Raw genomic sequence first — 112,908 nt, forward strand, 5'->3', positions numbered from 1 at the left:
GCGCCCGTTTTTCGTTTGCGGCGGCTCTGTCTACCGACATTTCGATATGTTTTTCATTTCTTTTTCTCGGACATCTCCCAACCTCGGCGGCGGGAATATCCACGATCTATATGGCAAATAACTGAAATTCCTGACAAAATGATTCATCACGTATCGTGCTATCTATAGATATATCTGTATCTGGACAAATTCCGTAAGCGAGCGTATTTATCGATATATCGAAAACGTTATACAACGGAGAAAACCATGTTTGGACATACAAGAGGATCGTTTCGCAACGGACATTCCTGCGGACCGCGCGGCCAGTGGGCTGCCGAAGAGATTTTCGCGATGCGCGGAGGCCCGGGCCGCGGGCACGGACGCGGCGGCCATCGCGGCGGGCGCGGTTTCGGGGACGATGACGGCGGGCGGATCGGCCGGCTGCTGATCCGGGGCGACCTCAGGCTGGTCATTCTCGCCTTGGTCGAGAACGAACCGCGGCACGGCTACGACCTGATCAAGCAGATCGAGGACATGACCGCGGGCTTCTACGCGCCGAGCCCGGGCGTCGTCTATCCGACGCTGACCTATCTGGAAGAGGCGGGATATGTGCGCGCCCAAGAAGACGGCAACAAGAGGCTCTACGCCATAACCGACGAGGGAAAGGCCTATCTCGAAGAGAACCGGCCGCTGATCGGCAAGATCTTCGACAAGCTGGACGCGATCGGCGAGCGCATGCAGCGCCGCCGCGAGCGGCACGAAGAGCGTGACCGGGGTCCGGACCTGCCGCGCAGCATCGATACCGCGCTGCTGCATCTGCGCGAGACGATCGCCCGCAAAATCGTGAAGGACGAGGCGAAGTCCAGCGAGATCGTCCGGCTGGTGCTCGGCATCGCCGACGATCTCGAGATCGACTAGGACCAGGCCGGACGAGCGCCGTCAGGCGCGTTCGATGCGCGCCTGATAGCAATTGTTGGTCGCCGAGCGGACATGGACATAGGCGATCGCCGGGTTCCGAAAGAGGTCCCGGGCATAGGCGGCAAGCTGATCCTGCGGGACCACCTTGCCGAAACCGTAGACAATGCGGTCGTCGACGCCGTAGCCGCGCAAGAGATAGTTCGGCGAAAGCGTGAGGATTTCGGGGACGTCCGGACCGGGCGCCGGCGCGTCGCATTCGCGCGCATGCAGGAAGACCGGTCCGGTTTCCGCGAAGGCCTGGTTGCGGGGGAAGGGGCGGTAGGCGAGGATCAGATAGTCCTCGCCCGCGCCTATGTTTTCCATGCAATGCCGGCACGGCATGCCGTCGCCGTCCGATACGGCGATTTCGGGCGCGAGGCCATAGGCGTCCGGTCCGCCGCGCTGCAGGGATCGCGCGGTTTCGGTTTCCATCGGTACAAACCGGATGCCGGGCATCGGGAACTCCATCGTCGGTGATTTCGATGGAGGGCAGGGTTAGGCCAGGCGACGGTTGCCCGCCACCCGATTCATGCACATGTCCGGCTTAGTACCGTGTCACGAAATCGGTGACACGGCGCAAAGTCACGCGGCGGTTGCGCCATTCCTCGTAAGGCGTCGGCACGAGGAGGTAATCCTCGCCATATCCGATCGTCTCCAGCGCCCGGCTCGGTACGCCGAAATAGCGCGCGAGATCGCGGGCGACGGAGGCGGCGCGGCGCTCCGACAGGATCTGGTTGCTGCCGCGCGAGCCGACGGCGTCGGTGTGGCCCTCGATCAGGAAGACCTCGCGAGGATTGCGGTGCAGGATGCGGTTCATGGCGATGGCGATCTGCTCGATCTTCCAGCGCTGGCTTGCCGGAATGGAGGCGGAGCCGAACGCGAAATTGATCGACTGGATCTCGATCGACGGCGCCTGGCGGCGCAGGCGCGGATCGCGCTTGAGCTGCTGGATCGTCACGCGGGCGTTCGGGGGGATGCGCTTGCGCGGCGCGGCTTCGAGCTGGCGCTGGATCCTGGTGGCGTTCGGCGTCTGCTGCGCGAGCGCGGCGCCGGGCAGGGCGGGGATCATGGCCGTGGCGCCAATGGCGGCAACAGCTGTAAGGAAATGACGGCGGTTCATGGCGCGCTCCTTGGCGAAGATTGTCGTGCGGCAGAGGTAACGCCGGGCAAATGAACCGCCACTGAACGGGACGTTCAGCTTATGCCCTGTTCGGCAAGGCGGTGCAGATCCGCTTTCGTCAACGGCCGCACCTTGCCGGGCGTCTGGTTGCAGGGTTGGAAACCGAGCTTCTGGTAGAGCGACAGGGCCGCCGGATGGTCGAGGGTGCAGGTGTTGACCGTGACCCGTTCGGGCTCGCTCGCCCAGCAAGCCTCGATGGCCCGGGACAGGAACCAGCGGCCGATCCCGCGCCCCGCGGCGTGCGGCATCAGGCCGAAAAAGGCGAGATCGGAAACGGCCGGATCGGCGCGGTTGACCTCGTAGAAACCGGCGGGCGCGCCATCGAGATAGAGCACGTAGATTTCGGTCGTGTCGGCGTGGATGGCGGCGGCGAGCGTCTGGTCGTCCAGGCGCAGGCGCGTTTCCCAGTTCCACGGATATCCGACCTGAAACTGCAGGAAGCGGTAAAACGACAATTGCGGCTTTTCAGCGTGCAGGATCGCCGCGTTGACGCCGAGCGGCAGTTGATAGCGCTTTGCCGGCGGTACCGTCATCTCCAGCCAGGTTATGATGGCGTCGAGCGCTTTCGGGCGTGCGGCCATTATGATCAGTCCCTTGCCGGGCCGGTCTCGACCGGCGTGTCGTCGCGCGAACCCCATTCCGACCAGGAGCCGTCATAGAGCCGGTGATCGCTGCTGCCCAGCGACTGCAAGGCGAGCGAGATGACCGCCGCGGTGACGCCGGAGCCGCATGTAGTCACGACGGGCTTCGCCGGATCGATGCCGGCGTCTTCCAGCGCATCGCGTAGGCCGTCGAGGTCCTTCAGGTATCCGTCGTCCGAAAAAGTGAAGGTGGGCGCGTTGCGGGCGCCCGGCATGTGGCCCGAACGCATGCCGGCGCGCGGTTCCGCCTCGGCGCCGGTGAAGCGTCCGGCCGACCGCGCGTCGGCAATCTGGGCGGAGTGGTCCTCGACGATTTTCCGCAGGTCGGCAAAGGAGGCGACCTTCGAGGCATCGAATTTCGGCAGGAAGGCGGTCGAGGCGATCTTGGTCGGCCGGTCGGTGACGATATGGCCGTTCTTCTTCCAGTTGTCGAAACCACCGTCGAGGAGGAAGACCTTGTCGGCGCCCATGACGCGGAACATCCACCAGACCCTGGGCGCTGTGAACATGCCGAGTGCGTCATAGACGACGATGGTGTCGTCGCGCGCGATTCCCATCGCGCTGACATGCTGTTCGAAGACCCGCGGCGAGGGCAGGGTATGCGGCAGGTCGCTGTCGGGATCGACGACCGCGTCCTGGTCGAAGAAGACGGCGCCCGGGATGTGGGCGGCGTTGTATTCGGCGCGCGGATCCCGATTCTGGGCGGGCAGGTACCAGGAAGCGTCGACGATGGAGAGGCCCGGGTCCTTCAGATGCCTTACGAGCCACTCGGGCGACACGACAAACGGACTTTTTTCGCTCACGGACGAATCCCTCTGCAATTCGGCGGCATCGCGCCGACCTTCGTCCTAAAGACAGGAGTCATTTCGTCAGCGCAAGAGAGCAGGCGCTAATCGCGCACATTGCCGGTGCGCTTGTGCCAGTCGGCGATGGATTCGTCCGGGTAGCGCGGGAAGGTCCTGTCGTTCGGGCCGATCTGCGGCTCGACCCAACTGGCCTTGAAGTCGAGCATCAGGTGGGTGGATTCGCTTGGCACCGGCAAATCGGTATCGATGACCGAGGCGAAGGGATGGATCAGTTCCGGCCAGGCATCGTCATAGACCCAGAGTGCGCTGCCGCATTTGCTGCAGAAGCGCCGTTCGCCGGAAGAGAGGTGGCCGTCCTCCATGGTGGCGTGGAACACCGAGATGTTTTCCTCGCCCTCGATTGCGAGCGATTCCGTCCAGCCCATGATGTTGATCGCGTATCCGCCACCGCCCGCCGTCTTGCGGCAGATCGAGCAGTAGCAACGCTGATAGGGGACGGGATGCGGGCTGTCGCAGGAAAAGCGTACCGCGCCGCAATGGCATGATCCATCGAGTTTCATCGCTGTATGTGGCTCCTGTCACGTTCCGTCACCGCCGGCCGGATCGGTCTGTGGGACTGTAAACGGGGATTTGGCAACAAAAAAGGGCCGGTGATGACCGGCCCTTTCGCTGAGTTCATGTGCATTCTCAGTTCGATGCGGCTGGCGAATAGGTGCCTGCCTCATCGAACTCGACACCGGGATTGCCCGACGCTGCCGGCGGCGCACCGGCGTCGTCGGCATCGCCATCATTATCGGGACCGGTCTCTCCGTCGGAATCGGCACGCCCGGTCGAGGACGGGGCCATGTCGAGAGCGAGATATGCTCCGACCCGGCTCGAAGTCTCGGGGCCGGACGACGTGTCGACCGGCGCGGTTGCCGCGGGAGCGGCCGTCCTGGGTTTGTCATCGGCGGGTGCCGCCGGTGGCTTTGCCAGGCCCATTTGCGCGGGTGCGGCAGCCAAGCTGCCGGATATGGATATCATTTTGTACTCCAGGCCCGGCCGGCAGGCATCATGCCGTGAGGCGCGAACGGAAATGCGAGCCGGTAATCGGCTGCAATGGAAATCGCCCTAAAGGCGGTTGCCCGGCTTTTCATCTCCCGGCGCAACGAAATCACGCTGGGAGCGAATCCGTTGCCTGGCGGTTAATTCCGTCCGGCGGATTGGCGCTAACGAGAAAAATTACAAAAACATTACAGTTTCGGACCGGATCCCGGCCGTTGCCGGCTGTGTTTCCGGATGATTGGCGGCGATCAGCCGCTGGCCGGCAGCGGGCCGAAGCGAATGCGGAAGCGGCGGTTCTCGCGGCCCTTCTTCTCGATCTTGCCGATATGGATGTCGCCGACTTCCTTCGTCTCGGTGACATGGGTGCCGCCGCAGGGCTGGCTGTCGACCGCGCCGTTTTCGCCGATACAGACGAGCCGGATTTCGCCGGTGCCCGACGGCGGACGGACATTCTTCGACTTGACGAGGCCGGGATTGGCGGCGAGGTCTTCGTCGGAGATCGTTTCGGTATAGATCGGATGGTTTTCCTCGACGAGGCGCATCAGCTCGGCGCTGATCGAGGCCTTGTCGCCGTCGAGTTCCGGAATGTCGAAATCGACCCGGCTCTCTTCCTCGCCGACCGACGCGCCGGTGATCGGATAGGGACAAACCACGGTCAGCAGGTGGCAGGCGGTGTGCATGCGCATCAGCTTGTAGCGGCGGTCCCAGTCGATATGCAGCGTCAGCTTCTCGCCGATTTCCGGCATCCGCTGGTTCGGGGCGGGGACGTGGATGATCTCGTCCTTGGTCTCGCCGCAGACGGTCGCCGCGATTTCGATCCTCGATCCGTCGGCGCGCTCGAAAAAGCCGGTGTCGCCCGGCTGGCCGCCCGAGGTGGCGTAAAAGCAGGTCTGGTCGAGGATGATGCCGCCGCGGTCGTTTATGGCGGTGACGTTTCCCTCGGCGACCGACAGATAGGCGTCGTCGCGGAAAAGAGCCTTTACCGGATAAGCCATCAGGCAACTTCCTCATAGGGCACGTCGATTTCGGTTTTCTTCTCGATCCATTCGGGGACGGGGAGGCCCTTGGAGCGCAGGAATTCCGGATTGAACAGTTTCGACTGGTAGCGGTTGCCGTAGTCGCAGAGCACGGTGACGATGGTGTGGCCCGGGCCGAGCTCCTTTGCCAGTCGGATCGCGCCGGCGATGTTGATGCCGGTCGAGCCGCCCATCACCATGCCTTCCTCCTGCGCCAGCGCGAAGACGATCTTCAGGGCCTCGTCGTCGTGGATCTGGCAAGCGAAATCGGGCGTGAAGCCTTCCAGGTTGGCGGTGATGCGGCCCTGGCCGATGCCCTCGGTGATCGAGGAGCCTTCCGACTTGAACTCGCCGGTCGTGTACCAGGAGTAGAGCGCGGCACCCATCGGATCGGCGAGGCCGATCCTGATACCCGGATTTTTCGCGCGCAGACCCTCGGCGACGCCGGCGAGCGTGCCGCCGGAGCCGACCGCGCAGATGAAGCCGTCGACCTTGCCGCCGGTGTCGCGCCAGATTTCCGGCGCGGTGGTTTCGACATGCGCCTGGCGATTGACGACATTGTCGAACTGGTTCGCCCAGACCGCGCCGTTCGGATCGGTTTTGGCGATCTGCTCGGCGAGCCGGCCGGAAACGCGGACATAGTTGTTCGGATTGCGGTAGGGGGCGGCCGGAACCTCGACCAGTTCGGCGCCGAAAAGGCGCAGCGCATCCTTCTTTTCCTGCGACTGCGTCTCCGGGATGACGATCACGGAGCGATAGCCCAGCGCGCGTGCGACCATCGCGAGACCGATGCCGGTATTGCCGGCCGTGCCCTCGACGATGACGCCGCCGGGTTTGAGGAGGCCTTTCTTCTCGGCGTCGCGGATAATGAACAGCGCGGCGCGATCCTTCACGGACTGGCCGGGATTGAGGAATTCCGCCTTGCCGAGAATGGTGCAGCCGGTTTCCTCCGACGCGCGCCTGAGTTTGATAAGTGGCGTGTTGCCGATGACGTCGATCACCGAGTCGTGCATAGTTGGTCCCTAAATGGTTTTGCGCGACACTATGGTCTCGAATTCCGCGCTTCAAGGCACAAGTCATGCTCAATCGTGGCGCAAACCGGGATTTTCTTGCCGGCATAAAAGTTTCTTCGGAACCGTTTCGCCGGTGATCCGGATTGCGCGGGCCGGCGTATCAATGGCATTGAATGCAATCGGAAGAATTCCGCCGTCAGTCTGAATGTTGGAATGACAGAAAACAAAATAGAAAACATGGACGCGCTGCTGGCGCGCTACGCTGCGGGAACCCTGCCGAAACCGGTGGAGGTGCTTGTCGCCGCGCATCTGGAAATGTCGCCGTCGAGCCGCGTGCTGGTGCGTGCGCTCGAAGCTCTCGCAGGCGACGCGCTGGAAGATGAAACGCCGGTGGTGCTTTCCGGTCGCGACGCGCTGCTGGACGCTATCTTCAGTTCGCACAGCGACGAAATCATCCTTCCGGGCTCCGAAACGGCGCAGGCCGGCTCCTCGATCATGCCGCGCGCGCTGCACGATTTTATCGGCCACACGGTCGATACGATCCCGTGGAAGACGAAAATGCCCGGCTACAAGGAATACGAGATGGGCGACGTAGACGGATGTCACGTGTCGATGCTGTGGATCAAGCCGGGACGCAAGATGCCGTCGCATACCCATGAGGGCATGGAACTGACGCTGGTCATCGACGGCGCGTTCAGCGACAGCAAGGGCCGGTTCGGGCGCGGCGACATCTCGATCGCCGACGAGACGACGGATCACCGCCCGATCGCCGAGACGGAACGCCCCTGTATCGCATTTGCGGTGACCGACGGGGCGCTGCGGCTGACGGGGCCGCTGCACAGGCGCATCGCGGATATTTTCGGCGCGAACTGAATTTCCCCGCCAAATCGGGAAACCGAAACGGCTTGCGGTGCGTAGTACCCGCAGGAAGCCAGTTTTCGAAGGAGTTGTCATGCCGCTCTATCGGGCGCACGCCGGAGACGGCGTCGTGTGGATCACCGGGGCAAGCAGCGGGATCGGCCGCGCGCTGGCGCTGCAGCTGGCGCATCGCGGCTATGTCGTCGCGGCGACGGCACGCGCTTCCGACAGTCTCGACCGGCTCGCCGCCGAAAGCGAGCGCATGAGCGGCGCCATCCGGGCGTTTCCCTGCGATGTCACCGACCGGGACGCCATGCACGGAACCGTCGGCGAGATCGAAACCCTGATGGGGCCGATCCGGCTCGCCGTCTTCAATGCCGGGCTCTACCTGCCGACGCATGGCGAGGCGATCTCGATCGACGATTTCCTGACGACCTTCGAGGTCAACGTCTTCGGTACGCTGCACGGTCTCGGCCCGGTGGTCGAGCGCATGAAGGCGAACGGGCGCGGCCATGTCGTGTTCGTCGGCTCGGTCAGCGGCTATACGGGCCTTCCGGCGGCGTCCGCCTATGGCGCCACCAAGGCCGCGCTCAACAACATGGCGGAATCGCTCTCCTTCGACTTCGAGAAGATGAACATCCGCACCCAAGTGGTGAATCCGGGGTTCATCGATACGCCGGCCACCGAGAAGAACGATTTCGAGATGCCGGCGCTGATGCCGGTGGAAAAGGCGGTGGACGCGATGATTGCGGGCATCGAGGACGGCGGTTTCGAGATCACGTTTCCGCGACGCTTCACCTATGCGCTCAAGATCCTGCGGCTGCTGCCGCATCCGCTCTATTTCGCCTGCATGAAACGGCTGACCGGCTGGCGCACGCGCCCGCTCGACTTTCGCGGCACGACGCCTGTGAATGTGCGGTCCAACTAGATCCAGGATTTTGCCGGTCTACCGGATTTCGCGCCTTGCACGGCGTAAAGCATATCCGTCGTGTTATAGCTCCATGCCGAGAGAGCCGAACCGATGGCGAGCCCCCTCCGGCACCGTTCTTGCGCGCGCACGGATCGTGCATTGCTTATTTCTCTTACGATGTGTTCCGTTCCGTCCGGCCCAGGATCGAATTGGATCTGGAGGATGTTCGCTATCCGATACCAATAGTCGTCAGAGGAATTGATCGACCCGAATATCTCGCTCTCATCGCGACATGCCATCCCCTCATGCCTCAATCGGGCCAATATCATCAGTTCTGGCTGAGATGCGGTTAAATCGAAATGCTTGTATTGTCCGGGCATTCTTGTAACGCTTTGTAACCAGAAAAACAATTATATCGCCATCTCATATTTTCTATTCTTTTATATTTATATACAATCCATAGTTTGAATTTTTTGAAATACAGGCGCTGCCAGCACCGTCTGGTGCGAGCGAAAAGCCAAAATCCTCACCATCAGATTCTTCGGCAAGGGCAATTAATAATATTCCCATATTTCTAATTGCCACACAGTCACCTTCAATCAACAAATGCCCCATCCTCTTCTCATCCGCTGGTATTATATCAAATCTTGGTTTTGATTTTTCTTCACACATTTTTTCAAGAATTTCTTCCGTCATCATATTTCATTGCCCTTTCTGCTTTTATACGCTTCGTCGCGGTCCTCATATGTGGCACCCGATTGCAGCGCGAACGCAATTACCTTTTGTTGCATAACAGTCGGGCGACGGAAGATCGAAGATGATCATCACCTTGTCGATATCGGGATATCGCTCCATCCGCGAACTGGTCCTACCGCTGGACCGGTTGACGCTGATTACCGGTGCCAATGGCAGCGGGAAGTCGAGTCTCTACCGCGCGATCCGGCTGCTGGCCGATGTCGCCCAAGGCCGGGTCATCGGCGCGCTGGCCAAGGAAGGCGGATTGCAGTCGACCCTCTGGGCGGGACCAGAAACCTTTTCCCGCGCGATGAAGTCCGGGGAGATGCCGGTTCAGGGTACGAGGAGACGCGGAAGCGTGAGCCTCAAGCTGGGATTTGCCGGCGAGGACTACGGCTACGCGATCGATCTCGGCCTGCCGGTGCCGGATAATGAGTCCGCATTCAATCACGATCCGGAAATCAAGGCCGAAGCACTCTGGGTTGGCGAAAGCCTGCGGCGATCGAACGAAATAGCCAGCCGGACAGGCTCTCTGGTGCAGATTCTGTCGGAAAAGGGCGCGCGCGAAACGGTCACGAGCAAGCTTGCGGGGTTTGACAGCATGATGACGCATGCCGCCGATCCGCAGGGCGCGCCGGAGTTGCTTGCGATCCGGGAGAGGATGCGCAACTGGCGGTTCTACGATCACCTGCGGACGGATCGCGATGCGCCGTCGCGCTTTCCCCAAATCGGCACGCGGACACCGACACTCTCTTCCGACGGCGCGGACCTGGCGGCCGCGTTCCAGACCATCCGGGAGATCGGCGACCCGGAAGCGCTTGCCGCGGCAATCGAGGATGCGTTTCCGGGCAGTTCCGTCGGTTTGTCCATGAAGGACGGAATGTTCGAGCTGGAGATGGAGCAACACGGATTGCTACGGCCGCTGCGAACGGCGGAATTGTCAGACGGGACATTGCGGTATCTGTTGCTGGTGGTTGCATTGCTGACGCCCAGAGCGCCGCCGCTCCTGGTGCTGAACGAACCCGAGACCAGTCTGCATCCGTCTCTTCTTCCGCCGCTGTCCCGACTGATAGCCAAGGCCGCGGAGCGGTCGCAGGTTATCGTGGTCTCGCATTCGGGCGTCCTGATCGACACCCTTCGCGGACAACCGCAGACCGCCTGCTACGAACTCAGGAAAGAGCTCGGCGAAACGGTCGTGGACAGCGAAGATGATGTACCGTGGAACTGGCCAAAAAGATGATCAGGATGTGACGCGGCGCGGGCTGCGTGTCGACCTCAGGCCGGGCGCGTGTAGACAATCTGGCGTACGTCGATGAATTCGTCGCGGAAGCCCGCCTCGCAATAGTGGAAATAGAATTCCCACATGCGCTTGAACCGGTCGTCGAAACCGAGCGGCGCGATCTCGTCCCATGCGTCCCGGAAGCGTTCCCGCCACAGTTTCAGCGTGCGCGCGTAGTCCTGCGGGAAGATGCGCTCGCCGGCCTTTTCCAGGCCCTGCCGGGAGGTCAGCGTGTCGAGGATCTCCGGCGTCGGGAGCATGCCGCCCGGGAAGATGTAGCGCTGGATGAAATCCGGGTTCGCGCGGTATTCCGGGAAGGCGCGTTCATTGATGGTGATGATCTGCAAGCCCGCCCGGCCGCCGGGTTTCAGGACGTCGCGGACCTTGGAGAAATAGGCCGGCCAGTAGCGTTCGCCGACGGCCTCGAACATCTCGATCGAGACGGCGCGGTCATAAGTCTCGCGCTCGTCGCGGTAATCCTGGAATTTCAGCGTGACCCTGTCGGACAGGCCGGCGCGGCGGATTCGCTCGCGCGCGAAATCGAGCTGTTCGCGGCTGATCGTCAGGCCGGTGACGCGGCAGCCGATCTCGCGGGCGGCGAATTCGGCAAAACCGCCCCAGCCGCAGCCGATCTCCAGCACGTGGTCGTTGGGGCCGATGCCAGTCGCCTTCGCCAAAGCGCGATATTTGGCGGCCTGGGCGGATTCCAGGTCGTTTGCGCCGTCGGCGAAAAGCGCCGAGGAATAGGTCATGCTCGGATCGAGCCAGCGCGCATAGAACTCGTTGCCGAGATCGTAATGGGCGGAAATATTCTTTTTCGCGTTGGTTTTGGTGTTGCGGTTCAGCCAGTGGCGGAGCGCGTTGAACATCCGGAAGACGTGGTTCGCGCGCACGATCTGGTAGCCCAGTGTCTCGTTGGCAACGAACAATTCGAGGAATGCGGTGACATCGGGGCTTTCCCAGTCGCCGTCCATATAACTTTCTCCGACGCCGATGGTGGCCTCGGAGATCGCGCGCCTCGGCAGGTTCCAGTTGTGCAGGATCAGCACCGCCTCGGGCCCCGGGCTGTTGCCGCCGACCTTGATGACGCGCTTGTCGGGCAACTGGATCGTCAGCGAGCCATGCGGCAGCCGGGTAGCGGCGCGCAGAGCCAGTTTGGCCTTCAGCGGGATCCCCCGAAGGCTGCGGCGGATGTTCTGCGGTGTCAGATGCACCGCTTTCGAAATCATTTCGTCAGCAGTCCGTCCCCTTGAGGCGGATCCGTTGATCAGGTCGTAATCAGCGCTCATTATTCAAGGGTATCCGGATTATTCGGCCGGTTCCAGCGCGTTTTGCGTGTTGCCATAGCTTGCGGGTGCGGGCGGTTTTCCGCGCGAATGGAACTTTGCGCCCTTGAGCCAGAGCTTCAGCGCTTCCCAATGGATGCCGGCCATCACCTTTATCGTCATGAAGGGCAGACGGGCGAGCAATGCGAGAAGGTTGGCGGAGGTAAGCGCCTTCGCCTCGCCGGCGAAAGTCGCAGAGAGTAGAGGCTTGCCGTTCTCGGTTTCGAGAATGCGCATGCGCACCGTGTCGCCGGGCGGCAGCATACGGAAATGGTAGCGCGCGCCGAGGTCGATGAAGGGCGAGACGTAGAAAATCTTTGTGCGTTCCTGACGGAGGCCGGCTTCGCTCATCTGGCCGTCCTCGACGGGGCAGACATAGGTGTGGCGCTCGCCGAAGGTGTTGCGCACCTCGTAGATCAGTGCCGACAGCGCGCCGTTTTCGTCACGGCAATAATAAACCGAAAGCGGATTGAAGACGTAGCCGAGGATGCGCGGGTAGCACAGAAGCTGCACGCTTGCCGGTCGCGGCAAACCGGCGTTGGCCACGAGTTCATCGGCGTAGGCGCGCAGCGTCGGGGCGCTCGAATGTTTGTCGAGGTGATCGGTCTCGTGGAACGACACAGGCGCGGACCGGTTTACTGCGAAAATACGCGAAAGCCGGCCAGCCTCGCCGAGGCGGTCGAGATCGATCAGCAGCGAGAAGACGCGATAGGTGAAGCGATGGCCGAAGGGCATCAGTCGGGCGTGCATGACCTTGCCCGGATAGAGCCTTGCCGCGTCGCCGACGGGCGGAAACGGCGGCTTGTCTTGCGAACTCATCGTCATTCCGCTGCCTCGACAAGCGGCAGCGCCATGTCGTGCGGTGGTGCTATCGTTGTTTCCGGACGCCAGGGCACAACGCCGCCGAGCGCCACGGCGACGTCCAGGCCGGAGCGCAGCCCGTCCTCATGGAAGCCGTAGCCGGTCCAGGCGCCCGCATACCAGATGCCGCCGCGTCCCTGGATACGGTTGAGGCGCAGTTGGGCGTCGAAGGCTGCGGCGTCGTATTGCGGATGGTCGAAGCTCCATTCGCCGAAGACCGAACCGGGCGCGGGGTCGCGCGGCGGGTTGAGCGTGACGAAGAGCGGTTTTGCGGGATCGATGTTCTGCAGCCGGTTCATCCAGTAGGTTACACAGATGTCGCTGTCCTCGCCGTCCCTCGCGTCACGCAGATAGTTCCAGGCGGCCCAGGCGGCCTTGCGTCGCGGCATGAAGGACGGATCTCGGTGGAGTACAACCCGGTTCGGCTTGTAGGGGATTGCCTGCAGGACCGACCGCTCGTCGTCCGCTGCGTCATGCCCGCGCATGGCGAGGCTCTGGTCGGTGTGCGAGGCGAGCACGACATCGTCGTAGATTTCGGTCGCGCCGGTTTCATCGGTCACCGCGACACCGCCGGCGACGCGTTGAACGGAGCGGACCGGAGTGCCGGTCAGCAGGCGGCCGTCGAAGCCGGCGAGCATCCGGTTCAGATAGGTGCGCGAACCGCCGGAGACGGTTTGCCACACCGGCGGAACGACCTCGAGCAGGCGGTGGTTCTCGAAGAAATTGACGAAGGAACGGGCCGGGAACTCCAGCATGCGCACGCGCGGCGTCGACCAGATCGCGGCGGCCATCGGGATCAGGTAGTCATCGCGAAACCGCGCGGAGAACCCCCGAAGCGCCAGATAGTCTCCGATCGTGACGCGGTCGAGCAGGCCGGCCTGCCGGTCGGCGAGGCACTGGCGGTTGAAGCGCAGGATCTCCTTCAGCATCCACCAGAAGGACGGCGAGAACAGGTTGCTCTTCTGTGCGAACAGGCTGAGCAGGTTCTGGCCGCACCATTCGCGCCCTCCGCGGTCGAGCGAAAGCGCGAAGCTCATGTTGGATTCTTCGCTTTTGACGCCGAGATGGCGGAAGAGGGCCGACAGGTTTGGGTAGTTGCGCTCGTTGAAGACGATGAAGCCGACATCGACGGCGACCGGCGTGCCATCGTAATCGACGTCGACCGTGCAGGTATGGCCGCCCGGCCGGTTGTCGGCTTCGTAGAGCGTCACGTCGTGGCGCATGGAAAGCGACCAAGCGGCCGAAATGCCGGAAATGCCGCTGCCGATGACGGCGATTTTTTTGTTTCGATGAACCCGCTGCGATGCGACGGGCGGGACGAAATTCACGGTCACGCGGCTTTCCCTTTCATTTGCTGGTATGCGGCCAAGGCGCGATCGCGCGCGCCCTGGTGTTCGACAACAGGACGAGGATAGGTCTCGCCGAGTTTCACCCCGGCGTTTTCGAGGACGGATACTGGCGCTGCCCACGGCTTGTGCAGGTATTTGTCCGGCAGGTTCGAGAGTTCGGGCACGAAATGGCGGACATAGGCGCCGCGGGGATCGAATTTCTCGCCCTGCAGGATCGGATTGAAGATGCGGAAATAGGGCGCAGCATCGGCGCCCGATCCGGCGATCCATTGCCAGCTCGCCGTGTTGGAGGCCGGATCGGCATCGACGAGCGTGTCGCGGAACCATGCCTCGCCATGACGCCAGTCGATCAGCAGGTGCTTGACGAGAAAGGAGCCGACGACCATACGCACGCGATTGTGCATCCAGCCGGTCTGCCAGAGCTCGCGCATGCCGGCGTCGACGATCGGATAGCCGGTCTTTCCACGCTGCCATGTTTCGAGGTTGGGGCCGGGCGCGCGCCACGGGAAATTGTCAAAACCGGCATTGTAGTTTTCGCAGGGCAGGCCGGGGAAATTGACCAGCAGGTGATACGAGAACTCGCGCCAGACAAGCTCCTTGCGGAAAGTCGTCAGGTCGCGCGCGGGCGCGGCCTCGCGGACGGCTTCCGTCGCGTGCCAGATCTGGAACGGGGTGATTTCGCCGAAGGCCAGATGCGGCGACAGTTTCGAGGTGTAAACGCCGCCGGGAAAATCGCGCTTCTCCGCGTAGCCGGACAGCGCTTCCTCATGGAAACGGCCGAGACGGGCGCGCGCGCCAGCTTCGCCGGGCGTCCATTCCGCCGCGATGCCGCCGGCCCAGTCCGGGCGTGCCGGCAACAGCGTCCAGTCGCCGAGCGCCTCGCTATCGATCGCACGGTCAAACGCAACGAGTCTTTCCGGCGCATCGGCAGGAGGGCGGGGATGGTGGGTCTCGGAGAAGGCGCGCCAGAACGGCGTGTAAACACGGTAGGGGCCGCCGGAGCCGGTCTTCATGCGCGTCGGTTCGTGCAGAAGCTGGCCGGAGAAGCTTTCGACCGTTGTGCCATTGACGCGCAAACCCGCCTTGATCGCCGCATCACGTCGCATCTGCGCCGGTGCATGGCGGCGGTTCCACAGGACCGCTTTCGCCCCGGTGTCCGCGATCAGCGTTTCAAGAATGTGCAGCGGGTCGCCGCGTTTCAGGACGAGGCGCGCGCCAAGACGGTCGAGGCTTTCGGCAAGCCGGCCGAGCGAATTGTGCAGCCACCAGCGCTGGGCGCCGCCGAGCGGGATCGTGCGCTTGTCGTCCTCGAGGACGAAGAGCGGGATGACCGGATTGCCGCTTTCGGCAGCCGCCAGCAATGCGAGGTTGTCGCGGGTCCTCAAATCGCTGCGGAACCAGACGATGACGGGGGCTTCGGGAAGGCGGGCAGGCGGGTGGTCTTGCATCGGTCCATTTCTAATTCGGTCGTGGAGGGTGTTACGCCGTTCGTGCCGCGTTGGATCAGCGGCAAGACCGAATTGGGTGACAAAACCGGAAGTTTCGCGCGCGGTGGCACGTCACGGTTTGAAAGACGCGTCACGATCCTTTGTTCAAATGTGATTTTACGCCGGCCACATTGATGCCGTAAGGCTTCCTTAACCACATTTGTGTACCGATTCCGGTAAGTTACCCGCGTCAATCGTACCGGCCGCTCGCGCCGAAATTTCGGGGATATTCAGATGGACTTCCGTTCCTCAGACATGACCGATGATCGCGACCTCGATTGCGAATCCTCAATTGAGGCCGATTTCGAAGCGCTTGCGGAACGAGCGGTGGCGGCGGGCTGGGGCGACGATGAAGTTGCGAACGCGCTGTTGAGCCTCGCGCAGGCCCGGATCGAGACGACGCGGGCCGATGCTTTCATCGGCAGGGACCCGCTGACGGGACGCCTCCCGCATTAGGTGCGGACTGCAAGAATATCTCGATAAACAAATCCGCAGTTTCCACGGGCGACAACTTGCCGTTCGCCTTTAAGTTGGTTTTAGGAATTGTCACTAGCCTGTGAGCGAAGAAGAATTTCTTCGGGCCGAAGTCGAAATGTTGTTCGGTCAAACGCTTCGCGCTCAGGTTGGATGATGATGGCCTTGTCTAAAACAATGATCGGCGAACGGCTGTCGACTGAAGTGGCCGAGTCAGATCTCGTTCAACAAGCACTCGAAGCAATTCGCAAACATCGCGGCATGGAAGCTGCCTATCTTTCCGAATTCGTGGACGGAAAAGCAGTGTTCCGCTGCGTCGACGCGCCGGGCATGACGCATGTCATCGACGTCGGCGATGCCCACCTGCTGGAAGAGACCTATTGCACCCATATTCTCGAAGGCCGGCTTCCCGATCTCATTCCGGATACATCGAAGAACCGGCATGCCCGGTCGATGGCGATCACCGAGACGCTGCAAATCGGCTCGCATATCGCCATCCCGGTCAAGCGCCGGAACGGGGAACCGTACGGGATGGTCTGCTGCCTGAGCCAATCGCCCCACGATTCGCTCAATCCGCGGGACCTTGAGACGATGCGCATGTTCGCGGAACTGGTTTCGCGCCAGGTCAATCGCGAGATCGAAGAGCGCAGCGAACAGGAACTGAAGGCGAACAGCGTCCGCAGCATCCTGAAGGGCAGCGAATTCTCGATCGCCTATCAGCCGATCGTGGATCTCAAGACCATGATGACGGCCGGGTTCGAGGCGCTGTGCCGTTTCGAACCGCTGCCCTACCGCCCGCCGGACGCATGGTTCAGGGATGCCATGGCGGCCGGGCTCGGCCGCGATCTGGAACTGGCCGTCCTGGGCAAGGCGCTCGAATTCATCGACAAGGCGCCGGCGGACCTGTTTCTGACGCTGAATGTGTCTCCGGAAACGGTGTCGAGCGGCCGGTTGGCGGACCTGCTCACCGGAACGCCGCTCGAAAGGCTGGTCCTGGAACTCACGGAACATACGCCTGTCGACGATTATAGCGCCTTGCGCGATACGCTGGCTCCGCTGATCGCCGGAGGCGTACGGATCGCGGTCGACGATGCAGGTGCAGGATATTCGAGTTTTCGCCACATCCTTCAACTGCGCCCCGACATCATCAAACTCGACATCAACCTGACGCGGCATGTCGACAACGATCCGGGTCGGCGCGCATTAACCACCGGTATTATGTCCTATGCGCATGAAACCGGTGCTATGGTTATCGCGGAAGGAATCGAGACCGTGCGGGAAAAAAGCACGCTCAAGGCGTTAGGCGTTGAAATGGGGCAGGGCTATCTGCTCGGATATCCGGGCGAATTGCCGGATGCGGAAAGCATGGCGGCGTGAAAGCCGGTCCGGTTTGCCGGGTGTGGTCGGTCGCATTCTAGGTATTTGCGAAACCGGTTTTACATGCCCGCAAGCCTAAGCTGTCGGCACATGATTCGAGACGGTGAGGGAGCTTTGCACGTGTTCGATCCTGCGGTTTCACGGATGCAAAATGTCTGGCTCGTCGTCACGGGCGTTTTCGCCAGCCTGTTGCTTTCGATCTTCGTCAACGCCCTCCTGTTATATGTTCCTGCGCTCACGTCGTTCGGGCGCAGCATAGTCAGCGCCGTCATCCTGCCGGTCTGCATTTCGCTTCCGTTGCTGACGGCATATGCGGGATTGCGTAAACGGCTCTCGGATCGTCAACGGGAGCTGGACCGCGCTGCGTCACATGACCGGCTGACCGATTTCTATGCGCCCGGCGCCTTTTCGCAAGTCGTCGACCGGCGCGCGGCTATCTTGCCGTCGGACAATCCGTCGGGCGCATTCCTTATCGTACATGCCGACGGCCTGCATATCATCAACAAGCGCCATGGCCTGGAAGCGGGAGACGATGCGCTGACGCTGATCGCCGTGGCGATCAGGTCGTCGGTGCGCGCGACCGATATTGTCGGCCGGATCGGCGCCACGATGTTCGGGCTGTTTCTTCCCGGAGCCGGCGAGGCCGAGGCCACCGAGGTAGCGGAACGCATATCGGCGAATGTGCGCGACGTCTATTTCGGTCCGGCAGGATCGGCCGATGCAATCTCGGTGCGCGTCGCCGGCGTCGTGTTTGCAGACCAGCTCGGCTTTACCGACATGTTCAGGCAGGCCGAGGAGCGGCTTTTCCCCGACGAGGAGGTCGGCCTCCCGGCGATGAACATTGCTCGCATCGCCCTGCGCGTGGACGGCCCGATGCGCCACTAGGCGCGGCGGGCTTCGGAGCCTGCCGGCAATCCGCCGCCACGGGCCGCTCCGTCCAATTGACACGTATATCGAAACCTGTTGCGAATGCCCGTGTGCATATCGGTAGGAAAGGGAGGCAGATATGACGGTCAGAGACGAATTACTCGCCCGCCTCTATGAAGATCTGGGTGATATCAACGAGTGGCTGAAGGCATATGAGGAAGGCCTTGCGACCGGGCGGAAGCATCAGGGAGTCTGGAAAGACACAACCGCGATGGACAAGGAAAGTTATGAGCGCCTGAAGAAAAACATCCACGACTCGATCCAGCACATCGAGGAGCAGAAAAAGGGCGGCTGAAACGCGGAGCCTTTTCATCATCTGCGCGGGCCGTCGCTATCACATCGTTGCACGGGCCGCGCAAATCAGTGCCGAACTGGCCGGGATCGCCTCGTCGTAAAAGCCCGAAACCAAAAAAGGGTCAGCATATTTTGCTGACCCTTTTCAGAAACTGGCTCCCCGGGACGGATTCGAACCATCGACCAACCGGTTAACAGCCGGTTGCTCTACCGCTGAGCTACCGGGGAATAGCCGCTCAGGCTGAGCGGAGCCTATATCAAAGGTCGCTCCGATTTGCCAAGGCGCGAATGAAACTTTTTTGACCTATTTTAGCGGGGCGGGCAATCGCGCTTCGAAAGCGTTTTAGCGGCGGCTGGCAATGAGCCGCCCGCGCGCCTATCTGCAAGCTGATCACCAGGGCAAGTCATGGCCGACAACACGCAGGGCAAGGACGGCGCACCCCGCTATCCGACAAAGAACACCATCAAGGTGCTGAACCGCACCATGCCGGTGCCCGCTTCGCGTGCCGGGCGCATCGCGCTCGGATCGGCGTTGGTCGCCGGTGGGGCCGTCGGTTTTCTTCCTGTCGTCGGGTTCTGGATGCTGCCGCTTGGACTTCTCATTCTGGCGAATGACGTCCCGCGCGTGCGGCGCTGGCGGCGAAAGCTGATCGTGCGCTGGAACCGGCGCGGCGACAAGCGCGACAGGCAAACGGGGAAGAATGCCTGAAATCGGTGCTGCTGCTGGCGCGGCTTTACGCCGAGCCGTGCAATCCGTTTCCCGATTTGACCGTTCAAAGCCCGAAATATGTTACCTTGCGGCACCCCTGAAATTTGACATAAACAAGAAAAAACCGCTTGCGAAGCGATGGTGCTTGCCGGTTTTAAAACCCTCTGTTAACAGGACGCGCCATACACAACGACCCAGGAACGGCCTCGTGGCGGAGTGGTTACGCAGAGGACTGCAAATCCTTGCACCCCGGTTCGATTCCGGGCGAGGCCTCCATCATTCCATGGTACGTTGTCGCGGCATGAGAGCATAAACAACGGAAGCGGGATCCGAGCCATGGGGCATAATTTCGACGAACTGCGCCGCGCAATGGTCGACAGCCAGGTCCGCACAACCGACGTTACCAACCTTCGCATCCTCGATGCATTGCTTTCCGTGCCGCGTGAGGCTTTCGTCGCTGATCGGCTCAAGCCGTTTGCCTATATCGACGATGACATCGAGATCACCGCCGCCGCTGCCGGCGCACATCGTTACATGATGGAACCGTCGCCGTTCGCGCGGCTCGCGCAGCTCGCCGACGTCAAGCCGTCCGACCTTGTTCTCGATATCGGTTGCGGCACCGGATATTCGTCCGCAGTCCTGTCGAAACTCGGCAGCGCGGTGATCGCGCTCGAAGCCGACGAGGATCTCGCGGCGCGGGCCACTGACATCCTGGTTGACAACGGATTCGACAATGTCGCCGTCGTCACCGGCGCCTTCGAGAAAGGTTATGCCAGCGAAGGCCCCTACGATGTCATTTTCGTCGGTGGCGCGGTGGATGAGGTGCCGGGCGCATTGTTCGATCAACTGAAGGACGGCGGGCGCCTTGTCGCTGTCGAAGGGTATGGGCCGAGCGGTTTTGCCACGCTCTATGTCAACGACGGAGACTTCGTTTCCGGACGCAAGGCGTTCAACCTGAGCGTCAAGCCTTTGCCGGGATTCCAGCGCGAACCGGAATTCTCGCTCTAAATTGCCGAAAATGGTTGCCATACGGCAACACACGGCAATAACTTCCCATGCGGGTATTGCTCGTTAACGATGCGGCAAATAAAAACCTGCAAGTCAATAGTCTTGAGTCGTTGTTCAGGGGCCACGGATGCGCAAATCCATTATCGCAGCGGCGCTGGTCGCCACTGTCGCTTTCATGCCGCAGGTTGCGTCCGCCGAAAACATCTTCGGTGCGCTTGCCAAAGCGTATGAAAACAATTCCGAGCTGAACTCGTCGCGGGCCGGTGTCCGCATCCAGGACGAAGGCGTCGCGCTCGCCAAATCGGGTTACCGTCCTCGGGTTACCGGAACTGCGGGAATCACCAATTCATGGAGTGATCCCACGGGGCGAAGCGTAACTGGCGCCAGTTTCGGAATTTCGATCAGCCAGTCGCTTTTCGACGGCTTCCAGACGCGCAACGGTGTTCGCGCCGCCCGAGCCGGCGTGCTGGCGGAACGCGAAAATCTCCGCAATACCGAGCAGAATATCCTGTACGATACGGCCCAGGCGTATATGGACGTTATCCAGAATCGCCAGATCGCAATTTTCAGGCAGCGCAACCTCGCCTTCCTCGATGAGCAGGTGCGCGCCGCGCAGGCGCGATTCGATGTCGGCGAGGGAACTCGCACCGACGTCGAGCAGGCTCGTGCGAGCCGCGCCGCCGCCCAGGCGCAGCTCGTGGCAGCCCGCGCGGCAGCGGCCTCCAGTGAGGCCGTCTACAGGCAGTTGACCGGCGCCGCGCCGGGCAAACTCGAAACGGCATCTGCACTATCCAAGGGTATGCCAAGATCGCTGGCCTCCGCGGAATCGATCGCTTTCAAGGAACACCCGGCGATCCGGCTCCGCAACCATCTGGTCGATTCCGGCCTGTTCAGCGTCAAGGCCGCCGAAGGCGCCTTCCTGCCGCAGGTCGGTCTGTCGGCTTCGGTATCGCGCGACTATACCAGTTATTCCAGTAGCTACGGCGGTTCGTTTACCGGGAACAGCGCCACGATCGGTGCGACAGTGACCGTGCCGATCTACCAGGGTGGCTCGGCGAGCGCGACCGTGCGCCAGAAGAAGGAACAGCTCGGTCAGGCGCGTATCAATACCGATGTTGCGCGCGATCAGGTTCGTGCCGCCGTCACATCCGCCTGGACCCAGTTGCAGGCTTCGCGCGCCGCGGTATCCGCGAATCGCGAAACGTTGCGCGCCTCGCGCCTCGCGCTCGATGGCGTGGTGCAGGAACGCGATGTCGGCCAGCGCACCACTCTCGATGTGCTTAACGCGCAGGCGGATGTCCTGTCGGCGCAGATCGCTCTTGCCCAGTCGGAACGCGATGTCGTCGTCTCCAGCTACGCGCTTCGTTCGGCTATTGGCGGCCTGACCGCCAAGAATCTCGGGCTTCGTGTCGCCATGCACGACCCCAAGGAGCACTACGAGGCCGTCAAGGACAAGTGGTTCGGACTGCGCACGCCGGACGGCCGTTAACCATAGCGACAGCTTAATGTTGTGGGCCGCTTCGTCGCGATGAAGCGGCGGGATTCTCATCGGCCGGATCATCAGCTAACGTTTTGCAATGATTCGCCGGATGACCCGGCTGTCCGATGGTGATGGTAGACCACATGGCACAAAGCAACGCTCTTCGCGAACAACCCTCCATGGACGAGATCCTGGCATCGATCCGCCGGATCATCGACGCCGGTGAAAGCCAGTCGAAACTGCCCGAGGCGAAGCCGGACAAGGCCGAAGTCCCGGAGATTTCCGTCACGGTGCCGCCGCCGGCGGCCAATGACGAGGGTGCCGAGCGGCCGCGCGTGCCGCAGGGTGCGTTGCCGCAGACACCGTTGACGAAGCGCGGGCAGGGTCCCGACACGGAGATCGCGAGCGCCGTCAATGCCTATCTGGAAAAGGAACACGTGAAAGCCGCAGCCGTCGAAGACGAGCCGACAGCCAAGGCCGATGTTACGCTGGAAGGGTTTCCCGAGCCGGATATCTCGGAGGTCGAGGCGGCACTGCGGGCCGAGTTCAATCCGGTCGACCGCGATGTGTTGAGCGCCGAGCGGCAGGCGAAATACGACGCCCGGTTCACCGAGGCCGACAATGGCGCGTTCCGGGAGGTCGGCAGCCTGCTGCGCGGCAAGGTCGGCGAGGCGCCGGCTGGACCGTCATCCCGCGAGGCGAATGCACTCGTGTCGGAAGCCGTATCGCAGAGCGTGTCGAACTCCTTCTCCAGCCTGTCGGACCTGCTGATGGAAAAACATGGCCGCGATCTCGACATGGTCGCCGAGGAAATGCTGCGCCCGATGCTGCAGGATTGGCTCGACAACAACCTGCCGTCGCTGGTCGAGCGTCTCGTACGCAGCGAGATCGAACGCATTGCCCGGGGCGAACCGCGCACCATGTGAGCCGGGCGCCGTCCGCCGCTTTGTTGACAGGCGCGCGTGCTTCGGATTTACACGCCGCTGAATCACCGACATTGCTCGCGGACATTTTTTCATGCTCGACAAGACCTTTGACGCGGCCAGCGTCGAACCGAGAATTGCCAAATTATGGGACGAGGCCGACGCGTTCGCCGCCGGGGCGGGCGCCAAGGAAGGCGCGGACCCCTACAGCATCGTCATCCCGCCGCCGAACGTCACCGGCTCGCTGCATATGGGCCATGCGCTCAACAACACGCTGCAGGACATCCTGGTCCGTTATCACCGGATGAAGGGGATGAACGTTCTGTGGCAGCCGGGCATGGACCACGCCGGCATCGCCACGCAGATGGTTGTCGAACGCCAGCTCGCCCAGAGCGGCGAGAACATGACCCGCCGGGAAATGGGGCGCGAGAAGTTCATCGAGCGCGTCTGGCAGTGGAAGAACGAATCCGGCGGCATGATCTTCAACCAGCTGAAGCGGCTGGGTGCGTCCTGCGACTGGTCGCGTGAGCGCTTCACGATGGATGAGGGGCTTTCGGCGGCCGTACTGGAAGTCTTCGTTCGGCTCTACAAGGAAGGGCTGATCTACAAGGACAAGCGGCTCGTCAACTGGGACCCGAAACTGCACACGGCGATCTCGGACCTCGAGGTGGAACAGCACGAGGTGGACGGCCATCTTTGGCATTTCCGCTATCCCCTGGCTGACGGTGCGACCTACGAGCATCCCTATAATCTGGATGACGAGGGCAATCGCATCGCCTGGAAGCCGTCCGACGGCGAGCCGGCTGGATACGAGGCGCGCGATTATCTCGTCGTCGCAACCACGCGGCCCGAAACCATGCTCGGCGATACCGGGGTCGCGGTCCACCCGGACGATCCGCGCTACACAAACCTCGTCGGCAAACATGTGATCCTGCCGCTTGTCGGGCGCAGGATCCCGATCGTCGCGGACGAATATCCGGACCCGGAAGCGGGAACCGGCGCGGTCAAGATGACGCCCGCGCACGACTTCAACGATTTCGAGGTCGGAAAGCGCCGGAACCTCCCGGCGATCAACGTGCTCGACGAGGAAGCCTGTGTCACCCTGAAGGGCAATGCCGACTTCCATTACGGCCTCGATCAGAGCGCCGAACTTGTCGCCGCGATGAATGCGCTAGACGGTCTCGACCGTTTTGCCGCGCGCGACAAGGTCGTCGCGATGATGCAGGAAAAGGGGCTCGTCGATCTCATCGAGCCGCACAAGCACCAGGTGCCGCATGGCGACCGCGGCGGCGTGCCGATCGAGCCCTATCTGACCGACCAGTGGTATGTCGACGCGGCAACGCTCGCCAAGCCGGCGATCGCCTCGGTCAGGGAAGGGCGTACGCAATTCGTGCCGAAGAGTTGGGAAAACACCTACTTCAACTGGATGGAGAACATCCAGCCGTGGTGCGTGTCGCGCCAGCTCTGGTGGGGACACCAGATTCCGGCTTGGTACGGGCCGGACGGCACGGTGTTCGTCGAAAAGAGCGAAGATGAAGCTGCTGCTGCCGCGCGCGCGCATTACGGCGAAGATGTCGCGCTGACGCGTGACGAGGATGTGCTGGATACGTGGTTCTCCTCGGCGCTGTGGCCGTTTTCGACGCTGGGATGGCCGGAGCAGACGCAAGCGCTGAAGACCTGGTATCCGACAAGCGCGCTGGTCACCGGATTCGACATCATCTTCTTCTGGGTCGCCCGGATGATGATGATGGGCCTGCATTTCATGAAGGACGAGGAAGGCACGCCCGTCGAACCCTTCGATACCGTCTATGTGCATGCGCTGGTGCGCGACAAGTACGGCGCCAAGATGTCGAAGTCGAAGGGCAACGTCATCGATCCGCTGGAACTGATCGACGAATACGGCGCCGACGCGCTGCGCTTCACGCTGTCGATCATGGCGGCACAGGGCCGCGACGTGAAGCTCGACCCCGCGCGCATTGCCGGCTACCGCAATTTCGGCACCAAGCTGTGGAACGCGACGCGGTTCGCGCAGATGAACGGTGTCGCACACAATCCCGATTTCAGGCCGGACAACGCCAAGTTGCAGATCAACCGCTGGATCCTGACGGAATTCACGCGGGCGGCGCGCGACGTTGCCGCGGGTATCGACCAGTATCGGTTCAACGATGCGGCGAGTGCCGCCTACCGCTTCGTGTGGAACAATTTCTGCGACTGGTATCTCGAATTGCTGAAGCCGGTCTTCAACGGCGAAGACGAGGCCGCCAAGGCGGAAGCGCAGGCCTGCGCGGCGCATGTGCTCGACGGTGTCTACAAGCTGCTGCATCCGTTCATGCCGTTCATGACGGAGGAATTGTGGTCGCTCACGGCCAAGGGCCGCGACACGCTTCTGTGCCATGCCGAGTGGCCGGCGCCGGGTTTCGAGGACGCGGATGCGGCGGACGAGGTCAACTGGCTGATCGAACTGGTGACCGGTATCCGCTCGGTGCGCGCCGAGATGAACGTGCCGGCGTCGGCGACCGCGCCGCTGGTGATGGTCGGCGCAAACGACGTGACATGCGCACGGCTTCTCAGCCATGACCCGGCAATCAAGCAGCTCGCCCGTGTCGAGGACATCGTCATCGAATCCGAAGTTCCGCCGGCTTCGGCCCAGATCGTGATCGGCGAGGCAACGGCCTGCCTGCCGCTCGGTGGCCTGATCGACGTCACTGCCGAACGCGCCCGATTGCAAAAGGCGATCCAGAAGGCCGAGGCGGATATCTCCAAGCTCGAGGGGAAACTCGGCAACGAGAGATTCGTCGCGAACGCCAAACCGGAAGTGGTTGCGGCGGAGCGGGAGAAGCTGGCCGAAGCGCTTCCGGCCCGCGATTCCCTGAAGGCCGCATTGGCGCGTATCGAGCAAATCGGCTGATCTCGCGGATCCCGGGCGGTGGCGCATATCCACCGCCCGACAACAATTTCTTCTAATGTGTCGGATTTGCAACAACGCCGTTTTTCGGCGCGAAATTGCATTGTATCCGCCGAAATCGGGTGAATTTCGCCGGTTTTTTTGCCGTTCCATTCCGTTGACGTAAAGGTAAGTCGGTCGAGAATCGCAAAACTTACGTCGGGGCGACAAGGCCAATTAACGGAATGTGGCGTTCCTGCGGCCATAATGCGCTTGAAAAGACGGCGGCCTTCTTATCAAAAAGGAGAAAAGCATTGGTGGAGGATGGGATGCTTCGGGGATCTAAAACACTTCTTATCGGCATGGCTTTCGCTTCGGCCTTTTCGGGCAGCGCATGGGCGGGCGGCTTCAGCCGTGGCACGGCGGACACGGACATCCTGTTCGAGGACGGCAATTTCGTCATGCGGGCGGGCGCGCTCTATGTCGCGCCGCAGCGGGGATATGACTCCGTCACAATCGGGGGCGTCTCCACTGCCAGCACCGACGGGAACTACCTGGACAGCTATATGGTCCCGGGCGTTGCGCTGAAGTTGAACCTGACGGACGATGTTCGCTGTGCGGGCACCTACACACAGCCCTTCGGTGCGAATGCGACCTACGGTCCCCAAGCAATCACGGCTGGCATCACCGCAGATGCACTTGACGGCGCCGGGGTAAATTCCTCCGGAACCGCTTACACGAAATTTTCGACCGACGAATTCGGATTGACCTGCGGTTACAAATTCAATGCCGGCAAGGGTAATTTCTGGCTGATGGGCGGCGGCTTTTTGGAGTCGATCTCCTATAACGAGGGCAACCGGATCGGCAATGCGACCCTGGGGCCGATCGGTGCGCTTTCGCTGCACGAAGGAATGGTTCCCGGCTTCCGCCTCGGCGCGGCTTATGAAATCCCCGAGATCGCGCTGCGGGTTCAGGCCATGTACCGGTCCCAGGTCGAACACAACCTGACCGGGTCGTTCTCGGTCACCGGTTTCGGCGTTTTGAATGCGGCCTCGATCGGTTCGGCTACGATGCCGCAGAGCTTCGAGGTCAAGGCGCAAACCGGTATCGCGCCGACGTGGCTGGCATTCGGCTCGCTGAAGTGGACGGACTGGAGCGTCCTGCAGACGCTGAATTACACGACCACCGGTGCTAGACAGAAAGACTTCTTCTACAAGGACGGCTGGACGGTGACGGGCGGTATCGGTCACAGCTTCACGGACCATCTGTCCGGCCTGGTCAGCCTGACCTGGGATTCCGGTGTCTCGACGACGGAAGACGTCAACAAAGACACGTTCACGTTCGCGACCGGCGTATCGCTCAAGGGTGACAATGGCGGCGAATTCCGCGTCGGCGGCGCGGTCAGTTATTTGCAGGGCGGCTCCGTCGCTCAAGCCGCCACCTGCCTAGACGGCAACGCGACAATTTGCGGAAGCGGCGTGGGCGCAGCCTATGCGAACACGGTCGGCAATGACTGGTCGTTTGCTCTTGGCGCGTCGTTCAATCTCAACTTCTGAGCGATACGAACTCTGATAATGACCCCGCCGTTTTCGGCGGGGTTTTTGTTTGCCTTTCGTCCGGCATGACGGGTCTATTGCCGTCGAAACAAACCCGCTGAAAACGCCCGTTCTTGTGACGATTTGGCAACACCTTCCGCCTAAGATTTCATTTAGAACGCCTTGCGGGCCGTGTGCCCATATGCCGCCATAAACCCGGCGCATCGCATCAGTGCAGGGCGTCCGGACGACATGATCGGCGCTGGCGAGGGACAGGATTTGATGGACGCGATAGCCATTTCGGAAGCCAGTTTGCCGCGCCGTCACATGACGGGCAGGCCGGCGCGCGCGCCGCATCGTTCCTCCCTTCATTCCATGGAGCTTCTCGAGCAGGCGGTCGTGCCGCCCGCGGGCGGCATGGCCGCGGTAAACGGAGTGCCGCGCGAAACCGATCATACTTCTGGCGTGTTGTGGATTTACGCCCGAACTGTTGGCGATGTGCGGCACCGCGCCCCATCCCGGCGGGGCGAAAGAGAAACCGAATTGCGCCGATATACAGGAATGCGTTTGTCAAAATGACCACCATACGGTCCAACGAAAACAACCAGGTCCGCACCGGTACCGCGTTTGCAGCCGCGGTGTGCGGGTTTGCGCTCATGCTGGCGGCTGCCGGCGTCAATCCGTGTTTCGCGCAGTCGAAGGATGGCGACCAGAAGAGCCCGTGGATGCTGTTCCGGTTCGGATTTTCCGCCTACAAGGACGGCCGCAAGGACGAGGCGCTGAAAGCCTATCGCGACGCCGCCGAGCGCGGCCATGCGGGCGCACGCTGGAAGCTCGCGACCATGTATGCGTCCGGCGACGGCGTGCAGGAAGACGACTATGAGGCTTTCCGGCTCTATGAGGGCCTGGTCAACGAAGGCGCCGCGCCCGGCACCCGCGACGAGACTTTCGTTGCGCATGCACTAATGTCGCTGGCGAATTATCTGCGCCGCGGCATTCCCAATTCACCGATTTCGGCCGACCCGATGCGCGCGCGCCAGCTGTTCCTGCAGGCGGCGAGCCAGTTCGGCGACGCCGACGCACAATTCGAACTCGGGCGGATGTACCTGACCGGGGAGGGGGGGCCGGCCGATCCGGTGCAGGCGGCGCGCTGGTTCAATCTCGCGGCCCACAAGGGCCATGTCGGTTCGGAAGCGATGCTCGGCAAGATCCTGTTCGATTCCGGCAAGACAGTGCGCGGCCTGTCGATCCTGACCACCGCACTCGACAAGGCGAAGGATCCGGAGCGGCACTGGATTCGCGCGCTGCAGGAAGAAGCTTTCGCGGTGGCCTCGGAAGCCGACCGGCGCACCGCTATCGCGCTTGCCGCCCAGAACTAGGCACGTTCAGCCTCTTGCGGCGATCCAGTCGGACTGATGCGGCGCTTGCGCTGTCGGGCAATCGTTTTCCAGTATTTTCCATGAGGTGTTGTTGAGAACCCGGGCGCAGCGCGCGAGTTTCATGCCGGATGCCGTCTTGAGGCAGACGGTCTCGCCTTCCGGAATGTCGGTGCCGTTGCCGCGGCACGTGCAGTTGTCGCCGGCGAATGCCGCGCCTGCCGATGCTGCAAGGCCCGCCGTCAGGACAAGGGGTAAAATCGTTGCTGATAGCCGCATGATCCGCTCCTTTGCGGGCCCAAAATACCACGGGATGCGGCGACGGCAAAGGAGGGCCGCTTCAGGCGGCGTAATCGATGACGACGGGAACGTGGTCCGACGGCTTTTCCCAGGCGCGGACATGCTTGTCGATTTCGGCGGAACGCAACCGGTTGGCGGCCTCTGGCGACAGCAGGAGATGATCGATGCGGATACCGTTGTTCTTCTGCCAGGCGCCGGCCTGATAGTCCCAGAACGTGTAGACACCCGGCGCGTCGGTGACCGCGCGGACGGCCTCGGTCAGCCCGAGATTTACCAGTTTGCGGAATGCGGTGCGGCTTTCCGGGCGGAACAGCGCGTCGCCCTCCCACACTTTCGGATCGTGGCAGTCTTCCGGCATCGGGATGACGTTGTAGTCGCCGGCAAGGATGAACGGCTCCTCGAGCGCGAGCCTCTCCTCGGTCCATGCGTGCAGCCGGTCCATCCATGACAGCTTGTAGGGGAATTTCTCGCTGTCGACCGGATTGCCGTTCGGCAGATAGAGCGAAACGACGCGCAACACGCCGCCCGGCGTCGAAAACACGCCTTCGATGAACCGCGCCTGGACGTCATCATCGCCGCCGGGAAGGCCGCGATTGACTTCGTCGAAGGGCAATTTCGACACGAGGGCGACGCCGTTGAAACCCTTCTGGCCGTGGGTCTCGACATGGTATCCCAGCGCCTCGATATCCTCGCGCGGAAAGTTCTCGTCGACGGATTTGATCTCCTGCAGACAGGCGATGTCAGGAGCGGCTTGTTCCAGCCAACTCTTCACAGTGTCGAGCCGGGCCTTGATGCCGTTGATGTTCCAAGTCGCGATTTTCATTGATTTTCCTGCCGATAACCGGGCGCGGGCGCCGATGACTGCTTGTCAGACTGTCACGATCGGGTAGCCTTTTTCAATGGGAGAGGGAAATCTCTCAGGAGAAGGGGACTGAAATGGCAGACACAGCAATCGGCACAGCGGAACAGCTGCGCGATCCCAACTACACGCCGCCGCTGGCGCATGCGGTGCCGCTCGGCATCCAGCATGTGCTCGCTATGTTCGTTTCGAACGTGACGCCGGCGATCATCGTGGCGGGCGCAGCCGGTTTCGGCTTCGGATCGAACTCACCCGATTTCCCGAGCATGATCTACATGATCCAGATGTCGATGCTGTTCGCCGGCATCGCCACGCTTTTCCAGACAATCGGTTTCGGCCCGGTTGGCGCGCGGCTTCCGATCGTGCAGGGCACGAGCTTCGCCTTCCTGCCGGTGATGATCCCGGCGGTCGCGGGACAGGGCGTGGCCGGGATGGCCGGCCTGATGACCGGTGTCGCTATCGGCGGCTGCTTCCATTTCCTGCTCGGGACGGTGATCGGGCGTATCCGCTTCGCGTTGCCGCCGCTGGTGACGGGGCTGATCGTGCTGATGATCGGCCTGGCGTTGATCCGGGTCGGCATCCAGTATGCGGCCGGCGGCGTTCCGCTGATCGGCAAGCCGGAATACGGCTCGCTGGCGATGTGGTTTCCGGCGATCGTCGTCATCCTGGTCACGCTCGGTGTCAAGTTCTTCGCGCGCGGCCTCATGTCTGTCGCGGCGGTGCTGATCGGCCTGATTGCGGGCTATGTCGTCGCCTACTTCATGGGGCAAGTCAGCTTCGGCAATGTCGGCAATGCAGCGGTTTTCGCGCTGCCGATGCCGTTCAAGTGGGGCGTCGAATTCGATGCGGCGATCATCATCGGCATGTGCCTGATGGCGGTCGTGTCGGCGATCGAGACGGTGGGAGACACGTCCGGCATCACCAAGGGCGGTGCGGGCCGCGAGGCGACCGACAAGGAAATCGCCGGAGCGACCTTTGCGGACGGCCTTGGCACTGCGGTTGCCGGCGTGTTCGGCGGACTGCCGAATACGTCGTTCAGCCAGAATGTCGGCCTGATCTCGATGACCGGCGTGATGAGCCGGCATGTCGTGACCTATGGCGCGATCTTCCTGATCATATGCGGCCTGGTCCCGAAATTCGGCGCTGTGGTGTCGACGGTTCCGATCAACGTGCTCGGCGGCGGCGTCATCGTGATGTTCGGGATGGTCGCCGCGGCCGGCGTCAACATGCTGTCCGACGTCACGTGGAACCGCCGCAACATGGTGATCTTCGCCCTGGCGCTTTCCGTTGGCCTCGGCTTGCAGCTCGAACCCGGCGCCTTGCAGCATCTCGGCAAGACCGCGCAGATCCTGCTGACGTCCGGGCTTCTTCCGGCGGCAATCATCGCGGTCGTGCTCAATCTGGTGATCCCGGTCGAGGCGGGCGACGACGAGAATGCGGGCGATGATGAAGTCGCTTACGCCGAAGCGGGCGGTCTGGCGAACCAGAGCGCCGAAGCGAAAGCGAAGTAGAAGGGACAAGGGACCGCTTCGCGGCAGCTTTCCCTCAGCCATGCGAAAGGCCCGGAGCGATCCGGGCCTTTTCGTTGAAGCAACCGCGATCAGATGGAAAAACTGGTCCCGCAGCCGCAGGAGGCGACCGCGTTGGGATTGCGGATCTGGAACGATTGACCGATCAGGTCGTCGACGAAATCGATCTCCGATCCGGCGAGATAAACCATGGACAGGGAATCGATCAGCACGGTCGCGCCGTTCTTTTCAATGACGATGTCATCGTCGGCGGGGCCGGGGACAAGGTCGAACTTGTAGGAAAAGCCGGAGCAGCCGCCGCCCTCCACCGAAATGCGGAAGGCGCGGTTATCGGCTTCTCCGGCCAGGATTTTCGATACGCGCGCGGCGCAGGCGTCGGTCACGGTGACGTCCTTGTCGGCCATTTTTCCCGGATGCGCGGTCATGATCTCGTTCCCATCGCCGGTTTCGGTTCACACGGTGTTCAACTCGTACCATCATAGGTATGAAGCAGCGCCGTCCGCGTCAATACGGGCGTCAGCGGCGGCGGGGCAGGGAGAGTGACGCGATCATGCAGCCGGTATCCGACGAAACGTTGCAGGGCATCGGTTTCGGTCTTGGCGAGCGGGCGGTTTATGCGACCGATCCGGCGAAGAGCCGCGGGCGCTTCACCGAGGAACCGCGCAGCCGGACGCGCACCGAATTCCAGCGCGACCGTGACCGCATCGTTCATTCGACCGCCTTCCGGCGGCTGAAGCACAAGACGCAGGTGTTTTTCAGCCATGAGGGCGACCACTACCGCACGCGTCTGACGCATACGATCGAGGTGTCGCAGATCGCACGTGCGCTGGCGCGCGCCTTCCGGCTCGACGAGGATCTCGCCGAGGCGGTCGCGCTGGTGCATGATTTCGGGCATACGCCGTTCGGCCACACCGGGGAGGATGTGCTCGACGAATGCATGGCCGGATATGGCGGCTTCGACCACAATGCCCAGGCGCTGCGGGTGGTGACGAAGCTGGAGCGGCGCTATGCCGAATTCGATGGCCTCAATCTGACCTGGGAGACGCTGGAAGGCTTGGTCAAGCACAACGGACCGCTGGTCGATCCGGCGACGGGGAAAGGCGTTCACGGGCCGGTTCCCCAGACGATCCTCAACTTCTGCGAATTGATGGATCTCGAAATCGACAAGCATGCCGGACTGGAAGCGCAACTGGCGGCGATCTCCGACGACATCGCCTACAACACGCACGATATCGACGACGGGCTGCGCGCCGGGCTCCTGACCTTCGACATGCTGCGCGAAGTGACGCTGCCGCGCGAAATTCTCGACGAGGTCGACGGGCTGTATCCCGGCCTTGACGACAGCCGCCGTGGCCACGAGACGACGCGCCGGCTGATCACGCGCATGGTCGAGGACGTGATCTCACAGACCGGCGCCAATCTCGAACGGCCGAAACCGGCCTCGGTCGCCGACATCTACGAGGCGGGCGAGACCATGGCGGTGTTCACGCCGGAGATGGCGGTTCTGGAAAAGGAACTGAAGACGTTCATGTTCGCCAACATGTACCGCCATCCGACCGTGATGCGGGTGCGCGCGCAGGCCGAGGACATCGTTCGCGACCTGTTTTCCGCATTCATGGAACATCCGGAGAAGATGGGCGGTATCTGGTCGGTGCAGTTCGCCCAGCTCGACGAAGCGGCTTTAGCGCGGCGCGTCGCCGACTATCTGGCGGGCATGACGGACACATTCGCGCAATCGGAACACCGCCGCCTGTTTGACCACACACCGGAATTGCGATAGCCACGCCTCCGCGAACCGGATGCCGGTTCCCCGAATTCATCCAGGACCATGATCATGAACATTTTCACCGAGTTCCGTCATCGGGTCATCAAGGCCGTGGAGACGCTTGGTGTGCAGGCGGCAAACGGCAGCGCGCTCGATTTCTCCAAGCTTGGCATCGAACCGCCGCGCGACCCGTCGCATGGCGACATCGCCACCAATGCGGCGCTGGTGCTGGCGAAGCAGGCCGGCATGCCGCCGCGCGAACTGGGCGAGAAACTGGCCGAAAAGCTGGCCGAAGACAGCGATGTCGAGGCGGCGGGCATTGCCGGTCCGGGTTTCGTGAACCTGAAACTGGCGGACGGTTTCTGGCGCAAGCAGCTGGGCACGATGCTCGAACAGGAAACCGATTACGGCCGTTCCGATCTCGGCGGCGGCGCGAAGATCAACGTGGAATACGTCTCCGCCAATCCGACCGGGCCGATGCATGTCGGCCATTGCCGGGGCGCCGTCGTCGGCGACGCGCTTGCCAACCTGCTCGGTTTTGCCGGCTTTGAGGTGACCAAGGAATATTACATCAATGACGCCGGCGCGCAGATCGACGTGCTCGCCAAATCGGTGATGCTGCGCTACCGCGAGGCGCTCGGCGAGACAATCAGCGAGATCCCGGAAGGGCTTTATCCGGGCGATTACCTCGTGCCGGTCGGCGAGGCGCTGGCGAAGGATTTCGGCCGCAGCCTTCTCGAAATGCCCGAGGACGAGGCGCTTGCCATCGTCAAGGACCGGTCGATCGACGCCATGATGGGGATGATCCGCGACGATCTCGACGCGCTCAACGTGCATCACGACGTGTTCTTCTCCGAGCGGGACCTGCACGCCGACGGCGAGAAGCGCATCCGCATGGCGATCAACGAGCTGACGCTGAACGGCCATGTCTACAAGGGCACGCTGCCGCCGCCGAAGGGACAGGTTCCCGAGGACTGGGAGGACCGCGAGCAGACGCTGTTCCGCTCGACGGCGGTCGGCGACGACATCGACCGGCCGCTGGTGAAGTCGGACGGGACCTATACCTATTTCGCCGCCGACCTGGCCTATTTCATGGACAAGTACAGGCGCGGTTACGCGGAGATGATCTATGTGCTGGGCGCCGACCATGGCGGCTATGTGAAGCGGCTGGAAGCGCTGGCGCGAGCCGTTTCGGGCGGGACGGTCAAGCTGACGGTGCTGCTGTGCCAACTCGTGAAGCTCTACCGCAACGGCGAGCCGGTGCGCATGTCGAAGCGGGCCGGCCAGTTCGTTACGCTGCGCGATGTCGTCGACGAGGTCGGGCGCGACCCGGTCCGGTTCATGATGCTGTACCGGAAGAACCTCGAACCGCTGGATTTCGATTTCGCCAAGGTGACGGAGCAGTCCAAGGACAATCCGGTTTTCTACGTGCAGTATGCGAGCGCGCGCTGCCATTCGGTGTTCCGCCAGGCCGCGGAGCAGTTCGGCGGCGAAGTCGTGGTGGAGCCGGGCGATCTCGACCGGCTGACCGACGAGGCGGAAATCGCGCTGGTGCGCAAGCTCGCGGAGTATCCGCGCGTGATCGAGGCGGCGGCGCAGGCGCATGAACCGCACCGCATCGCCTTCTACCTTTACGATCTCGCCAGTGCCTTCCACGGCCACTGGAATCGTGGCACGGACAACAACGAATTACGCTTTATTAAGGTTAACGACCCACAATTGACCCGTGCCAGACTGGGTCTGGTGCAGGGCGTGCTTTATGTGCTGCGATCGGGCCTTGCCATTGTTGGGGCTGATTCACCCGCGGAAATGCGGTAAAACCCTGTCACCTTTTGCCCATAATACGCTGGCAATGAGCGTAATCGGGGATAAAACGTCCCCTGGGTAAGGCGTACGGGGTACCGGCATGACGGACGCAACCAATCGCAAATTGGACGTCGAAAATAGCGATGAAGGCGAGATCTCGCGCGACGATCCGCTGTTCGAGCTTTCGCAGATCATCGGCTATTCGCAGCCCGACGGAGCCGCTCGCAAGGACGTGGCGGGTGGCGAGCAGATCGATCTCGAGGCCGAGCTGTTGCGCGAACTCGAGAACTATCCCGGGTATCAGACCGCATCGGACGAGGGCGCGGTCGAAGAAGCCGTTCCCGCCACCCAATACGATGAATTCGAGGCCGAGCTTTCCGAAAAGGAACTGACGTCAGCCGACGATATCCTGCCGGAAGAGCCGGCGTATAACCCGGAATCCGCGCCGGAGCCGGAAATGCCTGGCGCCGCGGACATCGCCGCTGCAGAAACGGCCGCGCCGGATCTTGCCGATGCCGACACGCTGGAAGCCGAACTGATGGATCTGCTTGGCGGTCTTGGCGAGAAGGTGGGCGCGCCCTGGCCGTCCGAGACGGCCGCCGCAAGTGTTACGCCCGCCGTCCAGGAGCAGGACGAATACGTGGCGGAAGCCTCCGATCAGGAGCCCATGTCGCCGCAGATTCCGGCGGACGCACCGGACTGGTTCGCGGAGGACGGGCTCGAGGAAGAGCCGGCCGCTTCGGCGCCGGCCGACGAGGATGCCGAAATTCTCGATGAATTCGAAAGCGCGCTCAGCGACGGGTTGACGCTTTCCCTCGATGAGATGTCGGCGGAGGAGACCGCGCAACCGGAACCGGAATCGGAATACGAAGAGCCTGCGCCTTTCGAAGCTCCGGAGGACGATGTCGCGGCCTTCGAGGCTCAGCAGGAAGAGGCCGTTGCGTTTGAAGCTCCGCAGGAAGAGGGCGTGGAGTTTGAGGCTCCGCCCGAAGAGGGCATGGAGTTTGAGGCTCCGCCCGAAGAGGGCATGGAGTTTGAGGCTCCTCAGGAGGAAACGGCCGTAGCGTTTGAGGCTTTACAGGAAGAGGTGGCCGCGTTCGAGCCACCGGAGGAAGACGTCGCTTCCTACGACGAGATGCCGGGCGATGAGGCTGTCGCCGATGAGGCGACACGTGAAGAGGTCGCATCCTATGAAGCGCTGCGCGAAGAAATAGGTTCGTTCGAACCGGCGGCAGAACCGGCCGAAGCCGAGGCCGAAGAGCCGTTCGAATTCGACCTCGATCTTGACGAGGAAGTCGAGGTCGAAACGCCGGAACCGGTTGCCGCCGAGACGGAGATCGACGAGGAAGCCGTGCTCGACGACATCGAGATGATGGCCGAGGAACTCGGCGCCGATCTCGGGGCGGACAATCCGCCGTTTCTTGAGACGGCGGAAATGCCTGCCGGCGACATGGAAACGATGCAGCCGCTCGATCTGCCGGAGCTGCCGGAAGTCGAGGAAACGCGGTCCGCGGCGGTCGACATCGAACGCGAACTGGATGCCGCTCTGAGCGGCTACGACCAGTATGACAGCGGCCAGCGTGACCGGGAACCGACTCCGGCGATGAGCCAGGCCGCCGCCGCGACAGCAGCAGCCGCCGATACACGCCTGGATTTCGACATGGGTGCGTTTGAGGACGATCTCGCGCGCGATCTCGAATTCGTCGATCACGACATGTCCGCGAAGGACGGCGGCGAGGACTTCGGCGCGACCGAGGAAAATGCGCCGGTCGTCGGCATGTCCGCGCCCGCCGCCGCACCGCAGAAGCCGAAACGCGGCATGATGATTGCGGCGGTTGTCGGCGGGATCGCCATTATCGGCGCCATCGCGGCATTCAGCCTGACCGGACGCGAGACCGGCGGGGACGGCGCTCCGGTGCTGGTCAAGGCAGATCCCGATCCGGTCAAGGTCGTACCCGAAGATCCGGGCGGCAAGCAGGTTCCGAACCAGGACCGCGCAGTCTATGGCGAGGTCGACGGCATTACCGAAACCCAACCGAGCCAGGAATCCCTCGTCTCGACATCCGAGGAGCCGATCGATCTGACCGGCGCCGGATCGGAAGCGCTTCCGAATGGCGTGACCGAGGCTGGCAAGGGCGAGGATCGTCTGTTGCCGGAAAGCGCGGAGGCGACCGGACCGGCCGTTTCCACGGAAAGCCCGACCGCGCTCCTGACGCCGCGCCGGGTGCGCACGGTGATCGTCAAGCCTGACGGATCGTTTGTCGAGACGGGGCAACCGGAGGCTCCCGCCGCTGCGGCGACGACTCCGGCGGAACCGCAGGGGCCTCCGGCCGGAAGCGCAGCCGAAACGATCCGCAAGATCGACATGGCGCCTGCGCCGGCCCGGCTTGAGCCGCCGGCGGCGCAAACCGAAACCGCGACCGCGGCTCCGCAACCGGCGGACACGGCCGAAACCAGCGTGGAGATGACGCCGGCAGAGAATGCGGCGCTCGAAACCCTTGCCACGGCAAGCGAACCGCAGGCCGCGGAAACGACCGCCGAACCTCCGGCCGGGGAGACGGTCGCGACGGCGCCGCGCGCCCAGCCCATTCGCACGCCGACCAGCATACCCGAACGGCCGGTCGACCAGCCGGTCAACATCGTCAATCCGCAACAGACCCAGACGGCGCGGGCGACCGAACCGGCGCAGGTGCCGACACAGCAGACCTCGAGCGGCTATTCGGTGCAGATCGCTTCGCAGCCCTCGGCCGAACTCGCCCAGCAGACGGCGCAAAACCTGTCGCGGCGTTATTCAGACATCCTCGGCGGCCGCGCGATCACCATCCAGACGGCCGAAATCGAGGGACGGGGAACATTCCATCGCGTTCGCGTCGCGGCGACCAGCCGGCAGGATGCCGTCGCGCTGTGCGAGGCCTACAAGCGCGCGGGCGGCAGCTGTTTCGTCGCCCGCTAAAGCGGTCGTTTCGACCTGTATCGACTGGGGCGGCTTCGGCCGCCCTTTCTCGTTTCCGGCGAATGTGGATATGATTCGCCATGACCGAATCAAAGGCGATGATCACCGGCTGTGCCGGAATACGCTTCACCGAGGACGAGGTGGCGTTCCTGACCCGCGAAAGACCGTGGGGGCTTATCCTGTTCGCGCGCAATATCGGCCTAGCGGAGGAAATCGAGGCGCTGACGGCGCATTTCCGCATGCTTGTCGGGCGTGACGACGCGCCGGTCTTCATCGACCAGGAGGGCGGACGGGTACAGCGCATCCGGGAGCCGATCGCGCAACGCTATCCGTCCGGCGCGGCGATCGGCGCGCTTTATCGCAAGGATCCGGCGACCGGAAAACGGGCCGCCCGTGCCATGTCGCGGCTGCATGCGGCGGACCTTCTGCCGCTCGGCATTACCGCCGACTGCCTTCCGGTGCTCGACGTGCCGGTCGAAGGCGCGCATGACGTGATCGGCGACCGCGCCTACGGGCACGATCCGGAGACCGTGGCGATCCTCGGAAGAGAGGCGGCCGAAGGGCTGCTCGATGGCGGCGTGCTGCCGGTGATCAAGCACATCCCGGGCCATGGCCGTGCGTTTTCGGACAGCCACAAGGCGCTGCCGGTGGTCGACACGCCGCTGGAGGATCTGCGTAGGCATGATTTCCCGCCATTTATGGCTCTTGCCGACATGCCGATGGCGATGACCGCCCATGTCGTCTATTCGGCGCTCGATCCGACGCGCCCGGCGACGACATCGCCGCGGGTCATCGAGGCAATCATTCGCGGCGAGATCGGCTTCGACGGGCTGCTGATGAGCGACGACGTATCCATGCACGCACTTTCTGGGGATTTCGGGACGCGTACCGAAAGCATCTTTGGCGCGGGCTGCGATGTTGTCCTACATTGCAACGGCGTCATGGACGAGATGCTGGCCGTAGCCGCCAGGACGCCGGCTTTGACCGGCAGGGCGGAAGAGCGGGCGAAAGCGGCGCTCGCGCATCTCTCGCGCCATGACGGCAGGCCCGGCGATGCGATTGAAGTCGCCGCGCTGCGGGACGAGTTGAACGGATATTTCACGGCGGCCGCCTGACTTCGCGGAGCGACCGTCCGCCGGTAGGAGAACGCCGGCGAAACAGGAGCGGAGCGATTGAGCGCGACGGAACGACAGACTGCAGCCGAGAACGGCGCCGCCAGGAACAAGGCGGTGCCGATGGATGCCGTCTGGCAGGACAATGGCCCGGAACGCGCCACGTCCGAACCGGCGCTGGTCGTCGACGTCGACGGCTTCGAAGGCCCGCTCGACCTGTTGTTGCATCTGGCGCGCAACCAGAAGGTCGATCTGACGCAGATCTCGGTACTGGAGCTGGCGCGGCAATATCTCGTCTTCATCGAAAAGGCGCGGGCGCTGCGGCTTGAGCTTGCGGCCGACTATCTGGTGATGGCGGCGTGGCTCGCCTTCCTGAAATCGAAGCTGCTGATCCCGGAACCGAAGGTCGAGGGCGAGCAGACCGGCGAGGAAATGGCGGCGTTGCTGCAATTCCGGCTGAAACGGCTGGAAGCGATGCGCGACGCCGCGGCGCGGCTGATCAATCGCAACCGGCTCGGGCGCGACGTCTTCGCGCGCGGCATGCCGGAGACGGTGATCGTGGACAAGACAAGCGAGTATCACGCGTCGCTCTACGACCTGCTGACCGCCTATGCGCAGCAGCGCCAGCGCGAAGCCATCGATCACGTCGAGATCGCCAAACGCGCGGTCTGGTCGCTGACCGAGGCGCGCGAGATCCTGCGCAAGCTGGTCGGCGACGTGAGCGACTGGACCGCGCTCGACAGCTTCATCGTGGCTTATATCGCGACGCCGCAGATGCGGCGGACGGCGATAGCGAGCACGTTTGCGGCAAGCCTCGAACTGGTGCGCGAACGGGTGTTGGAGATGCGCCAGGATGCGCCTTTCGCAACGCTATACATGCGGGATGTGGCCCGCGCGGGGACGGAACAATGACCGACAGCATGGACGAAATGGGCAATGGCGGCGGCGCGGAAGCGCTGGACGAGTTCTACGAGGACACGTCGCCGGAAACCGATGCAGTCGTCTCGATCGAAAGCGACAACCCCGCGCTGCGGCTGATGGAGGCCGAGGCCATGCGCATGGCCGAGGCGCTCGTCTTCGCGTCGAGCGAACCGGTGAGCGAAAAGGCGCTGGCGGCGCGGCTTCCCGATGGCGTCGATGTCAGCGCGCTGATGAGCGAATTGCAGGACTTCTACGACAAGCGAGGCGTCAATCTCGTGCGGATCGAAAATAGCTGGGCGTTCAGGACGGCGGGCGACCTCGGTTTCCTTATGCAGCGCGAGGAAGTTCAGCAGCGTAAGCTGTCGCGCGCCGCGCTGGAAGTGCTGGCGATCATCGCCTACCACCAGCCGATCACGCGCGCAGAGATGGAGGATATTCGCGGGGTCGAGACCTCGAAGGGCACGATCGACGTTCTGCTGGAGACCGGTTGGGTGAAAATGCGCGGCCGGCGCAAGACGCCCGGACGACCGGTCACCTACGGGACGACGCTCGAATTCCTCGACCATTTCGGGCTGTCCGAAATCCGCGACCTACCCGGCATGGAGGAGCTCAAGGGCGCAGGACTGTTGTCCTCGCGCATGCCGTCGAACTTCTCGATGCCGCTTCCGAATATCGATCCGGACGAGTTGACCGAGGAAGAAGACGAGCTGACCGACATCGATCTGGAAGAACTCGGTCTGTTGACACCCAAGGGCGGCGATGATTGAGACGGGGCGGGCGTGAAACGTCCGTTGTCCCGTTCCCTCGACCGTACCCAATGGTTCAGACCACGAATTCATCCCTGCCACGTACCGGCGTCACCTTTGCCGCGGAACTCGCCTTTGAAGACATCCATCTTCATTACGGCGACGTGCACACGCTGAAAGGTATTTCTCTGGTCGCCAATCCGGGCGAAATCCTGTGCCTTCTCGGGCCGTCGGGATCGGGCAAGACGTCGCTTCTGCGGCTGGCCGCCGGGCTCGAGGCGCAGACGTCGGGCCGGGTCAAGATGAATGGCCGCGTGATTGCCGGCGACAACATTTTCACGCCGCCGGAAAAGCGCTCGGTCGGGCTGATGTTCCAGGATTTCGCGCTGTTTCCGCACATGACGATTCTCGACAATGTGCGCTTCGGGCTGCGCAACATGTCGGCTGCGGACACCAACCGCGAGGCGCTTGCGGCGATCCGCCGCGTCGGGCTTGAGCACCACCTCCGCAGCTATCCGCATGTCCTTTCGGGCGGCGAACAGCAGCGCGTGGCGCTGGCGCGCGCGCTTGCGCCGCGACCGTCGGTGATCCTGATGGACGAACCCTTTTCCGGCCTCGACACGCGGCTGAAGGACAGCGTACGCGCCGAGACGCTGGCGATCCTGCGCGAAACGCGCGCCACCGCGATCGTCGTGACGCATGATGCCGAGGAGGCGATGCGCATGGGCGACAGGATCGCGCTGCTCGACAAGGGCGAGATCATCCAGGCGGGGACGGCGCAGGAGATCTATCACGGCCCGCGAACCCTCTTTGTCGCCGGGTTTTTCGCTGAACTGAACGTGTTTTCAACAGTATGCCGCAACGGGATGGCGGAGACGCCGCTTGGCGCGGTTGCCTGTCCGAACCGCGGCGAAGGCGCCGCCGTCACCGTCGCCGTGCGCACGGTCGGCCTCGATGTCGCCGCCGATGGCGCGGCTGCGCCGGGCGCGATACCGGGCCGGATCGTCAGCCGACGCTTTCTCGGCTCGACGGAAACGCTGGTTCTGGCAGTTCCCGGCACGGACGATCCGGTGCGTGCGCGCATCCGCGCGGACGAACTGTCGCCCAACATTAGGGATGTGACGATAAATGTGCGCCCCGGGGACATAATGCTGTTTGAAACTGGGACCGAAAACGCCTAAGTGGTTGGCGAATACGCGGATTGAGGAGACGTAATCGATGGGTAGTTTCAGTATTTGGCATTGGATCATCGTGCTGGTGATCGTGCTGTTGCTGTTTGGGCGCGGCAAGATCCCGGACCTGATGGGCGATGTCGCGAAAGGCATCAAGAGCTTCCGCAAGGGTCTTGCGGACGAGGATGCAAAGGACGACGGAACCAAGACGGTGGAGCACAGCTCCGAAGACGCCGTCGACACCACCACCGCCGCCAAGAAGAAAAGCTGAACCGCTTTCAAGCGACACGCGCCCGGCCGGCATTGCCGGTCGCGCAGTGACGCGGATGGACATCTGCCATGCTGCCGGATTTTGGCTGGAGTGAACTGCTCGTCATCGCCATCGTGCTGATCGTTATCGTCGGCCCGAAAGACCTGCCGAAGATGCTGCGAACCTTCGGCAAGACGACGAGCAATCTGCGCAAGATGGCCGGCGATTTTCGCCGGCAGTTTGATGAGGCGCTAAAAGAAGCCGAGCTCGATGACGTCCGCAAGATCGCGGACGACATGCGCGGCCTCGATCCGCGCAACCAGATCAAGGACGTGCTCAGTCCGCTCGGAAAGGTCGGCCAGGACATCAGTTCCGAGCTGAAAAAGGCGACGACGGCGCCGACGCCCGAAAAACCGAAAAGCAGCACAGAAACGGCGCTCGACGGCGCCGGCGACAAAATGCGCGCCGCCCAGGACACGTCCAAGGCGGCCGCCAAAAAACCGGCCACCAAGAAACCGGCGGCAAAATCCGCCTCTGCTGGCGCCAAAAAGCCCGCAGCCAGGAAGCCGGTTGCAAAGACCGCGGCGGCGAAAAAGCCTGCCGGGTCTGCATCAGCCAAATCCGCGGCGGCGAAAACTGCCGCCAAGCCCAAGGTTCCGGCCAAACCGGCAGCCACAAAACCGGCTGCGGCCAAGACCGCCACCGCCAAGACGGCAAGTACGGCAACGGCAAGTGCGGCAAAACCAAAAGCCAAGCCGAAGGCCAAAAAACCAGCCGCCGAGGATAAATCGTGAGCAAGGCCAACGAAGAAGAGGATATGGAGGCATCGGCGGCGCCACTGATGTCACATCTCATCGAATTGCGCGGCCGCCTGATGTGGAGCGTCGGCGCGTTTTTCGTGGCGTTCATCCTCTGCTACGCGGTATCCGCGCATATCTTCAATTTCCTGGTGGTGCCGTTCCAGTGGGCGGTCAAGTGGCATGGCCTGCAGGAACACGAGATCCGGTTCATCTATACGGCGCCGCAGGAGTTCTTCTTCACGCGGATCAAGATCGCCGCCTTTGGCGGCCTGGTGCTGGCGTTTCCGGTGATCGCGTCGCAACTCTACCGCTTCGTCGCGCCCGGGCTTTACCGCAGCGAGCGCCAGGCTTTCTATCCCTACCTGATCGCGACCCCGATCCTGTTCCTTCTCGGATCGGCGCTGGTCTATTTCATGGTCATTCCGGGCGCGATGTGGTTCTTCCTGTCGATGGAGCAGACCGGCGGTGACGGTGTAGCCTCGATCCAGCACCTGCCGAAGGTTTCGGAATATCTCAGCCTCATCATGACGTTGATCTTCGCATTCGGGCTGGTGTTTCAGCTACCGGTCGCGATCACGCTTCTGGCCCGCGCCGGCATCGTCTCCAGCGACGCGCTCGTCGAGAAACGCAAATATGCGATCGTGTTCGCCTTCGTCGCGGCCGCGATCCTGACGCCGCCCGATCCTCTGACGCAGATCGGCCTCGCCGTGCCGACCATCCTGCTCTACGAGCTGTCGATCATCTCGGCGCGTTATGTCGAAAAGCAGAAGCGCGAGCGCGAGCAGGCCGGAGACGAGCCGGAAGACGACGAGGCCGAAGGCGACGCGGAAAGCGCCGAGGCCGAAGCTTCGGAAGAGACCGACAAAACCTCCTGAGGGCGGCGCGGCGCGCGCTGCCCTTGACCATCGCCCGCATTCGGGCGATGGACCCTCCGTTTTCCAGATTCTCTTTCTCACAGGACTAGAGCCATGCTCGATATCCGTTGGATCCGCGATAATCCCGATTTGCTGGACGAAGCGCTGAAGAAACGCGGCGCCGCGCCCGAAAGCGCCGCCCTGATCGAACTCGACGAGATGCGCCGTACGCATATCGCCAAGCTGCAGGAGGCGCAGGCGCGCCGCAACGCCGCCTCCAAGGAGATCGGTGCGGCGATGGCAGCAAAGGATGCCGCCAAAGCCGAGGCGCTGAAAGCCGAGGTCGCCGAGATCAAGTCGTTCATCCAGTCGGGCGAGGACACCGAGCGGGACCTGAGCGCCAAGCTGAACGACGCGCTGTCGCGCATCCCGAACGTTCCGCTTGACGACGTACCGGTCGGCGCCGACGAGAACGACAATGTCGAAGTGCGCATGAGCGGCCAGAAGCCGGCCTTCGACTTCGAGGCGAAGGAGCATTACGAGCTTGGCGAGGCGCTCGGCCAGATGGATTTCGAGACGGCGGCGAAGCTGTCGGGCTCGCGCTTCACGGTGGTGTCCGGCGGGCTGGCGCGGCTGGAGCGGGCGCTCGGTCAGTTCATGCTCGACACCCACACACAGGCGCATGGCTACACGGAAGTGAATCCTCCGCTGCTGGTGCGCGACGACGCCATGTACGGCACCGGGCAATTGCCGAAATTCGCCGAAGACCTCTTCCAGACCCGGGAAGGCCACTGGCTAATTCCGACCGCCGAAGTGCCGCTGACCAATCTCGTGCGCGAGGAAATCCTCGACCACGCGACGCTGCCGCGCCGCTATACCGCGCTGACGCCGTGCTTCCGCTCGGAAGCGGGCTCGGCCGGGCGCGACACGCGCGGTTATCTGCGCCAACACCAGTTCTACAAGGTGGAACTGGTCTCGATCACCGACGCGGACGGCTCGATCGACGAGCATGAACGCATGACGAAATGCGCGGAAACGATCCTCGAAAAGCTCGGCCTGCATTTCCGCACCGTCGTGCTGTGCACCGGCGACATGGGGTTCGGCGCGCAAAAGACCTATGACATCGAGGTGTGGCTGCCGGGCCAGAACGCCTATCGCGAGATCTCGTCCTGCTCGGTATGCGGCGATTTCCAGGCGCGGCGCATGAACACGCGCTATCGCCCCGAAGGCAGCAAGGAAACGCGCTTCGTCCACACGCTCAACGGTTCGGGCATCGCGGTCGGTCGGGCGCTTATCGCGGTGATGGAAAACTACCAGAATGCCGACGGGACGATTCGCGTGCCGGACGCCCTGAAATCCTATATGGGTGGCGCGGAGGTTGTCGGCGGCTGACAATGAAGGGAAGATGATGCGCATCCTGATTACCAATGACGACGGTATTCATGCCGAGGGCCTTGCGGTCCTCGAACGCATCGCGGCAACGCTTTCCGACGATGTCTGGGTCGTCGCGCCGGAGACCGACCAGAGCGGGCTTGCCCATTCGCTGACGATCAACGATCCGCTGCGGTTGCGCGAAATTTCCGAGAAGCGCTATGCGCTGCGCGGCACGCCGACGGACTGCGTCATCATGGCGGTGACGCATGTCATGCCGGAAAAGCCGGACCTCGTGCTGTCGGGCGTGAATTCGGGCGCCAATCTCGCCGATGACGTGACCTATTCGGGAACGGTCGCAGGCGCGATGGAGGGGACGTTGCTCGGGGTGCGTTCCATTGCGCTGTCGCAGGCATATACCTTCGACGGCCAGCGCCGCGTCGTTCCGTGGGAGGTGGTGGAGACACATGCGCCGGCGCTGTTGCAGAAACTGATCTCGGTGGAGATGGACCCAGGTACATTCCTCAATGTGAATTTCCCGAATTGCGGCATCGATGATGTCGAGGGCGTGGTCGTGACGCAGCAGGGCAAGCTATTGCACGGGCTCTATATGGAAGAGCGCGCCGACGGGCGCGGTTTCCCGTATTTCTGGATCCGCTTCGGGCGTTCGCCGATCGAGGCGGCGGAGGAGAGCGATATCGCCGCGCTGCAGAACAACCGGATCTCGGTGACGCCGCTGAAACTCGACCTGACGGCGCGCGAGCTGTCGCAGCGGCTGGAGGAGGCGCTCGCATGACGTCAGGCGCCTCTCCGGGTCCACGCACGGTTTCAGAAGGCGAACTCGAGGGATTTGCGGCATTCCTTTTGCGCATGCGCGCCGCCGGTCTCGACGACAAGGCGGTAATGAGCGCCATAGAAGCGGTCCCGCGGGGCAATTTCGTCGACGCCCAATACCGCCATGTGGCGATGGGGCCGCGCACGATCCCGATCGCTTGCGGCGAAACACTGGAGGGCATCGATCTTCAGGCGCGGATATTCCATGCGCTGGAACTGGACGGAAACCAACGGATTCTGGAGATCGGCACGGGGTCCGGCTACTCGGCCTGCGTGCTCGCCAAGCTTTCGAAGCGCGTCTACACGGTCGAGCGTTACAAGACGCTGCACCACGATGCGAATCACCGGATCCGGCAACTGGGCATCGGCAATGTCGTCGCCAGCCAGACCGACGGATCGGCCGGTTCCGGCGACGGCCCGTTCGATCGCATCGTCAGTTGGGCGGCTTTCGAGACGATTCCGCGCAATTTCGTCGACCAGCTCGTCTCCGGCGGCACGATGATTTGCGCAATCGGCAGCGGCGAACAGCCGCAGATGCTGGCGCGCATGACCAAGATCGGCAGCCGTTTCGAGCGCGAGGACATCGGAACCGTGCGTTTCCAGCCGATCCAAAGGGGCCTGCCGTCGGTTCTTTGACCGCTGCGAAACGGGTGGAATCGCCGGACGGACTCGATTTCCGTAACATCGGCTTAACCGGGCAGTAACATTAACGCGTTTTAATCATGCCGTGATCCGAAGGGATATGAGTGGCGTGATGCGTAAGATAATCACTAGTCGGAAAATGTTGCGCCTGCTGAAGGCGGCAACGATCCTTTCCATCGGTGGCCTTGTGGCCGGGTGCAGCTCGGACGTGATCCGCTTTTCCGATGGTTTCTATACCGGTGCCATTCCGCAGCAGGCCGAAGTGCAGGCGCAGAGCCCGGCCAGCTACGGACAACCCAACTACAATCCGAATCTCGACCAGGCGACCACCGGCAGCATTGCGTCTCAAACCGTGCAGCGCGCGGCGCTTCCGCGGCCCTCAGAGGGGGCTCAGGCGCCGACCCCGCATCCTGCCGCTCCGGTTGCCGCCAGGGCTCGCGCCGCAAGCCCAGCGCCCAGCGCGCCGGCCAATGTCTCGCCGATGACGACGGCGTCCATCGCTCCCGAGCCGGCCCGGTTCGGCAACAAGTCGGCCCCGGCGTCGACGACCTCGAAAGAGGGCTGGTCGACCGCCGGCGGGACGCAGGTGACGATGCGCGAAGGCGAGACGCTCTACAATCTCTCCAGGCGTTACGGCGTCCCGGCCAATGCGATCATGGAAGCGAACGGCATTTCCGATCCGAAGTCCGTCTCCGCCGGACAGCGCATTTTGATCCCGACCTATGTCTATTCGCGCAGCGTCGGCGTTTCGGCGCCCGACCGCAATCCGGCGACACGGGCTGCGAGCTCGACGATCGGAAATCGCAATTCCGCGGCCCTCAACCGCGCGCCGGCACCGCAATCGCGGCCGAAAACGCAGGCCGTCGCATCGGTTCCTCCGGCGCGTGAAGCCGTCGCTGCTGATGGCGGGCGCTATACGGTCGTTTCCGGCGATACGCTCTCCGCGATCTCGCGGCGGACCGGTGCGAGCATGGATTCGATCAAGCGGGTCAACAGCATGAACTCCGATACGGTGCGTATTGGCCAGACGCTGGTCATTCCAGGCCTGTCGGCTTCGGAGCCGACCAGGGTCGCATCGAATGGGAATGTCGATCCGATCAGGACCAGCACCGTTAAATCCGCGCCGGCGACGGCAAAGGACGTCACCGGCTACACGCCGCCGAAACCGTCTGCCAAATCAACGGAAAACTCGATCACCAAGATCGAAACCCAGGTTGTGGCCAAGGCGCCCGATGTCACCGGCGTCAGTGCCATGCGCTGGCCTGTTCAGGGTCGCGTGATCAGCGCGTTCGGTTCCAATAATGGCGGCAAGCCGAATGACGGCATCGACATCTCGGTTCCGTCGGGCACCCCGGTCAAGGCGGCGGAAAACGGCGTGGTGATCTATGCCGGCGACGGGTTGAAGGAACTCGGCAAGACCATTCTCGTGCGCCACAGCGACGGGCTCGTGACAGTTTACGGCCATGTGTCCGACATCGACGTGAAACGCGGCCAGGACGTCAAGCGTGGCCAGCAGATCGCCGCCTCGGGCATGTCCGGGTCTGCGAAGCAGCCGCAGCTGCATTTCGAGGTGCGCAAGAACTCCGCGCCGGTCAATCCGGTCAGCTATCTGGACTAGCCTGCCGGCTCCAGCCGCTTTCCGAGCCGCCCCGCGAGATCGTTGACATATTGCCAGGCGACGCGGCCTGAACGGCTGCCGCGCGTCGTTGCCCATTCGAGGCAGTCGCGCCGCAGTTCCTCGGGATCGATTTCGAGCCCATAGTGACCGACATATCCTTCGACCATCTGCAGATATTCGTCCTGGCTGCACTTGTGGAAGCCGAGCCAGAGGCCGAAGCGGTCTGAAAGGGAAACCTTTTCCTCCACCGCCTCTGACGGATTGATCGCGGTCGACCGCTCGTTTTCGATCATGTCGCGCGGCAGCAGGTGACGGCGGTTCGAAGTGGCGTAGAAAATCACGTTGTCCGGACGCCCTTCGACGCCGCCGTCGAGCGCGGCCTTGAGCGACTTGTAGGAGGTGTCGTCCTGGTCGAAAGACAAATCGTCGCAAAAGACGATGAAGCGGCTCTGCGACGGCTTCAGCATGTGCATCAGCCGGGGCAGGGCGTCGATGTCCTCTCGGTGGATCTCGATCAGCTTCAGGGAGGTGCCCGTTTCGGCCATGATTGTGGCGTGAGCGGCCTTGACGAGCGAAGACTTGCCCATACCGCGCGCGCCCCACAACAACACGTTGTTGGCCGGAAGGCGGTCGGCGAAGCGGCGCGTATTGTCGAGAAGAATGTCACGGACCCGGTCGACGCCGCGGATAAGACCGATCTCGACGCGGTTCACGACCGGCACCGGGGCGAGCGCTGTGGCCGCCGCGTCCCAGACGAAACACTCGCTTGACGCAAAGTCAGGTGCTTGCGGCGGAGGCGGCGCCATGCGCTCCAATGCGGCGATCAACCGGTCGAGTTTTTCGTTCAGTGCGGCGGTAGTATCCGGCATGGCTGTTTCCCTTTGCGGGGACGATGCGGCGTCCGGCCGCAATGAGTTCCCGCTTTTGGTTGCATTGGGGTTTTTGCTGACTATATTCGCGACAAATTTTCAAGGCGTGCCGCGGCACGCGTCCACGGAGTATTTCATGTTTGTAACACCTGCCTATGCACAGGCAGCCGGCGGTTCCGCCGGCGGCGCTGATGTCATCATGAGCATCTTGCCCTTCCTGCTGATTTTCGTGGTGATGTATTTCCTCATCATCCGCCCGCAGCGCGGCCAAGCGAAAAAGCGCGAGGAGATGCTCAAGGCGATCCGCCGCAACGACACGGTCGTGACCAGCGGCGGCGTCGTCGGCAAGGTCACGAAGGTGGTCGACGATCACGAACTGGAAGTGGAAATCGCCCAGAACGTCAAGGTCCGGGTGATACGCGCGATGATCGCCGAAGTGCGGGTCAAGGGCGAGCCCGTGGCCGCAAACGACACGGCGAAAAAATAAGGCACGTCGAGACTTGCGCGCCTTTTTAATGGCGCATTCGACGTAGCAGGTGCGGCCGCACGCTTGACGCGGTGCGGCCCGACCGACCGATCCGGCCGGGTAATCTTTGAAGGCGGACAGAAGCGACATGCTCTACTTCTCACCCTGGAAAACGGCTCTCATCTGGTTGACGGTCCTGGTCGGCGTCCTGTTTGCGGCGCCCAACCTGTTTTCCAACACCACACTGCAATCGTTTCCGGGATTTCTGCCGCACAACAAGGTTGCCCTCGGCCTCGACCTCCAGGGCGGTGTCCATCTGCAGTTGAAGCTGGACCGCAAGGAACTGGTCGACCACCGGCTCGAATCGGTGCGCGACGAGGTCCGCCGGGTGCTGCGTGAAGCGGGCATCGGCTATACGGGCCTCAGCGGCAAGGGCCAGAAGGTGACTGTGCGCATTCGCGATGCCGCGGACATCGAAAAGGCCAAGAAAGCGCTCGAACCGCTGACGCAGACTATTTCGGCGGGGCTGCTTTCGGGCGGCGTCCTGCAGGAAGTGACGCTCAACGAGCCTGAACCCGGCGTGTTCGAGATGGACATCACGGATCAGGGCATCGACTACCGCATGTCGCAGGCGGTTTCCCAGACCGTGGAAGTCATACGCGGACGTATCGACCAGCTCGGCACGACAGAACCGGTCATTCAGCGCCAGGGTACCGACCGCGTGATCGTACAGGTGCCGGGTCTCAACGATCCGCAGCGCCTGAAGGATCTGATCGGCACGACGGCGCGGCTGACCTTCCAGATGGTGGATACCTCGATGTCGGTCGAGGACGCCCTCAAGGGCCGGCCGCCCGCGGGTGACGAAATCCTCTATTCGCAGGACGATCCGCCGGTTCCCTATCTGGTGGAAACGCGCGAGATCGTGACGGGCGAGAACCTCGAGGACGCCCAGGCCGGCTTCGACCAGCGGACGAACGAGCCGATCGTCACCTTCCGCTTCGACGGCACGGGCGCGCAGCGCTTCGGCCGCGCGACACAGGAAAATGTCGGACGGCCCTTCGCGATCGTTCTCGACAATCACGTCATTTCCGCGCCGGTCATTCGCGAGCCGATCCTTGGCGGCTCCGGACAGATTTCCGGCAGTTTCACTGTCGAGGGCGCCAACGATCTCGCCATCCTGCTGCGGGCGGGCGCGCTGCCGCTTACGCCGACCTTCGTCGAGGAACGCACGGTGGGTCCGAGCCTCGGCGCGGATTCGATCGCCGCCGGCGAGTTCGCCGGCATCATCGGCGCGGCGCTTGTCGTCGGCTTCATGTTCCTGGCCTACGGTTTTCTCGGCTTTGTCGCCAATATCGCTCTTGCCGCCAACGTGGTCCTCATCATCGCGGCGCTGTCCGGCCTCGGCGCGACGCTGACGCTGCCCGGTATCGCCGGTATCGTCCTGACCATCGGCATGGCGGTCGACTCCAACGTCCTGATCTTCGAGCGCATACGCGAGGAACGGGCGAGCGGACGCTCGGTGATCCAGTCCATCGACATCGGCTTCCAGCGCGCTCTGGCGACCATCGTCGACGCCAACCTGACGACGCTGATTGCAGCGGTCATCCTGTTCTATCTCGGTTCCGGCCCGATCCGGGGCTTCGCGGTGACGCTCGCCATCGGTATCGTCACGACGGTGTTCACCGCCTTCGTCTTTACCCGGTGGATGATCGCGGTGTGGGTGCGGCGCCAGAAGCCCAAAGAATTGCCGCGCGGGCCCGTGACTTTCGTTCCGGACGGCACGCGTATCGTCTTCATGTGGCTGCGGCGGGTCACGTTTACCGGCTCCGCCGTGGCGGTAATCGCCTCGATGGTCCTGTTCGGCGTGTTCAACATGAACCTCGGCATCGACTTCAAGGGCGGTTCGCTGATCGAGGTCCAGGCCAAGGCCGAGAAAGCCGATATCGGCGATATCCGCAGCCGGCTTTCCGATCTCAATCTCGGCGACGTCCAGGTGCAGGGCTTCGGCGGCGATCGTAACGTGCTAATCCGCGTCGAGGAGCAGGGCGGCGGCGAAAATGCCGAGCAATCCGTCATCACCAAGGTGCGCGGCGAGCTTCAATCCGATTATGATTTCCGGCGCGTGGAAGTCGTCGGGCCGACCGTGTCGGGGGAACTGGCGCAGGCCGGCACCATCGCCGTGGTTGCGGCGCTGTTCGCGATCCTGGTCTATATCTGGCTGCGGTTCGAATGGCAGTTCGCCGTCGGCGCGATCGTCGCGACCACGCATGACGTGCTGTTGACGATCGGCATGTATGTGGTGACCGGATTGGAGTTCAACCTGTCGAGTATCGCGGCGATCCTGACCATCGTCGGCTATTCGCTGAACGACACGGTGGTCGTCTATGACCGCGTCCGCGAGAATTTGCGGCGCTACAAGAAGATGCCGTTGCCGGAACTTCTCGACCTGTCGATGAACCAGACGCTGCCACGCACGATCCTGACCTCGCTGACGACGGTCCTGGCGCTGATCGCGCTGTTCTTCTTCGGTGGGGAAGTGCTGCGGTCCTTCGTCTCCGCGATGATCTTCGGTATCGTGGTCGGCACCTATTCGTCGATCTTCATCGCCGCGCCGCTGCTGATCCTGTTCAGGCTGCGTCCCGGCGCGCTTGACCGCGACGAGAGCGAGAAACAGGCGACGTCCGGCACCAAGGCCGTCGACCTCGAAACGTCCTGACGCGGGGCGTTATGGCCAAAGGGATAGAAATCCGCGAGGCGCATTTTCCGGGCCGCCCGCCGATCGATGCTTATGGCGCAGGCGGGTTTCGTTTCGCCGACATGTCGCATCGCGGCTCGATCCTGTGCCTGCCGTCCGGCGTGCACGGATGGGACGCGACCGATGCCGATGACATCACCGCCGAAACGCTTGCACGGGTGTTCGTGGAAGCCGACGGCATTGAGGTCTTGCTTGTCGGCATGGGGGATGAGTTCCGGCGCGTGCCACCCGACCTGCAGGCCGCGCTTCGCGAACAGGGTATCGTTACGGACGCGATGAGCACGGGATCGGCGGTGAGAACCTACAACGTCCTGCTCGCCGAGGACCGGGCGGTCGCCGCCGCCCTGATCGCGGTCGATGAGCCCTGATCCTTTCCGACACTGTATGAGCCTTCTGCGCGAAGGCGACCGCGAGCGCTACCTGACCGTCCTGTTTTCGCCGGAAGACAGGCGAGCGGTACTGGCCGCGCTCTATGCGTTCAACCTGGAAACCGCGCGCGTGCGCAATCTCGTTTCCGAGCCAATGCCGGGCGAGATCCGGCTGCAATGGTGGCGCGAGGTCGTCTCCGGGGAACGTGAAGGCGAGGGGCGGCAACATCCGGTCGGCGCGGCGCTGCTCGACGCGATAGAAGCCCATGGCTTGCCTGCAAAGGCGCTGACCAATCTTGTCGAAGCGCGCATCTTCGATCTTTACAACGATCCGATGCCGGACCGTGCGTCGCTGGAAGGCTATCTCGGTGAAACGGCCTCGGCGCTGTTCCAGCTTTCCACGCTGATACTGGACGCGGAGACGGGCGCAAAGGCCACCGAGGCGGCAGGACATGCGGGCGTCGCCTACGGGATCAGCGGCCTGCTGCGGCTCGCGGCCCTCCATCGCCACCGGGGCCAGGTCTATGTGCCCAGCGACATCCTCGCGGCCGCCGGGACAGATTCCGCCGGATGGCTGAAGGGCGATGACCGCGCCGCGCTCGAACGCGTGACATCGATCCTCGTCGCGCTGGCGCGGGAGCATCTCGACAAGGCGGAAGCCGCACTGGCGCCTCTCGACCGGCGCCTGCGTCCCGCCTTCCTGCCGCTTGCCGTCGTCGAGCCGGTGCTGCAGCGCGCCGAAAAGAACGGCGCGGCGCATGTTCTTGATCCGGTTACCCTGTCGCCGATACGCATTCACTGGCGGTTTCTGCGCCGGGCGATGACGGGCTGACCGCGGCATTCGCATCAATTGACTTTGACGTTAAGGTCAAAATTGGTAAGGTCGCGCCGGTGAACGAGGGAGGAGCCGCGCTTGCCTTTGACTGTTCTGGTGGCGGTCGTCGCCGTAGGAATCGCGCTGGTGGTGCTTGCCGTGCATTTGTCCGGCGGGTCGCGTGTTGCCGAGATCGCAGATGCCGATGCCGCGCTCGACCGCTTCCGGATCGATTACCCTGAAGTCGAGGCGCTTCGGTGCATCCTTTCGAGCGATCGGCGCGACGCGGTTCTGGAACTGGCCGACGGCCATGTCGGCCTGGTTCACGCGATCGGCAGCAAGTATCTGACCCGTTTCGTCACTCGCGGTGAAATGGCTGCCATGGCGAGCGCGGTGGAAGATGGCGGTGTCGACCTGAACACCGGGGACATCACCTGGCCGCGCGCGCATATGCGTTTCGCCGACAGCGAAACCGCGAGGACGGTTACGGACATGTTTGCCTCGACGCTCGACGATATGGCCAACAAGCGAGCAGCGTGATGGATCTGAGCCAAGTCATCCCGAACTTTCCCGACGTGACGCAATTCGCGATCCCGTTCTTCATCCTCGCGATGCTGGTGGAGCTTGCATGGCTGAAACTTACCCATGCCAAGAACAAGGCCGGCTTCGAGACGCGCGACACGCTCACCTCGCTGCTGATGGGCACCGGCAACGTCATTGCCGGCATGGTTTTCGGCGTGGTGTCCTACACGGCGCTCGTGTGGCTGTGGCAGTTTCGCGTCTTCGATCTCGGCTTGCACTGGTGGGTGTTCGTCGCCGCCTTCCTGCTCGATGATTTGCGTTACTACTGGTACCACCGCATCGCCCATCGCGTGCGCTGGGTATGGGCCGAGCACGTCAATCATCATTCCAGCCAGCACTACAACCTGTCGACGGCGCTCAGGCAGTCGTGGACGGGGCTGTTTACTGGCATGTTCGTCCTGCAGGCGCCGCTGGTGCTGCTCGGCCTGCATCCGGCGGTGATCGCATTCACCTTCGGATTCAACCTCGTCTACCAGTTCTGGATCCACACCGAGGCGATCGGCAAGATGTGGAAGCCGATCGAATTGGTCTTCAACACGCCGTCGCATCACCGCGTCCATCACGCGACCAATCCGCGCTATCTCGACGCCAATTTCGCCGGCGTGCTGATCATCTGGGACCGGATGTTCGGCTCTTTCGTGGAGGAACTCGAGGAGGACATGCCGCGCTACGGCATCGTCAAGAACATCGGTACGTTCAATCCGTTCAAGGTGGCGTTTCACGAGTGGATCTCGATGCTGCGCGACGTATTCCGGCCGGGCCTGACCTTCGGCCAGCGCATGGGCTACCTGTTCATGCCACCGGGCTGGAGCCATGACGGCAGCCGCAAGGGATCGGAAGACCTCAAGGCAGACTATGTGCGGCTGCATCCCGATCAGGCGGGAATGCCGGGTCTACCGGGCGCCAGTGGCTTGACACCATCCGGAGACGCGCTCGTTCCCGGCGAGTAGCGATCAATCGTCGCCAAGTCCCGCGATCAGGGCGGGAACCGAGCCGAGATTGCCGGCGCGGCGGTAGCGCGGGTGATCCTCCGGCTCGTCGGCATGTTCCAGCGCCCATGTGAGGTCATGCGGCACATGCACGGCCCAGCTGCCGGCCTCCAGGGCGGGCAGGATGTCCGATTTCAGGGAATTGCCGATCATCATCGAGCGCGCCGTGCCCTGGCCGTGGCGGTCGAACACACGGCGATAGATTTCCGGCGTCTTGTCGGAGACAATTTCGACATGGTCGAAATGATCCTGTAGGCCGGACTGGAGAAGCTTGCGCTCCTGATCGAACAGGTCGCCCTTGGTGATCACCATCAGGGTGTAGTCGTCCTTCAGCAGTTCCAGCGCGTCGACGACACCGGGAAGAATTTCCACGGGATGCTCCAGCATGGCCTTGCCGAGGGAAAGGATCTCGCGGACAGCCGACGCCGGCAGTTCGTCGCCGGCAAGCGTGGTCGCCGTTTCCAGCATCGAGAGGGTGAAACCCTTGACGCCGAAACCATAGAATCCGATGTTCCGTCGTTCCGCGGCGGTCAGGGCCTGTCCGACTTTTTCGGCATCAGCGAAAGGGTCGAGGAGTTCGGCGAAACGCTGCTGGCTGTCGTGAAAGAAACGCTCATTGTGCCAGAGCGTGTCGTCGGCGTCGAAGGCGATGGTCGTAAGCGGGCGCATGGAAAGCGGTATAGCCGCGCTAGAAGGCCGCATCCAGCACAATGAAGATGACCGCCGACAGAACGGCCGCCGCGGGCACCGTGATGATCCAGGCGGCGATGATCGTCGTGAAATGCGCCCGGCGCACCAGCATGCGGCGGCGGGCCTCCTCCGGCGGCGCGGCGGCGGCCGGGGTGGCCTTGGCGGCGGCGCCATTCGGGCGGCGCCTGTTGTACTTGCGGGTCATGTAATCGCGGCGACGCTGCGATTTCGACGTGTACCATTCACGAAAGAAGCCGACGCCGAACACCGCGCCGACGGCGATATGGGTCGACGACACGGGCAGGCCGAGCCATGAGGCGACGATGACCGTGACCGCCGCCGAAAGGGCGACGCAATAGGCGCGCATTGGATTGAGCTTGGTGATCTGCTCGCCGACCATCCGGATCAATTTCGGCCCGAACAGCAACAGCCCGAAGGAGATGCCGGCGGCGCCGATCAGCATGACCCAGAAGGGGATCGACACCTTGGCGATGACTTCGCCGGCCTCGGCGGTGTGGACGACGGCCGCGAGCGGGCCGACCGCGTTGGCGACGTCGTTTGCGCCATGGGCGAAGGAGAGCAGCGCGGCCGAACAGATCAGCGGTACGTTGAACAGTTTGCGCACCGACTGGTTGCGGTTCTCCATGCCCTCGGACTGGCGGTGAATGACCGGTTTGGATACGAAATAGGTGATCAGGCCCGCGACCACTCCGATAACAAGGATCTCGAGGCCGTCGAGGTGGATCACCTTCTTCAAGCCCTTCAATGCGAGATAGGCCGAGAAGGCGGCGGCCATGACGGCCAGCAACACCGGAACCCAGCGCCGCGCCGCGGCGATCTTGTCGTCCTGATAGATGATCTTGATCTTGATGAAGGCGAGGAAGCCTGCGCCGATGAGGCCGCCGAGAACCGGCGAAATGACCCAGCTCGCGGCAATCGCGCCCATGGTGGGCCAGTTGACGGCGGAAAAGCCGGCAGCCGCAATTCCGGCGCCCATCACGCCGCCGACGACGGAGTGGGTGGTCGAGACCGGTGCGCCGAGCACGGTCGCCAGATTGACCCAGAGGGCGGACGAGATGAGGGCGGCCATCATCGCCCAGATGAAGACGTTGGTATCCGCCACGGTTGCCGGATCGATGATGCCCTTGGAAATGGTGCCGACGACGTCGCCGCCAGCGATCAGCGCGCCGGCGCTTTCGAATACCGCCGCGATGACCAGCGCACCGAGCATCGACAGGGCTTTGGAGCCGACCGCGGGACCGACATTGTTGGCAACGTCGTTCGCGCCGATATTGAGCGCCATGTAGCCGCCGAGCATGGCGGCGATGATGATCAGGGCGCTGTTCTGTCCGCCAGCGACATAGATGGCGGCAAAAAGTGCGGCGGCGGCGATAAACAACAGGCCGAAACCCGGACCGGCGAGCCCGCGCGAAACATGGCTGGCCGCTTCCTCCATGCGGACAAACTTGTCGAGATCTTTGTCGAGCGTCTCTTTTCTGCCGCGAGTCTGTATTTCTGTCATGAAAAAGGGCCCCTCACGGGCCCGATGTAACAGTTCGATGACGGTTTCCACAATCGACACGCCGGCAAAGCCGGCCCCGGATTGCCGTTCATACCCAGAAAAATCCCGTTACGTCAGGAATATGGCAGCGGCGGCACGAAGGAGAGGATCAGGTCGCGCAGTTCCGGCTCGTCGACGGCGTCGGCGGCGGCATTGCGCGAAAACCATTTCAGGTCGCGCTGGCCTTTTTCCGGCCAGTCCCCGAATTGCTCGGCAACTTCCAACGCATGCACATAGACCACACAATCGACCGCGCCGCCTTCGTCGCGGATTTTCTCGTAGTGATAGGACCCGACCGGCTCGCTGGTGACCGGGCCCTTGATGCCGGCTTCCTCCCAGGCCTCCTGTGCCGCCGAATAGGCCGACGAAAAGGAGTCGTGCGGCCAGCCCTTCGGAATGACCCAGCGGCCGGTGCCGCGGCTCGTCAGCAGCAAGACTTCCAGCGTGCCGTCGATCATTCGCCAGGGTAGGGCGCCATACTGGACGCGCGGCGGAATCGTCATCAGCGCGGAAATGTTGAGAACTTCCGTGGCGCGTTTGAGGATCGACGGTTTCTTCTTTTCGGATGGCATTTGCTTCATATGGGGCGATTCGCTGCAAATACGACGTATTATCGTATGCTGGGCGCGTCGCGCCTTCGCTTTGCCTCAGGGTGCGAAGGTCTGGATGATCCGGCGCAGTTCCGGTTCATCGACCAGATCGGCCGCTTCGGGGCGCAGGAACCAGCGGGTCTTGCGCTGCGCCTTTTCGGGCCAGTCGGACAGTTGTTCGCCGACTTCCATGGCATGGACATGGACGACGCATTCGACCGCGTCCTTCTCGTCGAGCACCTTGAGATAGTGGTAGCGGCCGATCTGTTTCTTCGTTATCGCGCCGGTGATCCCCGCTTCTTCCCAGGCTTCCTGGGCGGCGGAACGCGCCGGCGACATGCCCTCATGCGGCCAGCCCTTCGGGATCACCCAGCGCCCGGTGTCACGGCTGGTCAAGAGCATGACCTCGAGCGTGCCGTTGACGCATTTCCACGGCAGCGCGCCGTACTGCACCTTCGGAGCCGTGCTGAGCGCCTTGGCGATCCGAAAGTGCTGGCGCTGACGCCGGCGGATAACATGTCCCGTATTGTCTCCCATGCCGTAGTATATGGGTCGGGCGCACGGGAGATAAAACGGTAGAAAGAGGGTGTCCGCCAAGAAAACGGTGGATTATTCCGCCGCGGCCGTTGCCGCCTCCGCCAGCCACGCTGCAGCGTCGCGTTTGGCGCGGGCGGTCGTTGCGCGTTTCTTGGCGGCCGCCTTGTCCTTGCCACGCCAGCGGCCCTCGTGGCCTTCCGGCTTTTTCATCGCGCCGTCCTCAAGCGGCGGAAACAGACCGAAATTGACGTTCATCGGCTGGAAGGAGCGCTTTGCCTCGTCCTCGGAGACGATGTGTCCGCCGGTGATGTGGTTGAGCAGCGCGCCGAACGCGGTCGTCCTGGGCGGCAGGGAAACCGGTTCGCCGAGCCGGTCCGCGGCGGCGAAACGCCCGGCCAGGAGCCCGATGGCGGCCGACTCGACATAACCCTCGCAGCCGGTGATCTGGCCGGCGAAGCGCAGGCCGGGCCTGCTTTTGAGCTGAAGGTCTTCGCCCAGAAAAACCGGCGAATTCAGATAGGTGTTGCGGTGCAGGCCGCCGAGACGCGCGAATTCGGCATGTTCCAGCCCCGGAATCATGCGGAAGATCTCGCTTTGCGCGCCGTAGCGCAGCTTCGTCTGGAAGCCGACCATGTTGTAGAGCGTGCCGAGCGCGTTGTCCTGGCGCAGCTGGACGACTGCATAGGGTTTTTCGTCAGGCTTGTGGGCGTCGGTCAGGCCGACCGGTTTCATCGGTCCGTGGCGCAGCGTCTCGCGACCGCGCTCGGCCATGATCTCGATCGGCAGGCAGCCGTCGAAATAGGGCGTGCCTTCCCATTGTTTGAACTCGGTCTTGTCGCCGGCAATCAGCGCATCGACGAAGGCCTCGTACTGCACCTGGTTCATCGGGCAGTTGATGTAGTCCTTGCCGGTGCCGCCGGGGCCGGGTTTGTCGTAGCGCGACTGGAACCAGGCGACATCCATGTCGATCGTGTCGAAATGGACGATCGGGGCGATGGCGTCAAAGAAGGCAAGCGCGTCCGAACCGGTCTCGCGGGCAATGGCGTCGGCAAGCGCCGGGGCGGTGAGCGGACCGGTGGCGATGATCGCCAGATCCCAGTCCTGCGGCGGCAGGCCGTCCACTTCCTCGCGGACAATCGTGATCAGCGGATGGGCTTCGATGGCCTCGGTCACGGCATCGGAGAAGCCATCCCGGTCGACGGCAAGCGCGCCGCCTGCCGGGACCTGGTGGGCATCCGCGGAGCGCATGATCAGCGAACCGGCCATGCGCATCTCGGCATGGATCAGGCCGACGGCGTTGAGGTCGGAGTCATCGGAGCGGAAGGAATTGGAGCAGACGAGTTCGGCAAGGCCGTCGGTCTTGTGCGCATCGGTGCCGCGCACGCCGCGCATCTCATGCAGGATCACCGGCACGCCGCGATTTGCGACCTGCCAAGCAGCTTCGGAACCGGCAAGACCGCCGCCGATGATATGAATGGGACGCAATGTCATGGAGGGGAGATAACGCGTCGGTGCCAACGCTTCAAGAAATGAAAACACCCGCTGCGGGAGGAGGTGCAGCGGGTGTCTCGTTTCCGGAACGCCAACCTTGGGAGGAGGATAAGGCGACGTCCCTTCTACCGTCCGTTTCTGGGAGGAGGATAGACCCGGACGGAATTCGTATTCGTTAGACGCGGGCGGCCTGACGGGCGATCGACCGGATGTCCGCGCGGCCGATCCCGAGATCGTTCAGGTCGCGGGTCGACAGGCGGTTCAATTCGGTGACCGTCTCGCGGTAGCGGCGCCATTCAGTGATGGAGCGTGCGATGTTCATGGTCATATCCACTTCGTGTATCTGGGTAGGCACGTTGTTGTTGTTCTGACCCGAAGATAAGCGGCTACAGCGATATGATAAGTGCCGATGTTGCAACGCAGCTATGCGAATTGTGCAATGCACAAAATACGCGAGTGTGATTCATTGATCCGATTCGGGCAGCGTCCGCCCTGAAACGAAAACACCCGCTGCGGGAGAAAGCAGCGGGTGTCTTGTTTCCGGAGCGCCTGCCTTGGGAGGAGGGATAGGCGGCGCCCCTTTTACCGTCCGGATCCGGGAGGGAGAACGATCCGGGCGGAAATCGGAAGCGCTTAAGAGCGCGATGCCTTGCGAGCGACGAACGGAATGTCGCCCCGGTTGATGCCGAGGTCATTCAGTTCACGCGAGGTCAGGCGGCTGAGTTCGTTGCAGGTTGCACGATAACGACGCCATTCGGCGAAAGAGCGAGCGATGCCCATGATGATTTCCTTTTCAATCCCGTATGTTTTTGTTCTTGCGTTATGTCGGGCATATATTCGCGGCCTGGCGATTTGATAAGTGACGAATGTGCATGGCTCCCATGCGTATTGTGCATTGCACAAAATAGACGCGGCCGGGCCCTCTGCTGAAAAAACGGGCAACAGCAACCGCATGATATAAATTCGTTTTCCTCAGCGGTGTCTATAAATCAGGCGAAATCGAAGAGGCTGCGGAACCGCGATTGAAGACCGTCCTGTCGGCCCTGCGGCTGGCCATCAGACAGGAGGCGCGCACGGCTCGGGCGGGCGCTGTCCGGTCCTTCCGCCAGGGCCGGATTCGGGTATTTTTTCATTGATTGGCGCGCAAGCGGTGGTATAGACGCCCGATCAAGCGGCATGCTCTGTCATGTCCTCGGACAATGCGGATATGGCGGAACTGGTAGACGCACTGGATTTAGGTTCCAGCGCCGCAAGGCGTGGGGGTTCGACTCCCTCTATCCGCACCACCATCCCGCCATGCACGGCAATCAGGCCGTTCGGTCCACGCAATGTGGGCGTCGGCGGCAAGTAGAAGAATGAAGGTTGAACAATGCAGGTAAGCGAAACCCTCAACGAAGGGCTGAAACGGGAAATCAAGGTCGTCGTTCCGAAGGCTGACCTTCAGTCCAAGCTGGGCGACCGCCTGGAAGACGCCAAGGGCAAGGTGCAGCTCAAGGGGTTTCGTCCGGGCAAGGTGCCGGTGGCGCATCTGCGCAAGATGTATGGCCGTTCCTTCATGGCCGAGATCGTCAACGAGATCCTGAACGAAACGCCGCGCTCCGTGCTGGCCGACCGTGGCGAGAAATCGGCGACGCAGCCGGAAATCGACATGACCGAGGACGAGAAGGAAGCCGAAAAGGTTCTTTCCGGCGACGCGGATTTCGAATTCTCGCTGAAATACGAGGTCATCCCGCCGATCGAGATCAAGGATTTCTCGTCGATCAAGGTGACGCGTGAGGTTGTCGACATCCCGGAATCGGAAGTCGAGGAACAGGTCAAGCGCATCGCCCAGTCGGCGGCGACCTATGAGGCCAAGAAGGGCAAGGCCGAAAACGGCGACCGCGTGACGATGGATTATGTCGGCAAGGTCGATGGCGAGGCCTTCGAAGGCGGCACCGATACCGACGCCAATCTCGTGCTCGGCTCGGGCCAGTTCATCCCGGGCTTCGAAGAGCAGCTGATCGGCGTAAAGGCCGGCGACGAAAAGCAGATCAAGGTGACGTTCCCCGAGGACTACGGCGCTGCGCACCTGGCCGGCAAGGAAGCCACCTTCGACGTGACCGTCAAAGACGTGGCGAGCGCCGGGGAGGTCATCATCGACGACGAACTGGCGACCAAACTCGGCGTGGAAAGCGCCGACCGCCTGCGCGAAGTCGTTCGCGAGCAGATCGAAAGCCAGTACGGCTCGGTTACCCGCCAGAAGGTGAAGCGCCAGATTCTCGACGCGCTCGACGAAGCCTACAAGATCGAAACGCCGTCGAAGCTGGTCGATGCCGAGTTCAACAATATTTGGGCGCAGATCACCGGCGAACTCGAGCAGGCCGGCAAGACCTTCGAGGACGAGGACACGACAGAGGACGAGGCGCGCGAAGAATATATGCGCCTTGCCGAGCGGCGCGTGCGCCTCGGGCTGGTCCTGTCGGAAATCGGCGAACAGGCCGGCGTCTCCGTCAGCGAGCAGGAATTGCAGCAGGCCGTGATGAACCAGGTCCGCCAGTATCCCGGTCAGGAACAGCAGGTCTTCGAGTTCTTCAAGAACAACCCGGACGCTGTCGCTAATCTGCGCGCGCCGATCTTCGAGGAAAAGACCGTCGACCACCTGCTGGAGCAGGTCTCGGTCAGCGACAAGACCGTCAGCAAGGAAGAGCTGATGGCCGAGGACGAGGATGAGGCGAAGGCTGCGGCGCCGGCCGAAAAGAAAAAGGCGGCGCCGAAAAAGAAAGCCGCTCCGAAGAAGAAAAAGGCCGAGGAAGCAAGCGAGTAAGCGCTTCCTGCCGAAAGAGACAAAACCGCCGGACAGCAGATGCTTCCGGCGGTTTTTTCATGATCTGAATCAGGTTTTCTCCGCGCTGCGGAGGCGCGTTTCGGGAAGAAAGCTCTCCGGCAGAAAAGCGGGATTGCCGCCTTCGATTTGTGCCAGCACCGCCTTGGCCATCAGGTGCGCAATGCCGAAGCCGATCTTGAAGCCGCCGGTCGCGAGGAACGTGTTCCGGAAACCCGGAAGCGGGCCGATAAGCGGATCGCGGCCTGCCGCCTTGGGACGGATGCCGGCCCAGCGTTCGATCGTCGCTGCACCTTCGAGCGCTGGAGAAAGAGCTTTGGCGGCGGCGATTACGGCATCGAGCTTTTCGTCAGTCGACCCGGGGTCATCGAAGGAATTTTCCGAGGTGGAGCCGACGGCGACATCGCCGCTGTCATGCGCGATCACGTAAACGCCGTCGTCGTAGAGGATCGGGGCGGCAGGGTCGACCGGCCGCACCGGGCGGAGCAGGGCGGCCTGCCCCTTCACGCCCGTGCCCATAGATTGTTCAAATCCGGAACCAATCAGCGCGAAACTTTGCCAACCGGTTGCCAGGACGATGTGACCCGCGGAGATCCGGTCGCCACCGGCCAGACGGACCGTTCCGTCCGGATCCAGCGTTTCGACAGCGGTGTTTTCGCGGATGTCGACGGAATGGCGCCGGAAACCTTCGGCGAGCGCGGCGAGGAGCTTGCGCGGATCGACGCGCGCGGACAGATCGTCGTAATTCGCGCCGAACGGCATCGTATCCGCCGGCAGCCAGCGCGGAAGCGGCGTCTCGTCGAGAACGCGCCAGCGAAAGGGATGCGGCCAGTTCGTTTCGGAGGCTTTTGCCCAGTTTTCCGCGAAGGGGCGCTTGCGGGCGACGCGGACCGGCATCAGGCGGCCGCAACGCAGGTAACCGGCCGAAAGACCGGTGAAATCCTCCAGCTCCGCGATTTCTTCTTCCAGCGCCAGCAAGCCGTCGAGCTGGAACTGCTTCTTGCCGTCCCAGCCGGTCGGCTGATGCGGCATGAGCGCCCCCATGACGCCGCCGCTCGCGCCGGCACCGAGGCCGCGTTTCTCGATCAGAACGACCGACAGGCCTTGCCGCGCGGCGTAGAATGCAGTCCAAAGGCCGGTGACCCCTCCGCCGATCACGGCGAGGTCGTAGGTGTTTTCTGCCGCTTTGGCGCTGATGGATTGCATGGTGATGGCTGAACTGAAACGGGACGAGTTATCCTGGCTCGAAGGCGATATGCCGTTTTCGGAGCGGTTTGGCGACCATTTTTATTCGCGCGCCGACGGGCGGGCGGAATGCCATCACGTGTTCATGGGCGGAAACGGGCTGCCGGAGCGCTGGAATAATGCCGGAAATTTCACGATCGGCGAACTCGGCTTCGGCACCGGTCTGAATTTCCTCGAGACGTGGCGGACATGGCGTGCCTGCCGCGGACCGGACCAGATGCTCGATTTCGTGTCCTTCGAGGCCTATCCGATGGAGGGCGCCGCTATCGCGCGTGCCCTGTCCCGCTGGCCCGAACTCGCGGAACTGGCGGAACTCTTGCTCGAAAAATGGCCGGCACTTACGGACGAACCAGACCGGTGGGCCATGGACGGGCAGACCGGACTGACGGTCGTCGCCGGCGAGGCGCTCAACGGCGTGCGGAACTGGAACGGCAAGGCGGACGCGTGGTATCTCGACGGTTTCGCGCCAGCGAAAAATCCGGAGATGTGGTCGGCGGATCTGATGCAGGCGGTTGCCGACAGGACGCAGCCCGGCGGGACATTCGCGAGCTACACGGCGGCGGGCTGGGTACGACGCAATCTTCAGGCCGCCGGTTTCGCGGTCGAAAAGCGTCCCGGTCATGCAGGGAAGCGCGAGATGATTTGCGGCGTCAAAGACGCCTAGTCTTTCCAGGCGACGACGAGCCAGCCCGGGATCGGCTGGCCCTGTTCCATGCGCACCGTGATCGGCTCGAATGTGGTGATGCGGTTGAATCCGTGCCGCGCCAGCAATTCCTTCAGATAGAGCGCGCTGTGCGCAAAGCGCTGGTTCGGTGTCACCCGCCACGATTTTCCGGCCAATTCCTCATCGGTCATCGTTTCGGAGGAAAACGCGAAGCAGGCGCCGGGGCCGGTGTTGGCGGCGACGCCCTCGAACAGTGGTTCGAGCGCGCCGACATAGGGCAGCACGTCGGTGGCGACGACGAGGTCGAAGGGTGCGTAGTCGTCGCTTTCCTCCGTTTGCCGGGCTTTCTGCCACTCGTCGAGGAAGTGGACGGCCTCGTTGACGAAGAGCGCGTCGTAGCAGGCGCGCTCGTCGGCCATGTCGACCATCTTTTCGGAAATGTCGACGCCGGTCGCGTGATCGCACAGCTCAGCGAGCATCATGCCGGACAGCCCGGTGCCGCAGCCGAGATCGAGCATGCGGGAAAAATGCAGGCCGGGCTCGGCCGAGAGTATCCCGGCCAGTTGCATCGGCACCGCGTAACCGAGATCGCCGGTCAGGATATCGTCGAAGACCTCGGCATGTTGGTCGAACAGGGTCGCGACATAGGCGTCGGGCGCCTTTTGCGGTTCGTCGCCGAGGCCCATCGACGCTAGGCGCACCGAAGCGCCGCAGCGGTCTTCGGGATCGATTTCGAGGCAGGCGCGGTAGAGTTCGGCCGCCCGTTCGCTTTCCCCGGATTTTTCCAGTTCGAGGGCCTGGTTGTAGGCTTCGGAAAGCCGGTCGAAATCCGCGCCGGACAGCATGTGACGAGGTCTTTCTTAACCAGTTGCGCCAAGCCCTGCTTAACCATGGCATTTAGCCAAATGTCAAAGCGAAGCGTGTATCCTCTTCGAAATTGGGGTCTGATTCGAGATACGGGGACAGGCTATGGATAATTACGAGCATGCACTGCCGATCGCGCAGCTGATCGCGAAAAAGTCGATCACCGATGCGGACGTTCTTCACTTGCGCCGCGAGGTCTATCGCAACGGCATCGTCAACCGAGAGGAAGCGCGCGACGTGTTCGCGCTCGACCATCTCGTGACGGACAAGCCGGAAAGCTGGCGCGAATTCTTCGTCGAGGCAATCGCGGATTACCTGGTCGAGCAGGAAGCGCCGCGTGGCTATATATCCGAAGCGAATGCCGAATGGCTGATCGAAGCGGTCTCCAAGGACGGCATCGTCGATCACCGCACCGAACTGGAACTGCTGATCAAGGCGATGGAACGGGCCGACAGCGTACCGGCGCATCTCGCCGCGTTCGCGCTGAACCAGGTCGCGCTCGCCGTCGTCGAGGGCAAGGGCATCATCGCGCGCAACCGGACGCTGACGCCGGGCGTGATCGGCGAAGACGAGGTCGAACTGCTGCGGCGCATCCTGTATGCGTCCGGCGGCCATGGCAGCGTCGCGATCACCCGCGAGGAAGCCGAAGTGCTGTTCGAGATCAACGACCGTACGAGCGAGGCCGAAAACCACCTGTCGTGGACCGAGCTCTTCACCAAGGCTGTCGCCTGTTCGCTGATGGCTGCGTCGGGCTACGCGGCGCCGAGCCGCGAGGAGGCGCTGCGGCGCGAGGAATGGCTTGGCGACACGTCGGTCAATCTCGGCGGATTCTTTTCGCGGATGTTCTCCGGCAGTCTCAGCGCCCACATGGACGCCGTGCGGGCGGAAACCGGTTCGGAAGCCTATTACGGCAGCCGCAACGCCGAACAGGCGCAGCAGCGCGCCTCAAGCGAAAAGATCGATGCCGGCGAGGCCGCGTGGCTGGCCGATCGCATCGGCCGGGACGGTGCGCTGCATGACAACGAAAAGGCGCTGCTGGCTTTCCTGAAGAAGGAATCGCCGCAAATTCATCCGGCGCTGCAGACGCTCCTCGACAAAGTCGCCTAGTTATCTGGCCGCCGCTGCAGGCGTAACAGTTCGTCTTCGATACGGCTCAGGTTCGCGCCGGTTTCCTCGTGAAGCCGGCGCACTTTTTCGAACTGGCCGCGCAGGACGTTGATGGCGTCGTTGCGCGGATCGTCAGGCGGGGCTTCACCGACGCCATGCAGCAACCAGGGCGTCGATACGTTGAGGATGCCGGCGATCATCGAAAGCCGGTTGGCGCGCGGCTCCGAGCGGTCGCTTTCCCAGGCCTGAACGGTGGCGGTCTTGACGCCGAGGCGGCGTGCGAACTGCGCGGCCGTCATGCCGCTGGAATCGCGGGCGCGCGACAGGCGTCCGCCGAGTGTGTCTATGTCAGGCGCGTTCGTGAAGATGTTGGTTTCGGTCATAATGGTCCCGTTATCCGGTTTTTGCGCCAAGCCGTTCGGCATGCCAGCGCAGGTGGTCCTCCATGAAGGTGGAGATGAAGTTATAGGAATGATCGTAGCCCGGCTGCATGCGCAGCGTCAGGGGAATGCCCGATTTGCGGCATGCAGCCTCGAAGAGATGCGGCATGAGGCCGCTTTCCAGGAACTGGTCGGCATCGCCCTGGTCGATCAGGAACTCGTCAAAGCGTTTGCCGTCCTCGACCAGCATGCAGGCGTCATGGGCGCGCCACGCCGCGGAATCGGCGCCGAGATACTGCTCGAAGGCGTTTTTCGCCCAGTCGGCCTTCGAGGGCGCGACGATCGGCGCGAAAGCGGAGCAGCTGCGGAAACGGTCGGGATTGTTGAGCGCGATGGTGAGCGCGCCGTGCCCGCCCATCGAATGGCCGAAAATTGCCTGCCGGTCCATATCGACCGGGAACTCGCCGGCAACGAGCCGGGGCAGTTCGTCGGTGATGTAGGAATACATCCGGTAATTCTTCGCCCAGGGGGCTTGCGTCGCGTCGACATAGAAGCCGGCTCCGGTGCCGATCTGCCAATTGTCCTTCTCGTCATGGATGTCGCCGCCGCGCGGGCTGGTGTCCGGGCAGACGATGACGAGGCCGAGTTCGGCCGCGGTACGGCGGTATTCGCCCTTGTCCATGACGTTCTGGTGCGTGCAGGTCAGCCCGGAAAGGTACCAGACAACCGGGCAGGGCGCGGTTTCGGCCTGCGGCGGAACGAAGACCGCGAAGGTCATCTCGCAGGCCGTCGTCGCGGCGTCATGCGCATAGACGCCCTGGATGCCGCCGAAGGCCTTTGATCGGGAAATCGTTTTCATCAATCTTTCCTGGTTCATTCCTGTGACGGTTTCATCGCGCGGCGGCAGACACGGTCCAGCGCCTGAAGGAAGGCGGAACGGTCATCGCGCGAAAATGCCCGGTTGAAGCCGCGATCCTCGCCGGTCTCGCGCAGGTGCTGCTTGAAGTCGCGCATCGCGACGGCCATGCCGATGGATTCCGGCGTGTGTTCGCGGCCGCTGTTCCCAAGTACATGCGCACCCTTTTCGACGCAACGGGCCGCCAGCGGAATATCCTGCGTGATGACGATATCTCCGGATCTTGCGTGCTCGGCGATCCAGTCGTCGGCCGCATCGGCGGATTTCGGCACAACGACATGGCGGATTAACGGATCGCGCGACGGGCGCAGCCCGCCATTGGCAACAAAGGTGACGACGAGCCCGTGGCGTTCGCCGACCTTCACGACCTCTTCCTTGACCGGGCACGCATCGGCGTCGACGTAGATGACCGGGGCTGACATGTCACTCATTGGCTGCAGGCTGGCGTTCCGTTCACGAATGGCGCTCGCGGGCAAGCGCCGCGCCGGCGCCAAGCGCCTCCAGCTTGGCGGCTGCCACCTGACGCGAGAGCGGGGCCATGCCGCAATTGGTGCATGGATAGATTCGCTCCTTGTCGGCATATTTCATCGCTTCCTCGATGGTCGCTGCGACGGCTTGCGGCGTCTCGATCTCGTTGGTGGCGACATCGATACAGCCGACCAGAAGATCCTTGTCCGGCAGCAGCCCGATCAGCGATATCGGCACATGGGAATTGGCGCATTCAAGCGAGACCTGCTGGATCTTCGAGGCGTTGAGCGGCGGGAAGATTTCCTCGTATTGGCGCCATTCGCTGCCGAGGGTCTCCTTCCACTTGATGTTGGCGTCGATGCCGTAGCCGTAGCAAATATGGACCGCCGTGGTGCATTTCAGTCCCCGCGCGGCACGTTCCAGTGCCGCGACGCCCCATTCCTTGACGTCGTCCATGAAGACGTTGAAAGCCGGTTCGTCGAACTGGATCGTGTCGACGCCAACAGCTTCGAGATCCAGCGCCTCCTCGTTGAGGATCTCGGCAAACGCCATGGCCATGTCGGCACGTTTGCCGAAATGGCCGTCGGCGAGCGTGTCGCAGATCGTCATCGGGCCGGGCAGGGTGAATTTCAGGCCCTTTTTCGTGTGCTCGCGGCAGAAGGCGGCCTCGTCGCGATGGACAGGCCGGCTTCGCTTCAACGGTCCGGTGACGGTCGGAACGTCGACCACGTAGCGGTTGTTGCGGATACCCATCCTGGTCTTCAGGTCCCAGTCGATGCCCTGAACGGTTTCCAGGAAACCGTGCACGAAATGGGTGCGGAACTGCTCGCCGTCATTGACGATCTCGATGCCGGCGTCTTCCTGCAGCTTAATCCAGATTAGTGCGGCGTCCCGCTTCGCCTGATCGAGTTCGGCGCCCTCGAGCTTCCATTTCGGCCAGAGTTTCTCGGTCTCGGCGAGCCAGCCGGGTTTCGGCAGGCTTCCGGCGGTAGTCGGTCTGAACAGCATCATGTGATCCAATTCCTCGGTGTTGGGACGGCGGTTTCGGCGTACCGCACCTCATGAAGTCGGGATGGCGACCAGCGGTCCGGCCTGTTCGATACGGGCGTCGATCTCGTCCAGCGTCGGGTTGGTTTCCTCGATCCATTTCTGGATGTCGAAGAAATCCGTCTCGCTTGCCGCGCGGATCTGCGGGACGACGAACGGTGGCGCGCCGAGCGCCTCCGGCATGGTGGGGCCGGCCCAGTGCGGGCCGCCGAGATTGATCGCGGCATACATGGCGCTTGCCTTGATCGCGGGGACACCGCCGGTCCTGCAGGCATCGCGGAACATGCGGTGCGTTTCCTTGTCGGTTTCCGTGCGCGTCACGCAGTAATGGTCGTGGACGACGGAAGCGCGGCGATAATCGCCGACAAAGGGCGGGCCGAAAGCCGTCCAGAATATCTGCGGGATCGATGCGCCGTCGATCTTCGCGCCCGAAGGCACATTCCAGTGCTTGCCGGACGGGTCGACATAGGCAAAGGGCGCGGTCAGTTCCATCACCCTGTCAGGGCCGGGATTGGAAAGCCATCGAACGTCCACATCACCTATAAAATGACCAGCCATGGCCGTTCCTCCCGCGGGGTCTTGGCGCGGACCCAAATGGTGCCGCGCCGGAACCACCCAGCCCGGCTAGAACTCTACCACAGCGCGGATCGACTTGCCTTCGTGCATCAGATCGAAGCCCTTGTTGATCTCCTCGAGCTTCAGCTTGTGGGTGATCATCGGATCGATCTCGATCTTGCCCTCGACATACCACTCGACGATCTTCGGCACGTCGGTGCGGCCGCGCGCGCCGCCGAATGCAGTGCCTTTCCAGGAACGGCCGGTGACGAGCTGGAACGGGCGGGTGGAGATTTCCTGGCCGGCGCCAGCGACGCCGATGATGATCGATTCACCCCAGCCGCGATGCGAACATTCCAGCGCCTGGCGCATCACCGTCGTGTTGCCGGTGCAGTCGAAGGTGTAATCGGCGCCGCCGATCTGGTCGGCGCCGCGCTTCGTCATGTTGACGATCTCGGTGACGACGTTGTCGACTTCCTTCGGATTGACGAAATGCGTCATGCCGAAGCGCTCGCCCCATTCCTTCTTTGAGTTGTTGAGGTCGACGCCGATGATCATGTCCGCGCCGGCGAGCTTCAGACCCTGGATGACGTTGAGGCCGATGCCGCCGAGGCCGAACACGGCCGCCGTCGCGCCGATCTCGACCTTGGCGGTATTGATGACAGCGCCGATGCCGGTCGTCACGCCGCAGCCGATATAGCAGATCGTGTCGAACGGCGCGTCGGGATTGACCTTGGCGACGGCGATCTCGGGCAGGACGGTGAAATTGGAGAAGGTCGAGCAGCCCATGTAGTGGTGGATCGGCTTGCCGTCGAGCGAGAAGCGCGAGGTGCCGTCGGGCATCAGGCCCTGGCCCTGGGTGGCGCGGATGGCGGTGCAGAGATTGGTCTTGCGCGACAGGCAGGACGGGCATTCGCGGCATTCCGGCGTATAGAGCGGGATGACGTGATCGCCCTTCTTTACCGTGGTAACGCCGGGGCCGACATCGACGACGACGCCCGCGCCTTCATGGCCGAGAATGGCCGGAAACAGGCCCTCTGGATCGGCACCGGACAGCGTGAATTCGTCGGTGTGGCAGATGCCCGTCGCCTTGATCTCGACCAGAACCTCGCCGGCCTTCGGGCCTTCGAGATCGACTTCGACGATTTCCAGCGGTTTACCGGCTTCGAATGCGACTGCGGCGCGCGTCTTCATGCGTAATCTCCCGTGTTGACCGGGCGGACATTTTCAGGAATTGGCTGCCGTTTCAACCCGGAAGCGACCCGCGACGGCGTTATCATCGCTTGCATGCCGGCGGGGGCGTGAGAGAGTGGCGTGATGAGCGAAGCGAGAGATATCGACGCCGGGCAGATCGCCGACAATCACCTTCGGGGCATGGCCGTTTGCGCGGCCGGAATGCTGATTGTTCCATTGATGGATGCCGTGGCCAAGTGGCTCGCGGTCATGGAAGGCGTATCGCCTGGTCAGATTACGCTGGCGCGGTTCGCCGTTCAGGCGGCGCTCGCGGTGCCGCTTGCCGTCGCTGCGGGCGGGATCGCCGGATTATGGCCGAAGCGCCCGCTCCTGAATCTCGTTCGCGGCGCCATCCTGGCGACATCGAGCCTGATGTTCTTCCTCGCGGTGAAATACATGCCGCTCGCCGATTCGATCGCGGTGTTCTTCGTCGAGCCATTGATCCTGACCGTGCTGTCGGTTGTTTTCCTGCGCGAGACGGTCGGCTGGCGGCGGATATCCGCGGTGATCGTCGGTTTCGCCGGCGCGCTGATCGTCATCCAGCCGAGTTTCGCGCTGTTCGGGCCAGTGTCGCTGCTGCCGCTCGGCACGGCGACGCTGTTTGCGAGCTACCTGATCCTGAACCGGGCGGCGGGCACGCGCGACAACGCGATGACGATGCAGGTGGCGGCGGGCGTCGGCGGGTCGCTGGTGATCCTTGCAGCGATCGGCGCGGGCACGTCTGCGGGCATAGAGAACATGGAACTGCGTTTCGACTACCCGGCATCGATCTGGGGTCTCCTGGTGCTGATGGGTGCCCTCGGCATGGCCGGGCACCATTTGATTCTGCTCGCCTTCCGGATCGCGCCGGCTTCGTTGCTGGCGCCGTTCCAGTATCTGGAGATCGTCAGCGCGGCGACGGCGGGCGTGGTGCTGTTCGGCGATTTCCCGAGCCTTTCAAAGTGGGCCGGTATCGCGATGATCGTCGGCGCGGGACTCTTCGTCTTCTGGCGCGAGAGCCGACAGCAGGGGATCGATTTACCACCGCGCAACCTTGTTTGAGGATTCTGCGGCGGCGGAAACGCTTCGCGAAGGCGGCGCGCCCTATATTCCGGGCGATCGTATCAGGAGCGTCCATGCCGCCCGTCGCCTTTCTGCTTATCGGTACCTGCCTTTTGTTGTGGCTGGTCATGTCCGCGCCTGTGGGACGGCGAACGGTTCGCCGCAGGATCGTTGCCCGGGTCGCGCCGTCGCGCCTGTGGGACGCGCTGTACCCGTTCGGGCGCGATTTCGGCTGGAACGGCGCGGTGAGCGATGTCCGTGCGACCGGTCCGGCTGCCGGACGCATGGTGACATCGCATATGGGTCGCGACGGCAGTCCGATCGAACGCGATTTCGAAATCATTGACGAGATACCGGGCGAGCGGTTCACGCTGCGCTACACGAATGACACCTCGCTGGCGCAAAGCTTCTGGGACAATCACGAGATGAAGGTTTCGGTCGCTTCGACGCCGGACGGCAAGGCGGTCGCCGAGATCGAGGAAACGGACAAGTATCGCGGCATCGCCTTTCTCGTTTTCCGCTTCTTCGCCTTGCGACGCCAGGCGCTGAAATTGAAGCGCTGGGCCGAAACCGGGCAGTTCCGGCCTGGCGGGCTGTTCGAGCATCCGGTGACGCAGGTCGGCATGGGCGTGCTGTCGGCCTTGGCGATGTGGCCGTTTTTCGGGCTCCACGCGCAGGGATTTTTCCTCGCAGCGACCTTGACCACCGTCGTTGCCTTGCATGAACTTGGCCATATGGCGGCTTTCCGGATGATGGGGCACACCAAGGCGCGGATGATCTTCCTGCCGCTGCTTGGCGGTATCGCGCTCGGCGGGCGGCCCTATGACAAGCATTTCGAGATCGGATTTTCGGCCTTGATGGGGGCCGGATTCTCGGCTTTTCCGGTGGCCGCGCTGGTGTGGTGGCACGTGGAATTCGTCCCGAATTCCGACGGTCTCCTCGACGAGGTGATCGTCATCGCGGCGCTGTTCAATCTCGGCAATCTGATGCCGGTATGGAAGTTCGACGGCGGCCAGGTCGTGCGCCAGATTTTCCGCGGCGCCGCCGGCCAGGCAGCGACCGCATTCCTGATGCTCGGTATCATGATGGCCACCGGCATTGCGGTCGGCTTCTCGGCAAGGGTGATGATCCTGTGCGGCGCAGTGCTGGCCGGGCTGAGCCTGATCACCACGACGTCCGGCGTGAAACCGAAGACCGCGCTTGTGCCGATGAGCGATCCCGAACGCGCGGCGCTCGGCGCGGCCCTTCTGGCGGTGACCGCCATTCACGCGCTTGCGGTCATCTGGGGCGTGCGACTGATCTTCTACTAGGGTGAGGCAGGGCCGAAAACCTCGCGGAAAGCGTCGAGCAGGGCGAGATCGAGATCGTTCATCGTCACCGGCAGGCCGAGATCGACCAGGCTGGTAACGCCGTGGTCGGCGATGCCGCAGGGCACGATGCCGCCGTAATGCGCAAGATCCGGCTCGTGATTGATGGCGATGCCGTGGAACGACACCCATTTGCGCAGGCGGATGCCGATGGCGGCAATCTTGTCCTCGGCGGGCTGGCCGGGAACGGTGCACGGCTTTTCCGGGCGGACGACCCAGACACCGACCCGGTCCTCGCGCCGCTCGCCCTTGACGTTGAAACTGTCGAGCGTCCGGATGATCCATTCCTCGAGCGCGGCGACGAATGCGCGCACGTCCTCACGGCGGCGCTTCAGATCGAGCATGACGTAGGCCACGCGCTGGCCGGGGCCGTGATAGGTGTATTCGCCGCCGCGTCCCGTCTGGAAGACCGGGAGACGGTCCGGCGTGACGAGATCCTTCGGGTCGGCGCTTGTGCCGGCGGTATAAAGGGGAGGGTGTTCGACCAGCCAGACGAGTTCGCGCGCCGTGCCTGCGCGGATCGCGGCGGCGCGGGCTTCCATTTCGGCGACGGCGGTCTCGTAATCGGTCAGGCCATCGGAAATGCGCCATTCGACCGGCGGCGAACCGTCTGCGGGAAAGAACAGGTTTTTCGCCGCGATCGCGTCGCGGTCGGCGGGTCTTGCGGGGCGCGCCATGGTATCTGACATGGCGAAGATTTGGGCCATCGCGCCGCGCGTTGCAAGCCTTTCGGGCAATCCCCGCATGCGCGGGAAGAAAGCGCAGGCCGAACCATCAAAAAACTGTCACGCAGGCTTGTGCGCGCATATGCGATTTGCTAAGTGCGCCGGGCCGGTTTTCCCGGCTTTCGTCTTTGGCTTGCGGTCGTGGCGGAATTGGTAGACGCGCAGCGTTGAGGTCGCTGTGGGGCAACCCGTGGAAGTTCGAGTCTTCTCGACCGCACCAAGGCCTAATTTCCGACAACGCAGAAAATCGATGCTTCCGCCGAGGAGCGCGGTCTTGCGTTTATCGACTCCACGAAAATTTTAAATCGGCGCCGCCTTGTATTTTCCGGCTGGCGGCACCATATTCGGGTGGTCGATTAGTGGCAAGAAATTCGATATCTGCGCAGTTTTACTCGCCAAGGTCGATCAATTCAAACCCAAAAACTCGATTTTTATCTTCGGCAATACTGCCGTCGAGTATTCTATATTTTTGGAAGGGTCTGTCATGACCACAGGAACAGTCAAATTCTTTAATCTCCAAAAGGGTTTTGGATTCATCGAGCCCGATGATGGCGGCAACGACGCGTTCGTGCATATCAGCGCGGTCGAACGTGCCGGGATGAGCAGCCTGCGCGAAGGACAAAAGGTCGAGTACGAACTCGTTGCCGACCGCAAGAGCGGCAAGATGTCGGCTGACAATCTCAACGACCTGAGCTAATTGCGATGCGCCGATCCGGGCGCTCAGCGCACGGGATCGGCGCATCCTCCCCATCGCAGTCATCGTTATCGCAAGCCGATCGGTCGTAGCCGTCCGTCCGGCAAGGAGAAAGAGTCATGGCTAAACGGCCCAAGCGTCCCAATTACCCACCGAAGAAACGCAATCCCGCCAAGGGAGGACGCGAAGATTCGCGCGTGCTTTCTCCGGAAACCAAGGCAACCCTGGATCGTATCTTCAGCACGGCGAAGAAAGCCTGATCACCAACGTGGATGCGGCCGCGGGAATAAGGACCTGACCGATGCGTTATCTTGGCGGAATTTCCGGAAACGGCATGCTCAAATGCAAGGGCGTCGAAGTCGCCGATGTTTCCTATGATTTCGAGGGTTATTCCCGGAAAATGGGCGACATAACGGCTTCCGGCGAGATCAAGCTGGAGTCTGTTGCATTGCAGGCGTTGTTCGGACGGTCCGACGTTCAGCTGCTCACCGAGGATGGCCGTCTGCTCGACCTGAGATTTTCGGACAAGGATTTGCGGGAGCCGGGCGTCGCTCATGTGGACGTGTCAGGCGACCTGCCAACCGCGAAAAACTGGCGCCGCTGACAATCCGTCCGGCGCGGCGTTAAACCGTTTCCTTTTCCGCATCGATCGGCTTCGACATTTCCAGCACGTGCGGTTGATCGGCGCCAGGGGCTTCGCCGGGCGTCGAGACGAGATTGGCGACCCGTTCGAGCGCGGCCAGGATCATCGCCTGCTCGTAGTCGGGAATGAGCGCGAATTCCTCGGAAAACTTCTGGTGCAGCGGGTCGGGCGCCGAATGCAGCGCGGTCTTGCCGGCATCGGTCAGCGAGACCCAGTATTTGCGCCGGTCGCTTTCGCTGCGCCGGCGCGACACATAGTCCATCTGCGCCAGCTTCTCGATCAGCGCGGTCGCGGTGGCCGGAGCGACGCCTGCGCGGCGCGCAATCATCATTGGCGTTATTTCGGTGGTGTCCTCGATTATCTGCAGGACGATCATCTGCTGGACGCTAAGCCCGGTCGCCTTGGCTACTGCGCGGACATTGTTGTCGGCGGCGCTCAAAACGCGGCGCAGGGCGATCAGGCAACTAACGGCGCGGTCTTCCATATCTTTGTCTTCATACGCTGCAATCCCGCGATCATGGGCGAATCGAAGGGCGGGCGCAATCCGATTCTTCGAAGGGCGAATTACCTTGAACGCAGATTCGCCGGAAAAGTTTCATTCTTCGAAATATTCCTTATGTCCCGAACTGCGATAGCCAATTTCTTTTTGTGCAAAGCACTGATAAATATGAGTTATCTCCTTTCTCTAAAATTATTCGATGTTTCACTGTTGAAAGTTTCGGGACGATCCATATTGTTCGGAAACCAAAAGAAGAAGAGGAAATCCATGCAGATCGATCAACTGCGCAGCGCAATGCGGGAACGCGCGGCATCCAAGCTCACATTCCGAAGTCCGCAGGCTGAGGACGGTTCCGATATCTGGCAGCTTATCCGCGATTGCGGGCCGCTGGACGACAACTCGATGTATTGCAACCTGCTGCAGTGCGATCATTTCGCCGATACCTGCGTGGTGGCCGAGATCGATGGCGAAATCGCCGGCTGGATTTCCGCCTACATCCTGCCGGGTGAGCCCGACACGCTGTTCGTCTGGCAAGTGGCTGTGGCCGAGAAGGCGCGCGGCAGGGGTGTGGCGAAAAAGATGCTTCAGGATATTGTTTCGCGTGACTGCTGCGCCGATGTGACAAAACTGAAAACCACCATCACCAAGGACAACGAGGCGAGCTGGGCGCTGTTCCGCGCATTCGCGGACCGCATGGACGCACCGCTCGATCACGAGGCGCATTATACCCGTGAAGACCATTTCGATGGCGATCATGCCACCGAGCACATGGTTACGATCGGCGATTTCGGCGCGCGCAAGAGCGCAGCCGCCTGACGCCCCCGTCATTCGCCCCCGAAAACAATCCAAACTCCAGAGGTTCTCATGACCACCGTGACAACGGCAGGCCCGGACGTGTTCGAACGCCGGGAATCGGAAGCGCGCAGCTATTGCCGCAGCTTCCCGACGACATTCAAATCCGCGGCAAACGCGACGCTAACCGACGTCGACGGCCGCAGCTATACCGATTTCCTGGCCGGCTGCTCGTCGCTCAATTACGGGCATAACGACCCGGACATGAAGGCGGCGCTGATCGACTACATCGCCAGTGACGGCGTGACGCACGGTCTCGACATGCAGACCGAGGCGAAGGCCGCCTTCATCGAGACGTTCGAGCGGCTGGTTCTCAAGCCGCGCGGCATGGACCACAAGATCATGTTCACCGGCCCGACCGGCACCAACGCCGTGGAAGCGGCGATGAAGCTGGCGCGCAAGGTGACCGGCCGGCAGACGATCATCGCCTTCACCAACGGCTTTCACGGCATGACGATGGGCGCGCTCGGCGCAACGGGCAATGAGTCGAAACGCAGCGGCGCCGGTGGCGCGTCGCTCGGCGATATTGCGCGGATGCCGTATGAGGGCGCTTTCGGCCCCGACGCCGATACGCTGACGCAGATCGAAATTCTGCTCGACAATCCGTCGAGCGGCTATGACGCGCCGGCGGCCTTTATCGTCGAGCCGGTGCAGGGCGAGGGCGGTCTCAATGCCGCCTCCAAGGAATGGATGCAGGGCATCGCGCGTCTCGCCAGAAAGCATGGCGCGCTGCTGATCGTCGACGAGATCCAGGCCGGGATCGGCCGGACCGGGGGCTTTTTCTCGTTCGATGAATTCGGCATCGAGCCGGACCTGATCCCACTCGCCAAGTCGCTGTCGGGAATGGGGCTGCCTCTCGCCGTGCTGCTCATCAAGCAGGAGCACGACATCTGGAAGCCGGCGGAGCACAACGGCACGTTCCGCGGCAACAACCATGCTTTCGTGACGGCGCGTGTAGCGCTGGAGAAATTCTGGTCAGACGGCAAATTTGCCGGCTCCGTGCGCGAGAAGGCTGACTACCTTGAACAGCGGCTCGATGCGATGCGGATGCATGTCTCCGGTTCGCGCCTGAAGGGCCGCGGCATGATGCGCGGCATCGATTTCGGTTCGGGCGATCTTGCCGCGACGATCTGCGCGGAGTGCTTCCGCAACGGGCTGATCATCGAAACGTCGGGCGCCGAGGACGAGGTCGTCAAGGTGCTGGCGCCGTTGACCATTCCGGCGGAGCAGTTCGCCGCCGGCCTCGACATTCTCGAAAACGCGATCGCGGCGGCAGTTTCGCCGAACCGTATCGCCGCCGAATAGGAGAATTCTCATGATCATTCGCGACATGAACGAACTGAAGAACACGGAACGCACGGTATCCGATGCGCGCTGGACGTCGATCCGCATGCTGCTCGCCGATGACGGGATGGGGTTCAGCTTCCACATCACCATCATCGAGCCCGGCTCTGAGCACACGTTCCATTACAAGAACCATTTCGAGAGCGTCTATTGCATATCGGGCACGGGCTCGATCGAGGACTTGGCGACGGGCGAAGTGCACGAGATCAAACCGGGGGTGATGTATGCGCTGGACAAGCACGACAAGCACACGCTGCGCGCCACAGAGGAACTGGTGCTCGCCTGCTGCTTCAATCCGCCGGTGACCGGCACGGAAGTGCACCAGGCGGACGGTTCCTACGCCGCGCCGGCCGAAGCGGTGGCCTGACGGGATTTCATCAAGAAAAACAAAAGGCGGCGCGCCGGGCGGCGTGCCGAACAAAATCATGAGCAATCACACAGTCGAGAAAATCGGCGGGACGTCGATGAGCCGTTCGGACGAACTGATCGACACGATTTTCCTGAAACGAAACGCGGAGGGCGATCTCTACAACCGGGTGTTTGTCGTGTCCGCCTATGGCGGCATCACAAATCTGCTGCTTGAAGACAAGAAGACCGGCGCGCCGGGCGTCTTCGGCCTTTTCGCCGCATCCGACAGCAACCACGCATGGAGCGATGCGCTCGACAAGGCGGCCGAGAAAATGGCCGCCGCGCATGAGCGGCTGCTCGGCCATCCGGCCGACCGGAAGATCGCCGACGACTTCCTGCGTGAACGTATCGAGGGCGCGCGCAGTTGCCTGATCGACCTGCAACGGCTCTGTTCCTACGGGCATTTCCAGCTCAACGAGCACATGATGACGATCCGCGAATTGCTGTCGGGTCTCGGCGAAGCCCATTCGGCACACACGACGGCGCTGATGTTGCAGCGGCGCGGCCTCAATGCGCGATTCATCGATCTCACCGGCTGGCGCGACGAAAGCCAGCCGACGCTGGAAGAGCGGATCGGCGCGGCGCTCGCGGATGTCGAACTCGCCCGCGAATTGCCGGTCGTGACCGGTTACGCCCAGTGCAAGGAAGGGCTCGTGAAGCTGTTCGACCGCGGCTACACGGAAGTCACCTTCGCGCGGATCGCGGCGTCGACCGGCGCGCGCGAAGCGGTGATCCACAAGGAATTCCACCTTTCCAGCGCCGATCCGAAAATCGTCGGCGCCGATGCCGTGCGCAAGATCGGCCAGACCAATTTCGACGTCGCCGATCAGCTTTCGAATCTGGGCATGGAGGCGATCCATCCGCGCGCGGCCAAGACGTTGCGCCAGGCGGGTATTCCGCTGCGCGTCGCCAATGCCTTCGACGCGGATGATCCCGGCACTCTGATCGACGCGGAACTGAGCGGCGAACCGCGGGTGGAAATGGTCACCGGCCTGAACGTTTTGGCGCTGGAGGTGTTCGAGCAGGACATGGTCGGTGTGAAGGGATACGACGCGACGATCCTGAAGGCGTTGACGCGCCACAAGGTGCGCATCGTGTCGAAGAACTCCAACGCCAATACAATCACCCACTATGTCGACGCGTCGCTGAAGGCCGTGCGGCGCGTGGAGGACGAGATCGCGGACGCCTATCCATCGGCGCGCATTCACGTGCGCAAGGTGGCGCTGGTGTCGGCGGTCGGGCGCAACCTGGAAGGCGTGTCCGCCGGGTTTCGCGGTGCGGCGGCGCTGGACGAGGCCGGGATCGGCCCGATCGCCATGCAGCAATCCGGCCGCCCGGTCGATGTGCAGTTCATTGTCAAGGCGGACGAGAAGGACGATGCAATCCGGGCGCTGCATTATGCGCTGGTGGAAAGCGAGGCGGGAGAGCTCCGCGACGCGCCGGTCCTGCGCTCGGTGGCGTAGCTACCGGACGAGAATCGTTGATCTGAAACGGGGCGCCGATGGCGCCCCGTTTTGGGCGCGTTGCCTATGGTTTGGCTTTCTGCTAGCGCCGCGGCTTTATCACGGAGATTGTTCGGCGACATGAATCGGATGGAAGTACCTAACTCTCCCGACCAGCTGACTTGGACTGTCGATGGGCTGACCATCGCCGGAATGGCGTGGGGCCCCGGGGACGGACATCCTGTGCTGGCGTTGCATGGATGGCTGGACAATGCCGCGAGCTTCGAGGTGCTGGCGCCAATGCTCAAGGGGTGCCGCGTGGTAGCGCTCGACCTGACGGGCCATGGGCTGAGCGATCACCGTTCGGATGATGCGACCTATCTGATCTGGGACGACATCCCGCAATTGCTGAAAGTCATCGACCGTCTCGGCTGGAAAGATTGCACGATCATGGGGCACTCCCGCGGTGCGATGATTGCGACCCTGCTGACGGCCACAATGCCGGAGCACATTCGTTCGCTGATTACACTGGACGGACTGGTGCCGGACCCGCAGGAAGACGCGGACTTTGTCCACCAATTGCGGGACAGCCTCAGATATACCGCGCGGATCGCCACGCGATCGCAAAGGCATTTTTCCTCGGTCGAAGACTTCGTCGAGCGCCGGGAACGCTACGGCGTTACCCGCAAGATCGCGGAGAGGTTCGCCGCGCGCGCATTGGAAAAGACCGAAGACGGTTTTTTGCTGCGCGGCGATCAACGTCTCTACAGCCCGTCGGCGATCAAGCTGAACAACCGGCAGATCGAAGCGGTCCTGCGCGCTCTCTCCGTACCTGTCCTGAACGTATGGGCGAGTGACGGGCTGGTGAAGCGCGACTGGGCGGCCGACTCGATGACGATGGCGGAGACCACAATCGACGACCTGACGACGGTCACTGTTGACGGGCATCACCATTTCCACATGGAACCGGGCCCGGCAGCGGCAATCGCCAAACACGTGCTCGGGTTTGTCGCCAAGGTCGTAATAGGGCCGCGAAGCACCGGATAGTCCCGGGTTTACTTGCGCGAGGCCATTGCCTACATAGCGCGCATTGTTCACCACCCGCGCTCGTATGCGGGACTGGAAAAGGAGACCTGACCATGGCTGACGCCGTTTCACTTACATTTCCCGATGGTTCCGTGAAAAAGTTCGATGCCGGCACGACCGGCCGCGATGTCGCGGAATCGATTTCCAAATCGCTGGCCAAGAAGGCCGTCGCCATCGCGCTCGACGGCGATCTGCGCGACCTTGCCGACCCGGTGGCCGATGGCGCGATCGAAATCGTGACGCGCGACGATCCGCGCGCACTCGAACTGATCCGTCATGATGCGGCCCATGTGATGGCCGAAGCCGTGCAGGAATTGTGGCCGGGCACGCAGGTCACGATCGGCCCGGTGATCGAGAACGGTTTCTACTACGATTTCAAGCGGATCGATCCGGACACCCGCGAGGACTGGCCGTTCACGCCGGAAGACCTGCCGGTGATCGAAAAGAAGATGCGCGAGATCATCCAGCGCAATTCGCCCTTCACCAAGGAAGTGTGGAGCCGCGACAAGGCGCGCGACGTCTTCGCCGACATGGGTGAGGCCTACAAGGTGGAACTGGTCGACGCCATTCCCGACGACCAGGATCTCAAGATCTACAAGCAGGGCGAATGGTTCGATCTGTGCCGCGGTCCGCACATGGACTCGACCGGGCGGATCGGTTCGGCGTTCAAGCTGATGAAGGTCGCCGGCGCCTATTGGCGCGGCGATTCGACCAAGCCGATGCTGACGCGAATCTATGGGACCGCCTGGGCCAACCAGAAGGAACTCGACGACTATCTGCACATGCTCGAAGAGGCGGAAAAACGCGACCATCGCCGTCTCGGCCGCGAGATGGACCTGTTCCATTTCCAGGAAGAGGGGCCGGGCGTCGTCTTCTGGCACGCCAAGGGCTGGCGGATGTTCCAGAACCTGCTCGCCTATATGCGCCGGCGCATCGAGGATACCTATGACGAGGTGAACGCGCCGCAGGTACTCGACAATTCGCTGTGGCAGATATCGGGCCACTGGGGCTGGTACCGCGAAAACATGTTCGCGGTCACCTGCGCCGACGAGGAGGCCGAGGACAACCGCGTCTTCGCGCTGAAGCCGATGAACTGCCCCGGCCACGTCCAGATATTCAAGCACGGGCTGAAATCCTACCGCGAACTGCCGATCCGGATGGCCGAGTTCGGCGCGGTGCATCGTTACGAGCCGTCCGGCGCGCTGCACGGGCTGATGCGGGTGCGCGGCTTCACGCAGGACGACGCGCATATCTTCTGCACCGAGGACCAGCTGGAAGCGGAAATCCTGAAGATCAACGACCTGATGATGTCGGTCTATCAGGATTTCGGTTTCGAAGAAGTGGTGGTCAAGCTGGCGACGCGGCCGGAAAAACGTGTCGGATCGGACGAGAGCTGGGATCACGCCGAGGACATCCTGAAGCGCTCGCTGGCGCGGATGGCGCGCGAGGACAACCGGATCAAGACCGGCATCAACGAGGGCGAGGGCACGTTCTACGGACCGAAGTTCGAATATACGCTGCGGGACGCCATCGGGCGCGAGTGGCAGTGCGGCACGACCCAGGTCGATTTCAACCTGCCGGAGCGTTTCGGCGCCTTCTACATCGACAAGGACTCCGAAAAGAAGCAGCCGGTGATGGTGCACCGCGCGATCGTCGGGTCGCTGGAACGCTTCCTCGGCATCCTGATCGAGAGCCATGCCGGCCATTTCCCGCTGTGGTTCGCGCCGGTGCAGGTGGTTGTCGCGACGATCACGCAGGACGCCGACGATTACGCGACCGACGTGGCCAGGAAGCTGAAGGACGCGGGCCTTCAGGTGCAGACCGATCTGCGCAACGAGAAGATCAACTACAAGATCCGCGAGCACTCGCTCGCCAAGGTCCCGGTCATTCTCGTTTGCGGCCGTCGCGAGGCGGAGGAGGGCACCGTCAATGTGCGGCGGCTCGGTTCGCAGAACCAGGTATCGAAGACGGTCGACGAAATCACCGTGGAACTCGTCGACGAGGCGACGCCGCCGGATATCAAGCGCAAGCGCGGCATGTGACACCTGCATGACGAAACGCGAGGAACCGGCGGGGAAAACCGCCGGTTTCTTGCTTGCAACTCGACTTCGATGCATCACCTTTGTACAGATAATGCGGGTGGAGATTAGGCGCGGATGACGAGAGCCGTCCGATTTGCAGAACTGTCCTATGCACGGCCGGATGATCCGCCTTTCAGGCGCTGGATCATCCGAACGATCGAGAACTGGTCCGGTCGCGAGCGGCTTGCCGATCTCTACGAGTACTGGCGAAACGAGATTTTCGGCAAGAGCGACAGCGTCTTCACCGAGATGCTGAGCCTGATCGAGGTGAAGCTCCGGGCCGACGGCCAGTGGCCACCGGCGAAAATTCCCGATACGCCGATCGTGATGGTTGCCAATCATCCGTATGGCATCGGCGACGGGATCGCATTTTTGTCGCTGGCCGAGCATCTCGGCCGGCCGTTTCGCGTCATCATCAACAACGACCTGCTTAAAGTGCCGGAAATCCGGCCCTATTCGTTGCCGATCTCGTTCGAGGAGACGAAGGAAGCCGTGGCGCTCAACCTGCAGACACGCAGGGAAGCGGTGCGGCTTTTAAAGGAAGGCGTTACGATCGTGATCTTTCCGGCCGGTGGCGTCGCCACAGCACACAAGGGGCTCGGACGCGCCGAGGACCTGCCGTGGAAGATGTTTACCGGGCGGCTGATCCAGGCGGCGCATGCCTCGGTGATCCCGGTCTATTTCGAAGGCCAGAACGGCCGCCTGTTTCATCTCGTCAGCCAGTTCTCGCTGACGCTGCGCACCTCGTTGTTGATCCGCGAGTTCCAGCGCCTCTACGGCAAGCAGATCAAGGCCTGGATCGGCAATATCATGCCATGGGACGAACTGGCCGGGATCGATGACCGCAAGGTGTTGCTGGACCGCATCCACGAGGCGGTCTTCTCGCTCGATCCCAATCCGCGCCGCCGCCGCGCCGGCGGTCCGCCGGCATTGCCGAGCGCTATTGAGTGATCTGCTCGGCGGTCTCGGTATCGACCTTGACCACGATATCGCGGCCCGGCCGGATCTTGATGTCGCGCTGATAGACGTGGTTCTTGTTCTTGGCGATGACGGTGTAGTCGCCGGCGGCGAGGATCATGGTCGGAAAGGCGCCGACATTTTCGGCGATCACGTCCCCCGATGCGCCGAGGATCGACCATGCGGTATCGGCAAGCGGAAAGCCGCCTTCGCCGCGCACGAGGTTCAGCGTGACCTGGGCGGCACGGTGTTCGACCTTCGCCGTCGTCGTCTTGCCTGCCTCCACGCGGATATCGGCGCGGATCGTGGCGTTCACGTCGCCGTAGTTGGAAACGACGTGATAGGTGCCGGCATTGAGGCGAACGGTGCGTCCCGGGCGGACATTGGGCAGGATCAGCTGGCGTTCGCCGTTCTCGTTTTCCTTGGAGTCGTAGATGTTGAAGGTCAGCTTGTCCTTGCGCATCGGAATGTTGTCGGGAAGAACGCCTTCGAGGCGAAGTCCGCCGGCATTCAGCACCATGGTCTCATGGCGCGGTTCGGCGCCAATCGTGACGCGGGTGGTGGCTCCGGCACGGCCGAAGGCCGCGTGGACAAGATAGCTGCCGGGGCTGAGTTGCAGGCGGGTCGACCCGCCCTTGGCCGTCGCAAGGAGGGGCAGCTTGCCGTCGGCGTCGGGACTCGAGCCGAATATGCGCCAGATCAGCCCTTTGCGGATGACGCCCGTATCGTCGGCGAGTTGTGCGTCGAGGAACAGTTCGGTGGCGGTGCCTTGCGCCAGCGCGCCGGGCGACACGGTCGCGGGCGCATAGTTGACGATTCCGGGGAGGTCGAGTTTGCCGATGAAGGGTGCGTCCTGGTCCTGCGCCCGACCCGGCAGCGTCAGCGCAAGAAAAGCGCCCAACACCATGAGAACGCGTCTTGATTTCGGCAGGCTAGATCGCATGTATCGAATTCCGTCCCTTGCCGCTTCGATGATTCCCTTGGCGCTGGCAATTTAAAGACCGTTACGCCATATCGAACCAGACCCATAAGCCAAATTCGAGCATTTTCGTGACTATGACCATTTCCCTTGCCGATTACCTGAAATCCCGCCGTTCCGTTCCGTTGACGATGATTACCGGTCCCGGGCCCGACGAAAGCCAGTTGCGCGAGATGCTCTCGATTGCGGCGCGCAGTCCTGACCACGGGCGGCTGGAGCCCTGGCGCTTCATCATCTACCGTGAGGCCGCCGGCCGGGAGATCGGCGAAAAGCTTGCCGTCCGGGCGCAGGAACGCAATGGCCCGATGCCGGAAGACCAGATCGAACGCGAACGCAATCGCCTGTGCCGCGCCCCGGTGGCGGTCGGCGTGGTGTCGTCCGCCAAGGAAAGCGACAAGATCCCGGACTGGGAGCAGTTCCTTTCCGCCGGCGCCGTCGCGATGAACCTGCTGCATGCCGCAGCCGCCTCCGGCTTCGCGGCGAACTGGGTCACCGGGTGGTACAGCGACGACGAGAAGGGCCGGGCGATCCTCGGTCTCGCGCCGCATGAACGCATGGCGGGCATTGTCCATATCGGCTCGTGCGACCGCGAAATCGCGGACCGCCCGCGCCCGGACATCGATACACTCATCTCGGACTATGCCGGCGAATACGGGGGTTAGCGGGTGTTTTTCGAACCTTCGAAAGGTCATGGTCTGCCGCGCAACCCGTTCAAGGCGATCGTTGCGCCGCGCCCGATCGGCTGGATCTCGACACGGGCGGGCGACGGCACGCCCAACCTTGCGCCCTATTCCTTCTTCAACGCTGTTTGCGACACGCCGCCGATCGTGATGTTTTCCTCAAGCGGCCGGAAGGACAGCGTTTCGATCATCGAGGAAACGGGCGAATTCGTCTGCAATTTTGTCGGGGAAAAACAGTTCAAGGCGATGAGCCAGACGTCATTTGCCTATGAGCGCGGTATCTCGGAGTTCGCCGAGGCGGGGCTCGCGGAAGCCGAATGCCGGCTGGTGAAGGCACCGCGCGTGGCGGGCGCGCCGGCGGCGCTCGAATGCGCTGTCACCGAGATATCCCGTCTCAAGGACAGAAACGGCGACGTCACAGGCAACTGGGCCGTGTTCGGCGAGGTAATCGGCGTGCATATCGACGACTCGATGCTGACGGACGGATTCTTCGATCTCGCCAAGGCGAAGCCGGTGACGCGGCTCGGCTATCTCGATTACGGGATGGCGCCCGAAATCGTGACGCTGCCGCGGCCGACAACCGGTTAATGTTGCCTTGGCAAACATGGTGAACGAAAAGTAAACCATTTGCGCCTAGCGTGAGTCCCCGAAGACAGGGTCAGGGGAATCGCTCGATGATCATCCAGCATTTTTTGAAATGGAGCCAGGCGGCGGACGTGTCCAAACGCGCCGCGGCGGCTTCCGCGCTCGGTCGCGCCTATCTGCAATCTGATATGGATTTCGAGGAACGCTGCGCGGCAGATGCGGCCATGACGCTGCTGCTCGACGATCCGTCGCCGAAGGTCAGGCTGGCGCTTGCCGAGGCCGTCGCCTACAGCCGCGCGGCACCGCCGCAGATCGTCACCGCGCTCGCTGGCGATCAATACGACATCGCAAGCCTTGTCATCGCGCGTTCGCCGGTGTTGCGCGACGGAGACCTGATCTCGCGCGTCACGGTCGCCGAACCGCGCATCCAGGTTCTGATCGCCGACCGGCCGGAAGTCTCCAGCAGCCTGGCGCTAGCGATCGCCGAATACGGTCATTGCAATGCGGTCGTGACGCTTCTTGCCAACCACAACGCGCAGGTCTGTAGCCGTTGTCGCGACATCATCATCGAACGGCATCTCGACGAGGCGGCCGTTCGCGGCGCTCTGCTCGCCGATCCCGATCTGACGCCCGTCCACCGGCTGAAGGTCTTACAGGCGTCAAGGGACGCGATCGCCAAGGCGCCGTTCATTGCGCGTATTCTCGGCGATACCGGCGCGAAACGGGTCAGCGGCGAGGCGGCGGCAAACGCGCTGGTGCTTCTCGCTTCGGGCCGGATGGACGATGGCATCGGCGACCTGATCGCCGAATTGCGCGCGACGGGCGCGCTGACGACGAAACTGCTTATCCGCGCGGTCTGCGCGGGCAAGATCGATTTCGTCGCGCGGGTGCTCGCCGATCTTTCCGGTCAGGCTTATGAGCGCGTCACTTCCATTCTCGTCGGCGAGCGCGACAACCAGCTGCGCGCCTTGCTCGACGCCTCGGGGCTGGCACGCACGGTGCATTCGCTGTTCCTGTCGGCGATCCGCATCTGGCGCGACGTCGCCAACGGACGCATGACGATCGGCGCGCAGGAAGTCACGCGTCTGGTGATGGAGGAGTTCGAGTCCGGCCTCGCGGATCGCAAGAACCATGCAAACGACGATATCGTCGCGCTGCTACGCTCGATCTATCTCGAGATGATCCGCCAGAACGCCCGGCGCCACGCGATGGATCTGGCCGCGGCCTGAAACGCGTCAGATATCGAGATCGTGTGCGAAGGCGGCGTTTTCCTGGATGAAGCGGAAGCGCGACTCCGCCTTGGTACCCATGAGGTCTTCGACCGTCGCCCTGGTGGCTTCCACCTGATCATCGAGGGTTTCCACCCGCAATAGCGCACGCACGCTCGGGTCCATGGTCGTTTCCTTCAACTGGTGCGCCGACATTTCGCCGAGACCCTTGAAGCGGCTGATCTCGATCTTGCCACGTCCGGTGAATTCGGTTTCCAGCAATTCGTTCTTGTGGGCGTCGTCGCGCGCATAGAGTGACTTGGCGCCCTGCGTGATCTTGAACAGCGGCGGAACCGCCAGGAACAGATGCTCGTTGCGGATCAACTCGGGCATCTCCTGATAGAAGAACGTGATCAGCAGCGACGCGATGTGGGCGCCATCGACGTCGGCGTCGGTCATGATGATGACGCGCTCGTAGCGCAGATCGGAATCCCGGTACTTGCCGCGCGTGCCGCAGCCAAGCGCCTGGATCAGGTCGGCGATCTGCTGGTTGGCCATCAGCTTGTCGCGTCCGGCGCTGGCGACGTTCAGGATCTTGCCGCGCAGCGGCAGGATCGCCTGGGTCTTGCGGTCGCGCGCCTGTTTCGCCGAGCCACCGGCCGAGTCGCCCTCAACGATGAAGAGCTCGGCGCCGGCGGCCGAATTCTGGCTGCAATCGGCGAGCTTGCCGGGCAGGCGGAGCTTGCGCACCGCGGTCTTGCGGTTAACCTCTTTTTCCTGACGGCGTTTCAGCCGTTCGTCGGCCCGGTCGACCACCCAGTCGAGGAGAGCGTTGGCTTCCTGCGGCGAGGCTGTGAGCCAGTGATCGAAAGCGTCGCGCAAGGCCTGCTCGACGATGCGCTGGGCCTCAGTGGTCGCCAGCCTGTCCTTGGTCTGGCCGACGAATTCGGGTTCGCGCACGAAGACCGAAAGCATCGCGGCCGCCGAGATCATCACGTCGTCGGTGGTGATCACCGCGCCGCGCTTGTTGCCGACCAGTTCGGCATAGGCTTTCAGGCCCCGCGTCAGTACGGTTCGGAGACCGGCCTCGTGTGTGCCGCCCTCGGCGGTTGGAATCGTGTTGCAATAGCTGTTGATGAAGCCGTCGCCGCCGTGCCAGGTGATCGCCCATTCGACGGAGCCGTGGCCGCCGGGGCGATCGCTCTTGCCGGCGAAGATGTTGGCCGTCACGCGTTGCTCGCCGCCGAGGCTCGCCTCGAGATAGTCCTTCAGGCCGCCGGGGAAATGGAAGACCGCCTTGGGCGGCGTCTGGTCCTTCTCGCCGAGCATTTCGGGCGCGCAGGACCAGCGGATTTCGACGCCGCCGAAGAGATAGGCCTTCGAACGGGCCATCTTGTAGAGCCGCGCCGGTTCGAACTTGGCGGATTTGCCGAAAATCTCGGGGTCGGGATGAAAGCGCACCTTCGTGCCGCGGCGGTTCGAGATGTCGCCGAGTTCCTCCAAGCCGGAGACCGGATGGCCGCGCGAGAAGCGCTGGCGGTAGAGTTTGCGGTTGCGCGCCACCTCGACTTCGAGGTCGTCCGACAGCGCGTTGACGACCGAGACGCCGACGCCATGCAGGCCGCCGGAAGTCTCGTAGACCTTGGAATCGAATTTGCCGCCGGCATGCAGCGTCGTCATGATGACTTCGAGCGCCGACTTGTCCTTGTGCTTTGGGTGCGGGTCCACGGGGATGCCACGGCCGTTGTCGTAGACTGAGACGTAGCCCTCGGCGTCCAGCGAGACCTCGATGAACGTCGCGTGACCCGCGACGGCCTCGTCCATGGAATTGTCGATCACCTCGGCGAAGAGGTGATGCAGCGCCTTGTCGTCGGTGCCGCCGATATACATGCCCGGCCTGCGGCGCACCGGCTCCAGGCCTTCGAGGATCTCGATGGCGGAAGCATCGTATTCGTCGGATTTTTCCACAGCGGGTTTCGCCTTTGCCCGGGGCGCTCGTTCGCGGACCGGCGCATCGGCGCGGGGCGCTTTGGGCGTGTCCTGAAAACCGCCGAAAAGATCGCTGTTGTCGTCCATTGCCATTTCAGTCGAAGCGTTTCTCTAGCCGAATCAAATTGCAATATTGCATGCGGTTCGCCCGAACGCGAACAGGCATCCCCTGTCATGCAAGGCTTTTACGGCGATTTAACCACAGTCACCAACAATGATAATTTGAAATTTCCTGTTACACGAATATTCATCGTTCCACGTCATCGTGACCCAATAAGTCCGGGGGAAACGGGCATCCGCATCGCGGATTGAGGTTGGGTCGACGTGAACAAGAAACTCCTGATTATGGGCGGTATCGCCGTCGTCTTCGGCGGACTTTCGATTGTCGCCGCCGATTTCTGGCTGAAAAGCAACGTCAAGACAGTGGTCGAGACTGTCGAGGTTCACGACGCCGCCGCATCTTCCACGCAGTTTTCCACAATCGTCGCGGCCGCCGAGCCGATGCGTTACGGCACGCTGATCGATCCGGGCATGCTGAAGGAACTGCCGTGGCCGAAAGATAATCTGCCCAAGGGTTCGTTTTCGACGATCGACGATCTGCTCTCGGGCGGCGAACGCATCGCGCTGACCGCAATCGACACAAACGAGCCGATCCTGGTTTCCAAGGTTACCGATCCGAACGAGCGCGCAACGCTTTCGCGCCGTATCGACGACGGGATGCGGGCGGTCACCATTCGCGTCGACGACATTACCGGTGTCGCCGGGTTCGTGGTGCCGGGCGACCGGGTCGACATTGCGCTGACACGCACTTTCAAGATCAACAAAGGCGAGGGCGGTGACAGCAATGGCAGCGTTGCCCCGATCGAGGTTTCACCGGCCGGCGACCGGACGTTTACCGGCGATTCCGACAGCTTCGTCGCGACGACCGTCGTGCTGGCGAATGTGAAGGTACTGTCGATCGACCAGATCGCCGACGAGCGCCAATCCGATCCGGTGATCGTGCGCGCGGTCACGCTCGAGGTCGATGCGTCCGGCGCCAAGGCGCTGACGGCGGCGCAATCGGCGGGAAGCCTCTCGCTGCAACTGCGCCGCGCAGGCGATGTCGCCAAAGACGAATTCAAGATGCCGATGCACGGCATCGACGAGAACATAACGTCGTCTTACGCCGGCACCCCGACCGGTTCCTCCACCGCCAAGGTTACGGTTCGCCGCAGGGCTGACGTGGAAACCTACGACGTCCGCGACGAAGGAGCGGTTCAATGATGCGTTTCCGTCCGAAAGCGAATCTACTCATCGGCGCCCTGGCGGCATTTTCCCTGGCCTGCACCCCGATCCCGGCGGCGCAGGCGCAGAGCAACGTTCTCAAGATCTCGACTTCCCGCACGCATTTGATCACGATCGAAAAAGGCAAGCCGAAAACCATCCGGACGCAGAATTCCTTCCATGAAATCGTGGTCGGCGATCCCGACATCGCCAATGTCCAGCCTCTGACCAACCGTTCGTTCTATGTGCTCGGGATTGCCGCCGGCACGACCGGGATCGCGCTGTTCGACGCGAACAAGCAGCTGATCGGCTCGATCGACGTCGAGGTGAGCGTGGACACGACACGCCTGAAATCGGCGATCCGCGAGAACGTGCCGGACGCCAAGATCAAGGTGACGACAACCAACGGCCAGGTCGTGCTTTCCGGCGAGGCGCCGGATCAGGTTTCCGCTGATCGGGCAAACAAGATCGCGGCCAAGTTCGCCGGGACCGAGGACGACATCATCAATTCGGTGAACATCACCTCGTCGCAGCAGGTTCAGCTCAACGTCCGGTTCGTCGAAATCAACCGGAATGCCGGCCAGGAACTGGGCGTCAACATCAACAAGCTCAGCTATACGAGCGGCGGCGGATCCGATTCCGGCAGCGTCACCTCGGCAACGAACAACAACGTTTTCACAGGCAATTTCCTCGGCAGCCTGTTGCTTGGCGGCGTCAATGTGGATGTCGCGATCAAGGCGATGGAAGACCGGGGCGTTGCCCGCCGGCTGGCGGAGCCGAACCTGGTCGCAAGGTCAGGCGAAAAGGCGAGCTTCCTTGCCGGCGGGGAATATCCCATCCCGATTTCCGACAAGGACGGCAACGTAACTGTCGACTACAAGAAGTTCGGTGTCGGTCTGCAGTTCACGCCCACGGTCCTCAAGCATGGACTGATCTCGCTGGAAATCGAACCGGAGGTTTCCTCGATCGATTTCTCCAATGGCGGCCAGTATCCGGTCTTCCAGGTGCGGCGCGCGCAGACCAAGGTCGATCTGCGCAGCGGTCAGAGCTTCATGATGGCCGGTCTCTTTCAGGCCGAGAACACCGTCGGCGGCAAGAACCTCCCCGGACTGCGCAAGGTGCCGGTGATCGGCGCGCTTTTTTCCAGCAAGGAATTCCAGCGCAAGGAAACCGACCTCGTAATGATCGTGACGCCGCATCTGGTGCAGCCGATCGAGCCCGGCACACCGGTCGCCACGCCGCTTGACGGATCGCGTCCCGCAACGGTGCAGGAACACATCCTTGGCGTCGACGAGGTCCGGACCGCGGCGATGGGGGGCGAAACGATGCCTGCGACGCGAACGACCGGTCACATCCTCACGCTCGATATCGGCGGCTAGGAGACGGACCATGCGCAAGATCATCACCGCTCTCGCGATCGCTTACGGCGCTTCCGTCCTGTCGGGCTGCGTCAACGCCGAGGACAAGAATCTGGAAGGCCTGACTCTCACGGGCGGCGATGCCATCGCCCACAACAGCACGCTGCAGATCATCGATCCCTGGCCGGCCGGTGTCCAGGACACCAAGCTGATCGTGCCGGCCGATCGCGGAAAGCAACAAGCGCAATCCGACCAGGCGGCCGCCGGCAGTGGGACGACATCGCTGACGCAATGAGACTTCGTAACATGAGGAAGGCAGCTCAACACGCTGTTTTTGAATAAAAAATGACAGGTACGAAGGAACTGAACAACAAGATCGTACTCGTCTCGACCGACAAACAGTTCGTCGCGACGACCCAGACCGCGTTTTCGGTCTCCGACGCGATCAAGCTGATCACGATCGAGAAGGCCGTCACCGAACTTCAGGGCGAGATCGGCGACGCGGAGGCCGGTGCTGTCATCATCGATCTCGACGAAGCGGATCTGGAACGGCTGGAAGCACTGCAGCGGGTAACGCGCAGGCTTTCCGACCGCGTTCCGGTGATCGTCGTTGCAAGGGGCTGCGACGCGTCGATGGTCCGCATTATCGTGCAACTGCATGTTGCCGATTTCCTGGTGAAGCCGGTGACGACCACCGATCTCGTGCGTTCGTGCATCCGTGCCCTCAAGGGCGTCGACAAGAACGAAAGCGGCGAAGCCGACATCAGCGCCTTCATGCCGGCGGCCGGCGGCGTCGGCAACACGACGATCGCTCTGCAAACAGCCTTCCTGCTGCACCGTTCGGCGACCCGCGCAGCCTCGACCTGCGTGGTCGACCTGAACTTCCAGCACGGATCGTGTGCGGAATATCTCGATCTCGAACCGCGGTTCGACATCACGGAAATCGAAAACCAGGTCGAACGCCTCGACCGGCAATTGCTCGACGCGATGCTGTCAAAGCATCCCTCCGGGCTTGCGGTGCTGGCGGCGCCGACGCGGCCGACCGAAATGCGTTCCTTCGACGCCGACGTTGTCGTGCGCGTTCTCGATCTCGTGTCGGCCTATTTCGACAATGTCGTCATCGACATGCCACGTACCTGGTTCCCCTGGACGGAAACGGTGCTGCGCGGATCCAATCATGTCTATCTGACGGCCGAGATGACGGTGCCGTGTCTGCGCCACACGCAGCGCCTGATCAATGCGATCGAGAGCGAAATCGGCAAGGACGTCAAGCCGCGCGTCATCATCAACCGCTATGCGCCCAAGGCCATGGAAGGCGGTATCCGGTCCACCGACGTGGAGGAACTGCTTGGCGACCGGTTCGCGGGCGGAATCTCGAACAACTACAAACTGGTCCGCGAAGCCGTCGACCGCGGCGTGCCGCTGCAGGAAATCGATCCGGACGCCAATGTCGTCCAGGATCTCAAGCGCATCATCCTGCCAGAGGAATTGCATTTGGAAACCGGACGCAAGCGCGGTTTCCTCGGCTTCGGAAAAGGTCTGCTCAAGAAGGCCGGCTAGGCATGGCCGCATCCGCTTATCCGGCGTCAGACCGGGAGCAACAGGGAATTCAGTGAAACGATGACAAGCAGATTCACTCAGCTCAAGACGCGCGATTCGGCGGCGAATGCGAATCCGGCGCCGCCGGTCGAGGAAAAGCCGGTCGTTATCCCGAACAAGCGCACGGTCAAACCGGCGCCGGTACGCGCCGCGGCGAAATCGCAGGAGCGCACGCTCGACGCCCGCGTGACACTTCACCGAAAGCTGATCGAGGAAATCAACCTGGTGGCGCTCGAGGCGCTTCCGCAAGACCGGATGCGCCAGGAAGTCCAGACATTCGTCAACGACTATGTGCGCTCCGAACGCCTGGCGCTCAATGCGGCGGAAGTGGAATCGCTGATCGACGATCTTGTCGACGAGATGGTCGGTCTCGGCCCGCTGGAACCGCTGCTGAAGGATCCGACGGTCAGCGACATCCTGATCAACGGCTACCAAAACTGCTTCGTGGAGCGCGGCGGCAAGCTCGTCCAGGAGGTCATTCCCTTCAAGGACGAAGCGCATCTGCTCCGCGTGATCAACAAGATCGTCGCCGCGGTCGGCCGTCGCATCGACGAGTCGCAGCCGATGTGCGATGCGCGCATGCTGGACGGCTCGCGCTTCAATGCCGCCATCCGACCGATCGGCGTCGACGGCCCGCTGGTGTCGATCCGGAAATTCTCCAAAAACAAGATGGGGTTGCACAAGCTGGTCGAATTCGGCGCGCTGACGCAGCCGATGGCCGAAGTCCTGGCGGCTGCCGTTTTCGCCCGCATCACCACGATCATCTCCGGCGGTACCGGTACCGGCAAGACGACGATGCTGAACGCGCTTTCGGCCTTCATCTCCGAGGACGAGCGCCTGATCACGATCGAGGACGCCGCCGAACTGCAGCTGCAGCAGCCGCATGTGGCGCGCATGGAGACGCGGCCGGCCAATGCGGAAGGCATCGGCGAAGTCCGCCAACGCGATCTGGTCAAGAACGCGCTGCGCATGCGCCCGGACCGCGTGATCCTCGGCGAGTGCCGTGGCGAGGAAGCGTTCGACATGCTCCAGGCGATGAATACCGGCCATGAAGGCTCGATGGCGACCATCCACGCCAACACGCCGCGTGACGCGATTTCGCGCCTCGAGCAAATGCTCGGCATGACCGGCATGCCGATGACTGTGGCCTCGATCCGCAGCCAGATCTCCAGCGCGATCGGCCTGATCGTGCAGCTCACTCGCCTGTCCGACGGAAAGCGCAAGGTGACGAGCGTCGCCGAGGTGACCGGCATGGAAGGCGACGTCATCCAGATGCAGGAAATCTTCGCCTTCCGCCGCACCGGGATGACCGCGGAGGGCGGGATTATCGGGCATTTCGAGGCGACGGGCGTGCGTCCGCGCTTCCTGGAAGAACTGATCGCCATGGGCATCGAGTTCCCGGGCGACTATTTCGATCCGTCGAACAAACAGGCCGGCTGAGATGGAGCTGGACCAGGTCACGCTCTATATCGTCTACGCTTTTGCGGGCGGCGCCGGCATCATGCTGGCGGAGGCGGCCTACATGCTGCTTTCCTCCGATGCCGAGCAGCGCAAGGCGGTCAACCGCCGCATGCGGCTGCAGGAGCGCAGCGTCAACCAGAAGGAAGTCCTGGTCCAGTTGCGCAAGGAGCGCGGCCTTGACGGGGAGGGCGCCCGGTTCTCGCCGATGGCGGCGCTGCGCGATCTGCGTATCCAGTCCGGCATGGTGATGCCGCTGACGACATTCCTGACCGTTACCTCCGTCGTCGCGGTCGTTATCGGCCTCGGCGGCGGATTGTATATCAACCGCATCGGATTCGGCATCATGCTGGCGCTTGCGCTGATCCCGGCGCTGCCGGTGCAGTTCCTGCGCTGGGTCCGCAAGAGGCGGCACAAGAAATTCGGCATGCAACTGCCCGAGGCGCTGGACCTGATCACGCGCGGCCTGAAAGCCGGTCACCCGGTGCCAGTCGCCGTCTCGATGGTGTCGCGCGAGATGCCCGATCCGATCGGCACGGAATTCGGCCTCGTCTCCGACGAGGTCACCTATGGTTCGGACATGGTGACGGCGCTGCGCAATCTCTATGAGCGCGTCGGCCACGAAGACCTGCCGCTTTTCGTGACGGCGGTTTCGATCCAGTCGACGACGGGGGGCAATCTGCGCGAGATCCTCGAAGGCCTTTCGGGCGTCATCCGCGAGCGCGGCAAGCTTCGCCGCAAGGTCAAGGCGATCTCGGTGGAAGGCCGGATGTCCGCCTACATCCTGACCGCGGTGCCGGTGTTGCTGGTGTTCGCGGTGATGATCCTCATGCCGACCTACTACACGGACGTCGCCGACAGCACGCTGACCTGGTATCTCGTCGGCGCCTCGTTCGGCTGGCTCGTGCTTGGCAATGCCATCATGTTCAAGATGGCCAGCTTCAAGTTCTGATGGAGGCATCATGGATCTAGCATCGTTCCTCCTGCCCGCCGGCGCCTTCATCGTCACGCTTGGACTGGGCGGCCTGATCTACTCCTTCATGCAGGACCGCCGGCAGCAGAACCACGTACGCGAGCGCCTTCACGTGCGGTTCGGCGAGCCTGAGGAAGGCCTGCCGACGGTCGAGGACAAGAAGCGCAGGGACGCCGAAATCGCCGACAAGGCGGCGCGGCGCGCGGCCGAATTCTACGCGTCGGCCGATCCGGAAAACGTCGTGCGGCTGCGCCAGACGCTGATGCGGGCCGGCTATCTCGACCCCGATGCGGTCGGCAAATTCTTCCTGGTGCGCTTCGCGGCAATGGCCGCCGGCCTGGTGCTTGGTGTCGCAATGATCTTCATGATGCATATCGCACCGGTGTCGCAGCGTGGCATCATCACGCTGGCCGGCCTGTCGATCGGCGGCTATTTCGTGCCGTCGTTCCTGCTCAAACATCAGGTTTCGAAGCGGATTACCGAGTATCGGAACGGGTTTCCGGACTTCATGGATCTGATGATCGTGTGCGCCGATGCCGGGATGAGCCTCGAGGCGGCGATCGAGCGCGTGTCGCGGGAAATCCGCACGACCTATCCGATGCTGAGCCAGAACCTCGTGCTGGTGTCGCTGGAACTGCGTGCCGGGCGAAGCATCAACGAGGCGCTGAAGTCGCTCGCCGATCGTCTTGGCGTCGACGAGGTGCGCGCCTTTGCGACGCTGCTGCAGCAGTCGAAGGAACTCGGCACCAGCCTGTCGGGCGCGCTCAAGGTGTTTTCCGAGGAGATGCGCCACAAGCGGATGTCGGCGGCGGAGGAGAAGGCGCATGCGCTGCCGGCCAAGATGTCGATCCCGGTGACGGTGTGCATCCTGCCGGTCGTCGTGATGATCGCGATCATTCCGATCATCGTTCGTTTCAACTCGTAGGGAGTTCGTTCGCGCTTCCTTAACCGAAGCCTTTTGCAAAGCGTTAGCTGCGTTTGCCGACGGCAAATTTACCCTTTCGCGATATCGTTTCAGAAACAGATCCGGACCAACCGGGCGACAATCGGGGACAGCGACATGAAGAACAGTGTTCATCGGCTTTTTGCGGTCGCGCTGGTGGCAGGCGTGCTGGCAGGGTGCCAGACGTCATCCATCGATACGACACTGACCTCCGCCTACCAGGCGAATGCGCAGGGCGATCTCGCCGACCGCAAGATCGAATTCGCGACGAAACAGTTCGCCGCCGGCAATTACGGTCTCGCCGAGAAGAATTTCCGTCTCGCCGTGGAAGCGACGCCTGACAATGGCGAAGCCTGGCTCGGGCTTGCCGCCGCCTATGACCAGCTCGGCCGCTTCGACCTGTCGGACCGCGCCTATGACCGGCTCTTGAAGCTCGAGGGGCGCAAGGCGTCGATCCTCAACAACCAGGGCTATTCCTATATCCTGCGCGGCGAATTCAAGAAGGCGCGCAAGGTGCTGGCCGACGCGAAGGCACTGGCGCCGGAAAACGCCATCATCGAGGGCAACTGGCAACTCGCCGTCGCCGGCTGACGACCCCCGCTCCGACGGTCTTGCAATGGTCAAATTGACGTGGTCTATCCGGCCCGACTGCAACAAGCCGGATGGATCATTCCTTGCGCGACATACTTTCCGATCTGGATCCCGCCGAAGGCGAAACGCGTGACCCGGTGCGCAGCGCCCAGGCGAACATGCGCCGGCCGCTGCCGAAACGCTTCTATAAAACCGTCGAAACCGGCGAACGCGAGGGCGCCCATTGCGTGCTGCTCGACGGGCGCGCGGTCAAGACGCCGGGCAAGAACACGCTTTCACTGGCCACGCCCGAAGCCGCAGCGCTGATCGCCGCCGAGTTCGAGGGGCAGGGCGAGGAGATCGATCCTGCGGCGATGCCCTGTTACCGGCTCGCCAACACCGCGGCGGACGGTGTTTCGACCGACATGCAGGCGGTGCTGGAAGACGTGCTGCGCTATTGCGGAACCGATCTGCTGTTCTATCGCGCCGAAGGGCCGGATGGCCTGATCGAAAACCAGCGCAGGCATTGGGATCCGGTCGTCGACTGGGCGGAAACGCTGACGGGAGCGCGGTTCCATCTTGCCGAGGGCGTCATCCATGTGACGCAGCCGCGCGAGACAGTCGCGGCGATCGGCGTGCATCTGAAAACCGTCGACGATCCGCTGGTATTGGCGGCAATCCACTCCATGACGACGCTGACAGGATCGGCGCTTCTGGCGCTTGCCGTCTGGAAGGGGGAATTGAATGCCGCGGACGCCTGGGACGCGGCGCATGTCGACGAGGACTGGAACATCGCGCAATGGGGCGAGGACGCCGAGGCGAAGGACCGCCGAATCCGGCGTCGGGCCGAGATGGATGCCGCCGACCGGCTGATCAAGGCGCTGGAAAAATAGTCCGGGCCGGAGGCTCACGACGTGTCCCACGCGTGGCGCGCCAGCGAATGAAGTTCCCTCAATAAATCATCGACTTCGTGGATCCGCCGCTTGCGGCGGCCCGGCGGCCAGCCCGGCCGCATCGGCGAAAAGCGTTTGACGCAACCGGCGTCGCGCCGCGCTTTCCAGCGGGCGAGGCGCCTGGCATGGCCGTCGATATCGTCGAGGGCACGTTTCAGCGCGGCCAGGCGAAGGCCGAGGCGCGTGGCGTCGATCTCGTCGCCGGGCGACGGGATCCAGTGTTCCGGGATCGGCGCCGGTTCCGACAGGCCGATGCAGGTGATGCGCGGGAAGGCCTTCGGCTTCCTGCGGATCGGGCCGAAGTTGAAGCGCTTCAGGGGATCGATGAGGGGGAAGGCCAGGTTTTCCGGCGCGGGCCTACAGGGCTGGCCTTGCGGCCGGTAGCCCGGCGGATAGACGATGCCGGTGGAGGAGCGACCGGGCTTCGACTTCTGTTTAGAGGGGGAGGCGGGGCGCAGGACGATTTCAATCCCGCGTGCGGCGATCACGATCAGCCGCCTTGCCGCGGATTCGGCGGGGCGAAGGATGCGGTTGATGCGATTTCGCAGGCGCCGCGGTAGGGTGGCGTTGCCGCCCTCGTCCAGCCCGGCCATCACGAACAGCGCCGCGACGATGCGCAGCAGCGCGTCGCGGTAACGTTCCGCCGCGCGGGGCAGGTCGAAATCATGTCCTTGCGTTCCTGTCATCCGGACAAGGATAAGGACGACCGGGATGCGGTGGATAAGTTTAGCTTCAGTCAGCGGCGTGGAGCGCCACTAAAAACGTACCGCTGTCTTCGTTTTGCTCAGCGGCTATCACGATTTGTCCCGGTCTGAATTCCCAGATTTCGTCTTCCGGTATCACCTGATCTGCAATGCGATACCTGTCGGCATCGAGCGCAATCGCAGCGACAGGTCGCCAGACTTTGACCATCTCGTCAGTCAGGCGGACGTGAATTGTTACCACCAGGGAAGAAGCGTGCCGATCATCCATAACAAACAGATTAGTGTTTTGCGGGGCTGCATAAAAGCCAGATTGGTCGGTTACAGGGCGGAGTTCGGCGAAACCAGTTGCGCCCCTCATCGCATCGGCGCTTTTGCCCCTCTCTTGTGATTTCCAAGGACTTAGCAAGCTAAGCCCAGGAAATCACTTTCTCCCCCGCAAGGGGGGAGACAAGGAGCGCTAAAAAAGCCCCAACCCCTTCAGGCTGACATGGCCGGACTTGCCGATGATGACGTGGTCGTGCACGACGATGTTCAGCGTCTCGCCGATCTCGGCGATCTTGTGCGTCATCTCGATGTCGGCGCGCGACGGCGTCGGGTCGCCGGACGGGTGATTGTGGACCAGGATGATCGCGGTCGAGGACAGTTCGAGCGCGCGGCGCATGACCTCGCGCGGATAGACCGGCGTGTGGTCGACGGTACCGGTCTGCTGCACCTCGTCGGCGATCAGGGCGTTCTTCTTGTCGAGGAACAGGATACGGAACTGCTCGCGCGTCTCGTAGGCCATGGCCGCCTTGCAATAATCGATGACCGCGTTCCAGGACCCGAGCACCTCGCGCGCGGCGATTTCGCCCTTGAGCATGCGCTGCGCCGCGGCGGCGACGGTCTTCAGGTCGGTGGCGACGGCTTCCTTGACGCCGGGAACTTCCATCAGGCGCTTCGGATCAGCGCCGAGAACGGCACCGAATGATCCGAACCGCGCGATCAGCGCCTTGGCGAGCGGCTTGGTGTCGCGGCGCGGGATCGAGCGGAACAGCAACAGTTCCAGCAACTCATAGTCGGCAAGGGCGTCCGGTCCGGCTTCGGCGAAACGGGCGCGCAGGCGATCGCGATGGCCGGCATGGGGCGAGAGCGCCTTTTCCCTAGTGGCCGGTTTTTTCGCGAACGCGCCTGCAGGTTGCGGGAATTCCGCCAGGAAAATCTGCCGTTCGTCCGGTTCGTCGGCCAAGTCCGCCCCCGTCGCGGCTCCCTGCCGCCGGCCACAACTTAATCGGGCAGGCCGGGGCGGTCGAGACCCTTCGGCGACAGGGTGAAGATCTCGCAGCCGTCGTCGGTGACGCCGATCGTGTGTTCGTATTGCGCCGACAGGCTGCGGTCGCGGGTGACCGCCGTCCATCCGTCGGAGAGCACCTTCACATGCGGGCGGCCGAGATTGATCATCGGCTCGATGGTGAAAATCATGCCCTTGCGCATCTCGATGCCTTCGTCGGCGCGGCCGTAATGCAGCACGTTCGGGGCGTCGTGGAACAACTGGCCGACGCCGTGGCCGCAGAAGTCGCGCACCACGGAGCAGCGCTCCGCTTCCGCATGTTTCTGGATCGCTTCGCCGATTGCGCCCATGCGCGCGCCGGGTTTCACGGCGGCGATGCCGAGCATCAGGCATTCATGGGTGACCTCCAGAAGGCGTTCGGCAGCGCGCTTGATTTCGCCGACCGGGTACATGCGCGAGGAATCGCCATGCCAGCCGTCGAGCACATAGGTCACGTCGATATTGACGATTTCGCCCTCGCGCAGCGGCTTGTCGTTGGGAATGCCGTGGCAGACCACGTGATTGATCGAGGTGCAGCAGGAATGGGTATAGCCGCGGTAGTTGAGCGTCGCGGGAATGGCGCCATGGTCCATGCCGAACTCAAAGACGAATTTGTCTATCTCGTTGGTAGTGACGCCGGGCCTGACCATGCCGACCAGTTCGTCGAGCGCCATCGCCGTCACCCTGCATGCCTTGCGCATGCCTTCGAATCCCTCTTCGCCATACAGACGGATCTGGCCCGTGTTCTTGACAGGCGCCAGTTCGGCTTCGAGATAGGTCACCATGGTTGTGCTCCGGTAACGGCGGTCTTTCATTCCGCAACGGGAATGGTCTTGACGGGCAGGATTTCGTTTTCCGAGATTTGGCACTGAATGGCGAAAGCTTCAACCCCGACGGCCGTCGCGCGGTCGAATGCCGCGCAATAAGCGGGGTCGAGATCGCGGCACAGTTTCAGGCTTTCGCAATCGCCGCGCTGGACGAGGAAGACCATGATCGCGCGGTGGCCCTCGGCGGCCATGTCTGCCAGTTCGACGAGATGCTTGGCGCCGCGCGCGGTCACCGTGTCGGGAAATTCGGCGAGGCCCGCCACACGGCTCATGTGCACGTTCTTGACCTCGACATAGGCGAGGCCGCGCGCCGGGTCCTTCAGCAGGATGTCGATGCGCGAATTGCGGCCGTATTTCTGTTCGCGCCTGAATTCCTCGTAGGATGCGAGGTCGGCGATCATGCCGGCCCGGATCGCTTCCTCGGCCAGCTTGTTCGGCAGCCCGGTATTGACGCCGACCATGATGCCGTCCGCCTCGACGATTTCCAGCGTGTGCGGGTATTTGCGGGTCGGTTTGTCCGAGACGGAGAGCCAGACGCGCGAACCGGGATCTGTCAGTCCCATCATCGAGCCGGTATTGGGCACGGCGCAGGTGATCTCGCTTCCGTCGACGAGCACGATGTCGGCAAGGAAACGCTTGTAGCGTTTCACCAGGCGGCCGGGGACAAGCGGAGCAGAAAACTTCACACGCGCTCGCGAACATAGGTGCCCGGCGCATCCTCGAGCGGCTTCAGCTTGCCGCCGGGCTTCTTGCGGGCGGGGACGCGTTCATCATCGTTTGATTCGATCCAGGCCTGCCAGTGCGGCCACCACGAGCCTTCGGTCACGGCCGCCTGTTCGATCCATTTCGAGAAATCGCCGGCGACCTTCGGGCCGGACCAGAACTGGTATTTCTTCCTGGCGGGCGGATTGATGACGCCGGCGATATGGCCGGAGCCGCCCATGACGTAGGTGACGTCGCCGCCGAAGCATTTCGAGCCTTCGAAGACCGATAGCGCCGGGGCGATGTGATCTTCCTTGGCCGCCAGATTGTAGATCGGGATCTTCACGTCGGCGAGCGAGACCGGCGCGCCATGCAGGACCAGTTTGGCGTTGGCGAGATTGTTCTCGTAGTAGCAGTTGCGCAGGTAGAAAATGTGGTTGGCGGCGGCCATGCGGGTGGAATCGGCATTCCAGTAGAGCAGGTCGAAGGGCAAGGGCTCCTTGCCCTTCATGTAGTTGTTGACGACATAGGGCCAGATCAGGTCGCCGGAGCGCAACAGGTTGAAGGCGGTCGCCATCCTCGAGCCGTCGAGATAGCCGTCCCTGTTCATCTGTTTTTCGAGCGACTGCAGCTGATCGTCGTCGACGAACACCTTCAGATCGCCGGCATTGACGAAATCGACCTGGGTGGTGAACAGCGTCGCCGTGGCGATGCGGTCATCGCCCTCGCGGGCGAACAGGGCGAGCGCGGCGGCCAGCAGCGTACCGCCGACGCAATAGCCGATGGCGTTGACCTGTTTTTCGCCGGTCGCCTTTTTCACGGCGTCGAGCGCGAAGGAAATGCCCTGGTCGATATAGTCGTTCCAGTCCAGTTGCGCGTGGCGCCTGTCCGGATTGACCCAGGACATGACGAACACCGTATGGCCCTGTTCGATCGCCCAGCGCACGAAGGATTTTTCCGGATTGAGGTCCAGAATGTAGAACTTGTTGATCCAGGGCGGGCAGATCAGCAGCGGACGCTTGAGAACCTTCTTGGTCGCCGGTTCGTACTGGATGATCTCGACCAGCGCATTGCGGGCGATCACCTTGCCGGGTGTCAAGGCGATGTTCTCGCCGAGCTTGAATTTGGAATAGTCGGCCTGGCGCAGCTTCAGTTCGCCCCGGCCGGCCTCGATGTCCTCGGCGAGCATCTTCATGCCGGAAACGAGATTGGCGCCGTTGGTCGCGACGGTTTCCTTGAAGATTTCCGGACTGGAGACCATGAAATTGGATGGCGAGGCGGCGTTGGCCAGCTGCCTGACGTAGAAGCTGGCCTTGTGGCGCGTGTGCTCGTCCAGCGTCTCGGCGTTCTCGACGAGGTCGGCGGCCCATTTGGACGTGACGAGATAGGTCTGTTTGAGGAACGAGAAGAAGGCGTTGTCCTTCCAGTCGTCATCGGAAAAGCGGCGGTCGCCGCGTTCCGGCTCGACGGCTTCGGACAGCGCGGGATCACCCATGCGTTTGATCGAATTGGACCAGATGTCCATATAGGCGGAGAACAGGCGCGTCTGCGCTTCCACGGCGCGCTGCGGATCGGACAGCCAGTATTCGGAGACCTTGGAGAACGTCTTGACGACATCCGCCATCGGTTCGGCAAGATTGTCGGTCTTCTCGCCGGATTCGCGCGGACGAATCCATGCCGAGGCGGCGTTGCCGGCCGCTTCGACCATACGGGCGAGATTGCGGGCGAAGGCTTCCGGATCCTTGATGAGATAAGCGTCGATCGCGCTTCCCTTCTCTGCCGGGACTGCCTTCTCCTCCTCCTTCTTGTCAGCCATTGCGTTTCCGCCCTGCGGGTGCTTTTTCTGTCGCTATTCGCGACGTTCTTTGTTGTGCCATAATATTGAGCGTTGATGACACACGACAAGCCGCGTGTCATTGCCCCATGATTGCGGACATTCGCCAAATACGTTGTGTCCGGTTTTCATATGAACGGCTTGCCCCAAGGTAACATGAAAAAAATTGGGATTGCGTTACTGATCTTCAACATGCCGGTCCTCGCGGGCTGCGCCGGCGGCAATGCGATCGATCAAGCCGTGCCGCAGGCCGCCTTCGCCGATGCGAACGCTCCGGTGCCGCCGGAACGGCCGATTACGGACGACGCCGCAGCATCCGACGCCGATCCCGTCTTTTCGGGATCCGCCCGCGTCGCCGAGACGGGAACGTTTCCCAATATCAACGAGGAGCCGCATGGCGCGACGGCACAATTGACCGATGTGCAGCGCGACGCCCTCGTGGCGGAAATGCAGGCGCTTGCCGAAACGCATGCCCGGGGCGGGATCACCGCCGCCGAATACCAGCGCCGGCTGGAGCAATTGCGGCGGCTTGCCGCGACCCATTCCGAAGATGCGATTAAGAAGATCGAAGAATGAAGGTGCTAGCGTTCGAGGCCACAACGTTCTCTCGATTTCCGTGCGGGAACGAGCTATAGCGCGCCGATATGCCGAGGTAATGTCCATGGAAGAATTCCACAAAGTCCGCCGACTTCCGCCTTATGTCTTCGAGCAGGTGAACCGCCTGAAGGCGAGCGCGCGCGCCGAGGGCCGCGACATCATCGATCTCGGCATGGGCAATCCCGATCTTCCGACGCCGCCGGCAATCGTCGACAAGCTGGTCGAGACCGTGCGCGATCCGCGCACCCACCGTTACTCGTCCTCGAAGGGTATCCCGGGATTGCGGAAGGCGCAGGCCGCTTACTATGCGCGGCGTTTCGGGGTGAAACTCGATCCCGATCGCGAGGTGATCGCGACGCTGGGCTCCAAGGAGGGCTTCGCCAACATGGCGCAGGCGATCACCGCGCCGGGCGACGTGATCCTTTGCCCGGATCCGACCTATCCGATCCATGCCTTCGGCTTCATCATGTCCGGCGGGGTGATCCGCTCCATGCCGGTCGAGCCCGACGACGGCTTCATCCCGGCGCTCGAACGCGCCGTGAAGCACTCTATCCCGAAGCCGCTGGCGCTGATTCTCAACTATCCGTCGAACCCGACCGCCTTCGTGGCGTCGCTCGATTTCTACAAGGACGTGATCGCCTACGCGCGCAAGCATGACATCATCGTGCTGTCCGACCTTGCCTATGCCGAAATCTATTTCGGCGACGAGGCGCCGCCGTCGGTGCTGCAGGTGCCGGGCGCGATGGATATCTGCGTCGAATTCACATCGATGTCGAAGACCTTCTCCATGCCGGGATGGCGCATGGGATTCGCGGTCGGCAACGAACGCCTGATCGCGGCGCTGGCGCGGGTGAAATCCTATCTCGACTACGGTGCGTTCACGCCGATCCAGGTCGCCGCAACGGCCGCGCTCAACGGCGACGGTTCCGACATCGCCGAGGTGCGGGAGATTTACCGCAAGCGCCGCGACGTGCTGGTGGAAAGCTTCCACCAGGCCGGATTCGACGTGCCGCCGCCGGAAGCGACGATGTTCGCCTGGGCGCCGATTCCCGAACCGTTCCGCGAAATGGGTTCGCTGGAATTCTCCAAGCTGCTGATCGAAAAGGCCGACGTCGCGGTCGCGCCGGGCATCGGCTTCGGCGAGCATGGCGACGATCACGTTCGCATCGCACTGGTCGAAAACGAACACCGCATCCGGCAGGCTGCACGGAACATCAAACGGTTCCTTGCATCTACGCGCGGAAATCTGCACAACGTCGTCACACTCAACGCTCGCCGCTGACCGCGCGGGCGTTCTTCGTCAACGCCTCGTCCGGAAAGGTGGTTTTATGAGCGAGCCGCTGCGCATCGGTATTGCGGGTTTGGGTACGGTCGGGGCGTCTGTCGCCAGGATCCTGAAATCCAAATCGAATTCCCTGTCACACAAATGCGGACGGCCGATTACGGTGACAGGCGTCAGCGCGCGCGATCGCAGCAAGGACCGCGGCGTCGAACTGTCGGGTATCGACTGGTTCGACACGCCATCCGCACTGGCCGCTTCGCCCAATATCGACGTTTTCGTCGAACTCGTCGGCGGGGACAGCGGCCCGGCGCTCGACAGCATTCGCGCCGCAATCGAATCCGGCCGGCATGTGGTGACCGCCAACAAGGCATTGCTCGCCAAACACGGTGTGGAACTGGCGTTGCTCGCCGAGGAAAAGGGCCTGATCCTCAACTATGAAGCGGCGGTCGCCGGCGGTATCCCGGTTATCAAGACCATGCGTGAATCGCTGGCGGCGAACGACGCAACCCGGGTCTACGGCATTCTGAACGGCACGGCGAACTACATCCTGACGCGGATGGAAAGCGACGAATTGTCGTTCGAGGAGTGCCTCGTCGAGGCGCAGCGTCTGGGCTATGCGGAAGCCGATCCGACATTCGACGTGGAAGGGTTCGATACCGCGCACAAGCTGGCGATCCTGACCAGCCTTGCCTTCGGGACACAGGTCGCGGCCGACGAAATCTATATCGAGGGGATCAGCAACATCTCGCTGTCCGACATCCATGCCGCGCGTGAGCTCGGTTACCGGATCAAACTGCTCGGTGTCGCCCAGCGCACCGCCACGGGAATCGAACAGCGGGTCCACCCGACGATGGTGCCGCTTGGTTCGATGATCGGCCAGGTCGACAGCGTGACCAATGCGGTCGGCATCGAAGCCGATACGGTCGGTTCGCTGCTGCTTTCCGGGCCTGGCGCGGGCGGTGACGCGACGGCTTCGGCCGTCATCGGCGACATCGCCGATATCGCGAAATCGCGGCCCGGGCGGCAGGAAGCACCGGTTTTCGGCCGGCCGGCCGACGAATTGGAACCCTATCAGCGGGCGGAAATCTCCACCCATGCCGGCGGTTATTTCATCCGCATGACCGTGCACGACCGTATCGGCGTATTTGCGTCGCTTGCCGGCCACATGGCGGAAAACGGGATATCGCTTGCCTCGATCGTTCAGCACGGATCGGTGAAAAACGGGGTGGACGAGCCGAAAACTGTCGTCCTCGTCACGCACGAAACGACAGAATTGCATATTCGCACGGCGCTCGACGCGGTTCTCGAGGATGGCCATCTGGTTTCCAAGCCTCAGGTGATTCGCATTGAACCGGCGGGCTGACAGGGCTTCTGTCATCAAAATCGATTAGATCGCGTTTGCCCCCTGAAAGCGCACGGCATGCCGGTTGCGCAAGCGGTGCGTCTGCGTCTAAACGATCTGCAAAAAGAACTCAGCGAGGATAACCGCATGAATGCCATGACAAAATCCGGCGAACCCAAGGCCGGTCTGACGCGTGAACTCTCGCTGGAACTGGCGCGTGTGACCGAACGCGCCGCGGTTGCGGCTGCGCGGCTGCGCGGGCGCGGTGACGAAAAGGCCGCAGACCAGGCCGCCGTCGACGCGATGCGCTCGGAACTCAACCGGCTTGCCATTCGCGGCACGGTGGTCATCGGCGAGGGCGAACGCGACGAGGCGCCGATGCTCTATATCGGCGAGGAAGTCGGCGCGGGAACGGGGCCGGAGGTCGATATCGCGCTCGATCCGCTCGAAGGCACGACCATCTGCGCCAAGAACCTGCCCAACTCGCTCGCCGTCATCGCGATCGCGACCAAGGGTGCGCTCTTGAACGCGCCGGACGTTTACATGGACAAGATTGCGATCGGACCCGGTTATGCGGCCGGCGTCATCGATATCGACGCGTCGCCGGAGGACAATATCCATTCGCTTGCCAAGGCGAAGGGCGTGCCGGTCACGGAGATCGCGGCCTGCATTCTCGACCGTCCGCGTCACGCTGCGCTGATCGAGGCCGTACGCAAGACAGGCGCGGCGATCCGGCTGATCGGCGACGGTGACGTCGCGGGGGTGATTGACACCACGGCGCCGGAAGAAACCGGGATTGACATCTACATGGGCACTGGCGGCGCGCCGGAAGGCGTCCTTGCCGCTTCGGCGCTGCGTTGCGTCGGCGGACAGATGCAGGGTCGCCTGATCCTCGACTCGGAGGAAAAGGTGGCGCGCGCGGCGCGTATGGGCGTCGCCGATCCGAAAAAGATCTACTCGCATCTCGAGATGGCGCATGGCGAGGTGATGTTCGCGGCCACCGGCGTCACCGATGGCAACATGCTCGGCGGCGTGCGGTTCCTGCGCAACTACATCCAGACGGAAACGATCGTCATGCGCTCCTCGTCGCAGACGGTGCGCGAGATCAAGGCGCGCCATCAGGATATGGACAAGTTCTGACGGTGTCTTGCCGTCGGGCGGCTTGACGCCGCCCGGCCCTGGGCTCACATACCGGCATGGTCCAAGCTTCCACATTCCTGGGAATCGAACGCTCGCTGAAAGGCCGGCGCTGGGTCGACAGGATGTCGCCGGCGCAGGCGCAGATCGCACTCGACATCGCCCAGCGCCACGGCGTGCCCGACATCCTGGCGCGGGTGCTCGCCGGGCGCGGAATCGCGGCGGGCGATGCACTGGGATTCCTCGATCCGACAATCAAGGCGCTGATGCCCGATCCGCGCTCGGTCACCGACCTGGAGGCAGCGGCGGCACGTATCGCCGATGCGGTCCGCAAGGGCGAGCGGGTCGCCATCTTCGGCGACTACGACGTCGACGGGGCGTCGTCATCGGCGTTGCTTGCGCGGTATTTGCGCTTCTTCGGCATCGAGGCCGAAATCTATATCCCGGACCGCATCTTCGAGGGCTACGGACCCAATCCGGCGGCGATGGGCGAACTCGCTTCGCGCGCCTCGCTGATCGTCACTGTCGATTGCGGCACGAACAGCGCCGAAGCTTTCGACGCGGTGGCGGGCCAGGGCACCGATATCGTCGTGCTCGATCATCACCAGGTCGGCGGACCGCTGCCCGACGTTGCCGCGGTGGTCAATCCGAACCGCGATGACGATTTGTCGGGCCTCGGGCACCTGTGCGCGGTGGGCGTCGTCTTCATGACGCTGGTCGACGTCTCGCGCCAGTTGCGCGCGCATGGCATTGCCAAGATGCCGGACCTGCTTTCGATGCTGGATCTCGTCGCGCTCGGCACGGTTTGCGATGTCGTTCCGCTCGTCGGGCTGAACCGCGCATTCGTCACCAAGGGACTGGTCGCGGCGCGTCATCTCGGCAATCCGGGCCTCAGCGCACTGGCGCGCGTCTCGTCGATCGGCGAGCCGCTCAATCCGTTTCATTTCGGCTTCCTGATCGGGCCGCGCATCAATGCTGGCGGGCGGATCGGAAATGCGGCGCTGGGCTCGATGCTGCTCTGCGAAGAGGATTCGAACCGGGCCGCGGAGATCGCGACCGAACTCGACCGGCTCAATCGCGAACGCCAGGCGATCGAGATCGAAATGGTCGCGGAAGCGCGCGCTGAAGCCGAAAAGGACATGCAATCGAGCGTGCCGCCGGCGGTCGTCGTGACGTCGAGCGAGCATTGGCATCCGGGCATCGTCGGGCTGATCGCGGCGCGGCTGAAGGAGCACACCCGCCGGCCTGCCTTCGCGATCGCGCTTGACGGGTCCGGCAAGGGAACCGGCTCCGGGCGCTCGATCCCGGGGTTCGATCTCGGCAAGCTGGTGCGGGCGGCGGTCGACGAGGGACTGCTGGTCAAGGGCGGCGGCCACGCCATGGCGGCCGGCATCACGGTCGAGCGCGCCAGGCTTGGGGATTTGCGCGGCTTCTTCGAGGAGAAGGCGGCATCGGCGGTGACCTCAATCCTCGACAACGAGACGCAAGCAATCGACGGCGCGCTCACAGCGCGCGGCGCGTCGGCCAATCTGATCGGAGAGATCGAGAAGGCGGGGCCCTACGGCTCCGGCAATCCGGAACCGGTCTTTGTTTTGCCGAACCATCGGATAGCCTCTTCGGCCGTGGTCGGAAACGGGCATCTGAAGTTGCGATTGATGGCGGAAGACCGGTCGCAAGTCGATGCGATCGCCTTTCGTGCCGCGGACACCGAGCTCGGACAGTTCCTGTCGCGGCGTAACGGCTCGCCGGTCCATGTCGCCGGTACGCTGTCCATCAATCACTGGAACGGCAGGCAGACGCCGCAGATGCGGATCGTCGATGCCGCGGAGCCGGTCTAGAGATTAGAGATACTGTTCGAGACGCTTTCCGGCTTTCAGGAAATTCATCGGATTGACGGCCTTGTTGTCTTCGCGCACCTCGTAATGAAGGTGAGGCCCCGTCGAACGCCCGGTGCTGCCCGACAATCCGATCCTGGCACCGGCGGCGACCTTCTGGCCCTTCTTCACGAGGATACGGCTCAGATGCGCATAGCGCGTGGTCAGGCCGCTGACATGGCGAATCTCGATCATGTTGCCATAGCCGCCGTTGCGGCCGGCCCTGATGACCGTACCCGCGGCGGTGGCGTGAATTGGCGTTCCACTCACGACGGAAAAGTCGATGCCGGCGTGAAATGCGGATCTGCCGATGATCGGATCACGGCGGTTGCCGAACCCGCTGGTAATTCTGTGTCCGGGCGCCGGATTGGCGATCGGGAAGGCGCGGATCTTGCCTCGCACGGTGTCGAGGGCGTCGAGTTCGCGATTGAGATTGTCGAGTTCGGTATCGAAGGCCTCGGCGTTGGCGCCGGGCCTGGCCGGAATGAACGGGCCGCCGGTGCCGGTGCTCTCGACTTCCGGCGCCTTGAGCGGCAATCCGGCGCTGTGCGCGTCGGCGACGATCTGCCGACGCATCGAGCGGGCCGATGACGCGAGCGCGCTGATCTGGTCGATCTGGTTTTTCTCCAGATGGTTGAGGGCGGTTCCGAGCCGCGATAGCGCCAGGACGGGCTCGGTTTCGTCGTGCTTCGGGCTATCGGGCGGTTTCACGGCCGCCTGTTGGAGGCCTGCTTCCACCGGCTCCTGCAGCCGGAACAGGGTTCGCTTGGATGCGGCGGAGGTGTCGCCGATTTCGGGAACCGGGACGCTGGCGGGATCGAGCCGGTCCGTTTCCGGCGTCAGACCGCTGTTGGCGGCTTCCTTCAGGAGCGGGGCGAGACGGCCGGAGCGCTTGGCCAGAACCGACTGCCGGGTCAACAGCTCGGCGACTTTCGATTCCATGATCTGCTGGTCGAGAAGGCGGTACGAGGTGATCCGGTCGACCTGCGAGCGCAGTGCGGCGATCCGGTCCTCGTAGGCGTATTGCATGCGCGCCTGGCGGGCTATGGCGGCATTCAGGATGTCGTCGCGCAGCATGAGATAGCTGGTCGCAAGCAGATAGCCGACGGCGGCGGCCGCCAAGAGGGAGGCGGCAAGCGCGACCACCCAGGGCCGGACCGTGAAATGGCTGATGCGATCGCCCTGCGCGATGATGATCGTATGGGGCTCTTTGCGTTTTCCGAAAACCGCTGTGCTACTCAAGGCAATCCACCGCTGGCGACAAGAATCTGGCGTTGCCCGATTACACTTTATTAGGGTTAACAAAGCCCTTCGACGCGCCCGGAGATTGCGCTCAGCGTGACATCGATGCGGAGGAAAGCGCGCGGTAAAACAACGGCGTGAGGCCCGCGGCGGATCGCGCCCGGTCATTGAAGGGCGGCTTGACCTGGCCGTGGAAGTGTTCGCGCACGAGGACGCGAAACCTGTCGGCCGCGTTGATGCCGTCCCGTGCGCAGAAGAAGCGGAACCATTTCGCCCCGACGGCGACATGGGTCTTTTCGTCACTGTAAATGATGTCTAGAATCGCAGCGGTCTCACCGTCGCCGGATGCGCGCAGGCTGGCGGCAAGCCCGGGCGTGACGTCGAGGCCACGCGCTTCCAGGACGAGCGGAACGATGGCGAGGCGCGCGTGCAGATCGCCGCGTGTGTCTGTTGCCGCCTGCCATAGGCCGTCATGGGCGGGAAGGTCGCCGTAATCGGACCCGAGCGAACGCAGGCGGGTGCGCAGAAGAGTGAAATGGCGCGCCTCATCGTCGGCGACCTGCATCCAGTTGTCGAAAAAGCTGAGCGGGATCTGTCTCGTGGCGAAACGCGCGACGATATCGAGTGCCAGATCGATGGCATTGAGTTCGATATGGGCCAGCGCGTGGATCAGCGCGATTCGGCCTCCGAGGCTGTTCAGCGATCGTTTCCTGAGCAGGCGCGGTGCGACGAGTTCCGGCTTTTTCGGGCGCCCGGGGCGATCGGGAACCGGCGTGTCGCCGGGGCCGCGCAGAGACAGGGTGCGTTCGCGCCACTGCGCGGCCGCCCGGTGCGTGGTCGCGACTTTGGCGTCAAGATCGGCTGATGACAGGGCTTCGACGGACGCCGCGCGCAACGTGTTTGCCATTGGCCGGGAACCCTTGTTTCGCGCCTAACTGAGCGTCTTGACGGCGTCGAGAACGGCCTCGGCGTGGCCCGAAACTTTCACCTTGCGCCAAATTTTCGCAATTTTGCCGTCTTTGCCTATCAGGAAGGTCGCGCGTTCGACGCCCATGTATTTGCGGCCATACATGCTCTTTTCGACCCAGACGCCGTAGTCCTGGAGCGTTTTCAATTCTTCGTCGGCGACGAGTGTTACCGACAAATCGTGCTTGGCCTTGAATTTATCGTGCTTGGCCGCGCTGTCGGGCGACATGCCGACGACAACGGCATCGAGCGCCTCGAAGTCGGGCTTGAGACGGGAAAAGTCAATTGCTTCCGCCGTGCAACCGCTGGTGTCGTCCTTCGGGTAGAAATAGAGGACTACGATCTTGCCGTTCATGGCAGACAAACTGAGGGTCGAACCGCCATCGGCGGGCAATGCGAAATCCGGAGCGGGCGATCCTTCGACAAT

Annotated in this window: 114 protein-coding genes and 4 tRNA genes (1 of these 118 only partly in view); 72 read left to right on the forward strand and 46 right to left on the reverse strand. The window is 62.8% G+C overall.

Translation table 11 applies throughout. The features are described 5' to 3' along the window. Positions 1-246 precede the first annotated feature (246 nt). Positions 247-897 carry a PadR family transcriptional regulator gene (locus tag IG169_RS17875; protein ID WP_193177608.1) on the forward strand — a complete coding sequence of 217 codons (651 nt, stop codon included), beginning with the start codon at positions 247-249 and terminating at the stop codon, positions 895-897. 21 nt (positions 898-918) lie between these two features. Here IG169_RS17875 and IG169_RS17880 read toward each other — a convergent pair whose 3' ends face one another. From IG169_RS17880 to IG169_RS17915, 8 genes are all read right to left on the reverse strand, one after another. Continuing rightward, entirely contained in the window at positions 919-1,368 is a 450-nt protein-coding gene (locus IG169_RS17880) for a DUF1203 domain-containing protein (protein WP_246717438.1), read from the reverse strand. A gap of 112 nt (positions 1,369-1,480) precedes the next feature. Next, complete coding sequence (locus tag IG169_RS17885) at positions 1,481-2,056, reverse strand: OmpA family protein (RefSeq protein ID WP_193177610.1); 576 nt, start codon at positions 2,054-2,056, stop codon at positions 1,481-1,483. Positions 2,057-2,130: 74 nt separating this feature from the next. After that, positions 2,131-2,697, reverse strand: a complete 567-nt coding sequence (locus tag IG169_RS17890) for a GNAT family N-acetyltransferase (protein WP_193177611.1) — start codon at positions 2,695-2,697, stop codon at positions 2,131-2,133. A gap of 5 nt (positions 2,698-2,702) precedes the next feature. Beyond that, positions 2,703-3,560: a 3-mercaptopyruvate sulfurtransferase gene (gene sseA, locus IG169_RS17895; protein ID WP_193177612.1), complete on the reverse strand. Its 858-nt coding sequence runs from the start codon at positions 3,558-3,560 to the stop codon at positions 2,703-2,705. Between the two features lie 86 nt (positions 3,561-3,646). After that, the gene (locus tag IG169_RS17900; protein ID WP_193177613.1) at positions 3,647-4,123 is read right to left on the reverse strand and encodes a GFA family protein; all 477 of its coding nucleotides are present in this window, start codon (positions 4,121-4,123) and stop codon (positions 3,647-3,649) included. A 127-nt stretch (positions 4,124-4,250) separates the two neighbouring features. Continuing rightward, complete coding sequence (locus IG169_RS17905; RefSeq protein ID WP_193177614.1) at positions 4,251-4,586, reverse strand: hypothetical protein; 336 nt, start codon at positions 4,584-4,586, stop codon at positions 4,251-4,253. Between the two features lie 269 nt (positions 4,587-4,855). Next, entirely contained in the window at positions 4,856-5,602 is a 747-nt protein-coding gene (locus IG169_RS17910; protein ID WP_193177615.1) for an alanyl-tRNA editing protein, read from the reverse strand. Next, entirely contained in the window at positions 5,602-6,636 is a 1,035-nt protein-coding gene (locus IG169_RS17915) for a cysteine synthase A (RefSeq protein ID WP_193177616.1), read from the reverse strand. The genes IG169_RS17910 and IG169_RS17915 overlap by 1 nt, the downstream gene beginning before the upstream one ends. A 213-nt stretch (positions 6,637-6,849) precedes the next feature. Between IG169_RS17915 and IG169_RS17920 the strand changes: the two genes are divergently transcribed. Beyond that, complete coding sequence (locus tag IG169_RS17920) at positions 6,850-7,509, forward strand: ChrR family anti-sigma-E factor (RefSeq protein ID WP_193177617.1); 660 nt, start codon at positions 6,850-6,852, stop codon at positions 7,507-7,509. A 79-nt stretch (positions 7,510-7,588) separates the two neighbouring features. Continuing rightward, a complete protein-coding gene (locus IG169_RS17925; RefSeq protein WP_193177618.1) occupies positions 7,589-8,422 on the forward strand; it encodes an SDR family NAD(P)-dependent oxidoreductase in 834 nt (277 codons plus the stop codon). A 414-nt stretch (positions 8,423-8,836) separates the two neighbouring features. On the opposite strand, the gene IG169_RS17930 is transcribed toward IG169_RS17925, so the two are convergent. Then, on the reverse strand, positions 8,837-9,103 hold the full coding sequence (locus tag IG169_RS17930) for a hypothetical protein (RefSeq protein ID WP_193177619.1): 267 nt from the start codon (positions 9,101-9,103) through the stop codon (positions 8,837-8,839). A 118-nt stretch (positions 9,104-9,221) separates the two neighbouring features. Between IG169_RS17930 and IG169_RS17935 the strand changes: the two genes are divergently transcribed. After that, positions 9,222-10,379, forward strand: a complete 1,158-nt coding sequence (locus IG169_RS17935; protein ID WP_193177620.1) for an AAA family ATPase — start codon at positions 9,222-9,224, stop codon at positions 10,377-10,379. 35 nt (positions 10,380-10,414) lie between these two features. On the opposite strand, the gene IG169_RS17940 is transcribed toward IG169_RS17935, so the two are convergent. The 4 genes from IG169_RS17940 to IG169_RS17955 form a co-directional block, all read right to left on the reverse strand. Then, a complete protein-coding gene (locus tag IG169_RS17940) occupies positions 10,415-11,647 on the reverse strand; it encodes an SAM-dependent methyltransferase (RefSeq protein ID WP_193177726.1) in 1,233 nt (410 codons plus the stop codon). Positions 11,648-11,725: 78 nt separating this feature from the next. Further along, positions 11,726-12,562: a DUF1365 domain-containing protein gene (locus IG169_RS17945; protein WP_428982263.1), complete on the reverse strand. Its 837-nt coding sequence runs from the start codon at positions 12,560-12,562 to the stop codon at positions 11,726-11,728. A 2-nt stretch (positions 12,563-12,564) separates the two neighbouring features. Continuing rightward, on the reverse strand, positions 12,565-13,938 hold the full coding sequence (locus IG169_RS17950) for an NAD(P)/FAD-dependent oxidoreductase (protein WP_343225673.1): 1,374 nt from the start codon (positions 13,936-13,938) through the stop codon (positions 12,565-12,567). Continuing rightward, on the reverse strand, positions 13,935-15,401 hold the full coding sequence (locus IG169_RS17955) for a cryptochrome/photolyase family protein (protein WP_193177622.1): 1,467 nt from the start codon (positions 15,399-15,401) through the stop codon (positions 13,935-13,937). Before IG169_RS17955 ends, IG169_RS17950 begins: the two co-directional genes overlap by 4 nt. A 273-nt stretch (positions 15,402-15,674) precedes the next feature. Here IG169_RS17955 and IG169_RS17960 point away from each other — a divergent pair, with 273 nt between their 5' ends. From IG169_RS17960 to IG169_RS17975, 4 genes are all read left to right on the forward strand, one after another. Beyond that, entirely contained in the window at positions 15,675-15,896 is a 222-nt protein-coding gene (locus IG169_RS17960; RefSeq protein WP_193177623.1) for a hypothetical protein, read from the forward strand. A 195-nt stretch (positions 15,897-16,091) separates the two neighbouring features. Further along, positions 16,092-17,291: a sensor domain-containing phosphodiesterase gene (locus tag IG169_RS17965; RefSeq protein ID WP_193177729.1), complete on the forward strand. Its 1,200-nt coding sequence runs from the start codon at positions 16,092-16,094 to the stop codon at positions 17,289-17,291. 144 nt (positions 17,292-17,435) lie between these two features. Next, positions 17,436-18,176: a GGDEF domain-containing protein gene (locus IG169_RS17970; RefSeq protein ID WP_193177624.1), complete on the forward strand. Its 741-nt coding sequence runs from the start codon at positions 17,436-17,438 to the stop codon at positions 18,174-18,176. A 121-nt stretch (positions 18,177-18,297) separates the two neighbouring features. Beyond that, positions 18,298-18,513, forward strand: a complete 216-nt coding sequence (locus IG169_RS17975; protein ID WP_193177625.1) for a hypothetical protein — start codon at positions 18,298-18,300, stop codon at positions 18,511-18,513. A 152-nt stretch (positions 18,514-18,665) separates the two neighbouring features. Here the strand turns inward: IG169_RS17975 and IG169_RS17980 are convergent. Continuing rightward, positions 18,666-18,740 (reverse strand) — tRNA-Asn (locus IG169_RS17980). A gap of 178 nt (positions 18,741-18,918) precedes the next feature. Between IG169_RS17980 and IG169_RS17985 the strand changes: the two genes are divergently transcribed. From IG169_RS17985 to IG169_RS18025, 9 genes are all read left to right on the forward strand, one after another. After that, positions 18,919-19,221, forward strand: coding sequence for a hypothetical protein (locus tag IG169_RS17985; RefSeq protein ID WP_428982264.1), 303 nt, complete (start codon positions 18,919-18,921; stop codon positions 19,219-19,221). Positions 19,222-19,423: 202 nt separating this feature from the next. After that, a tRNA-Cys gene (locus IG169_RS17990) sits at positions 19,424-19,497 on the forward strand. A gap of 60 nt (positions 19,498-19,557) precedes the next feature. Next, positions 19,558-20,229, forward strand: a complete 672-nt coding sequence (locus IG169_RS17995; RefSeq protein ID WP_193177626.1) for a protein-L-isoaspartate O-methyltransferase family protein — start codon at positions 19,558-19,560, stop codon at positions 20,227-20,229. A 127-nt stretch (positions 20,230-20,356) separates the two neighbouring features. Continuing rightward, entirely contained in the window at positions 20,357-21,718 is a 1,362-nt protein-coding gene (locus IG169_RS18000; RefSeq protein WP_193177627.1) for a TolC family outer membrane protein, read from the forward strand. Between the two features lie 134 nt (positions 21,719-21,852). Beyond that, the gene (locus tag IG169_RS18005; RefSeq protein WP_193177628.1) at positions 21,853-22,635 is read left to right on the forward strand and encodes a DUF2497 domain-containing protein; all 783 of its coding nucleotides are present in this window, start codon (positions 21,853-21,855) and stop codon (positions 22,633-22,635) included. Between the two features lie 91 nt (positions 22,636-22,726). Further along, a complete protein-coding gene (locus IG169_RS18010; RefSeq protein WP_193177629.1) occupies positions 22,727-25,540 on the forward strand; it encodes a valine--tRNA ligase in 2,814 nt (937 codons plus the stop codon). A 305-nt stretch (positions 25,541-25,845) separates the two neighbouring features. Next, positions 25,846-27,072: an outer membrane protein transport protein gene (locus IG169_RS18015; RefSeq protein WP_193177630.1), complete on the forward strand. Its 1,227-nt coding sequence runs from the start codon at positions 25,846-25,848 to the stop codon at positions 27,070-27,072. Between the two features lie 231 nt (positions 27,073-27,303). Then, complete coding sequence (locus tag IG169_RS18020) at positions 27,304-27,630, forward strand: hypothetical protein (RefSeq protein ID WP_193177631.1); 327 nt, start codon at positions 27,304-27,306, stop codon at positions 27,628-27,630. 77 nt (positions 27,631-27,707) lie between these two features. Further along, entirely contained in the window at positions 27,708-28,430 is a 723-nt protein-coding gene (locus IG169_RS18025; RefSeq protein ID WP_193177732.1) for a tetratricopeptide repeat protein, read from the forward strand. 6 nt (positions 28,431-28,436) lie between these two features. Here IG169_RS18025 and IG169_RS18030 read toward each other — a convergent pair whose 3' ends face one another. Continuing rightward, the gene (locus tag IG169_RS18030) at positions 28,437-28,706 is read right to left on the reverse strand and encodes a hypothetical protein (protein WP_193177632.1); all 270 of its coding nucleotides are present in this window, start codon (positions 28,704-28,706) and stop codon (positions 28,437-28,439) included. A gap of 61 nt (positions 28,707-28,767) precedes the next feature. Next, positions 28,768-29,550: an exodeoxyribonuclease III gene (gene xth / locus IG169_RS18035; RefSeq protein WP_193177633.1), complete on the reverse strand. Its 783-nt coding sequence runs from the start codon at positions 29,548-29,550 to the stop codon at positions 28,768-28,770. A gap of 113 nt (positions 29,551-29,663) precedes the next feature. On the opposite strand from xth, the gene IG169_RS18040 reads away from it, so the two are divergent. Beyond that, positions 29,664-31,097 (forward strand): uracil-xanthine permease family protein, encoded by a 1,434-nt coding sequence (locus tag IG169_RS18040; RefSeq protein WP_193177634.1) that lies wholly within the window; start codon positions 29,664-29,666, stop codon positions 31,095-31,097. A gap of 89 nt (positions 31,098-31,186) precedes the next feature. On the opposite strand, the gene erpA is transcribed toward IG169_RS18040, so the two are convergent. After that, the gene (gene erpA, locus IG169_RS18045) at positions 31,187-31,519 is read right to left on the reverse strand and encodes an iron-sulfur cluster insertion protein ErpA (protein WP_193177734.1); all 333 of its coding nucleotides are present in this window, start codon (positions 31,517-31,519) and stop codon (positions 31,187-31,189) included. A 146-nt stretch (positions 31,520-31,665) separates the two neighbouring features. Between erpA and IG169_RS18050 the strand changes: the two genes are divergently transcribed. The 14 genes from IG169_RS18050 (at position 31,666) to IG169_RS18115 (ending at position 47,959) form a co-directional block, all read left to right on the forward strand. After that, complete coding sequence (locus IG169_RS18050) at positions 31,666-32,895, forward strand: deoxyguanosinetriphosphate triphosphohydrolase (RefSeq protein WP_193177635.1); 1,230 nt, start codon at positions 31,666-31,668, stop codon at positions 32,893-32,895. A 54-nt stretch (positions 32,896-32,949) separates the two neighbouring features. Continuing rightward, the gene (gene argS, locus IG169_RS18055) at positions 32,950-34,698 is read left to right on the forward strand and encodes an arginine--tRNA ligase (protein ID WP_193177636.1); all 1,749 of its coding nucleotides are present in this window, start codon (positions 32,950-32,952) and stop codon (positions 34,696-34,698) included. Between the two features lie 88 nt (positions 34,699-34,786). After that, positions 34,787-37,639: an SPOR domain-containing protein gene (locus IG169_RS18060; RefSeq protein ID WP_193177637.1), complete on the forward strand. Its 2,853-nt coding sequence runs from the start codon at positions 34,787-34,789 to the stop codon at positions 37,637-37,639. 80 nt (positions 37,640-37,719) lie between these two features. After that, entirely contained in the window at positions 37,720-38,754 is a 1,035-nt protein-coding gene (nagZ, locus tag IG169_RS18065; protein WP_193177638.1) for a beta-N-acetylhexosaminidase, read from the forward strand. Positions 38,755-38,874: 120 nt separating this feature from the next. Continuing rightward, positions 38,875-39,663, forward strand: a complete 789-nt coding sequence (locus IG169_RS18070) for a segregation and condensation protein A (protein ID WP_193177735.1) — start codon at positions 38,875-38,877, stop codon at positions 39,661-39,663. Continuing rightward, positions 39,660-40,439, forward strand: a complete 780-nt coding sequence (gene scpB, locus IG169_RS18075) for an SMC-Scp complex subunit ScpB (RefSeq protein ID WP_246717440.1) — start codon at positions 39,660-39,662, stop codon at positions 40,437-40,439. Before IG169_RS18070 ends, scpB begins: the two co-directional genes overlap by 4 nt. A 50-nt stretch (positions 40,440-40,489) precedes the next feature. After that, positions 40,490-41,599, forward strand: a complete 1,110-nt coding sequence (locus IG169_RS18080) for an ABC transporter ATP-binding protein (protein ID WP_193177639.1) — start codon at positions 40,490-40,492, stop codon at positions 41,597-41,599. 37 nt (positions 41,600-41,636) lie between these two features. Next, positions 41,637-41,861: a twin-arginine translocase TatA/TatE family subunit gene (locus tag IG169_RS18085; RefSeq protein WP_193177640.1), complete on the forward strand. Its 225-nt coding sequence runs from the start codon at positions 41,637-41,639 to the stop codon at positions 41,859-41,861. 68 nt (positions 41,862-41,929) lie between these two features. Beyond that, positions 41,930-42,634 carry a Sec-independent protein translocase protein TatB gene (gene tatB / locus IG169_RS18090; RefSeq protein ID WP_193177641.1) on the forward strand — a complete coding sequence of 235 codons (705 nt, stop codon included), beginning with the start codon at positions 41,930-41,932 and terminating at the stop codon, positions 42,632-42,634. Between the two features lie 23 nt (positions 42,635-42,657). Continuing rightward, complete coding sequence (gene tatC / locus IG169_RS18095) at positions 42,658-43,515, forward strand: twin-arginine translocase subunit TatC (RefSeq protein WP_193177741.1); 858 nt, start codon at positions 42,658-42,660, stop codon at positions 43,513-43,515. 93 nt (positions 43,516-43,608) lie between these two features. Next, positions 43,609-44,886 (forward strand): serine--tRNA ligase, encoded by a 1,278-nt coding sequence (serS, locus tag IG169_RS18100; protein ID WP_193177642.1) that lies wholly within the window; start codon positions 43,609-43,611, stop codon positions 44,884-44,886. A gap of 16 nt (positions 44,887-44,902) precedes the next feature. After that, positions 44,903-45,661 carry a 5'/3'-nucleotidase SurE gene (gene surE, locus IG169_RS18105; RefSeq protein ID WP_193177742.1) on the forward strand — a complete coding sequence of 253 codons (759 nt, stop codon included), beginning with the start codon at positions 44,903-44,905 and terminating at the stop codon, positions 45,659-45,661. After that, entirely contained in the window at positions 45,658-46,335 is a 678-nt protein-coding gene (locus IG169_RS18110) for a protein-L-isoaspartate(D-aspartate) O-methyltransferase (protein WP_193177643.1), read from the forward strand. Before surE ends, IG169_RS18110 begins: the two co-directional genes overlap by 4 nt. A gap of 118 nt (positions 46,336-46,453) precedes the next feature. After that, entirely contained in the window at positions 46,454-47,959 is a 1,506-nt protein-coding gene (locus IG169_RS18115) for a LysM peptidoglycan-binding domain-containing M23 family metallopeptidase (RefSeq protein WP_193177644.1), read from the forward strand. Here IG169_RS18115 and IG169_RS18120 read toward each other — a convergent pair. Beyond that, complete coding sequence (locus IG169_RS18120) at positions 47,956-48,828, reverse strand: ATP-binding protein (RefSeq protein ID WP_193177645.1); 873 nt, start codon at positions 48,826-48,828, stop codon at positions 47,956-47,958. The two genes, IG169_RS18115 and IG169_RS18120, sit on opposite strands and share 4 nt — an antisense overlap. Positions 48,829-48,964: 136 nt before the next feature. Between IG169_RS18120 and yajC the strand changes: the two genes are divergently transcribed. The 6 genes from yajC (at position 48,965) to IG169_RS18150 (ending at position 54,763) form a co-directional block, all read left to right on the forward strand. Continuing rightward, complete coding sequence (yajC, locus tag IG169_RS18125) at positions 48,965-49,315, forward strand: preprotein translocase subunit YajC (RefSeq protein ID WP_193177646.1); 351 nt, start codon at positions 48,965-48,967, stop codon at positions 49,313-49,315. 127 nt (positions 49,316-49,442) lie between these two features. Beyond that, positions 49,443-52,010 (forward strand): protein translocase subunit SecDF, encoded by a 2,568-nt coding sequence (gene secDF, locus IG169_RS18130; RefSeq protein ID WP_193177647.1) that lies wholly within the window; start codon positions 49,443-49,445, stop codon positions 52,008-52,010. 11 nt (positions 52,011-52,021) lie between these two features. Further along, a complete protein-coding gene (locus tag IG169_RS18135) occupies positions 52,022-52,417 on the forward strand; it encodes an Mth938-like domain-containing protein (protein ID WP_193177648.1) in 396 nt (131 codons plus the stop codon). A 16-nt stretch (positions 52,418-52,433) separates the two neighbouring features. After that, entirely contained in the window at positions 52,434-53,249 is an 816-nt protein-coding gene (locus IG169_RS18140) for a phytoene/squalene synthase family protein (RefSeq protein ID WP_246717441.1), read from the forward strand. 81 nt (positions 53,250-53,330) lie between these two features. Beyond that, positions 53,331-53,771 carry a hypothetical protein gene (locus IG169_RS18145; protein WP_193177650.1) on the forward strand — a complete coding sequence of 147 codons (441 nt, stop codon included), beginning with the start codon at positions 53,331-53,333 and terminating at the stop codon, positions 53,769-53,771. Next, positions 53,771-54,763, forward strand: a complete 993-nt coding sequence (locus IG169_RS18150; RefSeq protein ID WP_193177651.1) for a sterol desaturase family protein — start codon at positions 53,771-53,773, stop codon at positions 54,761-54,763. The genes IG169_RS18145 and IG169_RS18150 overlap by 1 nt, the downstream gene beginning before the upstream one ends. Before the next feature lie 3 nt (positions 54,764-54,766). Here the strand turns inward: IG169_RS18150 and IG169_RS18155 are convergent, their stop codons facing one another. The 7 genes from IG169_RS18155 to IG169_RS18185 form a co-directional block, all read right to left on the reverse strand. Next, positions 54,767-55,471 carry an HAD family hydrolase gene (locus IG169_RS18155; RefSeq protein WP_193177652.1) on the reverse strand — a complete coding sequence of 235 codons (705 nt, stop codon included), beginning with the start codon at positions 55,469-55,471 and terminating at the stop codon, positions 54,767-54,769. 19 nt (positions 55,472-55,490) lie between these two features. Beyond that, positions 55,491-57,014: an inorganic phosphate transporter gene (locus IG169_RS18160; RefSeq protein WP_193177653.1), complete on the reverse strand. Its 1,524-nt coding sequence runs from the start codon at positions 57,012-57,014 to the stop codon at positions 55,491-55,493. A gap of 113 nt (positions 57,015-57,127) precedes the next feature. Further along, entirely contained in the window at positions 57,128-57,634 is a 507-nt protein-coding gene (locus IG169_RS18165) for an NUDIX hydrolase (RefSeq protein WP_246717442.1), read from the reverse strand. Positions 57,635-57,700: 66 nt separating this feature from the next. Next, positions 57,701-58,180, reverse strand: a complete 480-nt coding sequence (locus IG169_RS18170; RefSeq protein WP_193177654.1) for an NUDIX hydrolase — start codon at positions 58,178-58,180, stop codon at positions 57,701-57,703. A 72-nt stretch (positions 58,181-58,252) separates the two neighbouring features. Beyond that, entirely contained in the window at positions 58,253-59,671 is a 1,419-nt protein-coding gene (gene trmFO / locus IG169_RS18175; RefSeq protein ID WP_193177655.1) for a methylenetetrahydrofolate--tRNA-(uracil(54)-C(5))-methyltransferase (FADH(2)-oxidizing) TrmFO, read from the reverse strand. 175 nt (positions 59,672-59,846) lie between these two features. Beyond that, on the reverse strand, positions 59,847-59,993 hold the full coding sequence (locus IG169_RS18180) for a DUF1127 domain-containing protein (protein WP_193177656.1): 147 nt from the start codon (positions 59,991-59,993) through the stop codon (positions 59,847-59,849). A gap of 311 nt (positions 59,994-60,304) precedes the next feature. Next, positions 60,305-60,451, reverse strand: a complete 147-nt coding sequence (locus tag IG169_RS18185) for a DUF1127 domain-containing protein (protein WP_193177657.1) — start codon at positions 60,449-60,451, stop codon at positions 60,305-60,307. 421 nt (positions 60,452-60,872) lie between these two features. Between IG169_RS18185 and IG169_RS18190 the strand changes: the two genes are divergently transcribed. Then, positions 60,873-60,957, forward strand: a tRNA-Leu gene (locus IG169_RS18190). 83 nt (positions 60,958-61,040) lie between these two features. After that, on the forward strand, positions 61,041-62,474 hold the full coding sequence (tig, locus tag IG169_RS18195) for a trigger factor (RefSeq protein WP_193177658.1): 1,434 nt from the start codon (positions 61,041-61,043) through the stop codon (positions 62,472-62,474). Positions 62,475-62,543: 69 nt separating this feature from the next. Here the strand turns inward: tig and IG169_RS18200 are convergent, their stop codons facing one another. Continuing rightward, positions 62,544-63,698, reverse strand: coding sequence for an NAD(P)/FAD-dependent oxidoreductase (locus IG169_RS18200; protein ID WP_193177659.1), 1,155 nt, complete (start codon positions 63,696-63,698; stop codon positions 62,544-62,546). Between IG169_RS18200 and mnmC2 the strand changes: the two genes are divergently transcribed. Continuing rightward, on the forward strand, positions 63,697-64,401 hold the full coding sequence (mnmC2, locus tag IG169_RS18205; RefSeq protein WP_193177660.1) for a tRNA (5-methylaminomethyl-2-thiouridine)(34)-methyltransferase MnmC2: 705 nt from the start codon (positions 63,697-63,699) through the stop codon (positions 64,399-64,401). The two genes, IG169_RS18200 and mnmC2, sit on opposite strands and share 2 nt — an antisense overlap. Here mnmC2 and IG169_RS18210 read toward each other — a convergent pair. Then, the gene (locus tag IG169_RS18210) at positions 64,398-65,246 is read right to left on the reverse strand and encodes a methyltransferase (protein ID WP_193177661.1); all 849 of its coding nucleotides are present in this window, start codon (positions 65,244-65,246) and stop codon (positions 64,398-64,400) included. The genes mnmC2 and IG169_RS18210 overlap by 4 nt on opposite strands. Before the next feature lie 124 nt (positions 65,247-65,370). On the opposite strand from IG169_RS18210, the gene IG169_RS18215 reads away from it, so the two are divergent. Next, positions 65,371-66,372, forward strand: coding sequence for a hypothetical protein (locus IG169_RS18215; protein WP_193177662.1), 1,002 nt, complete (start codon positions 65,371-65,373; stop codon positions 66,370-66,372). On the opposite strand, the gene IG169_RS18220 is transcribed toward IG169_RS18215, so the two are convergent. From IG169_RS18220 to IG169_RS18245, 6 genes are all read right to left on the reverse strand, one after another. Further along, positions 66,369-66,755, reverse strand: a complete 387-nt coding sequence (locus IG169_RS18220; protein WP_193177663.1) for a helix-turn-helix domain-containing protein — start codon at positions 66,753-66,755, stop codon at positions 66,369-66,371. The genes IG169_RS18215 and IG169_RS18220 overlap by 4 nt on opposite strands. A 10-nt stretch (positions 66,756-66,765) precedes the next feature. Beyond that, positions 66,766-67,611: an S-formylglutathione hydrolase gene (fghA, locus tag IG169_RS18225; RefSeq protein WP_193177664.1), complete on the reverse strand. Its 846-nt coding sequence runs from the start codon at positions 67,609-67,611 to the stop codon at positions 66,766-66,768. A 14-nt stretch (positions 67,612-67,625) separates the two neighbouring features. Beyond that, the gene (locus IG169_RS18230; protein ID WP_193177665.1) at positions 67,626-68,090 is read right to left on the reverse strand and encodes a YaiI/YqxD family protein; all 465 of its coding nucleotides are present in this window, start codon (positions 68,088-68,090) and stop codon (positions 67,626-67,628) included. A 31-nt stretch (positions 68,091-68,121) separates the two neighbouring features. Further along, a complete protein-coding gene (locus IG169_RS18235; protein WP_193177744.1) occupies positions 68,122-69,144 on the reverse strand; it encodes a methionine synthase in 1,023 nt (340 codons plus the stop codon). Between the two features lie 51 nt (positions 69,145-69,195). After that, positions 69,196-69,741, reverse strand: a complete 546-nt coding sequence (locus tag IG169_RS18240) for a DUF1353 domain-containing protein (RefSeq protein ID WP_193177666.1) — start codon at positions 69,739-69,741, stop codon at positions 69,196-69,198. Between the two features lie 66 nt (positions 69,742-69,807). Continuing rightward, entirely contained in the window at positions 69,808-70,932 is a 1,125-nt protein-coding gene (locus IG169_RS18245) for an S-(hydroxymethyl)glutathione dehydrogenase/class III alcohol dehydrogenase (RefSeq protein ID WP_193177667.1), read from the reverse strand. A gap of 123 nt (positions 70,933-71,055) precedes the next feature. On the opposite strand from IG169_RS18245, the gene IG169_RS18250 reads away from it, so the two are divergent. Together IG169_RS18250 and IG169_RS18255 are read left to right on the forward strand one after the other, a co-directional pair. After that, positions 71,056-72,012, forward strand: a complete 957-nt coding sequence (locus IG169_RS18250; RefSeq protein WP_193177668.1) for a DMT family transporter — start codon at positions 71,056-71,058, stop codon at positions 72,010-72,012. A 74-nt stretch (positions 72,013-72,086) separates the two neighbouring features. Beyond that, positions 72,087-73,322, forward strand: a complete 1,236-nt coding sequence (locus tag IG169_RS18255) for a zinc metalloprotease (protein WP_193177669.1) — start codon at positions 72,087-72,089, stop codon at positions 73,320-73,322. On the opposite strand, the gene lipB is transcribed toward IG169_RS18255, so the two are convergent. Continuing rightward, positions 73,319-74,056, reverse strand: coding sequence for a lipoyl(octanoyl) transferase LipB (gene lipB / locus IG169_RS18260; RefSeq protein ID WP_428982265.1), 738 nt, complete (start codon positions 74,054-74,056; stop codon positions 73,319-73,321). The genes IG169_RS18255 and lipB overlap by 4 nt on opposite strands. 183 nt (positions 74,057-74,239) lie before the next feature. On the opposite strand from lipB, the gene IG169_RS18265 reads away from it, so the two are divergent. The 4 genes from IG169_RS18265 to IG169_RS18280 all read left to right on the forward strand — a co-directional run bounded on the left by IG169_RS18265 (position 74,240) and on the right by IG169_RS18280 (position 75,402). Then, positions 74,240-74,324, forward strand: a tRNA-Leu gene (locus IG169_RS18265). Positions 74,325-74,588: 264 nt separating this feature from the next. After that, positions 74,589-74,801 (forward strand): cold-shock protein, encoded by a 213-nt coding sequence (locus tag IG169_RS18270; RefSeq protein WP_193177745.1) that lies wholly within the window; start codon positions 74,589-74,591, stop codon positions 74,799-74,801. A 116-nt stretch (positions 74,802-74,917) separates the two neighbouring features. Next, positions 74,918-75,058, forward strand: a complete 141-nt coding sequence (locus IG169_RS18275; RefSeq protein WP_193177671.1) for a hypothetical protein — start codon at positions 74,918-74,920, stop codon at positions 75,056-75,058. 41 nt (positions 75,059-75,099) lie between these two features. Then, positions 75,100-75,402 (forward strand): hypothetical protein, encoded by a 303-nt coding sequence (locus IG169_RS18280; protein ID WP_193177672.1) that lies wholly within the window; start codon positions 75,100-75,102, stop codon positions 75,400-75,402. 19 nt (positions 75,403-75,421) lie between these two features. Here the strand turns inward: IG169_RS18280 and IG169_RS18285 are convergent, their stop codons facing one another. Then, complete coding sequence (locus tag IG169_RS18285) at positions 75,422-75,925, reverse strand: MarR family winged helix-turn-helix transcriptional regulator (protein ID WP_193177673.1); 504 nt, start codon at positions 75,923-75,925, stop codon at positions 75,422-75,424. Positions 75,926-75,958: 33 nt separating this feature from the next. On the opposite strand from IG169_RS18285, the gene ectA reads away from it, so the two are divergent. From ectA to IG169_RS18320, 7 genes are all read left to right on the forward strand, one after another. Continuing rightward, a complete protein-coding gene (gene ectA, locus IG169_RS18290; RefSeq protein ID WP_246717443.1) occupies positions 75,959-76,756 on the forward strand; it encodes a diaminobutyrate acetyltransferase in 798 nt (265 codons plus the stop codon). Between the two features lie 48 nt (positions 76,757-76,804). Then, positions 76,805-78,097 (forward strand): diaminobutyrate--2-oxoglutarate transaminase, encoded by a 1,293-nt coding sequence (gene ectB / locus IG169_RS18295; protein WP_193177674.1) that lies wholly within the window; start codon positions 76,805-76,807, stop codon positions 78,095-78,097. A 10-nt stretch (positions 78,098-78,107) separates the two neighbouring features. After that, entirely contained in the window at positions 78,108-78,503 is a 396-nt protein-coding gene (locus tag IG169_RS18300; RefSeq protein ID WP_193177675.1) for an ectoine synthase, read from the forward strand. A 58-nt stretch (positions 78,504-78,561) separates the two neighbouring features. Then, positions 78,562-80,007 (forward strand): aspartate kinase, encoded by a 1,446-nt coding sequence (locus IG169_RS18305; RefSeq protein WP_193177676.1) that lies wholly within the window; start codon positions 78,562-78,564, stop codon positions 80,005-80,007. Positions 80,008-80,127: 120 nt separating this feature from the next. Next, entirely contained in the window at positions 80,128-81,033 is a 906-nt protein-coding gene (locus IG169_RS18310) for an alpha/beta fold hydrolase (RefSeq protein ID WP_193177677.1), read from the forward strand. A gap of 92 nt (positions 81,034-81,125) precedes the next feature. After that, complete coding sequence (gene thrS, locus IG169_RS18315; protein ID WP_193177678.1) at positions 81,126-83,114, forward strand: threonine--tRNA ligase; 1,989 nt, start codon at positions 81,126-81,128, stop codon at positions 83,112-83,114. A gap of 114 nt (positions 83,115-83,228) precedes the next feature. After that, complete coding sequence (locus IG169_RS18320) at positions 83,229-84,104, forward strand: lysophospholipid acyltransferase family protein (RefSeq protein ID WP_193177679.1); 876 nt, start codon at positions 83,229-83,231, stop codon at positions 84,102-84,104. Here IG169_RS18320 and IG169_RS18325 read toward each other — a convergent pair. Then, the gene (locus IG169_RS18325) at positions 84,094-85,053 is read right to left on the reverse strand and encodes a hypothetical protein (RefSeq protein ID WP_246717444.1); all 960 of its coding nucleotides are present in this window, start codon (positions 85,051-85,053) and stop codon (positions 84,094-84,096) included. The genes IG169_RS18320 and IG169_RS18325 overlap by 11 nt on opposite strands. A 113-nt stretch (positions 85,054-85,166) precedes the next feature. Here IG169_RS18325 and IG169_RS18330 point away from each other — a divergent pair, with 113 nt between their 5' ends. From IG169_RS18330 to IG169_RS18340, 3 genes are all read left to right on the forward strand, one after another. Continuing rightward, entirely contained in the window at positions 85,167-85,751 is a 585-nt protein-coding gene (locus IG169_RS18330; protein ID WP_193177748.1) for a nitroreductase family protein, read from the forward strand. A 3-nt stretch (positions 85,752-85,754) separates the two neighbouring features. Next, positions 85,755-86,357 (forward strand): flavin reductase, encoded by a 603-nt coding sequence (locus IG169_RS18335; RefSeq protein ID WP_193177680.1) that lies wholly within the window; start codon positions 85,755-85,757, stop codon positions 86,355-86,357. 86 nt (positions 86,358-86,443) lie between these two features. Continuing rightward, on the forward strand, positions 86,444-87,583 hold the full coding sequence (locus IG169_RS18340; RefSeq protein WP_193177681.1) for a DUF2336 domain-containing protein: 1,140 nt from the start codon (positions 86,444-86,446) through the stop codon (positions 87,581-87,583). 6 nt (positions 87,584-87,589) lie between these two features. On the opposite strand, the gene parE is transcribed toward IG169_RS18340, so the two are convergent. Further along, a complete protein-coding gene (gene parE / locus IG169_RS18345) occupies positions 87,590-89,638 on the reverse strand; it encodes a DNA topoisomerase IV subunit B (protein ID WP_193177682.1) in 2,049 nt (682 codons plus the stop codon). Between the two features lie 237 nt (positions 89,639-89,875). Here parE and cpaB point away from each other — a divergent pair, with 237 nt between their 5' ends. From cpaB to IG169_RS18390, 9 genes are all read left to right on the forward strand, one after another. Further along, a complete protein-coding gene (cpaB, locus tag IG169_RS18350) occupies positions 89,876-90,814 on the forward strand; it encodes a Flp pilus assembly protein CpaB (protein ID WP_193177683.1) in 939 nt (312 codons plus the stop codon). Beyond that, positions 90,811-92,193: a type II and III secretion system protein family protein gene (locus IG169_RS18355; RefSeq protein WP_246717445.1), complete on the forward strand. Its 1,383-nt coding sequence runs from the start codon at positions 90,811-90,813 to the stop codon at positions 92,191-92,193. The genes cpaB and IG169_RS18355 overlap by 4 nt, the downstream gene beginning before the upstream one ends. 10 nt (positions 92,194-92,203) lie before the next feature. Beyond that, positions 92,204-92,467: a hypothetical protein gene (locus IG169_RS18360; RefSeq protein ID WP_193177684.1), complete on the forward strand. Its 264-nt coding sequence runs from the start codon at positions 92,204-92,206 to the stop codon at positions 92,465-92,467. A gap of 50 nt (positions 92,468-92,517) precedes the next feature. Then, entirely contained in the window at positions 92,518-93,732 is a 1,215-nt protein-coding gene (locus IG169_RS18365; protein ID WP_193177685.1) for a CpaE/TadZ family protein, read from the forward strand. Positions 93,733-93,792: 60 nt separating this feature from the next. Then, entirely contained in the window at positions 93,793-95,211 is a 1,419-nt protein-coding gene (locus IG169_RS18370) for a TadA family conjugal transfer-associated ATPase (protein WP_193177686.1), read from the forward strand. A gap of 1 nt (position 95,212) precedes the next feature. Next, positions 95,213-96,181, forward strand: a complete 969-nt coding sequence (locus IG169_RS18375; RefSeq protein ID WP_246717446.1) for a type II secretion system F family protein — start codon at positions 95,213-95,215, stop codon at positions 96,179-96,181. Between the two features lie 10 nt (positions 96,182-96,191). Beyond that, on the forward strand, positions 96,192-97,127 hold the full coding sequence (locus IG169_RS18380) for a type II secretion system F family protein (protein ID WP_193177687.1): 936 nt from the start codon (positions 96,192-96,194) through the stop codon (positions 97,125-97,127). Positions 97,128-97,262: 135 nt separating this feature from the next. After that, on the forward strand, positions 97,263-97,736 hold the full coding sequence (locus IG169_RS18385) for a tetratricopeptide repeat protein (RefSeq protein WP_193177688.1): 474 nt from the start codon (positions 97,263-97,265) through the stop codon (positions 97,734-97,736). A gap of 83 nt (positions 97,737-97,819) precedes the next feature. After that, entirely contained in the window at positions 97,820-98,608 is a 789-nt protein-coding gene (locus IG169_RS18390; RefSeq protein ID WP_193177689.1) for an ATP12 family chaperone protein, read from the forward strand. A 14-nt stretch (positions 98,609-98,622) separates the two neighbouring features. Here IG169_RS18390 and IG169_RS18395 read toward each other — a convergent pair whose 3' ends face one another. The 6 genes from IG169_RS18395 to IG169_RS18420 form a co-directional block, all read right to left on the reverse strand. Further along, positions 98,623-99,261, reverse strand: coding sequence for a hypothetical protein (locus tag IG169_RS18395; RefSeq protein ID WP_246717447.1), 639 nt, complete (start codon positions 99,259-99,261; stop codon positions 98,623-98,625). Between the two features lie 139 nt (positions 99,262-99,400). Next, positions 99,401-99,730 carry a hypothetical protein gene (locus IG169_RS18400; protein ID WP_193177691.1) on the reverse strand — a complete coding sequence of 110 codons (330 nt, stop codon included), beginning with the start codon at positions 99,728-99,730 and terminating at the stop codon, positions 99,401-99,403. Positions 99,731-99,829: 99 nt separating this feature from the next. Beyond that, positions 99,830-100,597: a RadC family protein gene (radC, locus tag IG169_RS18405; RefSeq protein ID WP_193177692.1), complete on the reverse strand. Its 768-nt coding sequence runs from the start codon at positions 100,595-100,597 to the stop codon at positions 99,830-99,832. A 38-nt stretch (positions 100,598-100,635) separates the two neighbouring features. Beyond that, complete coding sequence (gene map, locus IG169_RS18410) at positions 100,636-101,463, reverse strand: type I methionyl aminopeptidase (RefSeq protein ID WP_193177693.1); 828 nt, start codon at positions 101,461-101,463, stop codon at positions 100,636-100,638. A 26-nt stretch (positions 101,464-101,489) separates the two neighbouring features. Next, positions 101,490-102,191, reverse strand: a complete 702-nt coding sequence (sfsA, locus tag IG169_RS18415) for a DNA/RNA nuclease SfsA (protein WP_193177694.1) — start codon at positions 102,189-102,191, stop codon at positions 101,490-101,492. Continuing rightward, positions 102,188-104,023 carry a PHA/PHB synthase family protein gene (locus tag IG169_RS18420; protein ID WP_193177695.1) on the reverse strand — a complete coding sequence of 612 codons (1,836 nt, stop codon included), beginning with the start codon at positions 104,021-104,023 and terminating at the stop codon, positions 102,188-102,190. The genes sfsA and IG169_RS18420 overlap by 4 nt, the downstream gene beginning before the upstream one ends. A 174-nt stretch (positions 104,024-104,197) precedes the next feature. Between IG169_RS18420 and IG169_RS18425 the strand changes: the two genes are divergently transcribed. From IG169_RS18425 to recJ, 5 genes are all read left to right on the forward strand, one after another. Next, a complete protein-coding gene (locus IG169_RS18425) occupies positions 104,198-104,617 on the forward strand; it encodes an SHOCT domain-containing protein (protein ID WP_193177696.1) in 420 nt (139 codons plus the stop codon). Positions 104,618-104,702: 85 nt separating this feature from the next. Next, on the forward strand, positions 104,703-105,920 hold the full coding sequence (locus IG169_RS18430; protein WP_193177697.1) for an LL-diaminopimelate aminotransferase: 1,218 nt from the start codon (positions 104,703-104,705) through the stop codon (positions 105,918-105,920). 46 nt (positions 105,921-105,966) lie between these two features. After that, entirely contained in the window at positions 105,967-107,283 is a 1,317-nt protein-coding gene (locus IG169_RS18435; protein WP_193177698.1) for a homoserine dehydrogenase, read from the forward strand. A 126-nt stretch (positions 107,284-107,409) separates the two neighbouring features. Next, a complete protein-coding gene (gene glpX, locus IG169_RS18440; protein ID WP_193177699.1) occupies positions 107,410-108,402 on the forward strand; it encodes a class II fructose-bisphosphatase in 993 nt (330 codons plus the stop codon). Between the two features lie 56 nt (positions 108,403-108,458). After that, positions 108,459-110,237, forward strand: a complete 1,779-nt coding sequence (recJ, locus tag IG169_RS18445) for a single-stranded-DNA-specific exonuclease RecJ (protein WP_193177700.1) — start codon at positions 108,459-108,461, stop codon at positions 110,235-110,237. Between the two features lie 3 nt (positions 110,238-110,240). Here the strand turns inward: recJ and IG169_RS18450 are convergent, their stop codons facing one another. The 3 genes from IG169_RS18450 to IG169_RS18460 all read right to left on the reverse strand — a co-directional run. Further along, complete coding sequence (locus IG169_RS18450; protein WP_246717448.1) at positions 110,241-111,515, reverse strand: M23 family metallopeptidase; 1,275 nt, start codon at positions 111,513-111,515, stop codon at positions 110,241-110,243. A gap of 91 nt (positions 111,516-111,606) precedes the next feature. Then, entirely contained in the window at positions 111,607-112,422 is an 816-nt protein-coding gene (locus IG169_RS18455) for a ferritin-like domain-containing protein (RefSeq protein ID WP_193177702.1), read from the reverse strand. A gap of 24 nt (positions 112,423-112,446) precedes the next feature. Continuing rightward, positions 112,447-112,908 carry the 3' portion of a peroxiredoxin gene (locus IG169_RS18460; protein ID WP_193177703.1) on the reverse strand. Its footprint extends 9 nt past the window's final position, so 462 of the gene's 471 nt are visible here — the last part of the coding sequence; its start codon lies off the right edge, out of view; its stop codon occupies positions 112,447-112,449.

This window comes from Oricola nitratireducens, assembly GCF_014904745.1.
In the GTDB taxonomy this organism is placed as follows: Bacteria; Pseudomonadota; Alphaproteobacteria; order Rhizobiales; family Rhizobiaceae; genus Oricola; species Oricola nitratireducens.

Bases quoted from the DNA above. Each gene is read 5' to 3' on its own strand.
- IG169_RS17875 (WP_193177608.1), top strand. From the start codon at position 247: ATGTTTGGACATACAAGAGGATCGTTTCGCAACGGACATTCCTGCGGA.
- IG169_RS17880 (WP_246717438.1), bottom strand. From the start codon at position 1,368: ATGGAAACCGAAACCGCGCGATCCCTGCAGCGCGGCGGACCGGACGCC.
- IG169_RS17885 (WP_193177610.1), bottom strand. From the start codon at position 2,056: ATGAACCGCCGTCATTTCCTTACAGCTGTTGCCGCCATTGGCGCCACG.
- IG169_RS17890 (WP_193177611.1), bottom strand. From the start codon at position 2,697: ATGGCCGCACGCCCGAAAGCGCTCGACGCCATCATAACCTGGCTGGAG.
- IG169_RS17900 (WP_193177613.1), bottom strand. From the start codon at position 4,123: ATGAAACTCGATGGATCATGCCATTGCGGCGCGGTACGCTTTTCCTGC.
- IG169_RS17905 (WP_193177614.1), bottom strand. From the start codon at position 4,586: ATGATATCCATATCCGGCAGCTTGGCTGCCGCACCCGCGCAAATGGGC.
- IG169_RS17910 (WP_193177615.1), bottom strand. From the start codon at position 5,602: ATGGCTTATCCGGTAAAGGCTCTTTTCCGCGACGACGCCTATCTGTCG.
- IG169_RS17915 (WP_193177616.1), bottom strand. From the start codon at position 6,636: ATGCACGACTCGGTGATCGACGTCATCGGCAACACGCCACTTATCAAA.
- IG169_RS17920 (WP_193177617.1), top strand. From the start codon at position 6,850: ATGACAGAAAACAAAATAGAAAACATGGACGCGCTGCTGGCGCGCTAC.
- IG169_RS17925 (WP_193177618.1), top strand. From the start codon at position 7,589: ATGCCGCTCTATCGGGCGCACGCCGGAGACGGCGTCGTGTGGATCACC.
- IG169_RS17930 (WP_193177619.1), bottom strand. From the start codon at position 9,103: ATGATGACGGAAGAAATTCTTGAAAAAATGTGTGAAGAAAAATCAAAA.
- IG169_RS17935 (WP_193177620.1), top strand. From the start codon at position 9,222: ATGATCATCACCTTGTCGATATCGGGATATCGCTCCATCCGCGAACTG.
- IG169_RS17940 (WP_193177726.1), bottom strand. From the start codon at position 11,647: ATGATTTCGAAAGCGGTGCATCTGACACCGCAGAACATCCGCCGCAGC.
- IG169_RS17945 (WP_428982263.1), bottom strand. From the start codon at position 12,562: ATGAGTTCGCAAGACAAGCCGCCGTTTCCGCCCGTCGGCGACGCGGCA.
- IG169_RS17955 (WP_193177622.1), bottom strand. From the start codon at position 15,401: ATGCAAGACCACCCGCCTGCCCGCCTTCCCGAAGCCCCCGTCATCGTC.
- IG169_RS17960 (WP_193177623.1), top strand. From the start codon at position 15,675: ATGGACTTCCGTTCCTCAGACATGACCGATGATCGCGACCTCGATTGC.
- IG169_RS17965 (WP_193177729.1), top strand. From the start codon at position 16,092: ATGATCGGCGAACGGCTGTCGACTGAAGTGGCCGAGTCAGATCTCGTT.
- IG169_RS17970 (WP_193177624.1), top strand. From the start codon at position 17,436: ATGCAAAATGTCTGGCTCGTCGTCACGGGCGTTTTCGCCAGCCTGTTG.
- IG169_RS17975 (WP_193177625.1), top strand. From the start codon at position 18,298: ATGACGGTCAGAGACGAATTACTCGCCCGCCTCTATGAAGATCTGGGT.
- IG169_RS17985 (WP_428982264.1), top strand. From the start codon at position 18,919: ATGGCCGACAACACGCAGGGCAAGGACGGCGCACCCCGCTATCCGACA.
- IG169_RS17995 (WP_193177626.1), top strand. From the start codon at position 19,558: ATGGGGCATAATTTCGACGAACTGCGCCGCGCAATGGTCGACAGCCAG.
- IG169_RS18000 (WP_193177627.1), top strand. From the start codon at position 20,357: ATGCGCAAATCCATTATCGCAGCGGCGCTGGTCGCCACTGTCGCTTTC.
- IG169_RS18005 (WP_193177628.1), top strand. From the start codon at position 21,853: ATGGCACAAAGCAACGCTCTTCGCGAACAACCCTCCATGGACGAGATC.
- IG169_RS18010 (WP_193177629.1), top strand. From the start codon at position 22,727: ATGCTCGACAAGACCTTTGACGCGGCCAGCGTCGAACCGAGAATTGCC.
- IG169_RS18015 (WP_193177630.1), top strand. From the start codon at position 25,846: ATGCTTCGGGGATCTAAAACACTTCTTATCGGCATGGCTTTCGCTTCG.
- IG169_RS18020 (WP_193177631.1), top strand. From the start codon at position 27,304: ATGATCGGCGCTGGCGAGGGACAGGATTTGATGGACGCGATAGCCATT.
- IG169_RS18025 (WP_193177732.1), top strand. From the start codon at position 27,708: ATGCTGGCGGCTGCCGGCGTCAATCCGTGTTTCGCGCAGTCGAAGGAT.
- IG169_RS18030 (WP_193177632.1), bottom strand. From the start codon at position 28,706: ATGCGGCTATCAGCAACGATTTTACCCCTTGTCCTGACGGCGGGCCTT.
- xth (WP_193177633.1), bottom strand. From the start codon at position 29,550: ATGAAAATCGCGACTTGGAACATCAACGGCATCAAGGCCCGGCTCGAC.
- IG169_RS18040 (WP_193177634.1), top strand. From the start codon at position 29,664: ATGGCAGACACAGCAATCGGCACAGCGGAACAGCTGCGCGATCCCAAC.
- erpA (WP_193177734.1), bottom strand. From the start codon at position 31,519: ATGGCCGACAAGGACGTCACCGTGACCGACGCCTGCGCCGCGCGCGTA.
- IG169_RS18050 (WP_193177635.1), top strand. From the start codon at position 31,666: ATGCAGCCGGTATCCGACGAAACGTTGCAGGGCATCGGTTTCGGTCTT.
- argS (WP_193177636.1), top strand. From the start codon at position 32,950: ATGAACATTTTCACCGAGTTCCGTCATCGGGTCATCAAGGCCGTGGAG.
- IG169_RS18060 (WP_193177637.1), top strand. From the start codon at position 34,787: ATGACGGACGCAACCAATCGCAAATTGGACGTCGAAAATAGCGATGAA.
- nagZ (WP_193177638.1), top strand. From the start codon at position 37,720: ATGACCGAATCAAAGGCGATGATCACCGGCTGTGCCGGAATACGCTTC.
- IG169_RS18070 (WP_193177735.1), top strand. From the start codon at position 38,875: ATGGATGCCGTCTGGCAGGACAATGGCCCGGAACGCGCCACGTCCGAA.
- scpB (WP_246717440.1), top strand. From the start codon at position 39,660: ATGACCGACAGCATGGACGAAATGGGCAATGGCGGCGGCGCGGAAGCG.
- IG169_RS18080 (WP_193177639.1), top strand. From the start codon at position 40,490: ATGGTTCAGACCACGAATTCATCCCTGCCACGTACCGGCGTCACCTTT.
- IG169_RS18085 (WP_193177640.1), top strand. From the start codon at position 41,637: ATGGGTAGTTTCAGTATTTGGCATTGGATCATCGTGCTGGTGATCGTG.
- tatB (WP_193177641.1), top strand. From the start codon at position 41,930: ATGCTGCCGGATTTTGGCTGGAGTGAACTGCTCGTCATCGCCATCGTG.
- tatC (WP_193177741.1), top strand. From the start codon at position 42,658: ATGGAGGCATCGGCGGCGCCACTGATGTCACATCTCATCGAATTGCGC.
- serS (WP_193177642.1), top strand. From the start codon at position 43,609: ATGCTCGATATCCGTTGGATCCGCGATAATCCCGATTTGCTGGACGAA.
- surE (WP_193177742.1), top strand. From the start codon at position 44,903: ATGCGCATCCTGATTACCAATGACGACGGTATTCATGCCGAGGGCCTT.
- IG169_RS18110 (WP_193177643.1), top strand. From the start codon at position 45,658: ATGACGTCAGGCGCCTCTCCGGGTCCACGCACGGTTTCAGAAGGCGAA.
- IG169_RS18115 (WP_193177644.1), top strand. From the start codon at position 46,454: ATGCGTAAGATAATCACTAGTCGGAAAATGTTGCGCCTGCTGAAGGCG.
- IG169_RS18120 (WP_193177645.1), bottom strand. From the start codon at position 48,828: ATGCCGGATACTACCGCCGCACTGAACGAAAAACTCGACCGGTTGATC.
- yajC (WP_193177646.1), top strand. From the start codon at position 48,965: ATGTTTGTAACACCTGCCTATGCACAGGCAGCCGGCGGTTCCGCCGGC.
- secDF (WP_193177647.1), top strand. From the start codon at position 49,443: ATGCTCTACTTCTCACCCTGGAAAACGGCTCTCATCTGGTTGACGGTC.
- IG169_RS18135 (WP_193177648.1), top strand. From the start codon at position 52,022: ATGGCCAAAGGGATAGAAATCCGCGAGGCGCATTTTCCGGGCCGCCCG.
- IG169_RS18140 (WP_246717441.1), top strand. From the start codon at position 52,434: ATGAGCCTTCTGCGCGAAGGCGACCGCGAGCGCTACCTGACCGTCCTG.
- IG169_RS18150 (WP_193177651.1), top strand. From the start codon at position 53,771: ATGGATCTGAGCCAAGTCATCCCGAACTTTCCCGACGTGACGCAATTC.
- IG169_RS18155 (WP_193177652.1), bottom strand. From the start codon at position 55,471: ATGCGCCCGCTTACGACCATCGCCTTCGACGCCGACGACACGCTCTGG.
- IG169_RS18160 (WP_193177653.1), bottom strand. From the start codon at position 57,014: ATGACAGAAATACAGACTCGCGGCAGAAAAGAGACGCTCGACAAAGAT.
- IG169_RS18165 (WP_246717442.1), bottom strand. From the start codon at position 57,634: ATGAAGCAAATGCCATCCGAAAAGAAGAAACCGTCGATCCTCAAACGC.
- IG169_RS18170 (WP_193177654.1), bottom strand. From the start codon at position 58,180: ATGGGAGACAATACGGGACATGTTATCCGCCGGCGTCAGCGCCAGCAC.
- trmFO (WP_193177655.1), bottom strand. From the start codon at position 59,671: ATGACATTGCGTCCCATTCATATCATCGGCGGCGGTCTTGCCGGTTCC.
- IG169_RS18180 (WP_193177656.1), bottom strand. From the start codon at position 59,993: ATGAACATCGCACGCTCCATCACTGAATGGCGCCGCTACCGCGAGACG.
- IG169_RS18185 (WP_193177657.1), bottom strand. From the start codon at position 60,451: ATGGGCATCGCTCGCTCTTTCGCCGAATGGCGTCGTTATCGTGCAACC.
- tig (WP_193177658.1), top strand. From the start codon at position 61,041: ATGCAGGTAAGCGAAACCCTCAACGAAGGGCTGAAACGGGAAATCAAG.
- mnmC2 (WP_193177660.1), top strand. From the start codon at position 63,697: ATGGTGATGGCTGAACTGAAACGGGACGAGTTATCCTGGCTCGAAGGC.
- IG169_RS18200 (WP_193177659.1), bottom strand. From the start codon at position 63,698: ATGCAATCCATCAGCGCCAAAGCGGCAGAAAACACCTACGACCTCGCC.
- IG169_RS18210 (WP_193177661.1), bottom strand. From the start codon at position 65,246: ATGCTGTCCGGCGCGGATTTCGACCGGCTTTCCGAAGCCTACAACCAG.
- IG169_RS18215 (WP_193177662.1), top strand. From the start codon at position 65,371: ATGGATAATTACGAGCATGCACTGCCGATCGCGCAGCTGATCGCGAAA.
- IG169_RS18220 (WP_193177663.1), bottom strand. From the start codon at position 66,755: ATGACCGAAACCAACATCTTCACGAACGCGCCTGACATAGACACACTC.
- fghA (WP_193177664.1), bottom strand. From the start codon at position 67,611: ATGAAAACGATTTCCCGATCAAAGGCCTTCGGCGGCATCCAGGGCGTC.
- IG169_RS18230 (WP_193177665.1), bottom strand. From the start codon at position 68,090: ATGTCAGCCCCGGTCATCTACGTCGACGCCGATGCGTGCCCGGTCAAG.
- IG169_RS18235 (WP_193177744.1), bottom strand. From the start codon at position 69,144: ATGCTGTTCAGACCGACTACCGCCGGAAGCCTGCCGAAACCCGGCTGG.
- IG169_RS18240 (WP_193177666.1), bottom strand. From the start codon at position 69,741: ATGGCTGGTCATTTTATAGGTGATGTGGACGTTCGATGGCTTTCCAAT.
- IG169_RS18245 (WP_193177667.1), bottom strand. From the start codon at position 70,932: ATGAAGACGCGCGCCGCAGTCGCATTCGAAGCCGGTAAACCGCTGGAA.
- IG169_RS18250 (WP_193177668.1), top strand. From the start codon at position 71,056: ATGAGCGAAGCGAGAGATATCGACGCCGGGCAGATCGCCGACAATCAC.
- IG169_RS18255 (WP_193177669.1), top strand. From the start codon at position 72,087: ATGCCGCCCGTCGCCTTTCTGCTTATCGGTACCTGCCTTTTGTTGTGG.
- lipB (WP_428982265.1), bottom strand. From the start codon at position 74,056: ATGGCGCGCCCCGCAAGACCCGCCGACCGCGACGCGATCGCGGCGAAA.
- IG169_RS18270 (WP_193177745.1), top strand. From the start codon at position 74,589: ATGACCACAGGAACAGTCAAATTCTTTAATCTCCAAAAGGGTTTTGGA.
- IG169_RS18275 (WP_193177671.1), top strand. From the start codon at position 74,918: ATGGCTAAACGGCCCAAGCGTCCCAATTACCCACCGAAGAAACGCAAT.
- IG169_RS18280 (WP_193177672.1), top strand. From the start codon at position 75,100: ATGCGTTATCTTGGCGGAATTTCCGGAAACGGCATGCTCAAATGCAAG.
- IG169_RS18285 (WP_193177673.1), bottom strand. From the start codon at position 75,925: ATGGAAGACCGCGCCGTTAGTTGCCTGATCGCCCTGCGCCGCGTTTTG.
- ectA (WP_246717443.1), top strand. From the start codon at position 75,959: ATGGGCGAATCGAAGGGCGGGCGCAATCCGATTCTTCGAAGGGCGAAT.
- ectB (WP_193177674.1), top strand. From the start codon at position 76,805: ATGACCACCGTGACAACGGCAGGCCCGGACGTGTTCGAACGCCGGGAA.
- IG169_RS18300 (WP_193177675.1), top strand. From the start codon at position 78,108: ATGATCATTCGCGACATGAACGAACTGAAGAACACGGAACGCACGGTA.
- IG169_RS18305 (WP_193177676.1), top strand. From the start codon at position 78,562: ATGAGCAATCACACAGTCGAGAAAATCGGCGGGACGTCGATGAGCCGT.
- IG169_RS18310 (WP_193177677.1), top strand. From the start codon at position 80,128: ATGAATCGGATGGAAGTACCTAACTCTCCCGACCAGCTGACTTGGACT.
- thrS (WP_193177678.1), top strand. From the start codon at position 81,126: ATGGCTGACGCCGTTTCACTTACATTTCCCGATGGTTCCGTGAAAAAG.
- IG169_RS18320 (WP_193177679.1), top strand. From the start codon at position 83,229: ATGACGAGAGCCGTCCGATTTGCAGAACTGTCCTATGCACGGCCGGAT.
- IG169_RS18325 (WP_246717444.1), bottom strand. From the start codon at position 85,053: ATGCGATCTAGCCTGCCGAAATCAAGACGCGTTCTCATGGTGTTGGGC.
- IG169_RS18330 (WP_193177748.1), top strand. From the start codon at position 85,167: ATGACCATTTCCCTTGCCGATTACCTGAAATCCCGCCGTTCCGTTCCG.
- IG169_RS18340 (WP_193177681.1), top strand. From the start codon at position 86,444: ATGATCATCCAGCATTTTTTGAAATGGAGCCAGGCGGCGGACGTGTCC.
- parE (WP_193177682.1), bottom strand. From the start codon at position 89,638: ATGGACGACAACAGCGATCTTTTCGGCGGTTTTCAGGACACGCCCAAA.
- IG169_RS18355 (WP_246717445.1), top strand. From the start codon at position 90,811: ATGATGCGTTTCCGTCCGAAAGCGAATCTACTCATCGGCGCCCTGGCG.
- IG169_RS18360 (WP_193177684.1), top strand. From the start codon at position 92,204: ATGCGCAAGATCATCACCGCTCTCGCGATCGCTTACGGCGCTTCCGTC.
- IG169_RS18365 (WP_193177685.1), top strand. From the start codon at position 92,518: ATGACAGGTACGAAGGAACTGAACAACAAGATCGTACTCGTCTCGACC.
- IG169_RS18370 (WP_193177686.1), top strand. From the start codon at position 93,793: ATGACAAGCAGATTCACTCAGCTCAAGACGCGCGATTCGGCGGCGAAT.
- IG169_RS18375 (WP_246717446.1), top strand. From the start codon at position 95,213: ATGGAGCTGGACCAGGTCACGCTCTATATCGTCTACGCTTTTGCGGGC.
- IG169_RS18380 (WP_193177687.1), top strand. From the start codon at position 96,192: ATGGATCTAGCATCGTTCCTCCTGCCCGCCGGCGCCTTCATCGTCACG.
- IG169_RS18385 (WP_193177688.1), top strand. From the start codon at position 97,263: ATGAAGAACAGTGTTCATCGGCTTTTTGCGGTCGCGCTGGTGGCAGGC.
- IG169_RS18395 (WP_246717447.1), bottom strand. From the start codon at position 99,261: ATGGCCGGGCTGGACGAGGGCGGCAACGCCACCCTACCGCGGCGCCTG.
- IG169_RS18400 (WP_193177691.1), bottom strand. From the start codon at position 99,730: ATGAGGGGCGCAACTGGTTTCGCCGAACTCCGCCCTGTAACCGACCAA.
- map (WP_193177693.1), bottom strand. From the start codon at position 101,463: ATGGTGACCTATCTCGAAGCCGAACTGGCGCCTGTCAAGAACACGGGC.
- IG169_RS18420 (WP_193177695.1), bottom strand. From the start codon at position 104,023: ATGGCTGACAAGAAGGAGGAGGAGAAGGCAGTCCCGGCAGAGAAGGGA.
- IG169_RS18425 (WP_193177696.1), top strand. From the start codon at position 104,198: ATGAAAAAAATTGGGATTGCGTTACTGATCTTCAACATGCCGGTCCTC.
- IG169_RS18430 (WP_193177697.1), top strand. From the start codon at position 104,703: ATGGAAGAATTCCACAAAGTCCGCCGACTTCCGCCTTATGTCTTCGAG.
- IG169_RS18435 (WP_193177698.1), top strand. From the start codon at position 105,967: ATGAGCGAGCCGCTGCGCATCGGTATTGCGGGTTTGGGTACGGTCGGG.
- glpX (WP_193177699.1), top strand. From the start codon at position 107,410: ATGAATGCCATGACAAAATCCGGCGAACCCAAGGCCGGTCTGACGCGT.
- recJ (WP_193177700.1), top strand. From the start codon at position 108,459: ATGGTCCAAGCTTCCACATTCCTGGGAATCGAACGCTCGCTGAAAGGC.
- IG169_RS18455 (WP_193177702.1), bottom strand. From the start codon at position 112,422: ATGGCAAACACGTTGCGCGCGGCGTCCGTCGAAGCCCTGTCATCAGCC.